This window comes from Psychrobacter sp. TAE2020, assembly GCF_018919485.1.
GTDB lineage: Bacteria > Pseudomonadota > Gammaproteobacteria > Pseudomonadales > Moraxellaceae > Psychrobacter.
This window is the reverse complement of sequence record NZ_JAHLMU010000001.1, coordinates 269,340-384,682: the sequence shown is the minus strand read 5'-3', so window position 1 is coordinate 384,682 and position 115,343 is coordinate 269,340. Positions and strand designations below refer to the sequence as shown.

The following is a 115,343-nucleotide window of genomic DNA, read 5'->3' as shown; positions in this document are numbered from 1 at the left end:
TTGCTTTATTCAACGGCGCGCGTCCTGGCCCCGTGCATATTCAGTTACCTATCGATATCATCACTGCTGATGCTAGCCATGTTGCTAAGCCTCCTAAAGCCTCTGACACATCTGCAAATAGCCATGCTAGTGCAAATACTGGATTGCCAGCGCAAGTTAGGCGACCTTTGCCGCATCCTAGCCAACTCGATGCCATCATTGGCTGTCTAAAAACGGCAAAGAATCCAGTAGTGTTGTACGGCGGCGGCTGCACTGCAGTAGATAGTGACGCGCAAAAACTAGCGGAACTCATCGATGCACCGACATTCTTGACGGTAAATGCTAAAGGTCTATTGCCACCAGCTCATCCGTTAAGCTTAGGAAGTAATCAGTCTCTAGCGCCCAGTCGTGAGCTGATTGCTGGGGCTGATGTGGTATTAGCTATTGGTACTGAGCTTGGTGAGACGGACTACGATGTAGTGTTTGATGAAGGCTTCACTATTAACGGCACTCTGATTCGTATTGACTGCGATGCTGGGCAATTGCAGCGTCCCTTTAGAGCGGATATAGCGGTATTAGGTGATGCGCAAATGGCCATTAGTGGATTGTGTGAGCGCCTGCAACAGCAAGGCTTAGGTAAAGGCCTAAATCATCAAGCTGAGCAACGTGTTGAGCAAGTCAAACAAGCACTGATCGATCAAATGCCAGCCAGCTTTGCGGGTCAAAATGCGTTGCTAAAACTGATTAGAGATAATGTTAAAGATGTGATCATCGTCGGTGATTCCACTCAACCTGTCTATAGCGGTAATCATGGCTTTGAAGCGCTAGCTACTCGTAAGTGGTTTAATTCATCAACCGGCTTCGGCACTTTGGGTTACGGTTTGCCAGCTGCTATTGGAGCTAGATTAGCGACTAATGATCCAGTGATTAGTTTGATCGGTGATGGTGGGATTCAGTTTACTATAGCAGAGCTTATCTGCGCATCTGAGCTGGAGTTACCCTTGATTGTATTATTGTGGAATAACCAAGGCTATGGCGAAATTCGCCGTTATATGCAAGAGCGCGGACTGCCGCTTATCGGTGTCAATATTAAAACCCCAAATTTTGAGCCTCTAGCAGCTGGCTTTGGCGCGGGCTATCGTAGAATCACTAGCCAACAGCAATTGATAGAGGCACTGCAAAAGGACTTAGCAGGGCAACAACCATTTATTTATGAAGTCGATGAGGCTGATACTTTCATCGCTGAAATGGGTGAGTCGTTTACCTATTTTAGCTAGTTATCGGTATTAGTTGTGCTGGCTATTCTTACCACGCTGGTTATGCGAGTTGTGCCAGTTATATTGAACCCTAGTCGATCAAGGAAGAGCGTCTATAGTGTCCCAAGCTAATAACTCGTCTCGCTTATTAATAGACCTCGCTGATATTGTTGGGCACAAAAATGTGCTCACAAAACCTAGCCAGCAGCAAGCCTATGCTAAAGGTATGGTGAATGAGTCTACACCGCCTCTATTGGCGGTTATCATTCCGCAATCTTTAGTGATGCTGTGGCGCGTTATCAATAGTTGTGCCGCAGCAGACGTTATTATTATTGCCCAAGCGGCGAACACTGGACTGACTGGGGGTTCTACTCCATTTGGTGACTATGATCGGCCAGTAGTAGTGATTTCTATGCAGTCTTTAAAAGGTATTCATCTACTGAATAATGCTACAGAAGCTATTGCACTACCAGCGGCAACCTTACAACAGTTAGAGACTATCTTAGCCCCGCTAGGCCGTGAGCCGCATTCTGTGCTGGGCTCTAGCTGTGTCGGAGCTTCTATTATCGGCGGTATTTGTAATAGCTCAGGTGGCATGCTAGTTCAGCGTGGTCCAGCTTATACTGAGATGGCGCTGTATGCTAGACGCAATGCCTCAGGTCAGTTTGAGCTTATCAATCATTTAGGGATAGAGCTTGGTGACGATCCAGAGCAGATACTAAATAACCTACAGTTTGGCCAGTTTGAGCAGCCTAGTCGCTTTGATGAAAAAGTCGATGCTTCGTCGATAGATTCTCTATCAACTGATACGGTGATAACGGATCGTTCAATAAGCAATAGAGCTAGTGCTAATCAGCATTATCAAACTGTGGTACGCGATTGTGATGCTGCGACTCCAGCAAGATATAATAATGATCCTAAAGGTCTATTCGAAGCTGCTGGCTCCGCTGGCAAGTTAATTGTGTTTGCAGTCAGGGTAGCGACATTTCCTAAAACTACTCAAGAGCAAACCTTCTATATATCTACTGACAGCGCTGAGAGCCTAACTGCGTTGCGACAAGCTTGGTTAAAAAGTGAGCTGCGTTTGCCAGTATTTGCTGAATATATGCATAAAGACTATAACGCCATCACTTTGCGTTACGGTCGTGATACTTGCCTGAGTATGAGTCAATTACCTGCTAGCAAGATAGGTGCTTTATATCGTTTGCAAGCGCAAGTAGGCTATTACTTAGAAAAGTGGCACTTGCCAAAGACTCTGCCAGATCGCCTGCTACAGCTAGTCTCAGTATTTATGCCTGCCGCCCTTCCTAAGTCGCTCTCGCGCCAATCACTAGCCTATAATTATCATTTAATCATTAAAGTAGCCGATGAACATATCGAAGCAGCTCAAAGCTTTTTGCAGGCGCATATCCAGCAATATCAAGGCCAGTTGTATGTCTGCACATCTAAAGAGGGGCAAGCGTTATTGATATTTCGCAGCGCCGCAACAGCCGCTATGTTTCGTTATTATCATTTACATCAAAGTGACTTTGGCCAATTGCTATCAACAGACATTGCGCTACCTAGAAACGCCTTAGACTGGGATGAAGTGCTGCCTAAAAATTTACAAGGTCAAGTAAAACAGTGCTTTTATCTCGGTCACTTCTTTTGTCATGTGATGCATCAAGATTATCTGTTACAGCCTGATGTGGATGCAAAAGAGTTTAAGCAAGCCCTACTAGATTTTTATGATCAGCGCCATATTGAATACCCCGCTGAACATAACGTAGGTCATGTTTATCATGCTAAGTCTGCCTTAAGCTTTTTTTATAAAGATTTGGATCCGACTAATTCGCTCAATCCAGGAATTGGTCAAACAGCTAAAGGGAAAAATTGGCGGTCATCGCCTATCAAGGAGGAAGTAGATGACAAATCATGTTAATAAGTCGCAGCAGCCAGTGTTAGGGAATAGTGCTGTCGATCCAGAAACACCACAAGGTAAGCAGTGGCAAGGAGCTTTTTGGAAGTTTATATTATTCTCAGCCTTAGGTATTGCGTTATTTATTATTCCGTTTCAGTGGGATGGCAAGATCACTATTTTATTAGGGGTTCTAACTGATACTCTACAAGGGATTTTAGGGACTGCAGTTGTTTATGTGGTATTAGCCATAGTGTCGATATCATCTGTAGGGGCCTTGGTAATGAAAGTCTTGCGGCCTAATTTACCTGAGGGTTCTCTAATAAAAGGGATGTTCGATGTCGATTGGTTTTGGCTGGCAGCACGTCTTTTAGGAACCTCATTTGCTTGGATGATTTTTTTACAGATAGGTCCTGAGTTTCTTATCAATCGTAATACTGGTGGGGTTATTTTTGAGGATTTGGTTCCGATTCTAATTCCGTTATTCTTCTTTGCGATTTTATCACTGCCGTTTTTGACTGATTTTGGTTTAATGGAATTTTTGGGAACTCTAGCCAGCAAGGTATTTGTTAAGCTGTTTAAATTACCTGGACGCTCGGCAGTAGATGCTATGTCTTCTTGGTTTGGGGCAGCCTCTATTGGTCTGCTCGTCACTATGCAAGAGTATGACAAAAGCTTTTATAGTCTGCGCGAAGCCGCTATTATTGCTACTACCTTTTCAGTAACCTCTATCGCCTTTACCTACGTGGTTGCTAAAACTATCGGCGTCGACAATAATTTCGTTTACTTTTATTTGACTGTAGCATTGACTGGCTTTATAGCAGCTATCATTATGCCGCGCATACCGCCTTTATCACTTAAGCCAGATACCTATCATTCTGGTAAAAGCTTGCTCGATGAAGAAATCCCAGCTCAATACAGTATGTATCAATGGGCGCTGAATCGAGCAGTAACCCGCGCACACTCTATGCCAAGCTTAGCTAGCGTATTCAAAAACAGTCTAAAAAACTTGTTTGATATCTACTTTGGACTTATTCCGGTTATCTTTGCTATCGGGACTATTGGCCTCGGTTTGGCTGAATATACGCCAGTGTTCGATTGGTTAGCAACACCTTTAGTACCCGTGCTTGAGTTACTAATGATTCCAGAAGCCGCAGAGGCCGCTCCTGCTATGATTATGGGCTTCGCGGATATGTACCTGCCTGCATTGGTTGGTAAAAGTATCGAGAGTGAGATGACACGGTTTATCGTGGGTGCGGCTTCTATTACTCAGATTATTTATATGTCTGAGGTTGGCGCTCTAATCTTGAAATCGAATATTAAGCTCAATATTCTAGAGCTTTTTATTATCTTTATTCTTCGTACTATTATTAGCTTAGTGGTTATTACCTCAGTAGCTCATCTACTGTATTAATCGCACTGAACTATAGCCTTTACGCCAGCCGATTTGATCGCACAACTACTAAAATCAAATCGGCTACTAGTATAGCTGCTGATTCTAATAACATCATTATAGGTAATATCCAATTATGAATATGACTACAGATAGCTCTATATCCGCTATAAGCAGAGAAGCGGCATTTAATACCCTCAAAAATGAGCTAGTATTAAATGCCGCTTACATAGATGGCGAGTGGGTGACGGTAGCGCCATTATCCGATGAAAGTGACAGTAACAGTAATAGTGACAATGTGCATTGCCTATACGATCCAAGTGTAGGGCAAGTCATTGCTAAGACACGATTATCTACTACAGCTCATGTAGAGGCTGCTGTTACGGCCGCTACTGCTGCCTTGGCTAGTTGGTCACAAACCACAGTAAGCGAACGTGCCCGTTATTTGCATGCTATTGCAGATGCACTGGAGGAGCGATTCGACAAGGTAGTGGCCCTATCAGTTTTGAACAATGGCAAGCCTGTTGAAGAGGCAAAAATAGATGCTAGTGATGCTATTGCTAGCTATCGCTATTACGCCAACCTCATTGCTAAGCAAGAGACTTGGACTGAAGTCTCAACCACTGAATCCAGCGTGCGCCTACTAAAAACTTATGCACCTATTGGGGTCTGTGCGCTTATTGTGCCTTGGAATTTCCCTATGGTGACTAGCGCTTGGAAGTTAGCGCCAGCCTTAGCAGCAGGCTGCACAGTCCTATTGAAGCCTTCTGAGGTCACTCTGCTACCAGAATTGATGTTAGGCAATATATTGTCGTCTATCGGCCTACCAAAAGGGGTAGTCAATATCTTGCCGGGCGCGGCTGAAGTAGGGGCGGCGATGACTAGCCATACGTTGATCGATAAAATATCTTTCACTGGTAGTAATGCAATTGGTGAAAAGGTCATGACCCAAGCAGCAAAAGGCATAAAAGATATCAGTCTTGAGCTTGGCGGTAAATCGGCTATCGTGGTACGCGCTGATGCCGATTTAGACTTGGCTTGTGAGCTTATCGTTGGCGGTATATTTACTAATGCTGGACAAATATGTTCGGCCACCTCAAGGCTATTGGTACACTGCGACATAGCTGAGTCCTTATACCAAAAATTAAAAACTCATACCCAGAATATCAATATTGGTGAGGGTTTTGCAGCTACTACGCAAATGGGCCCGTTAGTTAGCCAGCAACAGCTCAAGCAAGTACATAACTACTTACAGATCGCTACTGAAGAAAATCTTGCTTGTCTTACCGGTGGCCAAGTATTGAATAGAGCAGGCTATTTTGTCAGTCCAACGATTTATACCAAAGTGCCAAAAACCAGTCGCTTATGGACTGAGGAAATATTTGGGCCAGTACTAGTTAGCACTACCTTTAGAGATGATGCAGAGGCGTTACGTTTAGCCAATGATAGTAAGTTTGCTTTGGCGGCAACTATTGTTAGCGCTGATCAATCAAGCGCCTTAGAGATGGCTCTGCAAATCAATGCGGGTCATTTTTGGATTAACGAGCAACAGATTGTACTGCCAGAAGCAGGATGGGGTGGCTTTAAGCAAAGTGGTATTGGTCGTGAGCTTGGCGAGGATGGACTAGCGGCTTATCAAAAAAGCAAGCATGTACTATTCGCTAAATAATAGCTTATTAGTAGGCCTATAGCGCTCACTGTTAATAGCTTTACCCTGTTAGTTGCTGTAGTTGCTGTAGTTGCTGTAGTTGCTGTAGTTGCTGTAGTTGCTGTAGTTGCTGTAGTTGCTGTAGTTGCTGTAGTTGCTGCGGCAACTGTAGCCATTCAATAAACAGCCAGCCACTTTATATGAGCTATAAGGTGGCTGGCTGTTTATTCGATAATCTAAATACTCATAAAGTTGCGTAAGTATTTATTAGCCATTGCGACTGTCGCCGATCTCTATTTATGATTTTATCGATAAAGCAATAGGCTCATTCAGACGGGGATAGATTTTTTATAGGAATACAGGGTTAACATGACTAGTATGAATAGAAAAAGTTATTACCTCATCTTTTTGATTCCAGTGATATGGGGTTTAGGATTTCCGATAACTTATAATGCAGTAAGCCAAGTAGATGCTGGGATTTATGCTTTTTTTAGATCATTCATTGCGCTGTTATTTATCACCCCTTTTGCCATAAAGTACTTATTGAAAGTAGATAAGAAGCTAATACTTGCGAGCTTGGCTTTTGGTCTTCTGATAGCGCTACAGTTCGTAGGTCAAAGTAACGCTTTAAGGTTTTTACCTTCCTCTGCAACTGCTTTTATAATCTCTACTAATGCCATCATTCTCATCATATTTACCTCAGTGTTATACAAGAAAAAACCTGAAAAGATTGACGTATTTTCTATTTCTTTGGGGGTAGTAGGCGCTATTATTATTTTGAACCCTAAGTTTCAACAATTCAATATAGGCTATTGGTGGGCAGGCTTGTCCTCTTTGGCTATTGCTTTATCCATACTGTTAATAGGTTATTTGTCCTTTTTTAAAGACTCCTCAGAACCTAGTGCTAAGGTCGGTGATGGCTTACGCTTTATATTTTTCCAGTCACTATTTTGTGTTTTTTTTCTATCCTATTATCCGTTGAGCTTAGGAATACCAAATAACTTACCGATGCAGGTTTGGTTATCCATTCTGTATATGGGAGTGATTGCCACAGTAATAACTACTGTTTTACAAATAAAATTCCAAAATAGAATTGGTAATGTGCGCGCCTCTTTAATTTATAATTTAGATGTTATTTTTGCTAGTGTTTTTGGTTATCTTAATCATGAAACGATGACCGCCACTCAATTGGTTGGCGGTTCCATAATATTTTTGGCTTCCATCGCTCATCCTGTGTATTTGTTAGCGATGAGAAAGTATAAAACAAGCACGCCCAGCATCGATAAGCATCATAGTTAACGGTTTTTGTAGTTAAGTGACATGAATTTGAAGCCATCAGTGAGCTTTAGTACTGGCTCTTTGTTTAAACACTAATAGGCAAGCAATAATAAAAACCAATAGTGCCGCCGACGCCCCAAAGCGACTTAAAGCAAGGCCACCATGATCTATAGGCTTATCCAAAAAGTCTCCTAATACTGCACCTAAGGGTCGAGTAAGGATAAACGCGCTCCAAAATAGCAAAGTCTTAGAGATCTTAGTAGTAAAATGCGCTATAGCAATAAGGGTTAATAAAGTGCCAAAAATAATGGCGCTAGTGGTATAACCCATACCCTTAGAGTCCGCAACCCAGTCACCTAGTGCCGTACCAAGAGTCTGCGAAAACATAATAGTAGTCCAATAAAACACTTCAGCTTTAGGCTTGCTAACGCTATCAACAGCAATACTGCCCATAGTCCTTTGCCAAGCGAATAAGCAAATTGCGAGCAAAACTATAAGCAATGCTGAGCCGCCAGCGTAACCGATACCCAGTGATCTGGTGACATAGTCTGCTATTGTGGTGCCTAAAGTGGTTGTGGCAATAATCGTTGCCCAATATAACCATTTATTAAACGAGTTGGCTTTGATTTGGCTGGCGACTGCGATGGCGAATATGACAGCGAATATAGCGGTACTGACGATATATCCTAGATTCATCGACATTGACAGAGCGTCACCTGCGGTCTCACCAAGAGTCGTTGCTGCCACTTTTATTAGCCAAAAAATCAAAGTCACTGCTGGAACTTTTGATAAAGCATCGCTCATTGGATCGTTATTGGTAGCAATCGTTGAGTATTCAGATTTTAAGGTGGGGGTCATCTATGGATTCACTCTCTTGATAAGCAAATTTAATGGCATATTGCCTGTTTTGCAGTTACTAAATTATCAAGATAGCTGTTAAGAAAGTGTCAAGGTAGCTGCTGAAAAATATCAATATCTAGGATCTTAACGAGTATAAAGGTTTAAACCGTTGCAAAAGCTTTGAGGCTTGCTCTAGAAGACTAAGCTTACACATAGCCCACTATTTCTGCCTGTTCTTGCATCAGTCAAGATAGAGGTACTCATGAACAGATCAATACCTGCTTGCTCACAAATAGACTTAACGATAGATAGTCCTAATCCGCTGCCGTTTATGGCATTGTTCTGGTTGCTGGCACTGTCAGAGCGTGTGTTGGTGGCAAGTTTTTCAGAGCTTGCTTCTACTGCTTTAGACAATTGACTGAGTCGTACAAAAGGCTCAAAAGCATTGCTGTAATCATCAGGATCAATACCTGCGCCTGAATCCATAATCTGTAATACTAATCTGTCGGCAAGTTGGTGAGGTAAACGTTCGGGCTTTATAAGGCCTATGACATGAGTACCAAGGCTATCTAATAAAGCGACATCATCACTAGTTAGCTGTTTTGCTATGGGGCCAAAGCGACAGAGTTGAATAGCTACTTGGCTGTTTTCTGGGCTGTAGATAATAGCATTTTGGATAAGGTTCTTAATCAGTATTAATAATGACGTTTCATCTATAGTGGCTTCTGCGTCCTCTGAGAAGTCAGTCAATAATTGCACTGTTAACTCTATATTTTTGCTATCGATAATCGGTATCAGCAAGCTAATGACTTGTTCGATAGTAGCCTTGACGGAGACTAGCGTATGCTCAGTATGATTAGTGATATTACCTGCCCGTGCTAAGGTTAACAGCTGTTCCACCAGCTTTTGATTACGGCTAAGTCTACCAGCTAGCTTTTCTAAGCCTACCGTCATAAGCGGATCTTGAGCATGGCGCTGTAGTCGTTGTAGCTGTAACGATATTGCGGTCAGTGGTGAGCGTAGTTCGTGTGCTGCATCAGCGATAAAGCGCTGCTGGCGCTCAATACTGACTTTTACTAGAGCTAGTAGCCTATTTAACGACTCTGCTAAAGGTAATAACTCAGTAGGTAGGTGTTCAATTCTTAATGGGTTTAAGTCGTTCTCGTTGCGCTGCCTTATTTCATAGTGTAATTGGCGTACAGGCTTCATCATTCGCCACATGATAAAAGGCAGTAAAAGTAGCAAAAGTGCCATGCCAATAATAAGAGGTAAAAAAGATTGCAGGGCGCTGGCCTTGGCTAAATCATCTTGTAGATCCGTCTGCTGACGTAGGATAAGGGCGACTTTTTCATCAGCACTAAAGGATTTAATATAGACATCATCTCTATAAGTTCGCCAACTATGACCATCTATTTTTTGATCGCTTATTCCTGATGGGATGTCAGTTAATAACGCATTAGGTATAGGTGCTGAATAATCTTGATCCTGCTTGTCCTTTTTATTGTCTTTATTTTGATAATCCTTTACAGGATTAGGGGACTTCATATTTAGCATTATAATATCAACGGTAATGGCACCGTCATCATCATCGGTATCAAAGTGAATATTGTTTTTCACCAAATCACTATTATCTGAACTATTATTACTCTGTAAAGCATTGATGCTGAGTGACTGCTGCAATAACGCTGAGGTATTTTTTAAATTATCATCTTGAAAGTCGTTGATTTCATTATAGCTGTACCAAAAGCCATAGCCACCAGCGACTATGGCTAGTAGCAATAAGGACAGCACCGGCCAAAAGATCAGCTGAAACTGCATAGATTTGAAGGGCTTTTGAATCAGCGTCATGTTGACAATCTTCTCTATTGACTATAAAAAATTGACCATAAAAACAGTGAAGGCCGTTTTAAATATTACTAATATACCAGCCTAAGCCTCGTACGTTTTTTATTCTATTTTGCCCAAGCTTTTTTCTTAAGCTATGAATCAAGAATTCTATAGCATTGCTTTCCACTTCACCGCCCCAGCCATATAGCGAGTCTTCAAGCTCAGTTTTGGACATTACTTTTTCGGGTGCTAGCATAAAAGTGGTAAGCAGCATATATTCCTTAGCGGTCAAGTCAACGGGGCTGGCATCCATAACAACACGTTTGTGGGCGGTATCGAGGCTAAGGTTAGCAACGCTAAGCTGATTGTCTGCTTTGCCTTGCGCACGGCGAATAAGTACTCGCATCCGCGCAAAAACCTCTCCCAGCTCAAAGGGCTTAACCACATAGTCATCTGCCCCTAAATCAAGTCCAGCGATCCGGTCTTTTAGTTCATCGCGGGCCGTGACAATGAGCACTGGGGTATCGATCTTAGCATCACGAATAACAGTCAATACCCCTATGCCATCGATTTCAGGCAACCCTAAATCTAACAAGATAATGTCGTAGGGCTGAATCTTTAAAGTCAGGATAGCTTGGCGACCATCTTTTACCCAATCGACGGTATAGGCTTCATCCTGCAAAGCCTCACTCAAGCTTTCACCAATCATTAAATCATCTTCGACCAATAACACGCGCATAACACCTCCTTAATTTTAACTGTAATAAGTATTTATCAGCCAGCTGATTAAATCATTTATATTTTTTCTGATCGCCAAAAGCTGCAAGCACTATACTAATACACTTGGAGCTATCGGTAGAGTCTATTCGCAGCTTATCGGTAAGCGCTCGCCAGCCCTTAATCATCTAACTGCTTGCTAATAATAGCACCAGTCATGGCATCGACAATGACTTGATATATTTCGGTGCCTTTAGCGAGCTTAATCTCATAAGTGGACTTGCCATTATCTAAATCAAACTCAGCTTCGATAACTTTTCCACTGACACTCTGAGTGGATTTTTGTAGCGCTTGGGTAAGACTGATTTGAGCTTGTTTCATAGCGTTATATTCTGCTATGTCCTCTTGATCGAGTTTCTCTTGCCTAGTCTTTAATACACTACCTGTACTCGCATCAATTTTTACTTCATATTCAGTATTATCGTCAATAGACTTAATTTCAAACTTGCTACCTTCTATGTAGTTATTTTGCTCAAACTCAGCACTTATTACATCCCCTTTAACTGTCTTTTGGGCAATAGTTATCGCTTGCTCAAGGCTGATTTTACTTTTCGCTATGGCTACCGCTTCACTGTTGCCAGCGTTTGAGATAGTAGGAATTTGACCTGAGGCGATAGCGACAGTACCAATGCTAATAATACTCAGAGCGATGATGGCCGACTTAGTTAGGGTTGATAGTTTTTTCATACGGTTGACTTCCTAGGTTAAATGAATAACTGACAATATGATTACTGGTTCTGTCAGCTGCTTTAGGGCTAGGAGGCCATTATAAAAAACTAGACATAGTAGAAGCTTAGCGCAGAGTAAGGGTTAAGTTAGCTGCTATATTTAGTGGCTTATTAATATTTAGATAGTGGCTCATAAATAATTTAATAAAGCAAAAAAAGCTGATATTTACCAGAGTAAACATCAGCTTTTATCTAATAGTAGTCTGACTACTAGTTAATCTTTTAACTTGGTTAATCAATATCAAGGCCATTATTAGACGCTGTTGTAGGCTTGCCAGCTTCAGTCCAAGCGTCATAACCACCTGCAATAGACACAACGTTTTTATAGCCAAGCGCTTCTAACGATTGCGCTGCTAAAGCGGCGCGGTCACCAGTCTTGCAGTAAATCAAAATATCAGTATCGGCACTGCTAACGGCAGGCAAATCAGCAATTTTGAATTCGAGCACTCCACGAGGTAGCGAGACGGCTCCTTCAATATGGCCAGCAGCGTACTCATTAGGCTCTCGCACATCGATAATGACATCGGCTTTACGGCAAGCTGTTTCTGCTTGTGCGAGTGAAACGTCGGTTATCTGTGCTTTAGCAATTTTTACTAAGTCATTTGCGGTTTTCATAGTTGTGCCTTTGGTAGTGATAAAAGAGATTAGATAGCTTTAGTAGTTTTGAGCCTCATAAAAGCCAGCAGTTTACATTTTGAAAAACTACAGTAAGTCATTCAAAACAACAGCTATCAATATATAATTTAGTATATCATTAATTTTTAAATTAATTAACTTTACTTAAACTGATCTACCGAATTAACGCTCGATTATCAAGGTTGCCATCATTGTCGCTTATTATTCCTCAGCAACTTATTTGGCTAGTCTTAGCGCTAATAGTCGATAGCTTATCAATAAAAAAACTACGGTCTGACTGCCTGCGTAAAATAATAATAAAGGCAGTGCCCGACTATCAGATCCCACCATGAATACGTGAATACTGATCAACATATAAGCACTAAAAGTTAAAAAGTGCAGCCATCGCCATGCTGACTGACCAATATATTTCTTAAGATAAAAGCTAAAAGCGCAGATAAATAATAACCAAAAGCCTAATTGACCTAAGGCAATACCGACACGGTCTGTCTGAAAACCTAAGGGCGCTAGAACCTGCCATAAGTTAACATTGAGATAGTTATCTGCTAACAAGATACCAGCATGAAACGCGGCGAAGCCCACTGCAATCAAGCTTAGATATTGATGCAAGGCAAATACTCGTGCGGCATTAAGATGCTTACCTAGACGAGTGCTCAATAATAAACCGAACACCATTGCTAGCCAGAATAGGCTATAGCCAATAACCCCGCTGGCCCGTGACAAGTACCAAAAGTTCTTATCAGTGGCTAGCAGTAGTTGAGAAATCGTCTCACCCCATGTCAAAAGGGCATAGCCACCCCCTAAAATACCAAGGGTCAAAATTAATACAACCGATAAAACCTTAGCGACTTTTGTCAGCCTTGAATGGCTATAACTGTCAATCAGGGTATTAGTTTGCATGATGGTGCTCCTATAAAGGGCTGTCTATCCAAGGTGGTTATCTGCTACTTATCGGTCTCTTAAAATCGGTCTTTTAAAATAGTTGTCGGTTACCTTAACTAGTTTCTAACTTATCTAGCTTTTATCTTGGCCAGCATAAATTAGCTCGCTATTAAATTTGGCTGCACTAACTTTAGCTGCACTAAATTTGGCAAAATAGCAGGAGAGGCAATAACCTGATTATCTGTAGCGATTAAAAGAGCTGCAATATGGTGCTGCTTAAGCCATGCCATCGCCTGTTTGACACCAAGCAGCACACAATATTTGGCATATACTTCGGCTGTCAGAGTATTAGTAGTGACTACGGTTGCGGTTAATACATCACTAACTACTGGAGCGTTTTTATCAGGATCAATTAAATGATGTTGCCACTGATTGTTATGCCACCAGCGCCGATGGTCTTGCCCTGACGTAGCTACAGCACCGGAGCTAATAGCAAGGATTGCGACATCTTCATCTTGCTGATTTTCAACCTGCGCAGTAGTAGTATTAAGCTGCGCTTTAGCAACCGCAATTCCCCAAACAATCGGTTTGTTAATATCTTGGTCGTCCGCTACGCCGATAGCTATGTCACCGCCCATATCAACTAAGCAGGGCATAGGGTAGTCATGACTTTTACTAATTTGCTCGGCCAATTGCATAGCACACCAGCCTTTGACATAACCATTTAAATCTAGAGCCATTCCTGTAGGAAGATATACTTGATGCTCACCATTAGCTAATAGGCGCAGTTGGATGCGTTCGATGTACTGATGGCTACTGTTGTCATCAGTATTGCTACTGTTCTTGCTACTATTTCTTCTATACTCATTGCTACTGCTAGTAAGACGCGGGCGTTGTAAGCATTGGCTGGAATCTGTAGCAAGCCCAATAGCGTTAGTTTGTTTGGCTACTAGAGGTCGTTTGGGTAGAGTTTCGAATGACTGCTTATAGCCAGCTGCGCAAATAGAGTTAAGTAGAGTAGGGGTTACTAAACCTTGAGTCTTAGCAACGAAATAAATAGCACTTTGTAACACTGCAAACAGCTCAGCACTGACGGTAGTCCATTGATCAGTATTATTATTAAGCCTCATCAGTTCGCTGGTCTCATCAAAACGGCTAAAAGTATGTTCCCAATCAGTCAATTGCTGTTGCACATCGCTGGTTAATAAGGCAACTTGCTGATCTATGAGCGCTTGCGAGTACTGTGCACGCAGTCTAGTGATATTCAGGCTGATCTGAATATGGCAACCCATAGCTAGCAAGGTAAAAGTCACTAGTTGCGGTATGTTGGCTTTAGGTAGGGAGTTTTTCATATCATAGCTCCAGTGGTTAGCAGCGCCACGGTTCGAGATTATAGTGGTCACTGCAAGCTTAACTTGACTAGCCCAGAACAGTCTATAAGCTTTTATCGAGAAGAGCGCGTGCGGGCAACGACCGTTACAGCTTCAACCGCTTGAACTTCATTGACTTGTCGTAGCTGGCTAATATCAACGATCGGCATCGGCTCAGCCACCGTCTCATTAGCGGCAATAACAGAAGTACTCAATATGGCGGTATCTACTGATTGGTTATCTGTCTCTTGGTTCAACAGTAATAGCCACCCTGCCATAGTACCGACCATTGATAGAATCATAATGCTGCTTTTAAGCGCTACAAAAGGGTCGGCTTTTTTAGCTGTTTTGGCTACCTTATTGACAGGCTTGCTAGCAGTTTGAGGCGAATGTGAGTTGCTATTAGTCATCGTAGTCATCGTAGTCATCCTCATCATGTGGCTTATAGTTAGTGGCGATTAAGCGCTCATTGTCGTTATAGTCTTTATCATCGTGCTGGCGCTTACTGTGCTTATTGCTTTTGTGCTTATTGTCATGGTGGTCATTTTCATAGTCGCCATCTTTATAATCGGCATTTTTATAGCCATCGTCATCCACGCCCTCAACGCCATAGCTATCGGCAGCGACCGGATTAAGGACAGTACCTAGATTGGCATCAATGTAACTAGTGCCACTATCTAAGCGCACTTCGTAGGCCACCATTCCGTTATAGTTTATAAGCTCAGGCGTCGCTTGCAATAGCGAACTAGGCGAATTTTTTTTAGCCAAAGCTGTTGCTTGCGCAGGGCTAAGGGCCGCAAGGGATGATTGCGTAGTCAATGAGGATGGTGACAGAGAGTTTAGGGCTGTTTTAGCAGCTACTGCATTAGAGGAAGTAGCATCACCCTTAGTATTTTGAGTGACGAGATTGGCTATTGATGAGCTGTTGTCAGGTTCAGTCGACTGTACAGCCAAGCCAATAACACCGCCGAAGAATACTAACGAAGTAGCAGCGACAGTCAGTAATAAGGGTCTTAAGAGAGGTAAGGTCATAGCTTGTACTCCATAGCATGTTATTAGGGAATACGAGTAGCATACGCTGTGAATATTAACTCAATCTTAAGATAAGGCGGATTAGGCTTGTATCGTGCTTTTTATATCAGGTTTAATAGTAACGATAAGGCCTGTTGCTGGTGCAGTGCGATTGGCAAAGATTAAGCTGAGACCGTGAAGTTGCGCTATTCTACTAGCGATTGATAGCCCTAGACCGCTACCCAACTGGCTTTGACCTGCTGGACGGTAGAAGCGTTCGCTTAAGCGTGCTAATGTTTCAGGCTCTACGCCAATGCCGTTATCAATCACCTTAATGCTATCAGTATCCAACTGAAGGTCGATTAAACAGCCTTCTGGACAGTAGCGAATGGCATTATCTAGTAGATTGCGAATTAACAGTTTGAATAAGATAGGGTTAACGACTATAGGTAATATAGCGTTAGGGTCATTACATTGGACGGTGCGCTTTAATTGAATATGCTTTTCACGAGCCAGTCGATTGACATCGCTGAGCACAATATCGGTCAACATTAGCCAGTCTGGTGTGACTAGTTGCTCGGGGGGTAGGTGCTGTTCTGGCTCTATTTTGGCTAATACTAATAGTTGCTCGACTAAATGAGTAGCGCGCTCAATACCAGCGCTGATCTTTTGCGCATGATAAAAAAGCTGATTATCATCTTCGGTAGTTGATAGCTGTAATAGCTGCTGTTGTAACAAGTCAGCTTGTAACTTTAATGCGGCAAGAGGACTGCGTAGTTCATGCGAGGCATCAGCGGTAAAACGTTGTTCACGAGCCAAAGTATCGGCCACCTTTATAAACAATACGTTCAAGGCTGCTACTAAAGGTTGGATCTCTTTCGGGACATCGGCGGTGATAGGACTATCATCTTGCGGCTGACGTTGTTGCAGATCATTACTGATTTGGCTTAACGGCTTAAAACCGCGCTTAATTAACCAAACTACCAGACTCATAAAAGCAAACAGCCCAATCAGCATGGGTAGTACTTGTACTGACATAGCGCCAACGATCATCTTTTGCCGTGAGTCAAGGTTTTGGCCCACCGCTATGATTCGATCTTTTTGCTTGTTATCACTACCATCATGCTCATTAGAACCATCATGCTTATTAGAACCGTCATGATCATTATGACCGTGATAGTCATCGTGCACATAAAATAAACGCCAGCTCTTACTAAAAGGGTTAAGGCGCTGGTAAGCAGAGTTGTTCTCTTCTAAAAAACCACGCTGGTCTGGTAAAAAAGAGAATGCTTGACCATTTTCGTCAGCGGCTAACAAGTGGCCCTGTTTATCCCAGATAGCAAAGCCCATATAGTCATCCTCAGCGTCTCCTAAATCACCTGATAACTGCTTGCTTTTTAAATTATAAATTTTGGTAATAGGGTGAGCTTTGTTTTTATTATCGCGCTCTTCATTGTCTCGTTTATCTTTATCGTCATCATCAGCAGAGACCCCTATTAAGTAACGGGCGACTTGTGTAATTTGGGTATCATTCATCTCATTAATTTCATGCCATAACTGCCACGCAATAAAGCTTGAGGTTAGCAGCCATAATAAAGGCAGACCAATGAGTAAGGAGGTTAATAACCGTCGCTGGATACTTTTCATAGACTCACATCATAAAATGGCAAGTAGGAATAAAGATAAAAATAATTAGGCCAGATTTGCCTACTCTAAGGATTAGACTTGGCTATAGGCTGGATTAAGATAGTAGCCAATACCGCGTTTGGTGAGGATAAAGTCGTTGCCGAGCTTTTTGCGTAAATGATGAATATGGACTTCAATAGCATTGCTCTCAATGTCTTGTTGCCAGCCATAGAGTTTGTCCTCGAAGCTGGCTCGACTATGAATCTGTTTAGGATGCGTCAGCATTTGCTCTAATATCGCCACCTCTTTAATTGTTAGTTCTAGCGCTTGACCTTGATAAGTCAGTTGTTGGCTGTGCGGCTGATAAACGAGTTCACCGTAGTGAATCTCAGGCTGACTACGTCCTTGACTCCGACGCATCAATGCTTGCAGGCGGGCGACGACTTCATCTAAGGCAAAAGGTTTGACTAGATAATCATCAGCGCCAGCATTTAATCCAGCCACTCGATTAGCAATGGCATCGCGAGCAGTAATGATCAATACTGGGGTGTCTAGCTGTTTAGCTCGCCAGTGTTGTAGTACGGTCATCCCATCACCCTTTGGCAAAGTCAAGTCAAGCAACACAGCGTCAAACATGCCATCTTGCAGTGCCATTTCACCTTGCTTGGCATCACTGAACCAATCGACCATCATGCCATGGCTCTTTAGCCCAGCAATTATACCCTCAGCAATAGTGCTATCGTCCTCGATTAGTAATATGCGTGCCATCTATTTCTCCATCACAGGTTTACTCTACAGTAGAGCGCTGGTCTTTTACTTGCTTATTACCAGTTATCATTGATTTAATAAGGTTCTGCCGTTGCCAATAACTCATAACAATAGCGGATATAATATGTAATGGAATAAGCAAATATAAGCTATTAGCGAGTAGTTCGTGAACTTCCTCCAATAAATCCTTATTGCCTAAAATTTCCGATTCCATTAAATAGCCACTGATGCCTAAGCCTATAATGACGGCCCATAACGCTAGCACCATAATAGCAGCTAATGGATTATGACCTAGATGCTGCTCATCGTTACGGCGTTGCCTTAGATCAGCTAAGTGATTTTTGATGCGTACAGGCGTAGGGAAAAAATCAGTAAAACGGGCATAACGTGTGCCGACCAAGCCCCAAAGTAGGCGGATAACCACTAAGGCTACGACCGTATAACCGACATATTGATGCAGGTCGCTACCGTCTTCGGTGAACAGTAGGTTAGCCATGATACCAGCAGCTACTGTCCAATGCGTAACTCTTACTAAGATATCCCAAACTCGTACTTGCTTAGTTATAGGAGCGTTAGATAAGGGTATAGCAGTAGGCTCAAGCGCATTATTTTCATTATTTGTGCTCATGATCGTCACTCTCATAATAGTTTGTGTGATAACTATTACAACAAACCAACCTTAAGCTCAGCTTAGGGAGCAAAAATATTTTTATGACTAGCCATTGAATTAAATCCCGAATGGGCCAGCAGTATCAGATAGTGTGGTATTAAAGACCATGAGATTAGAAGATAATTATGGCTATTTCAAACTCAATAACAATTAATCATTACTCATTTTGCGAAGTATTGATTTTAGAAATATCTAGTTTTAAAAGCGGCGTTAGGCTAGAGGTTATTTTTAAAATATAAATACCCCAATAATAAAAAAAGCAGTAGCCGATACCATCATAATTAAGGTATCGGCTACTGCTTGATGTCAATCTAAGCTTTAAAGTGCGATTACAACCATCATTTTGATGGCCCAATGATCTAATTGATAATGCTCATTAGCACTGAAAATTTATGAATATTATAGATGCGATTTGATCCTTGTTTAATCATCGTCTTCTACATCGACTTGACTGCTCAATACTTTACCCGTATTAGCGTCTATGCTCACCTTATAAATCTGATTGCTTTTGACCACTTCGAGATCATAAAGAGCCTGACCTTTTTCTAGCTCGAACTCAGCTGCTATTACTTTACCATTTAGACTCTGTGCTGCGGTTTGCATGGCACTCGTGAGCGTTACTTTGGCTTGTTTCATGGCGCTATACTCAGCCATATCCTTTTTATCTAGAGTTTCTTGCTTAGTCTTTAAAACTTTGCCAGTATTAGCATCGATTTTTACTTCATAAGCTGTGCCGTTGGCTACCAACTCGACTTCATACTCTCCTGTTACCGCCCCATTCTTATTGGCATGGTCATCGTCATAATCAAACTGGGCTTTGACCACATCGCCTTTAGTATTTTGTTTGGCAATTGCCATGGCTTGCGTTAGGCTAACTTTACTTTGCATGGCGCTAACGGCTTCGCTTGAACTAGCCATTGAGCTGTTTACTGCTTTAGTGTTGACCACCGGCGCAGCGATAGCAGCCGCTCCTACACCTGCAATACTAAGGGCGACAATCACTGATTTGGTTAACATAGATAAGTTTTTCATAAGGTTATTCCTTGGTATTAAGTCAATTTCTGACATTGTGTTTATTGGTTTTGTCAGCTACCTGGTTGGTATGACTCTATAATACGAAATAAGACATAGGAGAAGCTTAGCGCAGACTAAGGGTTTAGTTAGCTTATACACGGCAAGCAAACCAAGTGCCCTCCTATCCTTAATGCAATAAAGGCTTAACAGATAGCACGCCACTCATCTTCAATGGGTTTAGACGTTTGGTTAAAAGTAGTGCTTAATAGGGGTAGGGTGTCTATCGTAATTTATAAACCTTGGATAATGTTATGGCAATAGCAGCAAACACTTATGTTAGTCATTGGCGCCTGATAGGTAGCCTACTAGTGGGAATGCTTATCGGTTTAATAATATCGATGATTTGGTCTGCTTCTTATAGCACTAGCTTTATCATCGGCTGGGATAGTGCCATTTTGATATATATGGTTAGTATCATTATTATGATGCGTGATAACACTATTCATAGTCATTTGACCGCAGAGCATGAGGGTAAACTGGTTATCTTGAGTCTCATTAGTATCGCAAGTTTAATCTGCTTATTAGCTATTGTTAGGCAAACTCAGATTGGCAAAGACTATCGGGGCATGGCACGCATTTTAACTATTGCGCTTACTGTGAGTACTATCTTTATTACTTGGCTGATGATTCAAGTTGTTTTCGCCATGCAATACGCTTATTTATATTTTTCTGAGCAGCGTAGCGGCGTTGCACAACCTTTTATGTTCCCTGAGGCGTTAGTGGAGGATAAGAGCCATAGCGAGGATGACCCTAGGCTGATCAGTGCTAAGTTTGAAGACTTCTTTTATTGCGCAGTGGCTATCGGTACTTCCGGGCAAACGGCTGATATTGCTTTTACTTCAACAGCCGGTAGAGAGCTTGCTACTCTGCATAGTATTATCGCTTTTGTGTTCAACTTGGTTATTATTTCTTTATTAATTAATATCATAGCCAGCTATATATAGTCGATACCAAATAGAATAGATACATCACAGTCTGGTTTTTACAATGAACTAACTATATAAGTATTTTTGTTTCAGTAGAAATAGAAATAGAAATAGACTTGTGGCAGTGTGCCAATAATATAAATTTTCTGTATTACTAGCTAGGTGATAGAGAGTGCAAAAAGGAAGTTCGGTTATCCATGATTACCCTAATTCAAACAAATCAGCAGTTATTTAGCTTAGTGAGTCTGCTTTTATTAGTGATTATTGTTTTATGGATTTTGCAATACGCTATTATTGGCTATGCAGGGCGAGTATTTAAAAAAGCTCTACAATACTGGCTAAGGTTAGAGCAGTATTTTGGCTTGAGTAAACGGCTGCTACTATTAAAAATTAGCTATCCAAAGCTATATAATTTTTTCTGGCAAAGGCTTCATGTTCAGCACTTTCAGGGATTGCCGCTCACGCTATTATTTTTAGTGATGGGCTATACTTTAGCGTTGTTCGTCGGACTGGTTGAAGATGTCGTTAACGCGGACTCTATAGTAGCGATCGATTATTGGGTATCACAACAGATGAGTCTGCTAAGTGGCTCATCAGTAGTTAATTTTTTTATTCCTATTACTAGCTTAGCTTCGACCCCTATTACTTGTTTAATAGTGTTTTTGACCGCATTGCTATGCTGGAAAATAAACCAACGCTACCTATTAATTGGCTTGCTGATAGCTATCATAGGCAGCACGGCCTTTACCTTTTTGAGTAAAATGTTATTTCATCGCCAGCGACCAGTAGATATTCTATTGTTTGAGCGCACCTACTCATTTCCGAGCGGACATGCGACGGCTACTATGGCTATGTACGGGTTTATAGCTTATATGGCTATTCGGTTTAGCCAAAGCTTTGCCAGGCAAGTTCGTATCTTAGTGTTTACTGTGTTTTTTTCTATATTAGTAGGATTGAGTAGAGTTTTGCTCAATGAGCATTACTTGAGTGATGTGTTGGGAGGCTATTTAGTAGGCTTATTATGGCTGACGGTAGCCATTAGTGTGACAGAGTGGTTAACGGCGAGACATAACATTAACTGGCAACTAGATTGGTCAACGGCCCAGCTTTATCAGATTCGGTTCAGTGTGGTGGCTGTACTAATAAGCACGATTATATATGCTGCAATTTATCAATTTCCATTGTTAGTTTAGACTAAATCAATACTTAGCCACTACAGTTAAATGACAGTGCTTATCATAAGCAGTTGAGCCGCTCACTAGGTTTTGCAACTGACTAAACTCTCAACAGACTAAGCTCTTAACTAACTGGTTTCTAAAGAATTATTTTTCAAACCCATCAGGCTTTATAATCACTGTAATATACGGATGTTATAAATAGCTATCGTGAGTTCCTTTTTTCTAAGTTGCTTAAAAAATTGGCAAAGCCTTCGGTGGCTCGAGCTTGTAAGCGGCTACTAGTAATCACTCGTACTTTATTACTCCAAGTAATGGCATAATTTCGAGCCTCAAATTTTCTAACTAAATCCACGTCTTCATGGCAAGCTAAGGGACTAAAACCACCCACAGCGAGATAAGCCTCAGCGCTAAAGCTTAAATTTGCCCCATGAATATGGCGATGTCCCATTATATCTTGATAATGAGCGGCATAATCCTCGCGCGTTTGCTGCGTTAAATGTGCCCAGCTATCAACGCTAACCACGCCACAAATCATATCAGTGGGCTGTTGAGCAATATGAATGATTTGCTGCTTTAACCAATCCGCGCTCACTATCGAGTCTGCATCGGTACAAGCAAGCCAAGTGGCTCCAGTAGCTATCGCATTGCGAATACCCAAATCTCGCGTTCGTCCCACACAACGCTCCTCACAGCTTATATAGTCAACCCCTGAGGTTTTGACTATTGCCAAGGTGCTATCAGTGCAACTGTCTAAAACGACTAGCACAGATGCGCTGATAAGTGAGGGCAGTTGCTCAATGGCGATCTGTACTGACGCTAAGCATGCGCTAATGGTCTGTACTTCGTTATGAGCCGGAATCACAATAGCTATAGCTGTAGGCTTCATTAGGAGTTTTATATTATCCATTGGGTTGTTAAGGGGCTAGCCACTGATACACGTTCATGCAATCATGCAGCCATGCAATCATATTAAGTTTTCTTGCCTAGCGACCGAATCTAAAGAGTTTTGCCATACGTCCAATAAAAAATCGCTATCTATAACCTGGCTTTGATGACTAAATGTCGTAGGCTGGTTTTCTTGGTTGTTTGAATTTTTTGAATTGTTTTCTTGATTGTTAGTCTTGCTTAGAGTATTGGCATTATTTACTGCGTTAAATGCTTGGTGTAAGCGTTGATGTACTGTCTCACCGGTCATCGCAAAGCCATCGATAGCATAGCGCCAATGACAGCATAATAAAGTACCGCCTATGGCTAAGTTTTGCTTAATCCAAGCGATAACCTTATGAATATCATCTGGCGATAGATAATATAAAATCTCGCTAATAACTATCAAATCAAAGGCGGGTTTATAAGCACTTGAGTCATCGGATAAACCGTCAGCATCCACAATCCCAGTGGTCAAAGTCACTAGGGCGCTAGGAATAACTGCTTGTATTACCTTAACATGGGGCATACTCGCTAATCGTTGTGCAGCGAGCTGCACGGCATGAGTGTTGCCATCCACGCTAACTAGAGCCTGACAACGATCGGCAAGTAACTCGCTAAACACCCCATTACCGCATCCTAACTCGATCCCATTACCATAACGAGCTAAGGGTAGCACTGCTAGGCAAATATCACGTTTGCGTTTTTCATACCAGCGAGTCTGGTACTGCCAAGGGTCAGTATTGTCACTATATAGCTCGTCAAAATAAGTTTCTGAATAGGTTTCTAAATAGGCGTCTACATTATAACTAGAAGGGCTAGCGGACTTAGCACCCGATTGGTTACAGTCAGCCGGAGTTGTTTTATTAGCTTTTATACTGTCAATAGCCTTCACGCTATCAACAACCTTTACGCTATCAACAACCTTCACGCTATCAACAACCTCGCCATGCTTAGTAAGACTAGGTTCAAACTGGTGACTCATATAAATAAACCTCCCAAGGCTGGCTAATTCTAGCGATAGTTTGCGCTGATAAAATAGGCAAGTTGCCGGTACTGTCATCAATACTAATCTGGCTTTTAAAGCAATTGATAGCTTGAGTTTTACGCTGTAATTGCTCAGCAGTTAAATCGACGCTAAGGGCACAGTGCCAAGGTATGCGGCTATCAGCAGGTTTAGCCCAATGCCATGCCCAAATCAAAACCTGGTAACAGGCTAACTGCTGCTGCTTGGCGAATGCAGCGACTACTTGCCCCGTAGCCTCGTGATCAGGATGACCGTCGTGGATAAAAGGGGTCACTAAAATATCGTCAGGCCTGATAATAGCGGTTAATTTTTCTTTAAATTGGTCTTGCTGGAAAAACACTTCGCCATCGGTTAAATCTAGGGCGACAGTAGTCACTTGCTGAGCGATATTCAGTACTTCTAATGCTGCAAAGCTTTCTTGCGGGCGAATGATATTAAGCTTTTGCGGAGGATAAACCTGCGAATTTGGATGGCTTTGGGTGCCGTTGGTTACGTACACTAGTAAGATAGCATTGCCATTAGCTACCAACTGTTGTAACAGACCGCCACAGCCTAATATTTCGTCATCAGGATGAGGCGCAAAAATACAGACACGCTGGGGTGAGGGAAAGCTATCGCTAATCTTTACTCGAGGTAAATCGTGCAAGCCTTGCCAGTTCTGCCAAAGTTGTTGGCTAGTACCTTCACCTTCAATAACTCGGTCGCCAACGATTGGATGGTTAGGTTCAGCTGCTTGGTGCTGATGGATCATATGGCTAACTATGGCCATATCAGAAGTTATAGTTGCCATATGTTATCTTGCTCCTCAGTTAAATGACCGGTTGTATCGCTAGTTAATTCACCAATTTTCTGTAAATCAAAGGCGCCATGACTTTGGCGAATAAACACTGCTAAATCTGCGGCTAACCTAGCAAAGTGGGCGTTACCACAAAACGGTGCTGCTCCCAAAGCTTGCCCGACGCTCTCTACTACTAAACGGGCCAGCTGTTCGACGTTTGCTCTTAACTGGCGAATTGCAAGTTGGTGGCTAGTGTTTGGTTGGCTAGTTAGCAAGTCAGCGACATGATAAAAATATTGCTGAGTAACCGCCAATGCTGTGCCGATCTGCCCCAAATACATAGCCTTATAGTCGTTAGGCTTCTGCTGATAAGCGGTTATTAGATAGCCGGCTAGGGTAGCTGCTGCACCATACCAACATGCAGCAACCCCTGCTGCTCCATGCCAAAATCCCACACGATCTAGATAAGCATTGGCCGCTCCAACATTATTGGCTACCACCTTATTGAGCTTTATACTCGCCGTATCAGTAGCTTGCATACCGACCGCTTGCCAACCACTATTGTCACTCTCAATGCCACTTTGCTGCATATCTACTACCAGCAGTTGCGAATCACCATGCTGATCTCGATAAGTCATTAGCCCATAATCGACAATATTTGCCCCTGAACACCAAGTTTTAGTGCCACTGCTAATACCGCTAGTTGGGCCTTGCTGATAAGTTATAGGATCGCAATTACCTTCTGATGCCCAAACCGCCCATAGCCCTACTGTTGGTTGGTCATAGCCCACTTCATGCAAGATACTTAAAGCATCCAAGTGTGATTCAAACCATTTCGCAATGGTTAAATCAATACCGGCAACATAAGCCAAAATTTGCCAACGTATCAAGGTAGGTGAGTTGGTTTTATCCTTATTTTCACTTGCATCGCTATTGCTAATGCCAGTACTAGTACCAATTGAGCTGGCAGGATGAGGAATTCTATCGCTATAACGCACTAAAGTATTCAATATATCGTGGCGTAATTTATCGTTAATAACTGAGTCGTTAACTGAGTCATTAACTGAGTCATTAACTGAGCCATTAATTGAGTCATTAACCGTTTGCTTATCAATAGATATAATGTGCTCTATAGCTAGTTTAATGTCTAGTAACAAGGAATTTGGGGCAGCGGAGCGTGACATAAGGACTTCCTAATTTTTATTCATCACCCGTTTGGGTGGTAAGCGCACATTTACTAGCAGTCTACTATCTGTGCTTATGACTTAAGCTATGCTAAATAAAAGCTATCTCAAATATAAGCTACCTCGAATATAAGCGATCTACGATACTGGGCATTTCAAATACAGTTTATCTAAGAATTTTTGTTGCCAAGCGTATAAATCATCCTGCTGCAAGCCTTGTAACAACGTCTGATAACGGGCCTTTCGCTGCACTAATGGCATCTCTAAGGCAGTCTTTAAACCCTGTATTATACTTTTAGGCTGATGTGGATCGATAATGACCGCTGCCTGCATCTGCTCAGCCGCCCCTGCATATCGTGACAATAACAACACTCCAGGATTATCGGGATTTTGGGCAGCAATGTATTCTTTAGCAACCAGATTCATTCCATCCTTAAGCGAATTTACCCAACCAATATCGCTATGCCAAAACGCTGTCATCAAAGTGTTATGGCTTAATACCTCTTCGCTATAGGTAATCGCCTGCCAATTATCTATAGGATGGTCAGTTTCTAAAGCCTCAGTTTTAAAATAACTCATAGTAGGTTCACTAGGCAAAAATTGCTGATTCACATTATCCACTACTTGTTTGACACTGTTATAAAGCTGCTGATAGACGGGGAGAGCTAAGCGACTAGGACAAGCAATTTGTAACAACTTTAGCTGATTTTGATAAGTTGGATATTGCTGTAAAAAACAGCGATATGCTGAGAAACGCTCTAATAAGCCCTTAGAATGATCAATCCTATCTACAGCAATAATCTGTTGGGTAGCTTGTTTTACAAGCTGTTTCTTTTGAGTATATATTGTGGACTTTGCCAGTAAGTGAGCGGATGAGTTAATAATCTGTTGCTGAATTTTGTTTACATTAACTCCGATTGGATAGGCATCAATCGATAAGCAGTGCGAGCTGTCTAAGCCTAGGTCAATCATGAGCTGCACAGCAGTTGAGCTTGCAAAATCTTGCTTAGGGTTTATTGAAGCATTAGCTAAAAGACGCTCTGGTAGATAATGCTGTACGACTTTAAGACAGTTGGTTTTATCTTGTTGAGTTTGAGTACCAATAACATCGTAGTGAGCAAGATGCTTAATTAATTCGGCACTTTCATCAAGCTGCTGCCAAAACGATAAGGCAACAAATGGAATGTGCAAAAAAAACCCGATACGATTATTAATTCCTAGCTGTCGACAATAATATGCGACACTTAAAAAATGATAATCATGTACCCAAATTACATCGTCAGGCTCAATAGTCTTCTTTAATTGTCTAGCAAAAAGACGGTTTATCTGCTGATAGCCTGCATAGTCTTGTGCTGCTTGGCTGATTAAATCGAGTCGCTCATGTAATAGTGGCCACAGCACATTATTGGCAAAACCGCAGTAAAAACGTTGATATTGTTGAGTGTTTAGAGCAGTAGTAATATAAGTAATTGTAGTATTAGCTGGCTGCTTCTCAGTGCTTGCTAAATTATTACTTATGGAAACGGTTTGTTTACTATTGCTAAATCCACTGGTAATAGAGTCGTCACAAGCATCATTACCGCCACCTTTAGTTTCGATGATTTCACCGTTCCAGCCCATCCAGATATTCGAATTACCTATAAGTATTTCGTGCAATGCTACTGCCAGCCCGCCTGCTATTGGATTATTGTCAGGCATTTTTACTCGGTTGGATAACATAATTAAACGGCTCATATAGGATATCTCATTACTTTTTGGCAGTTTTAGGGTCAGTAAGCGTCTACTAAATCAGCGGGTAAAACGCTACGTTTTTGGCAAAAGGTTAAAAAACTCTCAAGTAAAAAACTTACTTCTTCAATGTTACGCACATAATAGTTTGCACCACTTGGCTCACTACCCACTTTAATACCCATACCCTTTATTGAGTCTTGGCAGTCTTCTATTAATCTGCTTGTCTTTATTGATCTATCTAGCATATCCTCTTCACCTTGTACTGCTATAAAACCTGCCTCATCAGTAAAGTCATCACCAATAAATATAGGACAAAGGCTAGTGTTGGTCTGCATCGTCTTTAACAAAGTTAAAATTGCTGTGCCTTTATCTACCCCTTTTGGCACTATCTCCCAAACATATTTACCGGGTTTTAATAGCCAGTCAGAATAATTCTTCAATGCTATTGACGTAATGCTATAAGCCACTTGTGCTAAAGCAGGGTTTTGCCGATAGTGTAGAGCGACAGAATAAGGTTTATCTTCTATAGTGAAACCCTGATAGGACAGACACGATTGAGTAATAGCTTGCCTTATCTCATCGAGCTCAACGACATTCACCTGCGCAGCTCTAGTATTTTTATTGTTGGTATCATTGTCACATTGCTGGTGCTTGCTAGTTTCAAAAGCTACTTCTAGGCCATGAGTAGCAGCAATCGAAGCGGATATAAAACGCAGCATTTGCCTTGCTTCAGTAAGACTTCGCCCAGTTACAAAAGCGATTTCAACGCCTTGATCTTGTATTCTTCGCAAAAGCATTAAGGTTGATTTGGGGATAAAGCTATCCTTCGGATTTACTGTAAACTCTGCAAGCGTGCCATCTATATCCAAAAATAAAGCATATTGCTGATGAATAGATAAATAATCAGCAAATTTATTTGGTTGTATATATTCTGGCTCTATATACAGAGGCTCACCATTTAAGCTTAGTTCTGTTATTGAGGTCACGCTTATCCCTTTTTAATTAATATTTTTAATAGGCTATTATCCTTCGCCTAATTTAAGCCAGCTTAGCGTTAAACTATTTGCTAAAAGTTGACCGATTTTTAATGATCAATTGCTGTTCAACAGGCCTTAATATTAATAATAAGCAAGCTAAATTAATGATAATTCTGCCATAAAATTAATTATGATTCATTGGCGACAATGGTCAGTTTGGCATCAATTTTGTAACTCGTTAAGAATAATGTTAATCTTTTGTACTGGCAATAATCATGCTCTCCCTATAGATTGCGAGCATACTTTTGCAAGTGTCCATTTAATAAAATAAAAAGTACAAAAAACCCTTAGCGCCACTACCTAGATAGGGTGAAGGGTTTTTGTTTTTCAATATGTCCTAATGATTTGGATACTAAAAAAAGATATCTAGTATTAGTAGACTGGTGCTTAGAAGCTAAATGATTAGGTGGCTTAAAGCAGTAGTTTATCTTTAACTTATTAAACTATATTGGCAGATTATATTAATAAGAAAATAGCTACATAGGGCAACTGTTTAAGGCTTGAAGCGTTTTTTAAATTCTGATCAAAACTACCTTGATACAAGTCATCTGTAGTAATAGAATGATTGTTAATAGGCTAAAATAAAAGTATAAAAATACCTTAAGTTGAGTAAACATAATTTACCTATTGAAACTTATGAGATACAGACAGCTGAAGAAGTAAGGTAGTAAGCTTAGGACTAGCACTACAAAACTAAAAACAATTAAACCAGAGGTATTAAATCATGAGCAATACTGAATCTATGGATGATAAGAAGCATACTGATAGTGAAGGAAACAAAGGGTCAGAAGCTAAGGATAATAAAGACACTCATAAGTCTAATGCTAAAGAGAACAAAGACACTACGAAGTCGGATGCTAAAGATAGTAAAGAATCAAACAAGTCAGACGATAAAGATAGTAAAGAATCAAACAAGTCAGACGATAAAGATAGTAAAGAATCAAACAAGTCAGACGATAAAGATAATACAGAGTCTAATAAATCTGATGATAAAGATGACAAAGAGTCTAAAAAATCCAATGAAGAGGGTAAGACTTCTTTAGTTGAAGCTGCTACTACGAAGGCTAAAGGGGTTGTCGGAACACTAGCTGATATAGCAGCTGATACTATGGAATCAGCGGCTAAAACTATTAAACAAGCTCGTAACAAAGATTAGTTGTTTGAGAGTTAGACAAAGCCTTGCTATACGCAAGGCTTTTTTTATGCGATTTCCCTAGCCAAGACACAGGCGCTGCTCAAGACACAGGCGCTGCTATAGTACTGACATAAAATTATTATAGGGTTTGCTTGCTACGTTGTTGGCTTATAAATAGCCATTGTACAAGCGGCTAAGCTCTATAAAAAATACAGTTGGTAGTAATAAAACTTGCTGCATAACTCTATTGATAACGATTGCTACAATTACAATGCCTGCTTGCAAGCTTGAGCTAAGTAGGGATCGACACTGTCCTGCTTGAGCAGCCATTTAAGATAGCCCGCCCCATCAGAACTGCTCGCTAAATCTGCAATAGCCTCGCCTTTATGTTTACCAAAACTCAAGTGAGTAGGTATACGGGCCTTCTGGCTAAAGTCATATAAGCTAGCTATGTCAGTGATGGCATGACCTTGATTATTAGCTAAGTCAATTAGACTGCTAAGCACTAGCTGAGTGAAGTAAATATCAGCAATAGCAGCGTGTGCTTGCTTTGCTTGAGTGCGAGCGATATCACGATGGAAGTAATAAAGTAGAGATACTAGCTTATGGCTATCGAGGGCAGGTAGCAGATGGCTTGCCATAGCAAAAGTACATATCAATTTAGGCGTATGTGTGACGCCAGCATTATGTAAAACCTGCATATCAAAATCGATATTATGACCTACTAAGTACTCGACATTGCTAGGTAGTTTAAAGTCTGTATGAGGGGACTCATTGGCGATATCCTCCTCACATATATGTGATATCGCCATAGACCCTAAGCTGATTTCTTTTAGAGGGTTAAAACGCTTAGCTCGTGGCTCTTGCAATACTGCTACCTTACCATTATTTAAATCAATAATAGAGTAGGCCGCTTCAGTCATGTGTGGTTCAATAAGGCCCGTGGTTTCTGTATCAAGTATATATGTGGTCATTATAAGCCTCTATAGCGTTGAGTTATCAGTAGTGCTTGTGATTTGAAAGTCTGCAAATGATAGTTTGCAAATAATAGTCTGCAAGTGACAGTTTGTGAGTAATAGCCTAAGCGTTAAGCTATGCTAATTTAGTAAAAGTAGTGCTATTGCCAGTGAACTAGATGGCCTTTATAGTTTGATGATTAACCAGAGATTATGACCCTAGATAGGGCTATTGTAATGATAAATCATCAGTTATTGTCAAGCAGAATTGAGCCTAAGCTATAAAAGCTATTTTTTCAATAGTTGCTGGTTAATAACTGAGTGCTTAAACCATTTTGCGGACTCTTTATCCTCATTCATTTTGTTTTAACGGCGGTAACTTTCTATGAGCTCTGTTTTAGCTATGACTTCCTCACTTCCTCTGCTGTACTCTTTTCGTCGCTGTCCTTATGCTATGCGCGCCCGTCTTGGTTTACTATTTGCTGAGTTACCAGTAGAGCTGCGGGAGATAGTGCTAAAGAACAAGCCAGCTCAGATGCTTGAGATTAGCCCGAAAGGCACTGTGCCAGTGTTACAGCTCGTTGATGGTACGGTGATTGCAGAGAGCGTGGAGATAATGAGATGGGCGCTTGAGCAGCAAGACCCGCAAGGGCTTTTGGTAGCATGCGTTTCCCTGCAAGCTAAGGCCTTGATCGAACAAAACGATAATGACTTTAAACATTGGCTCAATCGCTATAAGTATGCCGATCGTCATCCTGAGATGACGCAGATAGAATATCGGCAACAAGGTGAGGTCTTTTTACAGCTTCTAGAATCGCTATTGACTAAAAATGCTTACCTGTTAGGCAGCAGTCCAAGTATTGCTGATATTGGCATAATGCCTTTTGTGCGCCAATTCGCTCATGTAGATCGTCAGGTTTTTTATAGTCTACCTTACCCAAAGCTACAGCTATGGTTACAACACTGGTTACAGCACCCCTTGTTTCTACAAGCTATGACTAAGTTTCAGCCATGGCAAGAGGCTGATGATGTGGTTATCTTTTAACAGGACTATTTCGGGCACTTGCCGTTTCGTTTACTAGTGGTTATTACTATCTAGCCAACAGGGTTTCGGTAACCTAAGCTTATCAGCTACAATAGCTGATTCGATTGGTTGGGCTATAGTTAATTTCGTTCAATCTAATTGAGTAATAGACAGCGAATCTTTTTATAACTTGAGTCATGACTTGCTTACCCAAGTTCAAGGTTTAGTAGCAATACAAGGATTCTGCTGGCCCGTACCCTCTAATTTATGACAATAACTAATTAAGGAAAAATCATGCATATCAGTGCTAATTTTGATGCCGGTAATATTGAAGTCATTAGCTTAGAAGATAAAAAAAATATCCAATTGGCTATTCGTCCAGACGTTGGCGGCGAGTTTTTTCAATGGTTTAACTTTCGTATAACCGGACAGATCGATGAGCAATATGTGCTTAATATTCTCAACGCAGGGCAAGCAGCATTCCCAGCAGGATGGGATAATTATCAAGCAGTGGCCTCATACGATCGTGAATATTGGTTCCGTCTGCCCACCTCTTATAAAGACGGCAAGCTAACCATAATGGTAGATATGGAATGTGAAACCATTCAAATTGCTTTTTTTGCCCCGTATAGTTACGAGCGTCATCAAGATTTATTAGCTGCTGTACAAATGCATCCGTTAGTGACTTTAGAGCATTTAGGCGAGACCTTGGATAAGCGCGACTTAACTTTAGTTAAAATTAGTGATGACGATAGCGATAGTGAAAGCAAGCGCAATATTTGGATTACGGCTCGTCAGCATCCTGGTGAGACTATGGCGGAATGGTTAGTCGAAGGTCTGCTGCATAGCTTGTTAGATAGTGATAATGCTACTGCTAAGTTGCTATTAGACAAGGCTAACTTCTACGTTGTGCCTAATATGAATCCTGATGGTAGTGTACGTGGTCATCTGCGGACTAACGCAGTCGGCACTAATCTAAACCGTGCTTGGTCAGACCCAAGTTTAGAAGAGAGCCCTGAAGTTTTTCATGTGATTAATAAAATGGAAGATACTGGTGTTGATCTGTTTTATGATGTGCACGGTGATGAAGAAATACCTTTTGTATTCCTTGCTGGCTCTCAAGGTACGCCGAGTTATAATGACCGCCTTGCAGGTCTACGCGATAGATTTGCAGAAGTGTTAAAACTAGCCAGTGCCGACTTTCAGACTAAAGAAGGCTATCAGGTTGATGCACCGGGTAAAGCTAATATGACTCTCGCCACTCACTGGGTTGCCGAACGTTTTGACTGTCTCGCTAATACTTTGGAGATGCCATTTATAGATAATAATAACCTTCCCGATGCTGATACCGGTTGGTCGCCAGAGCGCTGTATTAAATTAGGCGAAGCCTCGTTAGTCGCTATGTTGGCGGTCGTTGATGATTTACGTTAAGTAGTGACTTACGTTAATTAGTGACTTAAGTCATTGAAACTGATAAAACCTTAGCAAGTAATTGCTAAGGTTTTATTTTTTAGACCAAGTTACAGGATATTTATATTTTTTACTAAAGTTAATCCTAAATAAAAAGAAACCATCCATTACAGCATGCTGCTGGTATAAACTTTCCTTGTGTGCTGCGTTTCTAGAGGCTGCACAAAATTGATCTCAGTAGCCCTTCAATTGTTAAGCTAATATTTTATAGTGGTTATATTAATCTATTTCAGGATTGCTAATAGCCCGCCATAAAATAGTAAATAGCCCATCAAAGTTCTCATTCAGGGAATCTGGCTTTTTGCGTATGATATGCATGAGTCCTAAGCGGCTAATAAAAGCTATAAACACATCGAATAAAACGAACAAAGGCACAGTGTCATTCAATATACCTTGTTGCTGTCCATCGCCTAATACTTGCATAAAAGAATCAACCAACTCTTTATTATCATAAATAGCTATCTCTCGATAACGAGAGGCGGGCACTGCTGTGGACAATACTATTATAGCATCTGGGATTTTATCAATAAAATCAAAGAACATCCAAAGCGTTTTACGAAGACGATCTCTAACGCTCTCGATACCTTGCAAATAATCAATCATACGAATTGCTAGACGGCCTAATACTCTATTTAAAATAGTATAAATGATGGTTTGCTTGTCACCAAAATAGTTATACAGAGTCTTTAATGACATATTTGCTGTACGAGCTACCTGTATCATGCTGACTTCAGTAGGATCATGATTCGAGAATAACAGTAGCACTGCTTTTTCAAGCTTATCTAAAGTTGCCGGTCGCATCGCTGATATTGGTTTTAATGCTTTATTCAGCGCTTTATGGTGCAGATCTCTATTTTCCATTCCTTATCCTCTAATGTCATAGCTTCGGTTGCACTTGTAGTGGTCAACTAAATTAGGACACCTGATAAGAGGTTTTTGTTAAAGTAGTGTTTCTCTTTTTCTAGCGGTGTTAAATAATCATTGAAACTGTGCGATCTCACGGTTTGATAATAGCCCCATATATAATCACAAATAGCTTGTTTGGCTTCAGCGATATCTTCGTAACCACCCTTTGGCATCCATTCAGTCTTAAAGCTTCTAAAGAAGCGCTCAGTTAGTGCGTTGTCCTATGAGCGAGGATTAGCAAAGCACTGCCTTGTCCGAGTGCAAGACGGAGAGCTATGCCGGTAGTGGATTACCACGACGACTCATGCTTGGTATCATACCGTCACAACTCGCCACGGATTCAGCGAATGTCTTGCTGGTGTAATGCGCCCCCTGATCTGAGTGAAATAGTACATTGCTGGGTTTGAGTCTCGTGTAATACGCCATCTGTAGTGCTTTACGGGTAAGTATACTATCAGGGGAATCTGAGACGGCAAAGCCCACTATACGTCTGGCATAAAAATCTAAAACCACCAGCCGCCTTTGATACGAATATAGGTGACATCGCCCGTCCAGACTTAATTGCGCGCAATTGGGCTAAAGTTGCGGTCTAAAATATTGGCATGGGTTCTATGTTCTTGATTAGCATGCTTATACTTGTGCGTCTTAGGCTGACAGCTTCTGAGTTTTATACTTTTCATAAGATTGCTTGCTAAGTAACGCGTTGGCATAATACTGTGCTCATTCCACAGAATAGCGATAATAGTGCGAGCGCCAGCCGATTACTTTGAGTCGTTAAATATTTACGAATTAATGCCTTGTGCTTGACGGTTTCAAGACTGATGGACTTGGGCTGTATGCTATAGTAGTAACTGCTTTTCATCACGCCAAATAGCTTATACAGAAGACTTTTACTGATCCGTTTGTCTTGCTCTACCAGCTGACTGATTAGCGATAGCCGTTCAGGCTGTCCAAGGCCAGCAGAGCAGAAGCCTTTTTTAGAATATCGCGCTCCATCCTTAAACGCTTATTCTCTTTACGCAGCTCTTGAAGCTCACGCTGCTCATCCGCCTATTGCCGATGTGGCGATCGTAGGTGCTCCTGATGATATTCTTGGTGAGCGTGTTTGTGCTTTTGTAGTCGTTAAAACTGATCAACAGCTTGATCTTGAATCTATCAGTACTTACCTTCGTGATGAAAAGGCATAGCAGATTTCAAACAAGTTGAACGCTTAGAGATAGTAGAGTCGCTTCCTTGTAACGCCATTGGCAAAGTTCTTAAAACGGCTTTGCGTAATGAGCTGGTCTGATAGCAGTTAATAAGTTATCAAACGACTTTATTGAGTAAAGCATAGTAATTATGACGTTAAACACTAAAGTGCTAAACAGTACGGTGCTAAACCATGCAATGCTAAACAGCAAAAGAGTTGTTCACACTATATTGCGCTTAATGTAAACAACCCTTTTTGCTGCTATTAAAAGTTACTTGTCACTATAATCTAACACTATCGATGACTATGATATTCGGCAACATAAGTCTTGCTGAGGAGAGTTGTAAAACAATAGAAGGCTTGCTGGCGATTGCCGAAAAACTGGCTATTGGATCCCCTAAAAATACTTCAGACTCATAAAATACTGCTTCTGAATCAACACTACTAAAGAGCTTTTCCTGACCTTATCGTTTAAGTGTTATTAAGGTATACTAAGGCTAAGTTGATAGGTCTACTAGTCTATGATCTAAGAGTATCAGCGCATATTCACTAATCTAGAGGGCTAAATAACTAGATGACTGAATAACTAGATGATAATCAACCACTCGATTCTAGGGTGAGGGTAATATACAGTCCAAGTGTAGTAGCCTATAGGTAAGAGTTTGCCTAATGGTGGCAATAGCAGATAGAGCGTTTGATAGGGAATGATTTTCCAAACCAAGTCAACAGTAAGATGATGCCTATCACTACATTGTGACATCAATAAAGCCTTCTAGGAGTTAATTTATGAAACGTGCCAATCAATTACAGCCTTTATCGCGTCAGCATCATCTTGGTTTAAATCTGGGGCGTCACGGCAAAGAGTGTGCTGACAATCCGCAGCAGATTGCTGAGCACTGGCAAGCACTGTGCTGTTATATGGGTGAGATGCATGACCACTTTAAACTAGAAGATGATTTGATTGTTAAGGGCTTGCATCCTTATCGTAACACCCAACCAGAAGTCGCCTCTGTACTTGACGAGCTAGCTACACAGCATAAGGCACTAGGTAAATTAATAACGGATATTGAAGCCTCTTTACAGAGTAAGGCAAGTTTGCCTACGGTTGCTCAGGTTCGACAGCTTGCTAATCTACTATATGATCATCTGCGTTTTGAAGAGCGTGAACTGTTTCCTATTAGCGAAAAGTATCTTACTGAGGCTGAACTTGATGCTGTCTATGAGGCAAGTCCAGATGATATTAAGCATTTAGAGGAGCGGCGTTAATTAAACCTTTCGAATCGGTTATAGTATTATCGACGTAGCCAGATAATGGTGATCGCTGTTAGTCATTGAATACTACCTTAATCAACACCACCGAATCATAATAACCCAATAACTAACCGCTAATAACCAGCCCTTAATAACCAAAATGCTATAACTGGACATTAGCAACCAAGGATTTACCATGAGCCGTCAAATCATCCCAAGTCACTGGAAAATCAAGCGTTCTACGCACTTTTTTACTAAAAATAAAGTTCCTAAAGCTTTATTAAATCATCACAACACAGCTAAAGGGGTGTTTGGTCAAATTTGCGTGATGCAAGGTACAGTTACTTTTTATGGGTTTGCTGATGAAGCGGCTACTGAACCTGAGCAAACCATAGTGATTGAAGCCGGACAATTTGCCGTCAGTCCACCTGAATATTGGCATAGGGTAGTGTTAAGTGAGGATGCTCAGTTCAATATTAACTTTTGGACAGAAGACGATACTGGCAATAAGTCTATGTTTAATAGCTCCACTATTCATAGCAAACCTATTGATAAACTATTTGATAAAGCTGATGAATAATAGCAACTAAAATCTGATTTTCCCTATGATAAGTTCACAGCAAAGTCATAAGCATATCCCGTTATGCTGGTTTAAAATATTGACGATTTGGTTATCAGTAAAGCGTAATGTTTTTATAGTGTTCACTTGCTGGTAGTCTGGAAATAAATCTCTACTGCTAAGCGTTGTTGTTTTTAGCGGGATTACCAGTTGCCTTCATCATAAATTAGAATATAATACTTTAGGTTAGCCAAGTTATTCGGCCAACACTGCTGCTCAATTAGAATTGGCATACAAATTGGTATTAGGTCGCTTGCAATCAAAAGCTTGGCTTTCACACCCGCCCAGCCTTTCTTCACTCAAACTAGTCCAATAGAAATATGACCACGCAAAAATTCCAAAATCTTAATGATATGGTTAAGTTTGATCTGTATATGTGCACAGCAAATAAATCATACCTAAATTAAGTACATCATTAGAGTCTGCTTGATCCTTCGAACACGGCACTAACACAGATCATTTTTTAGGCGCTGCTTTATTAATATTAGTAAGTTAAGAATATCTAGTTTAGTCGTTTAAGCAGGTGGTTTTAGCAAAGTAGCCGTAAAAACAGGTCTAGCCTCAGTTGCATTTAAGAAGGGGCTGATGCTGAAATTAGTCTATTCGCCGTACGGTTTATATAAAAGCAGCTAGCCTGTGCATCTGCATTATCTGCGTTTTTTACTCAGACTAGATTACAGCTTTAATAAATAGCTATCAGTAGTGCCTATTTGCAGGTATTCAGCACACCCTAATAATAAAGAAAATTTAAATTTTTATTGGTATCAGCCCTTGAACGTGTTGGTTTAAATTATTTTAAAAATGCTAAAGAAAAATATAAATTTAAATAATTTCTATTATTTAGACCATTGATAAAAATATTTAAACCCTTACTCTAACCACCACTATAAGCCTCACTAAGAAGATTTTATTATGTCAAACAAACGTCCGTTATATATTCCCTTTGCTGGGCCAGCATTATTAGAAACCTCTTTATTAAACAAAGGTAGCGCTTTTTCGTCAGAAGAACGTGATAGCTTTAATTTAACTGGTTTACTACCTCATACTATTGAGACTATCGAAGAGCAATCATTACGCGCTTACCATCAGCTTTCCTCATTTACTAGTGATATGGATAAGCATATCTATTTGCGTAATATCCAAGATACAAATGAGACGTTATTTCATCATTTGATTGAGCAGCATATCGAGGAAGTTATGCCGTTGATATATACACCAACGGTAGGCCAAGCTTGTGAGAAATTCTCTCAAATTTATCGCCGTAAACGTGGCTTATTCATCTCTTACCCTGAGCGCCATAAAATCGATGATATGCTACAAAACGCCACTAAACAAAAAGTAAAAGTGATCGTGGTTACTGACGGTGAGCGTATCTTAGGCTTAGGAGACCAAGGCATTGGAGGAATGGGAATTCCAATTGGTAAGTTATCTCTATATACGGCTTGTGGTGGTATCAGTCCTGCCTATTGCTTGCCAATCTTATTAGATGTAGGTACTAATAACCAACAGTTAATCGACGATCCTTTATATATGGGTTGGAGAAACCCACGTATTTCTGGCGATGAGTATAATGAGTTTGTAGACTTGTTTATTCAAGCTGTTAAACGTCGTTGGCCAGAAGTATTATTACAATTTGAAGATTTCGCTCAAGAAAACGCTACCCCGTTATTGAACAGATATCGTGATCAACTATGTTGCTTCAATGATGATATCCAAGGCACTGCTGCGGTTTCAGTTGGTACCTTGATTGCAGCGTGTTTAAATAAAGGTCAAAAACTTAGTGAGCAAAGAATAGCATTCTTAGGTGCAGGTTCAGCAGGTTGTGGTATCGCCGAGCATATCATTCGCCAAATGCAGCGTGAAGGTTTAACTGAAGAGCAGGCACGTAAACAAGTGTTTATGGTTGACCGCTATGGCTTACTAACCGATAGCATGACAGAGCTGCAAAAATTCCAAGCACCGTTAGTGCAAAAAGAATCAGATATCGTAAGTTGGGATAAGAGTCAGAAACTTGGCTTAGAGCAAGTGGTTAAACAAGCGAAAATAACGGTATTATTCGGCGTAAGCGGACAAAAAGGTTTATTTACACAAGAGATAGTCGAAGCCTTATGTGCTAATACTGAAAATCCAATTGTGTTACCACTTTCAAATCCAACGTCTCGTATTGAAGCTACTCCGCAAGAAGTGACTAACTGGAGTCGTGGTAAAGCTATTGTTGCAACGGGTAGTCCTTTCCCTAATACGACTTTTGAAGGTCAATCTTTTGAGGTTTCTCAGTGTAACAACAGCTATATCTTCCCAGGTATTGGCTTAGGTGTTTTAGCCTCACGTGCGACGGGTATCAGTGATAATATGCTAACGGCTGCTAGCCAAGCACTTGCAGATATCTCAATCGAGTATGACAAAGCACCTGGTGCAATATTACCGCCAATTAAATATATCAGAGAGATCAGTGAAAAAGTAGCCTATGCCGTTGCTCTACAAGCGATCGAAGATAAATTGGCTTTGCCTATAACGGCAGAAAATTTTGAACGTCGATTAAAAGCTAATTTCTGGTTACCTAAATATCGCACCTATCGCCGTACTTCTTTCTAACTCTATAAAACACCCATAAAACACCCGAATGTTATTGTTAAATAGCATTCGGTTTTTTTTATTTTTATTTTTGCTTTAATCTTAACTTTAATTTTTATTAATATAATGATTACTGGATTTGAAATAATAAAATTATAGTTTTTTACTATCGATTTTTATGAACAACATCTTAAGTATTTAGACAACATCGTAAGTATCTAAATCATTGATAGTTAGGTTATAAACGCTCTATATTTACTACAACCTATTATTAGCTATACTAAATTAATCACCTACTATAATAAAGCTGCGCTTATTAATGTCAATACGAGTTAAAGGCATTTTAGGATAAGTTCCGCTATATATTTACACCGCTTACAATCCTCATAAACACCCATAAAAAAAGGGCTTACATAGTTATATAAGCCTTTTTTGCTATTGCTAATATGCGGCTTGTAGTAGGGCTCGAACGTATTATTTAACCAACTAATGTTAAAGAGTGCTAGTTATTAATGAGTTCTTTATACCCACCAATATATCAACAGTTTATTTAAATAAATACTGGGTTGACTAGTCGAATTGAGAGCTATAGACTCCATGAAAATTATGAGTGGCTATGGTTAAGTTTGGGCGGTTTATTACCTCCACGCTTGAACTTTGTTTATTTCAAACTTTAGCATTATTAAAGCGATGGAGTAAGTATTAGGATGATTTCAATACTGACCTGTATTCACAAACTCACTATTTGTATCGCAGTACTAACAAGGCAATGAAAATATAAGACATCACAAGCTCGCCTGTAAAGTAGCTTTTATATAAAGTTTTTAGTACTGAAAATAATCATAGATAATTTTGAACACAGACCGGAAGTAAAGTATAAAAACCCTAAATATTAAAAAGAAACGGAGGCATTGATGGCAATAATTGTCGTAGCATTAGGTGGAAATGCATTGCAGCGCAAAGGCGAGGCATCAGCCACTGCTCAAAAGGCAGTAGCTTGCGAGACTGCAGTAAAGCTAGCTGCAATCGTTAGCCAAGGTCATCAGCTGATCATAGTCCACGGTAATGGACCGCAGGTTGGTAATATACTACTTGCACAGCACGCCATTGACTCTAAAGAGATACCTGCCTTGCCACTAGATACTTGTGTCGCGATGACGCAAGGTTCAATTGGTTATTGGTTGCAGCAAGCATTAAATAATGAGTTTCAAAAAAATAATCTTAATAAACAGGCTGTTTCTATAACTACCCAGATGGTTGTTAATAAAGATGATCCAAAGTTTCTTAGTCCAGATAAGCCAATAGGTCCATTTTATAACTCTAAAGATGAAGCAATAAATGCTGCTGATGGACAAGGTTATACTTTCCATGAAGATTCTGGCCGTGGCTGGCGACGTGTTGTGCCTTCACCAGCACCGGTTACAATAGTTGAGACCAACGCAATCAGAGCTTTAATAAACGCAGGAATAATACCCATTGTCGCAGGGGGTGGTGGAATACCAGTCATCAAGCAAGCTGATAATAGCTTGCAAGGTATAGAAGCGGTGATTGATAAAGATTCTTCAGCAGCTTTGATAGCTGAACTTTTAGGGGCTGACCAATTTATTATATTGACGACAGTGTCGACTGTTATGCTGGGATTTGGTACCCCTAAAGAGACTGCCTTAAACAGGGTTAGCAGTGATGACATCACACGCTATATAGACGATGGTCAGTTTGGAGCTGGCAGTATGCTACCAAAAGTTAAGGCCGCCCAGCAGTTCGTAAAGCATTCAGGTAATAATGCCATGATTGGAGAGCTAAATGAAATTGAAGCTATTATAGCCGAACACGCTGGAACAATAATTACTCCTTAGCTTTCTAATTTCTGCTATTTTTTTATGATGAGTACTTATTTTTTAGTACTCATTTTGCCAAGCAGGTAATACAACACTGCGCCTATCTTATATTAGCGCCTCCAATCATTGGCTATGCAGAACCGATCCTGAATAGTCGAATAGGGCACTAATAACGATCATCAAAAATCCTGATAAAACCCATACCTGTTGCAAAGTGAGCTGCCGTGCCGATCATGTAGACTAGTTTATGGTCCTTAAGATATTTTCCTTACCACTTATTTACGTCGGTATCATTTTTTTATTGATATAGCCACTTCTAGCCATCGTCCTTTGCAGCAATGTTCTGTAGTAATATCCAAGCATCAAGCATACCAACGCAAGTATCTTGACCTGAGGTAGCACCGTGCGCCAGTACCGTTTGTAATGCCTGCTCAAACGCATTATTTTGACTAGTAATGGCAATAAATAGCTCGCGCAGTGGTGCGCTGTAGCGGCAGTCAAGACCAGCATATAAACAGGCTTGACTAACCTCAGTTGTTGTTTTGATATTGTCTACAACCGCCTGCTTTATAGTGGCTAAATTGATACTATTACAAGCTACTGAATGATTTAGAACCAACAGCAGCCCTAGTAGATAGTCATCACCTGAAGGAGTTAGCCCAATGCCAAGGCCAATCAATTGCTTAGTTGCGTAAGCAATATCTTTAGATGCTGATTGGACCCAAGCTTGCTTTAGTTGCGCACGTCCTCTTTCAAGTCTAGCGACTTGAGCACTATTAAACACGTCGCCGGGCATAGCACCATAAAAGCTGCCTTTTTTCGCCTGAGCTTGTAGGTGTTGTGCAAATTGTTCTAGATAATGTTGCCTTGGTAAGGGCAATTGACAGTGATCTAAACGGTTTGTCACAAATTGGCAGCTATCTAGTACCAGAATGACGCTGTTAAAAGTAATAGCGGTTGGGGAAAGGTGAACGGTTTCACCAACAGCGCCTAATTTTTGACCAGGGCTATGTGAAGCTATCAAACCACTTGGTGCGTTTGGGCTATTGGCTGGAAAAATGCTTAGCAGCTCACCACTAGCAATTTGCAAATTAACAGCGCCATGAAAAACACTGTTAACCGTAGCCGTTTTTGAGGTCTGAAGCGCTGTGCGCCAAGCACTATCGGCTGTGATGGCAATAAATCGCATTTTATATAAACAGGCCTGTTGGTGAGTTTACTATTAATGAAGTCAAAGCCAGTTACACCGATTAATTACTTAGTTAATTGAAGCTGCCAACTTAACGATTGCTTTTTCAAACACTTCAAACGGTGGGTTAACCAGACCAGCGCCAATCATACCAATACCAGCGTCTTTATGAGCGATGGCGGTGTTAATAATAGGCGATATGCCAGTTTCAATGATTTTGATGACATCAATACCTGTTGCAAGACCACGAAAGTTGAGAATGGGAATCGTAATATTAGGGTTAGTCCCAGTGGTAATCTCCATCATATCTTTAGAGTAATTTAGGGCGTCTTCGACAGTACCACCGACCAAAGGAATAATTGCCGGAGCAGCCGCCATGGCGAACCCACCAATACCAAAAGTTTCAGTAATTGAGCTATCACCAATATCAAGACCTGAGTCTTCTGGCTTGTAGCCGGCAAACATGGGACCCATGACTTGCTGAGCGGGTCCAGTAATCCACTGGAATCCTTCCATATGCGAGACGCGAATACCAAACTCAGTACCGTTGCGGCACATAGTAGTGACGATAGTGCTGTTCTCTACACCATGAGCGGCGTCCATGGCGTTTTTACACACGGCCATCCAAGTTGGACCGGAGAAATAGTCGCTTGATTTTACAAACTCAAACACCTCCTTTTTCTGCTCATCTGTAAAATCAGTCTGAATAATGTAAGGGGCAAGTTCTTGCATGAGTAGCAATGAACCAGCAAAGTTACGGTTGTGATCTTCGTCGCCCATATGGATTGCTTGAGATAGTAGAAGGCGCAGATCAATTTCACCAGCGAGTTTCATAGCGGCTGATAGTATTGGACCGTGGACATCACGCATCCAGTTTAGTCGGTCAATAACTGATTGATCATTAGCGCCCATGCGCAGAATTTTTGCAAGTTGTTCAGATAAGTTAGTATAAGAGACATTACCATAAGTCTTGTTGTTAACCACATGCATGTACATGGATGCTGAAGTTACACCAGCCATTGAGCCAACACAGTCATGCTCGTGGCAGGGCGAGAACTGGACACCCCCTGAAGCGGCAACTTCTTCAGCCTCTTCAACAGTTTTTGCTAGGCCTTCAAAGACGATGGCACCAGTAACAGCACCGCGCATGGCTCCGCACATAGCTTCCCATTCAATGGGAGGTCCTGCGTGTAGAACCATAGTCTTGGTCATGCCGGGCACCACATTAATGGCTTGCTCGTAACCTGTCAGTACTTGATGTGACTGAGTGATTTTTTCAACTACTTGTTGATTAGCAGCCTTTATTTTAGCGGCTATGTCTGGCTGCTGAAGTTTTTTTAGCGCATCTTGCACTTCCTGAGAATACTTACGCGGCGGTGTCCAATTAACTTGAAGAGCGCTTGCCCCTTGTTTCTCAATATCGCTGGCGAATGAGATAAGACCAACGTTTATAATCGCCATATCTCTAGCTTTTTTACCAAATAATGACATGTTTTTCTTCCTTTTCTTTGGTATTGGTTACTACATTATTAGGTTTTAATTATTATCTAGGTAGCATTTTTAAGGCAATATTACCCATATCGACCACCGAATCGACCACATGAACCCCTAAATCTGTTAGTTGCTTAATCTGGCTTCGCTTATCTTGTGGGTCTCGGTTGGTGCCGAGTACGTAGGCGATGATTTGTAGCGAGCGCTGATCTTTTTTCGCCTGTGAATAGGCTTGCTTGATTGAGTCAGCCGCAGCGCCAACTGGGTCATCGCTTGCGCCATATCCCAATACGAAGTCGAGTAGTAAAACGGCTGTTTGGGAATCTCGTGCTTCTTTGATAAGTCGAGCATTACGAGCAGTTGGATCAATCATTGGATGGGGTCTGCCACTAGTGAATTCATCAGAACCCATATCAAGTAGTGCGTTATCGTAGCTAGTTGCCCCAATAGCTAATTGTTCCTTGGCTTTTTTTGCAACATTACTGACAGCTTTACCAGTAAGATGCTCAGTCGAATTTTTTAATACATAAAACACTTCATCGCAGATAGTGCCACCACAGAATACACCGCGAATAAATTTTTGACTTTTGCTAAAGGATGATCTGATGTTTTCATAGTCGAAGTCGTAGCTTTTACTATCATTATCAACAGCTATACCAGCTGCTTGAACCGCTTTTTTTGCAGCTTCTAAGGTGTTATTGGCGAAGTGCAGATTAGTGTCATTTTCTGTTTCGTCATTACCAATAAAGCAAATCACTACAGGCTTATCAATATTTTTAGCGACTTCCAGTACTTTATTAGCAATTGACGCTGCTGGTGGTTTTGAGACTAGGACGATGACTTTAGTTTGATGATCCTGAGCTAGCATATTTAGCCCATCAATCATCATGATGCCACCAATATCTTCCGATAAATCACGTCCACCAACCCCGATGAGTTGGCTGATACCACCGCCTAAAGTATCAACTTGTACGCTGAGTTCTTGAGCTCCTGTGCCAGAAGCTGCGACCACACCGATTAGACCACTGTTAACCGCGTTTGCAAAACACAAGCCAACATTATTGATAATAGCCGTGCCACAGTCTGGTCCCATGACCAGCAACCCTTTTTTATGGGCAAACTGTTTAAGTGCTAACTCATCTTCAACAGTGATATTGTCACTGAATATCATAACGTTTTTATCTTTATCTAACGCCTTTTGAGCCTCGGCAGCAGCGTATTCACCAGGTACTGAGATAATAACTAAGCTAGAGTCAGTGTCTTTGACAGCTTTATCAAGCGAGCGGTAAGAGGTTTGTTGTGCTTGACCAGATATGGTAGCCGTGCGTAACTCATCTATCTTTATTAATACTTCAGCGCATATCTCTTTAGTGGCGCATTCTACAGTGTAAATCATGTCACCAGTTGATGCTGCTTCAACTTCAGGAGTCATCAGGCCAACATCGCTGATAACGGCTTTATTCATCGCAGTACCCATGCCAATCATGGCTTTTTGCACACCCGGTAGCTTGTTAACCTGAGTTGAGAGGGTCATTAGAGTCATTGAGTCGGAGTAGACTCCTGCTAGTATTTTTGCTTGTACGGGCATCTTTATATCCTTTTTTAATTATGGTTATCATAGGACTATAGCTTAAAACTTAGGAGCATATAGCAGTGTGAAAAGATCATCAAGTAGGCGTGCATACCCTTAATACCCGTTATAAAAAAGCCTATACTACGAGTTTATAGAAACGGAAACTAGAGTTATAGCTAAGGGGATTGCAGATAAATTTATTGCTAATGATATTAAAGGTTTAGATAAAAGCAAAGTGATGATGGATAGTGGTATGCGCATTTACAGTGATGGCACTATAGTTGATAGTATTGGCTAACATTGCGTAATGTCGGGATAGGCGGCGTAGTCCATTAATAGCTTTATGGCTCGCTCAGCGGGTTATTTATTATTGAATGATGCGCTTATTTTATGTGGAAAACTTCCTTCCTATAACCTCTGTTTATTATACTCAATAAAACAAACCTACCGTGACGATAGGTTTGTTTTGAGCTGTTTTAGAGCACTATGTTTTCTTGTTGGCCTTTTTCCCATTTGCTAATATTGTTAAAGGTAATTCTGGCTCTTCTGATCATAGCTTCCTCTGTTGCATAGCCGATATGCGGGACAAGAACCGTATTCGGAGCGTTTAGGATAGGATAGTCTGTGGGAACTGGTGGCTCCATATCTACTCTATCTAAGCCAGCACCAGCGATTGTGCCAGCGTGCAGTGCTGCTGCTAATGCATCATTATCAACGATTGGCCCAACAGCAGTGTTGATTAACAATGAACTGGTTTTCATCAATGCCAGCTTGTCTGTATCAATCAAGCTCGTGGTGTCATTGGTTAGGGGGATATGAAGGGTGACAATATCACTTGTTTTTAACACATCATCTAATGCCTTGTATTCTACCCCTTTCTCTATCAGTTCTGCATTTACGCTTCTGTTATAAGCAATGACTTGGCAGCCGTAAGCCAAACCTAATTTAGCTACTGCGCTACCGATATCGCCAGTCCCTAATATGCCCAAAGTTTTACCGTTTAAATCAGTCTGTTTGTAGCCAGTCTTTGTACCGCCCTCTCTAGTGACTGCATCTAAAGGGATAATATTGCGTAATAGAGCGGTTATTAGGCCAAAAGTGAGCTCTGCTACAGAGTTTGTGCTGTAACCTGCAGCATTTGAGACTTTAATGCCTTTTTCTTTACATTTTGCTAAATCGATATGATTATAACCAGTGAAAGCGATTGAAATATAAGTTAGTTTTTCGGCAGCATCGATCACATCGCTACTCAGTGGCGTATTAGCTAGTACTAAAATCTCTGCATCTTTAATTCTTACCTTGATAGTCTCATCATCTAATTTTCCGTCGTCATACACAACTAACTCATGACCACTATCGGTTAAAGGTTTTGTTATTATATTTAACTCTTCATCACTAATTCCTAGAGATTCTAAGATTACTATTTTCATTTTTTATTCTTCCTTAATTTATTATGATTACCCTTAATAATACTGGGCGATTTTTATCTAACTACTTAATTATTCAAATATTTTTAAATTTTATTGATATAACTATCCTTAATAGTAATAACTTTACTAAAAGTCATGGCTAGTAGAGTCTAGGTCATACAACTAAATAAGGCAACCCGCTTTAAAGCCTAAGATCAACCGATATTTCAGCCTCTATAAATCATGGACAGTCTTAAATATAGTGAGTGCTACTAGGATGGGAGCGCTTAATTTTGCAGCGACGTAATACAAGAGTTGTAGTGGCCAACTAATTTAGGACGGTTGATAAGAGGTTTTTGTTAAAGTAACGTCTCTCTTTTTCTGCTTGTGGCAAATAATCATTAAAACGGTGTGGTCTCACGGTTTGATAATATCCCTAGATATAATCGATCATGGCGCTTTTAGCCTCAGCGATATTCTCATAACCACCCTTTGACATCTACTTAGTCTTAAAGCTCCTAAAGAGTCTTCAGCGGTCAGCATACTACCAAGTGAGTCTTACACGGCAAAGCCTATCGCTCGACGGGCATACAAACCTAAAAATGGCTAGATACCACTAGCCGCCTTTGATGCGAATATGGGTGACATCACCTGTCTATACTTGTTTAGGCGCAGATGGGCTAAAATTACGGTTTAATAGGTTTTCACGGGTCTTATGCGCATCATTAGCTTTCTTATATTTATAATTTTTTATTCAACGACTTTGAGATTCTATTTTTGCCATAAGCTTACCCGCCGGACTGTCCCACTTAAACCGGCTTTATTCTTTCCTAATTATTAACTGCGCATAGCAAAGACGCCCATTTTCCTTTATAGATTAAATTGGCCTTACCCTTTTATAAAAAAATCATTTTGGGTGGCTGATGCATTAGAAAATTTTGGTGAGAGATATTCCAAGCATAAGCGCCTGCTAATATAAAAGCTAGGTAATCGCCGATATTCAACGCTTTAATCCATTGGTCTTTTGCCAGTATGTCTTTGGGAGTACAAAGCTGACCGACAATGGTTGCCCTAGTGTTAGTGATAGCGGCTTGCTCTATCAGATCTTCTTGCAACTTGTTTTCCATTGCTTTGCTAACGGGGCGCGGCACGATGAAAAAAGGATGATTGTGCTGCTGCGCGGCGGGCGTTCTAAAGTGATGCGTGCCGCCATGACCAATCACAAATGTCTCGCCAAGATTTTTTTTAATATCCAATACCTCCATGACATAATAACCACAGAGCGCGGTGATAAAACGTCCAATCTCAAACCTTAAAGTAAACTGAGGATTTGATGTTAAGGTACTCGCAAGCTGTTGACAGAATACTTCCCAATCAAAATGCTGCGGATGCTGGTCATAGTGAATACCGATGCCGCCGCCCACATTGATGGTCAGTGATGAGGGCAACGACTGATAATTGTGCTGCCATTTCTTGACCATATCTATATAGCGCTGCATTAACAGCAGATGGCGCTCGACTGATAATTGATGCGACATTAAATGAAAATGAAACCCACAGAACTCAATAAAAGGGCTTGAGTCTATGATGCTTAACGCCTGCTTGAGATGGGTTTCATCCAATCCAAAGGGTGTAGGCTTGCCGCCCATCACTAGCTTACTGCTACCGATATCACCAATATCAATATTCATCCTTAAGAATATACGGACGGGAAGCTTCAAGGATTGACTTAAGGTTTGGATTCTAGTTAGCTCAACCAGACTTTCTACATGAATGGTATCGATTTGCTGTTGTATAGCTTGTTGCAAGTCTGAGGTAAGCTTCCCCGGTCCACCAAAAATAATAGGATGGTTTGGTTGGTGGGCCTGCAGCCAATTGAGCTCACCTGCAGATGCTGCCTCAAAACCATCCACATGGTCTGCCAATGTTGATAATATCTCAGGCTCAGCGTTGGCTTTGATGGCATAAAACAGCTGCGTATTATCAGGCAAGCAGCGCTTCATAGACGTTATACGTTCTTCTAGAGCTTCCAAGTCATAAATATACGCACAGAGCGGTGACGGCTGCGCACCATAATTGTGAACACAGTCAATTATTTTTGGAGGAAGTAGGTGTTTATCTGATGTCTCGATTGAGTATGTTGTTGTGCCGTCTGTCATCGCGTTTATTGTCATTTTAGGCATACCTTTGAGTTTGATTCAGCTGAGTTTTTTTATTAGAGTTATGGCTGTTATTATCATTGAGCGCAGAGGGCTGCCATGGGCAAGGAAGTATAACGTAGTCGGAATGTTTATCTGCAAGCATGAATAATCGAGTTTTATAATTGGTCTTACTTGGCAAGCTGCCACCCGCTAATAACGCCTGAATTTCAGGTTGAGTGCCATATACCAGCTGCCAATTCATTAATATATCTTTGACATGCTGCCAAAGTAGCCCCTCTAGAGTCTCCGCTGATTGCGCGCCTCGGCATAAATAAAAGATGGCCTCACTAAGATTGTTAACAAAAATGCAATAAGCAATACGTGACCATCCTGCCACTTTAGAGTAGCGGATGGACTGTTTGCAACGCTCAGATAAACCGGTCGCCTTATCAAGTGCCCACATCGTATCAACCAATTTGGTGCCTTCAAGATCTCGAATCCAAACGCATGTAGGCAGACCTTGATGAAAGCCAATTACTGTGTTTTGTAAATGCGGCTCGAACACAACGCCATGATTGAAGAAGTAATCAAACGTGCCGTCAATTAAAGTATTGGCATAACGATTGAACCATAAACAGGCTAGAGTGTCATAAGCTGGTTTATCATGATTACTTTGACCAGTGTGGATACAATGTTGTTGTAGCTGGCGCTCGATGACGCTGTCTCCAAACCTATCTTCCGTAAATAAGGCGGCAGCAACTTGCGGCGTAAGGTATTTAATGTCATCAGTAGTAAAAGACTCTCGAAACAACATGCCAAAGGCTTCAGTAATAAACTGAGTTGATTTGGCATCATCATCTGGGAACTTGGTGGTCATATCAAGGGTTGCGGCACCCGGCTCTAACATCAGTTTAAAAGCTGGCGCGGTCAAGCGCTTACTATAATCAATTTTTTCTAAAATATCATTTAGATACACGGCGCTGTGTAGCTCATACCAAGCGTTTTTGCGGATGCAATTGGTCAGACGAACATGAATAGAGCATTTTATGAAATGTGACAGCTGGTCATGATATAAGGTGCGCACCGATGAGGTTGGAGACACCGCCTTACCAGTCAGACCAAGTGGTATCATATATCCTGATGCGATTGCCCGCTTAATGGTCGGATTTGCCAAGATGCCATCAGCTTCCCAAGGATGACAAGGGTAGTAAACCCAATCGGTGTCGCTATCAGTACTGAAACTATCAGTGTCTGAATGAACAGACTCTAGTAAGTCGCCAGAATCAGCAAGTAACGTGCGAGCGATATTGTGCAGTACGGTTTTGGTGTCTTTGCCAATATAGCTGACGAGGGAGGAATCAACTTTAAACCAAAATAAGGCGAACTGACTTTGAGTTTCGGGCGAGTGCGCCAATAAAGATGTCATATCGACCCCTTGCCGGCTTTTCGGCGATGGGTGATACGCATGACCCCAAAGTAATGCCTGTTCACTATCTATATAGCCATTAACGGTAGATTTATCTTCCTGTACATCGTGATGGTAACTAGTGACGTGTTTGGCAGAAGTCTGCAAAAAAGCGGTAGTCACGCTGATACTATTATCAATCTGATGCTTTAGCTCTTGGTTGAGGTCAATTTGATAACGCGTAGCAATATAGCTGTGTAGATAATCTATCAATTGATGAATGTTGAGGCACCCCCACGACTGATTGTCTGCTTTTAGCCAAGGTGCTCCGCTCGGTTGGCATTTCCCCAAGCGACTAAAATATGTCGCTGGCAATACAATTTTTGCAGAAGAAGAGACATCGTTAGCCAAAGGAAATCGAATCGTCAGTAGTCGCTCGCTCGGGCAGACGCGGTTATCACGTAAGCACAGTGGCAAATCGTCAGAAGACTCATCAATGCGCAGGTCTTGATTGGGGATGGCAAACTCACGAAGATAACAATTGATGATATTCATCAGTGCATGCTGCTCAGACTTATACTGATAGTATTGCGAAAACAGGCTTGGCACTGGATTATTTGCTACTGATTTACTAGGCATTAAGCAACTTGGTATCGAGTTATTTGATAGTGAATTGTCTGGTTTCATAAGTGATGTCTTTTTTTAGATGTTTTTAGAGTAAGTGTGGTTTTTAGCGTCTGTCGCGTGGCGTTGATACATTTTGATGGTTATTATCGCGATAACTGCCATCACTGCTGAGAGAATAAATGGAGAGAGCAGACCAAATATCGGTACGAATAAGGTGACCACCAATCCTGCTAGTACGCCGCCCCATTTTGATAGCGCATCGTATCTGGAGAATATTTTGCCGCTATGCTTAGACTGATTGGTATCCGCCATTTTTGTATGCAGGCTTTGGTAGCACATAAACATGCCTACGCCAAATAGCATCCTGGCTAACCAAATCAAGGGAAGATAATCCGTCAAATGCAGCAAGACTGCACCCGCCAATACCGCAAAACCAAGGTTGAGTGATGCTGCTGGCAGGCGATGGCTGATGCGTCCATATAGCAGCTGGCAGATCAGATACATCACATGAGGCATAGCATATAACTGTCCTATTTGAGAGGTGCTAAGCCCAAAAGTTTTGGCAAATGGCAAAAAGTATGGGAAAGTCGCTACCATACAGAATGCTAAGAAAAACTGTAGCACCGATATAAATAGATAAGGATTGGCAAAAAAAGTAGCGCCCGTTAGGCCTTGCGCTGATTGGTGCGCCTCTTTCTTATCGCTTTTGGCTTTGTCACTGCTTTTAGTTTCTGTAGATGCTTTTGGCAACGCAATAGTATTTGATTCTGTGACGATAGTGTCTGCTGAGACGACGTCTTTTTTGAGCCAACAGCTGAGTAATAATGCCAATAAAGGCAGTATGGCTAACACCCGATATAAACTTAACACCTCGTAATGGTATACCAAAAATCCCAGCCCAATCGGGGCGGTAATGAGGGCAAGCCGTGCTGAGAATTGAGTGAAATTCAAAACCTGTTTTAAGGCGTTCTTATCAGTAATACTAGTTGCTAAATACGCGTTTGAGGCTGCCATCGTCCCACCAAATAGCCCTTGAATACTTAGCCCTATGATGAGCTGCCATAAAGACTGAGAAAATCCGCATATTAAGAACCCTACTGCCAACCCTAGCTCCGCCCGTAACAGGGATGTCTTACGACCATACGTATCGGCGAAATGTCCCCAATACCTAGCAGCGACGGCAGTCATTAGGGCCGGTAGTATAAACAGCAAACCAACCCAGCCTGATTGCAATGGTGCATCCAGCTCTTGGAGCATGATTGGCAAAAACAAAGGCATCCCTAAGGCAGAAAACGCGGACATGTAGTGACAACATAGGACGATTGCCACCATAATTCGATAGCTCATTATGAATCCTGATTGAGTTGCTGCATAAGTTTTAAGGTATTGGGCGCTGATTTGCCATAAAACTTATTAATATCTGTCGCGCCAGACTCCTCTTTTGATAACAGACTGCCAGCACACAACAAGTATTTAATATACCAATGCTGGTTTTCTAATAAGACTTTCTGTGCAAGGTGGGTATCATAACCTCGTACAGAAAGACTATGTAATGTCGCATCAATACCGTCTGTTAAGATTTGATATGCGTCATTACGGTTGATGATGTCATGGTTGCTCATCATCTCAATAATCGCAACAATGTCTAGCTGGAGCGTAATGGTCAAAAACATCTGCGCCAACGCCAACTCATCCTCAACAACGATACGTTGGTCTTTAATATCTTTGATGTTATTAATAGCGTTGATATCTATCACATTGCTTAAACCAATTTGTGTCATGGCAGCGTTAAATCGTGGCGGATAAAGGCGCGCAGAATCATTGTCTTTCATAAGCAAGGTCATCGTGCAGCTATGTTGATCAAATACAATCACGGCATTTTGCTGATTGGCTTCTAACGCAATGCCATATTTGATCCATAGGATCAAATGGACATGGCATAACAGGGCAATGTACTCTTTTAACCAACGCCGACTATCACCATCATAAAAGATATCGATTAAGTGACTAATAAAAGGACGATCATCAGGCATGACACTGCCAAATGCTGCCACAGGTACAGGGGTTTTATCCGTTAAATTGATATCATCATAGCGCCTCACGATAAAGGCGAGGGTTTTATCATCGCCCATATGACCACCTAGGCTTTCATCGCAATGCGCGTAATACCCTTGCAGCGCGACATCCTTTTCTGCAATCAGCTGTAAGGTGCGTTGAAACCAGTAACCATCATAAATGGTTGAGGACTTAATTAAGCGTACGTTTTTATTGCCTAAGGTGCGGACGATGAGCGGTACTTTAATATGAATATTTGAGTCAGCACAGCACACTACCGTACGCACAGATAAGGTCGGTTGTACGCTTAGCGCAGACTTGGGTGCCAATATAAGTTGCCCAGTATCATCCTTGAGAGCATGTTGTTGCAGCAGCGGCAGCGTTAACGGATGTATGGGAAATAGATGGTGCGTCTGTTGGAGGTCAGGATTGAGACCGACATCTGCAAAACTTGGCCAAATATTAGGCAGCTTGGCGCTGACGGTACTTAGCGCTTTAGATATAGCAACCCAATATAGACTAAAGGTTGGCGCAAATTCTGGACTGTAAGCTGCGATGTCCGCTGCGTCCAGACCAAGCTTGGCGCGGGCAGTCGGATAGTAAGGGTGATCTAAATACGAGGCGACTTGATCGGCGTATAGCAAGCGCTCAGACCAACTTGGGTATTCATTAATATTGCGCACAAGCTGGCTATGCTGAGACTCAAACCCTTGGCGTGCTAACGCTCGGTGTTCGGTGGCACAATCAAGCTCAAGCAGATAGCTGTCAAGTGCGGTCTCAGAGGCACCTGACAATTGTTTGAGAATTGCGACAAAATCCTCATAGTCATGCTTGATAATGTAACCGTCTGAGTTTTTTTGAAGCCACACTGGGCTGGCAAGTTGCCAATATTGCATATAGTCACTGGCTATAATCGGCAACCAATTGGTTTGTTTGGGTGAGGTTATCTCTAACCACAACGTTTGCTGTTTTAACGTCTCTGGCAGATTAGGAATATCAAATTCTGTTTGGATAACTGCATTATCTGATAGCAGTCCATAGACATCTTCACGGATGCAGGTGTTAATAAAGCGTTCGGTAATATACTGCTTATCCATTATAAACTCTCGAAATATAACAAGTTAGAAGCTAAAAGTTGAATAGGTAAAAAGTGAGTAACAACGACTTACGATTCAAACTGCCACTGCAAATTTGCTATAGCATCATTTAGCACGTTATTCATAGTGTTGGCGCAATCAGAATAAGCCAGTAATCGGCTCAAATAGTCTTTATTAGAGTGGGTGATTTGAATGGTTTGATGCTGCTTTTTTAAAGGTTGATGGATGATGACTGTTTGTTGCTCTTGTTTATTAAATGGGCTGGGTGCCGCGCAAATAGTGCCTGATTGAGGGGCAGTAATGTAATGAATGCGTGCATGCGTACTGATGGCGAGCTGCCCGAACACTGCCTCTAACTCAGCAATGCTGACCCCTTGATGCAATCTAACGATGGTATCAAACCAAGGGTAGTGCGCCATACCATGTAATAAAAACTCTCTACCATCGCCGATGCTACGATAATTGATTTCAACCAAATGCACCTCGCCTTTAGGGGTAATAATAAACTCACTGTGACAGACGCCAAGCCCAACACCGATATCTTGCAGAATCGATAAACAGCGCTCACGGTACTGTAAACATAATGGCGTATTCCAAACCGCATCAAGCTCTACAAAATGTGGCGGTTCGGTCAATGTCACCTCAAAGCCGCCCACAGCCACCAAGCGCTCGCCATCTCCAAGTGTCTCTAACGTAATTAAGCTCCCAGCAATATAGGACTCAACCAAAATAGGCAGGGTCTTTGACTGCCAAAAATCTTGGCAATAGCTGAGTAGCTCATTTTTATCCATACAAAGCTGAACGTCCATGCTAGCGACACCTTGCTTGGGTTTGGCGACAATAGGAAAGCTGACGGCAAGATTATCAAGATATAAATTTTTGGTGCTTAGCAGCTGATAGTCGGCTTGATATAAGTGAGTAGAATGCAGTTGTTTTCTCATTAAGTATTTGTCTTTAAAGACCAAGCAGTGACGCCAGTCTTTACTAGGCAAATAGAAGAAGTCAGCGACGACAGCGGTTGCGGCTTGTAGATGGTCGCTATTGCTAAAAACCAGATTGGGCAGGATATGATGACTATTTAAGGTGTCAATGATCGCTAGAGGGTTAAACACATCGCATTCAAGGATACTGATTTGCGCCCCTAAAGGCGTCGCTATTAACGCATCCATATGCACCTCTTTGTGATCAGTTATGATAATCAATGGGCTATCAGGATTGTGTCTTAAGTTTAATAAGGCGGGGATAAAACCTTCAATAACTGCATCGTTGACCACATGAGTGATGAGAACGGCCGCATAGGACATAAAGCTTTCCTCTTATAATGAACTACCAATAAAAATAAGCATGACAATATTTTCTTGATCGTAATCATATTGATAATGAGAATCATTTACAAGTAAAATATGAAAATATTACGCAATTAGTGACGAAAATCTAGCAAGTTTTTTGAAAAGGGATTTGATGACGGGCAGCTCAGCCGCTTTCTATTACTAACATAGAGAGTGACTTTATTTCATAATGTGTTTTGCAATATGTTTCGTAATATGGTTTATAGTTAGTTGGCAAGAAGACAAAACTAATAAAAGCGCTAAGTAGGTATCACTGTTCTTTTAAAATAAAAGCAAATCTGAAATAGATTTGCTTTTATCATTTTGAGGCATTTAAGGATTAGAGTTTATTAAGCCCTAAAACTGATAGTTGAGCCCTAACTTGTATGAACGTCCGGGCGCAGGATAGCGACCAACTGGACTGGTATCGATACCTCGGAAATAATACTGTTCATCAAATAAATTATTAATACCGAACTGAACAGACAGTTTTTCGCTCTTCGTGTCTTGCAAAGTTTTTTGTAGATTCAAGTTCCAAACTTGATAGGCAGGTGTCTCCCCAATACCGCCGTCTTTGCTCTCCGCTACTGTATTGGCATTATCGGCATAGGCTTTGTCGTAGTAGACACCAGATAAGGTGGCGTTATAATCTTGATACTTATAACTGGCATGCCAGCCCAACTGATGCGGCGAGCTGTATGGCAATTGATTGCCTTTGTCTTTTCCTTCTTGCAGCGTGGCGTCTAGATAATTGTAGCTAAGACCAACATCTAGGTTTTTGAATGTTTTTGGACTATAAGTAATCGCAGTCTCTAAACCTTGATGTAGCGTACGGCCGACATTATCGAAGCTTTGATCGCGGCTATTCCATTGTAATTGGTCTTTAAAGTCTATGCGATACAGCCCCAAGTTGGCTTGCAGATTGTCGGTGGTATAGCGTGTACCTACTTCATAGTTCCATGCCAGCTCGCTACCTTCTTCACCGTTACCGCGAATATCAGCAATTTGCGGTGTTCTCAGAGATTTCTGCGCATTGGCATAAATCAGCCATAGATTATCATCCGATTTGTTTAAGGCATAAGATGTGGTGAGTCCAGGTAGCCATTCCGTAATGGTATTGTCTGTTTGCGTGTTATTGCCAGCATCATTAAACGACATTTTTGCATTTTCATAACGAATACCGGGGGTGATTTTTAGGCGCTCATCCAGAAAGCTCATTTCATCGCTAAGATAAGCGGCCCATGCATCCGTTTGTAGGTTCCAGTCACGGGGTGTGGTGGTCGTACCACCCGCAAGCTTGGTTTGGGTCAGTTTATAATCGATATCTTCATTGACGTAGCGTACGCCACTAATTAGGTGGTGTTTAGTGTTTTTAGTATCACCAAATTTAATAGAAAATTTCGGCTCTACGCCATAGACATTGAACTCACGAGGGGAGGTACGCAGGCTGTCGGCTGCAATAGCAGGGTCTGCCCAATGTACGCCTTGCTGGTTAGCTTGTGAATTAAACCCCCATTCAAAGTTACGAGTGGCATGATGTCCAAAAGTCGTCAGGTCTAAGACCGCTTGGTCGCCGATATCTAAGTAGTTTTTGTATTTAGCGTGCCAGCGCGTTGATTTGCCTTGATAGGCTTCGAATGGGCGCTGGCTCTGTTCGATATTTTGGTCATAAGCAGAAGGCGAGAGCGCACCTGGCATTTCTGTGTCAGCATCATAGTATTGCAAAAAACCTTCTAGTTCTTGATTGTCATCAATATACCAAAGGGCTTTCGCTTGCAAGTTGGTGACTTCAGTATCTGAGTGATCTCTAAAGCTATCACCTTTAATACTATTGGCTTCTAGCTGTACACCTAACTTGTCATTTAACCAGCGACTGTGCCGCGCGTATAAACTGGTCAACGGCTTACCATTTTTCTCAAATATAGTTAAATTGGTGCCAATCTCAGTTTGGGTGTCATTGGCAATAGGTTTGGTGATCAGGTTAATTACCCCACCGACATTATTTGGACCGTATTGAGTAGCAGCACCGCCGCGTACGATATCAATGCGTTCAAGATTATCAAGCGTTGCTGGAAAAATAGACTGACCAGTATGACCGTAAGGTGCCAAGGTTAAAGGAATGCCATCCATCAAAAATTGCGCTTGTCCACTGCGGCTGGCATGTAAACCACGAATGGAAATATTAGGCAACACACCCGTACCTGTTTCGTCATCAATTTTGACACCTGGGATAAACTGTAATGCACCATCAATCGAGTTACTCACGGTTTTTTTAATGAAATCGTTGTCAATCACCGTCCGATTTCCGGCAAATGCTTTTACCTCATTAGCACTAGAATTGCCTAATGTGTCCGCAGTAACTACGATTGGCGCTGCGATAAAAGAGGGTACTTGCATTGCTGCTTTATCGTTGGGATTGTCTGAGCTAATGACACTGCTTGTGGTAGCAGTATCTGAACGCGCCTCAATGCTCATTTTTTTGCCAACAGGCATCACTTCAGCACTACTTTGTTGATAAATACAAAGCATAGCAAGGCAAAGTGCAGAACGTTTAAAAATAATAACCATAATAATTCCAATTATTTAGCAGGTATCTATATCAGGTAAGGATGAATAATGTTACTAAAACGTTGCAATTATAAACATTAATGGTTATCATTTGCAAAATTATTATCATTCGTATGAATAGATTATTATAAATTTCGATTAATAACTATTGATACTAAACCGCTAACAACCCCGCTTATTAATTAAAAACTCTATGGACCTAACTATGTCTCACCATCAACCTAAGCGACTCGTGACTGCGGTTCGTGCCCAATTATTCCTAACCATGCTAACAACTGGTCTAATTATGGCGGTGAGTCAACAGGTTGTTGCTCAAGAGACCGCTATACAGCCATCAATCATACTGCCAACAACAACGCTTGCACCCATCGTGGTCACAGCCAAAAAATATGAAGGTTATGCCGCTTATGCCCCAATGTCAGGGACCAAGACGCAGACCGAGTGGTTGGATGTGCCGCAGTCAGTATCAGTAGTCACCAAGACAGAGCTAGAGGACAGGGGGGCGTTGCGTGTGATGGACGCTATGAAAGGCGTGGCTGGTTTGAACAATACGCTTGGTGAAGGCAGCCGAGATGAGTTTGTCATGCGCGGATTTAATGGTTTAAATGATGTGTATAGCGATGGTATGCGGGATGATGGCAAATTGCAGTCCTATCGTAGCCTTGCCAATGTCGAGCGCGTAGAAGTAGTCAAAGGTCCCGCAGGTGCATTATATGGTCGCGGCAGTGCTGGCGGCATTATTAATCTCGTTACTAAAAAAGCGGAAGGCGATGACTTTGATAAAGTGCAAGCACAAGTGGGTAGCGATGGCTTAGCGGTGGCGCGCATCGATAGCTCGCATAAATTATCAGATACTGTCAATGCGCGTATCAATGCCGAATATCGCCGTAGTGACTCATACGTCGATCATGTCGATTCAAACGATATCTTTATCGCACCAACAGTGCGCTGGCAACCGACTGACCAGCAAACGCTCGACTTCTCCCTTGATTTTATGCGCCAGCACCTTGTGCCTTATCGCGGTGTCCCTTCCAAAAATGGTAAGCCGGTTGACGTACCGTCTAATACCTTTTATGGCGGCACCAATGATTACCAAGATTCAGACACTTGGCATGCCAATGTCAATCATGAGTTCGATATAAATGAAAATGTTAAATGGACAAACCGCGCTTCATACAGCCATATCAACTTAGAGCAAAAAGGCACCCGTCAATCATCTGCTGATGTGGTCAATGATAAGGTTGAACGCACCGTCAATAATTTTGGTTATGATCCACGCACGACCAAGACGTTGCAGTCCGAGCTGGCTTGGAATCTTGATAATCATGAGCTGCTATTTGGTGCTGATTACAATGATATCGATATTGATTTAACCCTTGCGACCGACAAAAATGTACCGCCCACATCCGCAACCAACCCAAGTGCTGGCGCAACACCTAACCCAGGTTTTCCCGCATTTCGTAAAAATAGCACTCAAAGTGTTGGTGTCTTTGCCCAAGATGTCTATCATATTGGCGACTGGTCACTGGTGGGTAACGTCCGCTATGACAATATGCGCTTGAGTCAAAGCGCTAATGGTAAGGATAGTGAACTTAACGACGACAAATTCAGCTACCGCACAGGCGTCGTCTATAAGTTTAATGACGCCACCTCCGCTTATGCCACCGTAGCGCGTTCATGGCAGTTGCCTTATTCTGGAACGTTTATCAATCCAAAATTGGGCGCGCTTTATCAGACTGACCTAAAAGAGATTGGGGTTAAAACTTATCTAAATAATGACGATATTATGCTCAATGCTTCTCTCTATCGCATTGATAAAGAAGACCCAAAAACCAATGACAATCGCGAAGTGACGGATAAAGATGAGTTTCGTCATCAAGGGCTAGAGCTTGAGGCACGAGGTAAGCTACGTGATAACTGGGATGTGTCTGCAGGTTATAGCTATATTGATGCAGAAGATAAAAAAACGGGATTGACGCCAAACGATGTACCGAACCAAACGTTTTCATTATGGACCGCTTATCAACCTTCGGATCAATGGCGTATTGGCGGTGGTGTGAACTATATCAGTGATCGCTATGCCGGAGATGCAGAGGCAGTCGAGCTAGCGGGTTATACGACCGTAGATTTAATGACCGCCTATAGCATGGGCAAACATAACCTGCAGTTGAATCTAAATAACGCTCTAGATAAAGAATATGCGCTAGGGGCTACTAATGGCATCTCGGGCAAAAATCAAATTGGGCTTGGTGCGCCAAGAACGTGGCTGTTAACGTATAACTATGAGTTTTAACGAGCAAGTGTTAACGCCAAACTCTTATGTTCCTAGCGCTCGATCCATTTCATGATAGTAAGACAGGTTGTTTATGAATCAACGTCCAAAGCTCACGCTTATTTTACCCTTGCTGGTCATCGTATTGATTGTGGTTGGCGGTATTGTTTTTATTATGAATCAAAAAAACAATGCTACAGCAACGCCATCATTAAATGCTGATAATAGCGCATCACAATCTGCTGTTACTCAATCAAATGACAGTCGTGACATGAGCGACAATAATGGCGTGCTTCTGCTAACCGATGAAGAAATCAAAGTGCGTTTGCCCAATCTAAGTAACTATCCGAATGACCCGAAGCGTATTGTGGTTTTGGAATATTCATTTTTAGGGGATGCGTTAGCGCTAGGTCTTACGCCAGTTGGTATTGCCGATGATAATAAACCTGACAGTATTATTGCCGAATTTAGCAAACAACTCTCGGATTACACCTCTGTCGGTTCACGCTATCAGCCAAGCCTTGAAGCCATCGCCGATTTAAAACCTGATCTTATCATTGCTGATGATGAGCGCCATACAGTCATCGCTGATGAGCTTAATCGCATTGCACCTTCTGTTGTACTCAAAAGTCGCGGCGAGAGTTATGTAGATAATATCCAGACAGCGCAGTTGGTCGGGCATATCGTACATCAAGATCAAAAAATGTCGCAGGTTATTAATACGCATCTAAAAAAGATGGCAGATTTAAAGTCGCAATTAGCAATAACCCCACTTGCTAACCACAGCGTTCAGTTTGCGATTATCAGTGATAAAGGCATGTGGCTGCATGGCCCAAGCTCGTACGCTGGTAGTTTACTTACTCATCTGAATATCAAAAGCCCGATACCTGAGCAAACAAGCGAGGCGTATATCGCGACCAGTCTCGAGCAGTTATTAGCGGCTAATCCTGATTGGCTGTTAATTGGGCGTTATAACGAGCACACCATTTACGATGAATGGAAATCTTCACCTTTATTCAATCAGCTAACAGCGGTCAAAAAGAATCAGGTTATTGAAGTCGATCCCAATTACTGGGCGCTCAATCGCAGCATGCAGTCTGCTGAATACATGACAGCTGAGCTGCTTAAGATTGCATCGAGCCAAGGAAAAGAAAGTTCAAGTTCTTCTGTAGAAGAGCCGAATTAATGAGTGATCGTACTACTGTCTTTTTAAAGCAGGGCGGCTTTTATGGTTGAAACGAAACTGAGCCATTCATCTTCTATCTCACTTAAACCTTCTATTGTAAAGCGCCCGATAACACGGGCGCTATTGTGGTGCGGGCTATTAGTCATTTTACTGATTGGCTGCTGGCAAGGATTAACGGCGTATTCAAAATTTTCACTGTCATTAACGGATTTAATGTCCTTATTGATGCAGCATAATGGTCAAGCGTCGCTAACCGCGCAATTATTAATAGAAATCCGTCTGCCGCGCGTGCTCGTGGCTATTATAGTCGGTGCTAATTTGGCGGTAGCTGGACTGCTGATGCAGGTGATGACGCGAAATTCACTGGCGTCTCCTGCGGTATTGGGTATCAATGCAGGGGCAGCGTGTGTGGTTGCTTTATCCTCTATTGGTTTGGGATTTACCTTTTTAACCTCGACCTTTTTGCAAGCGATGGTCGGCGCAGTTCTTTCTTGCGCCCTCGTTGCAGGATTGGCAGGTTACTTTTCTGGTCGTCCGGTGCATCCTGTCCGTCTTATTTTATCGGGCGTGGCTATTAATGCGTTGCTTGTCGGTCTGACGCGAGCGGCGCTGATTACCACGGATGAGCAGGCGTATGGGGTATTGTATTGGCTAGCTGGCTCTATTGCCAATACGCGCTGGGAGTCTATTCCTATGCTTGCAATTATATCGCTGCTGACCTTGTGTTATGGCTGGTGGCTATCACCTAAATTAAATGTCTTGGTGCTGGGCGATGAGGTGGCGAGCAGTCTTGGGATAAACTTGCGAGCATTGCAATGGTCGTGCGGGGCATTGATTACTATATTAACGGCGGTCAGTGTGGCGGTAGCAGGTCCCATTGCGTTTGTAGGTTTGATTGTCCCACATGTTGCTAAGCGTTTATTAAAACAAGTGTCGAATATGGCTTATGAGCAGCTTTTACCATTATCCATGCTGCTTGGCAGTATATTGATGGTATGGGCAGATGTCTTATCACGGGCGGTTGCGTATCCCGCAGAGACACCAGTAGGCTTATTAACAGCACTGATTGGAACGCCAGTTTTTATCGCGCTGGCATGTAGACGACGACTCGATAGTTAATCAAGACCGCTAATTTTGTGCTTATCTTAACTAAAGGCGATTCAATATTTTATCAAGCAATAAAAGTAAGCAACAAATGACAATAAGAACCAACGCTTCTGCATCGCTCTTACACTCATTATTTGCTCGTAAATCAGCAAGTAGGGCGGTGGGACTAATTATAGTGCTGCTATTTATACTAAGTATTAGCAGTATATTCTTTGGTGCCAGTGAATTAACGCTAGGACAAATCTGGCAGCATTTACAGCAAGGATTTAGCGGTGACAAAGATTTTATTGTCTGGCAGCATCGATTGCCGCGCACGCTATTGGCCATATTGGTGGGCGCAAGTCTTGGTCTGTCAGGCTCTTTAGTACAAGGGGTCATTCGCAACCCGTTAGCATCACCTGACTTAATGGGTATCAGTGCTGGCGCAGGGTTCTGCGCGACTTTGTTATTGGTTATGCTTCCTGCCGCCCCAACGTGGTGGATATCTGTCGCAGCCTTACTTGGCGGCTTATTGGCGTTTTGTTTTATTATTCTATTGGCACAAATATCTCAGCCTACGCCAGCACGCTTGGCACTGATTGGCGTCGCCATTAGTGCCTTTTTAGCCAGCGGGATTAATTTTTTACTGGTGATTTATCCGGTTGAAATTAACACTGCGATGATTTGGTTAACGGGTAGTTTATGGGGACGCAGCTGGCAACATATTCCAATGTTAACGATAATATTTGCTGTATTGATGGTCATCAGTATGTATTTAGCGTGGCATTTGGATGTGCTAGGGCTTGGTGAGGAGACAGCGTATCATCTTGGTGTATCAGTAAAATCCCTAGAATTTAACACGTTATTAGTCGCGGTCGTTATTGCTAGTTTGGCGGTATCGGTGGCAGGAACAGTCAGTTTTATTGGTTTACTCGCGCCGCATATCGCACGATTGCTCTTTGGGCATCAGCACCGCATCTTACTACCAGCGTCGGCGCTAATAGGCGCTATCATTTTAGTCACCGCAGAAGTATTGGCACGCAGTCTATTTGCGCCTATTGAATTACCAGCTGGCGTTTTAACCTCGGTGATTGGTGCGCCGTATTTTATCTTTTTGCTATCGCGCTATAAGGGGTGGTGATGCTATCAGTGAATGAACTTCAGCTTGGCTACCATGATGGTCAACGTATTATCAAAAATCTGTCACTTGAGTTGCCAGAAAATAAAGTCATTGGACTCATTGGTCCAAATGGTTGCGGAAAATCGACACTATTAAAAGGTTTATGCCGCTTGATTCAACCGCAATCGGGCAGTATTTTACTTAGAAAACAAAATATGGCACAGTTAAATAATCGGCAAATTGCCCGTCAGATATCGGTATTACCACAAGTGCAGACCAATCCTGAAGGCTTGAGTGTCAGACAGTTGGTTGAATATGGTAGGACGCCTTATGTCTCGCATTGGGGTAAGCTGAGTGCTATAGATAACCAGATAGTAGATAGCGTTATGGACGAGATGTCCATTGTTTCTTTGGCTGATACGCCACTCGAAGCTTTGTCAGGCGGACAACAGCAGCGCGCTTGGATTGCGATGATTTTAGCGCAGGACACTGATATTATTATGCTCGATGAACCTACCACTTATCTAGATATCTCCTATCAAATAGAGCTGATGCGGCTCATTCGGGCATTAAAAGACAAGGGCAAAAGCATTATCGTTGTGCTACATGATCTTAACCAAGCGGCGAGATATTGTGATGTGTTAGTGGTACTGAAATCAGGCGAACTGCAAATTATGGGCAGCCCTCATGAGGTGATGACGGAGGGGATGCTTGCTGACATATTCGATGTGCAAGTTAAAATGATTACCGACCCTGTCGCCGGTTCGCCGATGTGTGTGTATTTATAGCACACCTGTATTATCGATTAACTTGATGGAAGTTGTTCTTAATTATTTTAAACGGCTATAACTTAATTATATTAGTTAAATAATAAAAGTTCTTTATTAAAATCAAATCCTAATATTAACAACATAACCTAAGAAAAGTGAATTTCATACCTCAGTCTTCTACACTATAGTCAGTCCTAAATAAAAGAAATACAAACGTTATAAGGCGCTACTGGTATTAATTTTTATTGTTTGCTGTGCCTACGCAGACAGGGGCTGAGAACAATTATCACCAGTAGCACTGTATTCTTTTAAAAGTGGATCCACTATATATAAACAATAGCATTTAGGGTCTTTTCGAATCATCAGAGTAAAATAAGTCCATGGCATATGAAGATCTTAATGATCTTCCGGACACTATAGTATTGGGTTGTTTACCACCCAACAAGTTATAGTTTAGATTAATATTTGATCTACTTTAGCATTAAATCATTCCTCGCTATCGATATTAATTTCAAAAACAACCCCTAATAAAAATAAACAGTAAATAAAAATTCTTTAAAATTACAATCTTCTAAGTTAATGTTTATGGCTTCTTAAGCATAGCTCACGTTAATAAAAGCATTTTGGCTGTAAGGTTTGCGAGTTGAAGGGTTGTAGAATACATACTGCTCTGAAAAATTCAGCTCTTTAATTTGTTGTAATATATCTATTACCTGTGGTGCAAGAGGCGCAATGTGCGGCTTATCCATTTTCATTTTGTCCGCGGGTATGCGTCAAGTATTATCGTTCCAGTCAATTTCTGCCCATTCCATGAACCTAAGTTCATTGGTACGCACGAACGTGTAGCATAGGAACCATAGACCTAATTTGACTGTGATATGGCCAGTATAGTTATCAATGTCACTTGAAAGCTTAGGCAGTTCTTTTGAAGAAATACGGCTATGATTTTTAGTTTTATGCGGTTTAATAGCCGCGAATAGATCAGATGCAGGATTGTATGTAGCTAAACCAGTTTTTATAGCGTGTTTAAATATTTGGCCCACTTCTGCCATGATGCGTCGCGCCATTTCATTAGCACCACGGGCCTCAATATTTTTAACAATCTTCAAAATATCAGGCGATGTAATGTCATCGATTAGTTTATAGCCGATAACTGGTTTAACGTCAAACATGTAGGCTGAATAGTTACGACTAAACGTACTGGTGGCTAAAAATGTTTTACGATCTGCATACCACGCTTGAGCAATGGTATCAAAAAGTCTTGACCCATCTTGTTCTGCGATTTTTTCTTTCTTCTTATCTTTTGGGTTAATATTTTCGTGAATCAGTTGCTTTACTTCTAGGTTACGTTGGCGTGCTTACTGCAGTGTGATTACGGGGTATTTACCTCAGGTGAGCGACTGCTGCTTACCCTGCCAGCGATAAGCGCTGATCCAGACTTTGTTATCTGTATGTCTTACCCATAGTTGGAGACCATCGCCATCACTGTGCTTATCAGGGTGGCTGAGGGTGCATTTTTCGCTTGGGGTTAGTTTGTTGATAATAGTATGAGTTAATGGCATGTTGGTATAATCTATGCCAACAAATATACCAATATTCTATATGGTTCGCCATACACCGAGGTATTCTTAAATCTTGTGAAACCCCATAAAAAAAGGCTTGCCGCATCGCTGCGAACAAGCCTGATTCAATATGTGGTGGGCCCAGTAGGACTTGAACCTACGACCAAAGGATTATGAGTCCTCTGCTCTAACCAACTGAGCTATGGGCCCTAACGTCAGACGGCTAATGATACCTGATTTTTTCAACTTTTCAAGTAAAAGATACGCTCTAAGGCAATATTATTAGATAATAACTGATTTTTTAGCTTAACCGCCTGCTAGAGTCAAACTACGACCCCCATCGACGTTAATGATATGCCCAGTAATATAGCCGGCTTGTGCCAAAAAAAGCACGCTCTGGGCAATATCTGCTGGGCTACCGATACGTTGCAGAGGGATAGAGGCGATGATATGAGGTTGCTGAGTTTTATCAAGCGCTTGATCACTATTGGCATCCGGTAGGATATTGACTCCAGGAGCTACGCCATTGACTCTGACCAAAGGAGCTAGTTCTAATGCTAGCGACTGTACCATCATGTGTTGAGCCGCCTTAGCCATGTTGTATAGGCTGTAACCATTAAAGGGCTTGTCATGCGCATGAATGTCTAACAGACTGATAATGCAGCCTTGCTGAGCCTGCAGGTAGGGCAGTAGTGCTTGACTGAGTAATAAAGGCGCTTTGGCATTAGTTAAAAACAGCTCATCCCAGTGCTGAGCATCGATAGTAGCGATAGGGGTCGGATAAAACCGTGATGCATTATGTACTAGCACATCCAACTGTCCAAAAGCTGCAATCACTGTTTGGCTAAATTCGCTTAAGCTAACAGAGTCATTGACTAGTGCTAAGTCGGCAACTAGTACTAGGGCGCTATCAGTACGCTGCTGATTGAGCTTGCCAGCTAAGACGTCGGCTGCTGCTCGGCTGCTATTACAGTGAATGATAACTCGATAGCCTTCAGCGTGGGCAGCTTGCACAATAGATGCACCAATGCGTTTAGCGCTACCAGTAACTAGCATCACTGCTGCATTATCAGCGTGGTTTACAGGAGGCTGACGATGAGCCGCCCCATTGTCATAAGGCGTTAGTGGCTCTATAAGACTCATAGCGACGTCTGACTGCTTGCTGCTTGTAAGTGTTCAATACGGGTTTGGCGTAACGCCGCACCAATAGCAGCGCCCTTAAGCTGTGGGTCTATACTGTCCATAGTGATCGCATGAAAGCTATTGACGGCTAGCATAGTTTGTCGATGTTGCTGTGCCAGCTGTAGCAGTTGGCTAGTGACTAATAATTGTGAGAGCTTATTAGGGTCTTTATGCGCACTACAAGCTTGAATCAGATCAATTTTTTCAGCGGCGCTTAGCTGGTTAATGATGGCTAGTTTGTGTGCTTGTTGCACGAATAGACTAGCGAATTGGGTCTGGGCTTTAGGTACTTTAGCACTATCACTAGTGTGGATAATATCAGTTACAGCTTTGGCAGTAGCAGCATAACTTTCACGCTTATTTTCACTATTGCTAAGGTCATTATCTTGTTTAGCATTGTAGTCATTAATGGTAGCGAATAAGGAGGGATCAACACTCGCCATTAATAGTGCCCAACGCTGAGACAAGTTCAATTGCATCTGCCCAGCAAAGTATAAGGCAGTTTGAACCGTTTCGCGGATATGAGTGTGACTCCAAGCTTGCTGTAAAGGCGCAAAATAATCAACCAAAGCGCCAATATCGAACAGTTGTTGCCAGTAGACTTGGGGTGAGTCTTGCATCGTAGCGCGACTAGACTCTTGCCAAATTCGCTCTGCGCTTAAATGCGTAAGCTCGCCTGAGCTGACCAGTTGGGTCATTAATTCTAGCGTTTCATCGGCTATGGTAAAGCCTAAGTCGTAATAGCGGCTATAAAAGCGCGCTGTCCTAAGTACTCGTAGCGGATCTTCACTAAAAGCCTCTGAAACATGGCGTAAAGTCTTAGTAGCCATATCTTCTAGACCGCCATAGTAATCAACCACTGTATCAGTGATAGGGGTGTCGTCAGCTAAGCTAGTCACTTCAATGGCCATAGCATTAACCGTCAGATCACGACGCTGCAAATCCTCCTTTAGCGTAACTTCACTGCTGGCATGCACCTTAAAACCCTGATAGCCATGACCTTGTTTACGCTCAGTACGGGCTAGCGCATACTCTTCATGAGTAACTGGGTGCAAAAATACTGGAAAGTCAGCACCGACTTGTTGAAACCCTGCTGTCAACATTGCGGCTACTGTTGTCCCTACTACTACAAAGTCTTTGTCCTTTATTGGGCGTCCTAATAGCTGATCACGTACCGCACCACCAACCAGATAAACTTGCATCTCAACCTCTTGTCATTGGGTTTTAAAATAAATAACAAATAGTAAGCAAAAAAAAGCCAACCAACGGCATCAAGTATAATGACGTTGACTGGCTTTATTATAACAGACAGCTAAGGTTTAAAACGCTAGCTGCTTTTGAGCCTATAAATTATGACTATCTAACAACTACTATTGCTGTTCGTTTTCTAAGTCTTGAGCTTCCGTTACAGCAAGTGCAGTCATATTGACGATACGGCGAGCGGTTGCTGAAGGGGTTAAGATATGCACCGGCTTGTTTGCACCTAATAGGATAGGGCCAATAGAGGTGCTATTGGTTGCTGTTTTGAGTAAGTTAAAGGCAATGTTTGCTGCATCTAAAGTTGGCAAGATGAGTAAGTTTGCCGCACCCTTAAATCTAGTTGATGGGAAATCTTCTAGACGGATGTGCTCATTTAAGGCGGCATCGCCTTGCATTTCGCCATCAAACTCAAAGTCCACTTTCATGTCTAATAACAATTGGAATACTTTGCGCATTTTTACCGCACTAGCTCGGTTTGAAGTACCATAGCTGGAGTGTGATACTAAAGCAACTCGTGGGACAATCCCGAAGCGATGCAGCTGATTGGCAGCCAATACAGTCATTTCAGCCAATTGCTCAGCAGTAGGATCTTCATGGATATAAGTATCAGCAATAAAGATATTACGGTCTTGCATCAATACGGCGTTCATCGCATAAAAGTCTTTGACGCCTTGTTTTTTGCCAATAACGCTTTCAACATATTGTAGATGTAGCTGATAATGGCTAAAGGTACCACAAATCATGCCATCAGCATCGCCATTTTCTACTAGTAAAGCCCCGATAAGAGAAGTCTTACGACGCACATCACGACGAGCCAGTTCGATACTGACACCACGACGCTTATTTTGCTCGTAGTAACGCTGCCAGTAGTCTTTATAGCGCTCATCATCATCGATATTGACGATAGTAATGTTACCACCATCTTTTAGACGCAGACCTAGACGCTTGATATTGTTTTCGATAATCGCTGGACGACCGATTAAAATAGGTTGTGCCAATTTTTCATCGACGACAACTTGTACAGCAAGCAGAACGTTATTATCTTCGCCTTCACAGTACACAATACGTTTAGGGCCAGATTTAGCGCGAGCAAAAACAGGCTTCATGACGAATGCTGAGTTATAGACAAACTCAGATAGACGCTGACGATAGGCTTGCATGTCCTCAATTGGTAGCGTCGCTACACCTGAATCCATAGCGGCTTGAGCGACAGCAGAGGCAATCTCGATGATTAAGTTTGGCTCTAGAGGTCCTGGAATTAGATATTCACGACCGAAGCTCTTAACCGTCTCGAGGCTTTTGACGTTGGCTGTTGGCGTAGCTTCGACATGGGCCATAGCAGCGATTGCAAGGACACAAGCGATTTTCATCTCTTCGTTAACTGTAGTTGCACCGACATCTAGCGCACCACGGAAAATATAAGGGAAGCACAATGCATTGTTAACTTGGTTAGGATAATCCGAGCGACCAGTAGCCATGATAACGTCAGGACGAACGGCATGTGCTTCTTCTGGCATAATCTCTGGTGTTGGATTGGCAAGAGCAAAGATGATAGGATCTTTTGCCATGCGGCGAACCATATCAGCAGTAATAGTTCCTGGCATAGATAAACCTAAGAACATATCGACATCGTCCATGATCTCATCGATGTTAGTAGCCTGAGTATCACGAGCGTACCGCTGCTTAGTTTCGTCTAAGTTTTCACGACTAGTCGTGATGATGCCACGAGAGTCAGAGACATATAAGTTCTCTTTGTTGACCCCAAGGGCACAAATAATATCTAGGCAAGAGATAGCGGCAGCACCGGCACCAGAACAAACGATTTTGATATCTTCGATTTTTTTATCGATAAGAGTCAAAGCGTTGAGCATAGCCGCAGCAACAATGATAGAAGTACCATGCTGGTCATCATGGAATACTGGAATATTCATGCGCTTACGTAATTCGCGCTCAATTTTAAAACATTCTGGCGCTTTGATATCTTCTAAGTTGATACCACCAAAGGTCGGCTCAAGAGCGGCAACCGCTTCGATAAATTTGTCAGGATCATTCTGTGCTATTTCTAGATCGAAAACATCGATACCAGCGAACTTTTTGAATAATACGCCTTTACCTTCCATGACTGGCTTAGAAGCCAATGGTCCAATATTACCTAGACCAAGCACAGCAGTACCGTTAGTGATAACACCAACTAGGTTAGCACGAGCGGTATATCTAGCGGCTAGTTTTGGATCTCTTTCAATCTCTAGACAAGGTACTGCCACCCCTGGTGAATAAGCCAAGGCTAGATCACGTTGGTTAGCTAATTGCTTGATAGGGGTGACTGAAATTTTACCCGGTCTTGGAAACTCATGATAATGGAGCGCCGCTTGTTCAAATTGTTCTTTGTCGGTATTTAGATGATTATCGTCATTCATAGTAGTTGCCATTGTTAAAATAAATTAAGGTGGAAATGAAGTAAGCCTAGCTGTCATAGTCAGTTAACAGTTGTAGCGAGCTAACCTTTATAAATAATTACTGCAATGAGCGGATGATGAAATAATGAGGCTAAAACATACTAGAAGCGCGTCATAAACAAGTAGGACGCCGAAAAAATAACTATTCTAGCATTATTGTCAAATCAGTCTAGCATTATTGTCAAGTCAGTGACTAGTCGACGATAAAATAAGATGCAACTTATATTGATCAACTTATCACTAAAACTTTGCACAATAATAAGCTGCTTCTCAAAGTTATAGTAGTTCGTATCATCAGTTAAACATAATATCTAGTAAGCTGACAAATATTGTTGTTATCAGCTAAAGTTAAGTGTAAATAACTACGACTAAGACGAACAGCTTATTGGCTGCTGTACAGCATTTGGGGCTGGCGCAGTACTATCAGAGTCAACGGCAATCGCTTGTACTTGATAAGGGTTAGCCAATAACTGATACAGACGCTCAACTTCAGCAAACTGTCCTTGCTCGGCTGCATCAATAGCACGCTGTGCCATACTATTACGCAGTATATAAACAGGGTTATTTTTTTGTAGGGCAGTTAACACTTGCTGGTTATCCACTTGCTGTAGTTGTAGCAGATAACGCTTATGCCACTGTTGCCAAACGCTTAATGCTTCACCCGTAAGCTCTGCTATTAGGGTAGTCAGTAGTTGCTGCTCATAGGGATAGTTAACGGCGTCGACTATAGCTAACAAGGCACGAAAGCTATTAGTATAATCCAGCAGATTATCCTCCAGCAATGTCAAAAACTCAAATGCCAAACGCAAGCTCTCAGACTCGTGGGGCAGTCCTAGCTTACGACATAGCCCTTGCTGATAATGCTGCATAAATGTTGGCTCATATACTGATAAACAGTCATCCAAGCTTTCACGAGTAACGCCAGCGTGAGTTAGACGCATAAAGTGTGGCAGCCAAACGCTAAGATTCCAGTGTCCAATAGCGGGCTGGTTTTGATAAGCATAGCGCCCGCTATGATCGGAGTGATTGTTGATCCATGCCGGATTAAAGCGTTCCATAAAGCCAAATGGTCCGAAATCTAGAGTGCTACCAGTAATTGATAAATTATCGGTATTCATCACTCCATGAGCAAAGCCAATCAGTTGCCAATCAGCAATCATTCGTGCATTACGCTCGACTACGGACTGCAAAAAAGCCAATACTGGTTGTTCGCTATCACGGCACTCAGGATAACAGCTGTCGATCATATAATCGGTGAATTCGCTGAGCAGGTCAGGGGCGAAGCTAGCAATCCATTCAATATGACCAAGGCGAATATGAGTATCAGCGACTCGCATCAGTGCCGCACCAGCCTCGACACGTTCACGGCGTACAGGTGTGTCAGTTACCACGAAGCCTAGTGCATTAGAGGAGGGAATATCCAGTTGGTTGAGCGCATGGCCACATAAGTACTCACGAATAGTACTGCGTAATACCGCACGGCCATCACCCATCCGCGAGTAGGGCGTCAGACCACAACCTTTTAGATGCAGGTCTTGCCGCTTGTCATTATTATCAATTACTTGCGCCATCAGCAAGCCACGACCATCACCTAATTGTCCTGCCCATTGTCCAAACTGGTGACCGGCATAAGCCATAGCTAGCGGTTCAAACTCAGCAGGTAGGTAATGACCAGCCAGAATATCAACCCAGCGTGTCATCAAGTCGCTATCTTCTGTCCAGCCCAATTGCTCAGCTACCTGAGTATTGAAATGACCTATACGTGGGTTATTCAAGGGGACAGGAGGCTGACGATTATAAAGGCGCGGGTCTAAGTTGACATAAGTATTTTGGTAGCGCATAGCAACAATCCGTTATAGAAGTATTAGTGAATAAAACTACTATAACATAGCCATATTTCTAGGGCATGTTTGATCAGGCATAACTGGTTGCTGGTTTATAATTAACTAAGCATTAATGATACATAGCCTAAGCAATCATGTGTTGTTATCTAAGCACTGTGGATAGCGTTTAGTTAATTAAAGCGCTGTTACAGACAATAGACTAAGCATGGATAGTTTAGTGAGACGTTGTAGGTCAATAGATTGAGTAAACATAGCGACTGACAGCGTACTTATAAAAGGACTCCTTAAAAAAGCTACTTATTAATAATACTGCTTGTTAACAACACTAACTATAAAAAATAGGCCATAAAAAACCTCCTAGCTCTTGAAGATAGGAGGTTTTTAAAATATCCAAAGCTTAACTTATATTAGAGCTAAGCGGCTTTGCTGTTATGACCGATAGAGCGGAAAGCCACTTTTAAGTTGTCATTATGCTCATGGATCTTCTGTTCGATATTAGCATACTCATGCTTAAGCTTATCATCGACTTCATGTAAGCGATCAGCAAACTCAGTCTTTTTCATCTCAATAGCTTTTGCTTTTAGCGCTTGCCATTCTTCGACGGTCTGAGTAAAGGCTTCAAATTCAAACTTGATACGATCTTGAAAGGTCTTCATAGCATGGGGAACATCTACGCCACCAGCATTGACCGTATCGATCTGTTGCTGTGCTTTTTTGAACTGCATTTGTACTTCAGCATGCTTGATAGTTGTATCATCAATAGTACGCAACTCAGTAGTCAAACCAACTTTTGATAATCCAGCAATCAACCATTTAGTTGGATCATACTGCCACCATTTAACCCCATTACGATAGTCGTATTGGAAGAAATGATGATAGTTGTGATAGCCTTCACCCCAAGTAAACAGAGCTAAGAAGAAGTTATCACGGGCAGTGTTAGTATCAGTGTAAGGACGTGAGCCAAACATATGACATAACGAGTTAATAAAGAAAGTGAAGTGGTGAGTCAATACTAAGCGCAACAAGCCCGCTAGTACTAAAGTTCCCCATACATCACCTATCAACCAGCCAATCGCTGCTACTAAACCGACGTTAGCCGCTAGTACCCAGAGACCATAGTACTTATGTTGAATCTGCAAAGTTCTATCTTTAGTCAAGTCTGGAATGTTTTTGTAATCAAACTTACCACTAGGATAGTTCTTTAACATCCAACCAATATGACTGAAGAAAAATCCACGCTTCGCTGAATATGGATCATCCATGCGATCATCAACATGACGATGATGACTACGGTGACCAGATACCCAATCAAATGCTGAACCTTGCACTGCTAGGGTTGAGCCTAACAATAAAAAGTTTTTTACTATAGGATGAGCTTTATAGGCGCGGTGAGCAAGCAGACGGTGATAGCCCGCAGTAATGCTGATACCCGTCCATACCATAAACGCACCAAATACGCCCCAAACAGGCGCACTAACTTGATGGGTAAATAGATACCACGGAGTAATAACTGCAGCAGCAATTGGTGTGGTTATCAAAATAGTGGCTGGAATCCAGTTAATCGGTGCTCTTTTAAATTCAAGCTCACGAATATCAATAGGCTCCTCAGTAGAGAGAGCATTATTGTTGTCGCTAGTACCGGCGCTAGTCTTAGTATTAATACTAGTGTCATCATTAGCGGGAGACAGCTCATTAACGTTACTAGTTGCGGTAGGCTGCTCGCTAGCAGCTTCATTGGCTTTGCCTTCTTCAAACCAAGTCTTTAGGCGTAGTGCCTGAGTACCAGCAGTCTGAATAAGTGTGTCGCTAGATTTGATAGCCAAACGTAAGCCTTTGAGCGGTAAGCCCATTGCTGTTTTTGCAATCATATAATATCCCTTACGGTATTAGTTTCAGCCTCTATATTACTCTAAAATTGATAGAAAGTGAACACCTATACACTAGAAAAATATTGCTAAATAACAATAGCTTGTATGAATAAGGCAATATATATAACTAGTATCTTATTAGCTATCAGCAATTAGGCGAATATGTAATCGATTATGCAGATATGTTAACCAATTAACGCTGATAATTATTAAACTGTTATAGACAGCGGTTAACCGTTTAAGAAAAGTTATCGGTTATTTATCAGCTAAATAATGCATGTCAAACAAGTCATTAGCAAGCAGCAGCATTCTATATTAATAGTTGACTGGGGATATCGGTAATAATGGCATCGACTTGCCAGTGAACCAGCTGTTTAGCAAATGCAATATCGTTGACAGTCCAAGCGCTTACCCGCAAATCATAACGGTGGCAGTAATCGATCACTTGTTTGTTGAGTAGTAAGTAATGGATACCTAAGCTGCTGCAGCCAAGTTGTAAAGCGGTATGGGGTGCACGGTTCAACAGCTTGGCGTCACGTACTAGTAAGCCACGTGCCATAGGTGCTAATAGTTTATTGCGTTGTAGCTGAGCTAACAGTTCTACATCGAAGCTAGTGAGCACAATGGGTAGGCGAGCTAAAGGACTGTCAATTAAATAGCGGCATAAGGCATGTACCAATTTTGGATGATTGGTTCGGCTATGAGTTTTTATTTCCAACTCAATATGAGTGAACTGAGTTAGCAGTTGCATGGTTTTGACTAAAGGGTTGGAGCTGGTCTTAATAGCACTAAGGTCGGCTACCTCCAATAAATTATTAAGCCGCTTTTTTTGTGGCTCTACCAGCGAGGATGTCGATGTCAATGTATGCGTTATTTTTGCTGGAGGTGCTATCGCTAAGGCTTGTGCCAGCTGGTCTAAAGTGATGATTTGATGACCTAGCTGCAAGTGACGTTGAATCTCCATTAAACTCATTTGGTCAATACGAGATTGTAGTCCACACAGGCGCTGTAGGGTATCATCATGGAAGATCACTAAGTGTCCATCAGCGGTCAACTGCACATCGAACTCAATACCTGCTAAGCCATGCCGCTTTAAGCGATTAGCATGTTCAAAGCCGGAAAAGCTGTTCTCTAGTGCTTCATAGCGTGCACCACGATGACCTAGAAGTTGGGTATTGGCAAGCTCTATCATAAGGGTATAGTCAGGGGTTAAGGAGTAGGGGGTCTGACACTCAGCCGTCAAGGATAAAGTACTAATAGTTAACGCTTGATATCCGCTTTATTTCTCTGCTAAAAAGTAGAAAGCGACTGAGTTTAATCAAACCATAAATAAAGTTTAGCGTTTATAAATGAAATTATTATGGCAATCTAATCAATAGTTTGTTATGTTTTTGCAACTATTAGTCTGTTTTGTGACTATTGACTGTATTTATTTCTATATCTTTAAGCTAGGGTAATGAACATCTGTGTCAAACACCGTATAATGGCGTGATTTTAAGCCCTATCATTGCAGCTTTGATAAGTGCAAAACTTTTAGTAAGCTTAGATCAGTACTTAGTCTAATGACTAATGAATCAATCTACGACTATAAAGCTAGTCAACAACTATGAAACCAAGCACTGACGATAGTAGCGCAAATGGTAAAATCAGGAGCAAGATAAGTATGAGTACAGCGAGTAATAGCATAATCAAATGGTCACAAGTTGCCGGTATTGGTTTATTATGCAGTTTGGCCGTCGCTGGGTGCAATCGCTCAGAAAAAGTGGATCAAGAAGAGCTTGATAATACTGAGGAAGCAGTAGTAGTCAATGATGGTGCAGTAGCTCCTGTAATCGCCTGTGATAATCCGCTGGTACAAGATCGCCTGAGAAGTGCATTAAAAAACACTCTAAACCAGCAAGCCCAGAGCTTATCTACTAGCTATGCTAATGCGGTAGAAGTCAGTGTTGACCCTAGTTCAGTCACTAGTAAAGTTAATGGTATTTTGATCGATGTGCAAAATGCAGCAGTACTGCAAGCACCCAATGCTAACGGTATGACTACTTGTCAAGCTAGTGTTAGTATGACTTTGTCTAGCGAAGACCTGTATCAAGCCAGTCAGTTACAAGCCGCTAATAATCAACCAAGCTTACAAACTCGTTTGGCTCAAGCCAATATTCGTATCAATAATAATATGTTGGTCGATGATGCCTTTACTTATGTAGTAGCTGCTAAAGATGGACAAATCCAAGCTCGTATCGCTGGAGAGTCTACGCTAGTAACTATAGTGTCTGAAGTCATGGCAGGTTCTGCAGTGAAGTCAGTTATTGAAGACCAAAGAGCTCAGCGTCAACAACAGCAGACCGAACGTCGTAGTGAAGGCGCCGCGCAAAGAAACAACAATCGTGTTGAACGTCCGAAGCCGCAAGTAGTAAGACCGCTTGAAGCTACGCGTCCAGTACAGCCTGTGCGTCCGGTTCAGCCAGTAACGCCGCCAAAGATTAATCAAGACAGTGGACAGAGCAGTACGCCAAGCAAACCACAAACTAGTAGCCCAGCCGCGTCTCCTAGCGCCAGCAGTAGTACTAGTACTAAGGCTCCAGCTACTGCACCTAAAGATGACAGTATCGATATGGTAATCATTGAAGATGGAAGTGCGGTTTATTAGTAAGCTATCAATAGCTGATTAACCACTATCGATTGATGGTTTTAGTAATAGGTTTTGATGATCGGTGTTAATGGCTTAGCGCTTATGTTGGTAGTATCAATTAAGCGTTAAGTTAATAGTTATCTTAAGCCATAAAAAATGCTCGCAACCCTTATAAAGGTTGTGAGCATTTTTTATGGCTTATACTTATGCAGTACTTATACAGTTATTCAAGCCATCAGTGCTAGTAGCTTTAAATTAATTTTGTTGGTTAGGCAAGTTCTGTAATACTTGGTTATCCCACAATACCTCAGAGACTTGTTTAGGATCGGTACAGAATCTTGCTGCTACAAACAACCAGTCCGATAAGCGGTTGACTAAACTTACCGCTGTACTACGAATGGCTTGTGGACTCTGCTGTTGTAACACCACCGCTTGGCGTTCAGCACGGCGGCAAACCGTACGAGCGACATGCAGTTGGCTGACTAACAGCGAGCCTGTGGGTAAGATAAAATCTTTTAGCGGCGGTAAATGGTCATTCATGGCATCGATTTGCTGCTCTAGCCAGTCGATGTGAGTGGCATTAATACCTTCATACTCAGGCATTGCCAGCTCACCACCGATATTGAATAGTAAATGCTGGATAACGACTAATGCTTGATTAAAATCAGTAGCAGCTTGCTGTTGTAAACGCTCAGGTAAACAGCTATTGGCGATAGCATTGCCAAAGTGAGCGCGTACTAAGCCGATATGTGAGTTAAGCTCGTCGATATCACCCATTACACTGAATAAGTCATCAGCCTTGCTTACACGGCTACCATCTGCCATGCCAGTAGTACCATCATCTCCGGTACGAGTATAAATTTTGCTTAAGCGATTGCCCATTATTATTCCTTATTTGTTTATGATTAGCTATTTATCAGTCGATGTTTAGCACTATCACTACCATTGTAGTATTTTAATGCTATTTTCGCTAAGATACATTGCTATTAAAGTAGGGTAACAGCTTTAAGGCGCTTAAGTTCACGCAAATAGCGTCTAGTTAACGACTTTATAGTAAACTGCTAGTACTTTACTTTTTATTATCATTAATATTGTTCTTAATAATACTTTCACTTACAAGGCTATTTTATGATCACCACACCTCTTGCCGATGCCATGTCGCAGCTGTCTATTTATGATTCGATGACAGGAGCAAAGCAGAATTTCACAGCGCTTAACACCGGTAAAGTGGGCATGTATGTGTGTGGAATGACGGTTTATGATTATTGTCATATTGGTCATGCCCGAGTGATGGTCGCTTTCGATATGGTAGTACGCTGGTTGGCGCAATTGGGTTATAAGGTCAACTATGTACGTAATATTACTGATATAGACGACAAAATTATCGCCCGTGCGCTAGAAAATAAGGAAGATATTGCGGCCTTGACTCAACGCTTTATCGAAGCGATGCATGAGGATGCTGATGCTCTTGGTTGCCTAGCACCGGATGCTGAGCCTCGCGCGACTGATCATATCAATAATATGCAGCAGATGATCGAGATTTTGATTAATGGCAACTATGCTTATGCGGCAGATAACGGTGATGTTTATTATGCGGTTGATAGCTTTGCTGATTATGGCAAACTCTCCAAACGCAATCTTGATGAGATGCAAGCTGGCTCACGAGTAGAAGTTGAAACCGTTAAACGCAACCCATTTGACTTTGTGTTATGGAAAGCGGCAAAACCAAACGAGCCGCAGTGGGCATCCCCTTGGGGGCAAGGACGTCCAGGCTGGCATATTGAGTGTTCAGCGATGTCGATCAAATGCTTAGGTAATACTTTTGATATTCATGGCGGTGGTCATGACTTACAGTTCCCGCATCATGAGAATGAGATTGCTCAATCAGAGGCCAGCACTGGCTGTGAGTATGCACGCAACTGGATGCACGTCGGCTTTATTAACGTTGATGGCGAAAAGATGTCCAAGTCGCTAGGCAATTTCTTTACCATTCGTGAGGTCATGGCTAGATATTTACCTGAAACAGTAAGATTTTTCTTATTATCGAGCCATTATCGTAGCCAAGTGAACTTTTCAGATGTGGCTTTAGATGACGCTCATAATAGCCTAAGTAGATTATATCAAGCCTTAAAAAATGCTGAGCAGCTGCGCAATGAGCCATTGGTGCTCGATGAAGCTATTATCAATAGCGCTTATGCTAGTAAAGCTGGACGAGACTTTATAGCGGCGATGAATGATGATTTTAATAGCTCGGCGGCTACTAGCATACTGTTTGGGCTGGCACGTGATATTAATAAAGCTATCAAAGCTGAGGATGTCGTTAATGCTTGGCAGGGCGCGCAGCAGCTTAAAGCTTTAGCCCAAGTGTTAAACATATTACAGCAACCAGTACAGCAGTTTTTGCAAGCCGTGATTGGTGATAAGGTCGATGACAGTCTCACTGATGGCGTTATCAATGATTTGATCATTGAACGGACCAATGCCAAAAGTAATAAAGATTTTGCGCGTGCCGATGAGATTCGGGTGCAGCTAAAAGACGCTGGTATTGAGTTAGAAGACAGCCGTAGCGGTACTACATGGCGACGTGCTTAATGAGCTCAAGGTAATAGTTACCCTTTAGCTTTGCCTTTTAGTGAAAACTTCGGCTTAGCTACTGCGAATTTTGATAGACGCCAACTAACAAATAAGGTCAGCTTAATGCTGGCTTTTTTTGGCGTACTCCTTTAATTTACATCCAAGCCTTTCAAAAAAATACTCAGCACATGCCTATCTCTAATAAATCTATCGATGAAATTAATAACAATGACGCTAACCTTAGGCAAGGCCTAAGCTATCTGCTACAGTGGCTAAGTTTTAGCCTACTACTATCGAGCTTAGTCTGCGCACCAGCATATGCAGACAATGAGGCTGCAAATAGTACACAATATCCTCAAAACAGCTCAGCTGATAAGTTGAGCGCTCAGCCTGATAACTTCACTGCGTATGTCGAAGAAAAAATTGATACTGTCAAAGGTAAAGGAGTTAGCGCCTCCGACATTGCTGTCGAGATGTTCAATCCAGCAGAAAAAAACGCTGTGCCTCAGGCTGGCAGTTTGCAAGGAGATTTGGGCCTCTCTGGAGAATATAACCAAAGCTACTACTTATTAAACGAGCTTAATGCAGGACTGCCAGTGTTAGCCAAGCCTGCTAATCTATCAACGCCGCTAGCGACTCTGGAGTTTTTTCAATCCGCTATTATGAAGCAGCAATTTGACTTAGCGGCTTATGCGCTCAATATGAACTTGATTGATAGTGATTTGCAGCGTAATCGATCTATCGAATTGAGCCAGCGTCTAGACTTTTTGTTAAACGAAAAAAAGCTTTATGTGTTCGATGAGTTACCTGATCGCCCTGATGGGTTGATTGAACCGCCTATAGGTAATGACAGTAGTGTTTTGGGTGTGCCTCGTCGCTCGATTCAGCTTGGCTATATTGACTATCGTGAACGTCGGGTGCCTATTTATTTACAACGTGTGAGGGTAGATGATGGCGCTCCAGTTTGGGTGTTTTCCGCACAAACTGTTGATAATATCGATAATTTGTATGAGCAGTATCGTCCGGAAAAGTTTGAACGCTATCTACCGTCATGGATGAAATTAAAGTTCTTTAGTATTACCCTGTGGGAGTTCTTTGCATTAACCTTGTTTTTCTTATTAACTGTGGGGCTTGGTTGGCTACTTAGTAAAGGTACCGGAAAAATTATTAGCTGGTACCTAAACGCTAAAGGTAGAAGTTTTCATGATAGCAATCGTAATGGAGTGACCGATTTTGTCAATAAGCTAACCGTTCCGCTGACATTTACCATCAGCCTGTCCTTATTATTTACTTTAGTATCTGGCGGCTTTCCTTATCTGGATGCAGTAGCGTCATCAACTCGGCCTATAATTTGGGTGGGCTTAGTATTTAGTACTTTATGGCTAGGTATTCGTATTATTAATTTCTTTGCCAATCGTTATCAAGATTTTCAAATTGAAAACTTAGGTGATGAGGATTTTGACAAAGTACGTAGTCGACGAACTTATGTCTCTGTATTTCGACGAGTATTTATCTTTGTCATGATTCTTGGTAGTTTTTGGATTGGGCTCAGTGAGTTCGCTAATATGGACGGCCTAGGCACTACATTGCTAACCTCAGCAGGTATCGCTGGTGTGGTTATTGGTATTGCAGCACAGCCAAGCTTAGGTAATATTATTGCCGGACTACAAGTGGCTATTACTCAGCCGATACGCATTGGTGATACAGTGATGATGGATGGCGAGTGGACGACTATAGAAGACTTACGCTATACCTATGCGATTTTGAAGACTTGGGATGAACGCCGTTTAATCGTACCGATGCGTAACCTTATCACTGAAAATATAGAAAACTGGTCACATACTGATGTGCATCAGACTTGCGTGGTTTATTTATATGTGGACTACGGTGCTGACATTGATGCTATTCGTCAGAAGTATTTTGAATTAGTCAAAGCCAATGAGCTGTGGGATGGAGAGACTGAGCCTGATCTACTAACGGTATCAGTCACTGAAACTACCATCAAGCTGCGGGGTAGTTTGGCCTCTGACGGGCCTGCAAATGCTTGGGCCCTAGAGTGTGCAGTGCGTGAGCAAATGTTAAGCTACCTCTATAAAGAGCAAAATTCATATTTACCTGTTGAACGTATTATTGTTAAAGGTAATAGCCATTAGGGTGTGTTGAGTACTTACAACCCCGCTCTATCAATAGCTTTCAAAAAAGCATTACTCTGTAGGTAATATTATTGAACACAGCAAGCTAGAGACTCTGAGCACAAGCGAAAATATAGCATGCGAGCAAGCGTCATATTTGCTATAATATGGCGTTATTTTAGCGGGATAATTAAGTCATTGTGAGCCATTAGCCGCTTTCTTGCTTATAGCTACTGACAATAGATTAATTGAGCACTGTTTTACTTCGCTTGGGCCTGGTCTTATGAGTAGCTAAGCATCGTTTGCATAAGGTCTAGTCAGGCTAAGCAAAAACCAATAGTAACTGTCTGTATTGAGCCGTTATTAATTATCAGTTGTTTCAACCCGCTCTAATTTATTATCTTGATCTCAAGCTCCCTCCCATCAAAATAACCACTATTAGGGGTATGTATGTTACGTATTGTCGATGAAGCCTTCACTTTTGATGACGTGTTATTGTTACCAGCCTATTCTGAAGTTCTCCCAAAAACAGCCAACTTAACCACGCGACTGACCAAAAGTATCACCTTGAACTTACCGCTAATTTCTGCGGCTATGGATACGGTTACAGAGTCTGAAATGGCCATTACTATGGCGCAGTTAGGCGGTATGGGTATTCTACATAAAAACATGGATATCATTCAGCAGGCAACCCAAGTTCGCCGAGTCAAAAAATTCGAAGCAGGTACGGTAGTAGATCCTATTACTGTCTATCCAGAGATGTCTATTGGTGAGCTGCTAAAGCTAACGCAAGACAACAATATCTCTGGGGTGCCAGTAGTTGAAAAAGGTACTGATAAAGTAGTAGGTATCGTGACCCATCGTGATTGGCGTTTTGAAACCAATCTGTCATTGCCAGTCAGTCATATCATGACGCCAAAAGAGCAGTTAGTCACCGTACATGAAGGTGAAAGCAATGAAAATATTAAAAAGCTGCTTCATGAGCATCGCATCGAAAAGGTTATTGTCATCGATGACGACTTCCGTCTGCGCGGCTTAATCACTGTTAACGACTTTGCCAAAGCCGAAAATAATCCTAACGCTTGTAAAGATGATCAAGGTCGTCTGCGTGTTGGCGCAGCAGTTGGTACTGGCGCAGATACTCAAGCGCGCGTTGAAGCTTTGGTTGGTGCTGATGTCGACGTCATCATAGTTGACACCGCACATGGTCACTCAAGAGGGGTGATCGATAAAGTTGCTTGGATCAAAAAGAACTTCCCGCATATTCAAATTATCGGTGGCAATATTGCTACAGGCGATGCCGCTAAAGCGTTACGTGATGCTGGTGCTGATGCCGTAAAAGTAGGGATTGGTCCTGGTTCAATTTGTACTACTCGTATTATTGCTGGTATTGGTGTTCCGCAAATCTCGGCTATCGATAATGTGGCTAGTGCGTTACAAGACAGTATCCCACTGATCGCTGATGGCGGTATTCGTTATTCAGGCGATATGGCTAAAGCTATCGCTGCGGGCGCTTCTTGTATTATGGTCGGCTCATTAATGGCAGGTACTGAAGAAGCACCAGGCGAAGTTGAGCTATTCCAAGGCCGTTATTACAAAGCTTATCGTGGTATGGGTAGTTTAGGAGCTATGTCAGGCGACAACGGCTCATCAGACCGTTACTTCCAAGACGCTAAAGATGGAGTCGAAAAACTGGTTCCTGAAGGTATCGAAGGTCGTGTGCCTTATAAAGGCCCAGTAGCAGGTATCGTCAATCAATTAGTCGGTGGCTTGCGCTCCTCGATGGGCTATACGGGTTGTGCCACTATTGAGGATATGCGCACTAAGCCGCAGTTCATCAAAGTGACTTCAGCTGGGATGAAAGAGTCGCATGTTCACGATGTGCAAATCACTAAAGAGGCGCCTAATTATCGAGTCAGTTAGGTCTTATTAGCTCTCAGATACAGACAGTCAACGATGCTTATACATTGTTGACTGTTTTTTTTGTAAAATAAGTAAGCTTTAGCAATAACAGAGGTTGTTTTTGGCGGTTTAGGTTATGATGGTTTTTTTAAAAATTCTAAACTCAGATTACTACTATAGCGCTTTAAACAATATTAATAAGCTAGTAGATTTAGAAAATAGTTTAATAAGAGAGGTCTTAGTATGTTGATGCTCAAGGTCTTAGCGTTTTTATGAGTTAGCAAAAGGATATAAATATAATGAGTTACTTTGGTACTGATGGTATTCGTGGAAAGTTCGGTGAGTTGCCTATCACCCCTGATTTTATTTTAAAGCTAGGCTACGTCACTGGACAAGTGCTTATAGAAAACAGCAACAGTAGCCGTAGACCTAGCGTAGTGATTGGTAAAGATACTAGACTATCAGGTTACGTGATTGAAGGTGCACTGCAAGCAGGTTTTAATGCTGCTGGGGTCGATGTACATATGCTAGGGCCTCTACCCACACCAGCTATCGCTCATTTAACTCGTAGTTTTAATGCTGATGCAGGGGTAGTTATCTCCGCCTCTCATAATCCTTATTTTGATAACGGTATTAAGCTGTTTTCAGGAGATGGCAAAAAGCTAACTGATGAGATGCAAAACGCTATTAATGACAAGTTAAGGGCCATTATGAGCCCTGCAGATGGCGCAGATGCTAGCGAGTTAATGCCCATAGTAGATCCGGCAAACTTAGGTAAAAACCATCGTATCGATGATGCAAAAGGCCGTTATATAGAATTCTGTAAAGGCAGCTTCCCTTATCAATATGATTTGGCTCATTTGACGGTAGTGATAGATTGCGCTAATGGAGCAGGTTATAGCGTAGCGCCTAGAGTATTGCGTGAGCTTGGCGCTACAGTAATAGCAATCAATAATAAACCAGACGGTCTCAATATCAATGCTGATTGTGGTTCTACCCATCCTGAAGGCTTGCAAAAAGCAGTGATAGAATATAATGCTGATGTCGGTATCGGCCTCGATGGTGATGGCGATCGTATCGTCATGGTCGATGAAATGGGCAACCTAATCGATGGCGATGGTATTCTCTATCTATTAGCGACGCAAGGTAAGCAACAAGCCGCTGGGGTAGTGGGCACTTTGATGAGTAACATGGGCTTAGAGTTAGCCTTACAAAAGCTCGGTATTGGCTTTACTCGTGCTAAAGTCGGCGATCGCTATGTAATGCAAGAGCTAGACGCTAACGGCTGGATACTAGGTGGCGAGCCCTCAGGACATATATTGTGCTTAGATAAGAGCCGTACTGGTGATGCTATTATCGCCGGTTTACAAGTACTAGCCGTGATGCAAGAGCAAGATAAGGCTTTGAGTGCCCTTACCGAAGGTTTTGAAGTATTGCCGCAAAAGCTAGTCAATATACGTCTAGCAAAAATGCAAGACCCTTTTGCTCATGCAGAATTAGTGAGCGCTTTTGATAAAGCAACAGCGACTTTAAAAGGTCGTGGCCGTCTACTTATTCGCCAGTCAGGTACTGAGCCGATGATCCGAGTAATGGTTGAATCAGACGATGAGATAGAGTGTGATGTTATGGCCAACGGCTTAGCTGATCATATCAAAGCAGTGCTAAGTTAACAGCTGATCATACTAGCTGCATGATATAAGCTATAATGAACAAGCTGTATTTTATACCTAGTAATAATAATATCAATAACCGACTAAGGATAAGTTATGAGCATGGATTTCACCGATCAGCGTTTGTCATACGAGAAAGGTACTCTCGATCAACAGTCAGTGCCAGCCTCTCCATTTGAGCTGCTAAGAAGCTGGGTTAACGAAGCAACTGACCAGCAAGTAAAAGAACCTTATGCGATGAGCTTAGCCACTTGCGGTGCTGACCAAAAGCCAAGCGTACGTATTGTGCTGATGCGCGAGATTACCGACAAGGGCGTAGTGTTTTATACCAATTATGATAGCGCTAAAGGGCAAGATATCGCCGAAAATCCTAACGCTGAAGTACTGTTCTTCTGGCATGAGCTTGAACGTCAAATTCGTATCAGTGGTCACGTCGCTAAGATTGATGCTGATAAGTCAGCTGAATACTTCCAAAAGCGTCCGCATGACAGCCAAGTCGGTGCGTGGGTTAGTCAACCACAAAGTGGTGTAGTTGCTAGCCGTGCGCTAATGGAAGATAAGTTCGAACAGCTACAAAATGAATATCCACAAGGCGAAAAGGTGCCGACTCCAGCTTTTTGGGGTGGCTATGAGATTACTATTAATGAGATTGAATTTTGGCAAGGTCGCGCCAATCGGGTACACGACCGTATTGTCTATAGCCATGATGCGGATAGTACCGACTGGACTACTAAGCGTCTATTGCCATAAACATTCAAGCGCTAGTTAGCTAATAGCATATTTTTAACACTTTGTTTTGAACGATGTGTTTCTAATGATTTGCTTTAAAAGCTATACTTTTAATGATTTTTTTAGCAGTAAAAAGCCACTCTCAAGCCATATTTTAATAAGGCTTATCGAGTGGCTTTTTATTAATCAGTTTTACCAACAGCTAATTATAATCAATATTTTTTCTACTTTTAGCGGTTAGCAGTACCAGCCTCAGTACTAGAACCATTACCAGCATTAGTATCAACATCCACTGAGACTGACATACCAGGACGCAACTGTGCTAGACCTGCTTGGCCTTGATCTAAGTCAATACGTACTGGGATACGCTGAGCTATTTTAATATAGTTGCCTGTAGCTGGGTTAGCAGCGCCAGCACTGAACTCGCTGCCAGTAGCCGGTGAAATATTACTAACACGACCACTGAACTTCACCCCGCCTAGAGCATCGACGTGAACCGTAGCCCCTTCACCTATCTTCATATTAGCTACTTGGGTTTCTTTAAAGTTGGCAATAATCCATACGCCTTTTGGCACAATATACATCAGCTGAGTACCAGCATTAACGAACTGTCCTACTTGCACACTGACTTGACTGAGCTGTCCAGCTTCAGGAGCGCTAATAATAGCATTATCTAAATTAATCTGTGCTTGCTTAGCTGCCGCTTCAGCATTTTTAATATTGGCATCTAGTGATGAGCGATTACCGCTGGTCTTCTTGCTGGCTTGTTTGGCGGCTTGTAGATTAGCTTGGGCTTGCTGGACGGCGGCTTGAGCTTTAGCCAGTTGCGCTCTAGTATGAGCCACTTCTGCCTTTGACACAGCACCGATAGAATCCAAGCCTTGATAGCGATTGACATCTTCTCGAGCGCTATCAACACTCACCTTAGCACTATACAAGTCAGCCTCGCGCGCCTCGATTTGCGCCTGACTAGTACCAGTATCTTGCTCGTTGCTAGAGCGGTTAGAGACTGCTACTTCAATATTGGCCTGAGCCTGTTCTAGCTGCTGCTGAAAAGTGCGATCGTCTATCTTGATTAGCAGATCACCAGTTTTTACATTGGCGAAGTCTTCCACATTGACCTCAGTGACATAGCCTGATACTTGCGAGCTAATGACCGTAGTCTGACCTTTGACAAAGGCATTATTAGTCTGCTGAACAGTCGGGGTGAAAGGCGGTAGTTTCCAAGCATAGAGTATCAGTGCTACCCCAATGATAATCAGCGCAATCAACAAGCCTAAATTAAGATAAGACTTCTTTTTAGGAGACCAGCCTTCAGCACTAGGGATAGGTTCTTTAGGTGGCATTGGTGGCTGATCAGCTTCAGCGGTCACTGGCTCTGTGGTTGATGAAACAGCAGCTGGCGAAACCTCATTAGATTCTGCTGTTAGGTTATCGTCTTGCGTAGGTGTGATGACCGTTTTGCTTAAACTAGTACTAGGCTCTATTGGGGCTTTTGGCGCTGTAGCGTCAGTTGGCATCTGAGCTTGTTGGCCCTTGTTGTCAGTGCCATTGGTTTTATCTGGGCTCACGAGGCGCTCCTAAAAATTTGAATAAACATAAAAAGTAACTTCTATAGTAATAGGGTCTATTAAACATTAACCAATAGTCACTATTGATAGCTAGTAAGGCAAAGTATACCAACAGTGATTAGCGTTATTTTGGTTCACGCATTTTAGCAATGGCAGCCAGCTCTTTAGCCAATGGATTAATTTTATGATAGCGATAATATAAGTAATTAACCAATAGAATAATGACAGTAATAGTCGCTATACTACCCATCAAAAAGAATAAATCATCATAAGCTGCGACCGTCGCTTGCTGCTGAACGCCTTGTAATACTCGTGCTACTGCGGCAACGCTTGCTTGTGCTGAATCCGTAGTTTGGCTCAATAAGCCACCACGTATCCCTGCCACTTGTCCCGCTAGCGCAGGATCGCCTAAATTTACAGTGCCAACCATATCGGCATAATGTACCTTAGTGCGAATGGTAGTGAAAGCCTGAATAGCAGCAGCACCAGCAAGGCCACCAATAGTTTGTGAGATACCAAAGATCACCGAAAAGCTAATGATGTAGGCTGGGCCATTAGCCAGCGCACGAAACATACCCTCAAACACCATCGGCCCCATAAAATAAATGGCGGCAAAGGCAATCATAAACTGACTGGCATAAAACATATAAGGCGCTGAGTTCACTGATACGCCGGTGTCTATCCAAGCGCCTAAAGCAATCAATGCTACCGCAAAGATAACCGGTCGGCGTAATTCCATCGCATTAGTACGAAAAACACTAATCGCTAAAGCTAGTACACTGGCTGCCAGTACCACTATATAAAAAGCAATCAATTGATCGTTGCCGTAGCCTAAGTTGGCTAATAATCCTGCTGCGCCCACGCTCTGCTCAGACAGCAAAATTCGCATGGTTGCACCAGTAATCATAAAAGCAATAATGTTGCGGCTACGCATCCAACGTACTTGTAGCATAGGATTTTTGCGATGAGTTTCGATCCATAGCGCAATACTAATAGTAATCACTGCGATAATAAGGGGATAACTCAGCCAAGGCGTGCTCCACCATTGAATCCTACCTTGTACGAAGAATACGCATAATGCGGCTAAACCACTAGCAAAAAAGGCAAAGCTCAAAATATCGAGTTTCTCAAATACCTTTTCGGTAATGCCTGCTGGCAGCTCGAGAATATTAATTAAGCCAAAGCAAATCAGCGCTAAGCCTACCTCAAATAGAAATAGATTCTCTAGCTGACCGTCGACCGCAAGGTAAGGGGAGATAATACGTGATAACGGAATACCTAGCTGTACTAAGCCAAAGCCCAAAATTAAGCCACTAATACGCTTAGCTGCTGGCATTCCTTGCAGACAATAAAATATCGATAGCACAGTCATAGCACTAGCGACCACACCACTAAAGCCCCTCGCCACAATTTCTAAATAATAAGAGTCAATTTGGATGCCCGTAGTAGTCGTTAATAGGCCACTACTGACTAGCCACTGCATGCTAGTGGCGGTTAATAAAAAGAATAAAGTAATTTTGCTAAATAGTGACATACCAAACTGCTGACGTATCTTGTATAGCAGGACGGTAATACAAGCATTAGTCATATTATAAGCGACCGATATCCAGCCACCTTCGACTGGGGTCAGACCCATTTCACCTTGAATTTGAGTTAGATTGGCTACTAACAGACCGTTTTGAAAGCTGGCGGTCAAACCAATAAAGATACCGATGAGCAGATAGAGTACCTTGCGGGGCACAGGATGATCGGGGGTAGCAGGCGAGCCCACCATAAACGGCTGTTCATGCGGCTTAAACTGATATTCGTTACTCATGAGGGTACAGAATTCTATGTAGAGAAAAGAGGTAAGGACTTAGCCAGTCTTTAAAATCAGCAAAAATACTATCAAAGTAAAGCTAAGACCCATTTAAAAGAATAAAGACAGGGCTATTTGTTGCCACAAGTTCCTTAAACTATGCGCTTACAATGATTCTATTAGACCGTTTTACTGCTACTTTAAAAACACTATATTTTAAAAAAACGGCATAAATTCGCTTATAAAGCAGTAGCTAACGAAAGCCTATCAGTGCAAAAGTCTAATATTTAACAAACTTTCGACTACCATACAAAAAATAGCCCAAGAGTCGCTTGAGCTATTTTATCATATTTTTAGTTAGGCGTTTATTTGCTTACAGTGGCTAGTTCAGGTTTAAACTCTACTCTCGAGTTTCATCGTGATTAGCTTCTAGACGCATTGCCCGTTGATAGCTATCGAGACTGGCAAGCTGCAGCGCATACTGTTTGATATGGGGGTAATTATCCAATTGCTTGCGTTTAGCGAGCATAATTAGATCAAAAGACAACATAAAATCAGCACCACTAAGCTTATTGCCGACAATAAAGGACTTACCCTTAACTACTGTGTTCAAATAACTCAGCAGTCTATTTTTTTCTTCACTAATATAACTATCTAGAAAAGCATTATCGACTATCCCTGATTTTTTGGTGAATAGCTCAAGCAATAAAGGCACCATTAGCGAACTTTCAGCAAAATCAATCCATTGTAAATAGTGGCCATAGTCAGTGCTTGTAGAGGCCGGTCGCAAACGCTCTGGTGCAAAGCGTTCAATCAATAACTGAGTGATGGCACCTGACTCTGAATATAACTCACCATCCATCTCGATGACTGGTGATTTACCTAGTGGATGCACCGCTTTTAAACTATCGGGTGCTAAATTAGTCTGCGCATTACGCTGATGACTAATAATCTCATAAGGTTGGCCCAATTCTTCTAACAGCCATAAAGTACGCAGTGAGCGAGATTGGTTAAGATGATGCAGTCTGATCATGATAGTAGCCTTGGTTGCAGTAATGCTTTTTATTAACGTTGCAGCCTTGCGAGTAAGCGCTTGGCAGCTTCTTCTGATGATGCTGGATTTTGTCCGGTGATTAATAAACCATCTTCAACCACATAAGACTGCCAATCAGCGACCTTTTGATAGTTACCACCATTAGCTTTTAGCGCATCTTCTACTAAGAATGGCACGACATCAGTCAGACCAACTGCCTCTTCTTCTGAGTTAGTAAAGCCAGTAACTGTCTTGCCTTTAACTAAGTATTCACCGTCAATTTTGACATTCTTTAAAGCAGCAGGCGAGTGACAAACAAAAGCAACAGGCTTGTCTTGCTTAACAAAAGTCTCAATCAAATTGATAGAGTCTTTATCAACTGCTAAGTCCCATAGTGGACCGTGACCACCAGGATAAAATACTGAATCAAAATCTTCAGCTTTCATATCAGCCAGTTTTTTAGTATTGGCAAGATGCTGTTGAGCATCAGTGTCGTCTTTAAAACGTGTGGTATCTTTGGTTTGCGTATCTGGCGTATCGCTACTAGGATCAAGTGGCGGTTGACCGCCAGCAGGAGAGGCAATAGTAACCTTTGCTCCAGCGTCAAGAAAAGCGTAGTAAGGGGCGGCAAATTCTTCTAGCCAAAAGCCCGTTGTTTTACCAGTATCACCTAGACGATCATGGGAAGTAAGTACCATTAGAATATTCATGTTTATCCTTATTTATTAGTTTTTATTCATTTACCTTTAGGGTTAGTAAGCAGTATTTGTAAAAATAAATAAAAGCTGACTACTAACCGTAGCTGTTTTTTACTGTGATTACTGATGAATAATGTTAAAAATTAGTTAACTTCAGCAACTTTTATTACTGTTTTGCCAAAATTGTTACCCTCTAGCATGTCAAAGAACGCTTGTGGCGTTTGAGATAAACCTTCGACTTGATGTTCTTTAGTTTTTACGGTGCCAGACTCGACCCAAGCACTCATAGTTTTTAGAAACTCTGGGAAATGGTCACCATATTCTTCAAAGATAATAAAGCCTTTGATCGTTAAGCGTTTACTGAGAATATTACCCATCAGCAAACCTAAACGGTCTTTACCTTCTGGCAACTCAGTGGCGTTATATTGTGATACTAAGCCACATACTGGAATACGGGCATGAGCATTCAATAAGGGCAATACCGCATCAAGTACTTTGCCACCGACATTTTCATAATAGATATCGATACCTTGTGGGCAGGCAGCTTTTAGCTGCTCGGCAAAGTCATCAGCGTGATGATCAATACAAGTATCAAAGCCTAATTCATTAACAGCATAAGCACATTTTTCTGCCCCGCCAGCCACGCCTACAGTATGTAAACCTAACTGCTTACCGACTTGACCGACGGTTGCGCCAACAGGACCAGTAGCTGCTGCTACTACTAAGGTTTCGCCTTTTTGCGGCTTACCAATATCGGTCAGACCCATATAGCCCGTAAAGCCGGGCATACCCAACACCCCTAAGCCGTACGAAGGGTTGGCCATATCTTTATCGAGTTTTAGTACGCCCTCGCCCTCGCTGACGCTATAGTCCTGCCAGCCTGAATTCGATACTACTAAGTCACCGACGGAGAAATTAGCCAAGTTAGACTCGACTACCTGCGCCACAGTTCCACCCAGCATTACATCCCCTACCTGTAACGGGTCGGCATAGCTGGCAGCATCACTCATACGTCCGCGCATATAAGGGTCAAGCGATAAGTATATAGTGCGCAATAACATCTGACTTTCATTTGGGGTAGGAATACTACCAACAGCCAATTCAAAGTTATCGGCAGTCGGTGCGCCATGTGGGCGACTAGCCAGTTTGATTTGACGGTTTGATTTGACGGTTTGTTGTTGTTCAAATTGAGTATCAAAGCTCATGGTAAGCTCCTTATTTTATTTATAATGGCTGGTGATGTTTATTTAATATTAGTAGCTGCTGGCCAGTGAGCAGCTACTATTTAGTGCTTTTTAAACGCATAGTTTCAGGCTTTAGTGTTAAGCAGGACTAGTTAACGCCCGCTCTAGAATACGGCGTGACACTGCTAAGTCATTGTTACCATGCTCACCCAGCTTGACCATTTTATGCACCTCTAACTGCTTGATGATAGGATCAATAGCCGACTGATCTAAGTCAGCGTCCGCTAGGCTGACTGGTAGCCCAAGCTCACGGAAGAAGTTTTCGGTGTGGACGATAGCCGCCTCAATAGTCGCCTCGTCATCCTGCGATGCATCAGAAGTGATATTCCAGACATTACGTGCGTATTGCAGCAACTTATCTTTTTTGCTGTCCTTCAATTCACGCATGACGGATGGTAAGACAATCGTTAGAGTACGAGCATGGTCGATTGCATGCAATGAGGTCAACTCATGACCAATCATATGCGTTGTCCAATCCTGTGGTACACCAGTACCAATCAGGCCATTAAGCGCCATGGTTGCGGTCCACATTAGGTTTTTACGTGTCTCTAAATTTTCTGGATCCGCTTTAACCGCAGCGCCTTCTTCAATCAGAATTTTTAGCAAGCTCTCAGCGAAGCCATCTTGCACTTTTGCATTGACTGGGTAAGTCAGATACTGCTCTATCACATGCACAAACGCATCAGCAACACCGTTCATCACTTGACGTTCAGGTAAGGTGAAAGTTTTAGTAGGGTCTAAAATAGAGAATTTAGGGAAGGTAAGCGGGTTACCAAACGGTAGTTTTGCTTGGCGTTCACTATAGTTGATCACTCCGCCTGAATTCATCTCAGAGCCAGTCGCTGGAATAGTTAACACGGCTCCTAAGTCGATAGCAGAATCAAGATTTCTACAATAACTAGTAAGGGCATCCCAAGCTTGTTCACGTGATACTGTGCCATCTTCTTCAGTAAGTGATGACACTAGCGCCACAAATTTACTGCCATCAATCACTGAACCACCACCGACCGCTAATAAGAAGTCAATATTATGCTCATTGACCATATCAGCCGCTTTTAGCAAAGTAGTAAATTCTGGGTTGGCCTCAATACCGCCAAACTCAAATACTTGACGTTCACCATTTGCAGATAGAGCGTTTTTTACTTCATCTAAGGTGCCAGTACGTTGCGCTGAACCGCCACCATAAGTAATAAGTACGCGAGCATTAGTCGGAACTAATTCTGATAATTGTTTGATTTGGTTCTCGCCAAAGACGATGCGTACTGGATTGTAATATTGGAAATTATTCATAAGATTCCTAATGGGTATAAGAGTATGTTAAGTATTAAATGAGGGTGGTAATCCTCAATGGAGGTTATGCATATTGTTTGCATCTGCCCGCATTGTACATTAATTAGACCGGTCGTCTAGTAGTCATTTATTAATAGTTACAAAACTATCTTATAGACGCCTAACAAAAATCAGTGTTAAGTAGGGGTATATGAGCGATACTCTAGGTTAAGAAAATCTAATTGAATGCTAACAGGACTAACTATGAAAGGGTTGAGTAAATAGCTAAGCAAATAAAGCGCTACTAGCGCCCTATTTCAGCGGTAACCATTTGCCAGACTTCTGCTAATGGTGTATCAGTCTGACTGATTTTGGCGATCAAACTAGCACCCAACCAAGCGAAGTACCAACGCTTCGCTATACTCTCAGCAGAGCGGTTGGCAGGGTGAGGCACGGAGTGATCTAGCCAACCGGCTTTAATTTGGGTGGCCAACCAGTTTATGGTTTGCTGATAGCCTTGATGCAATACTTTACGCATTGGCTCTGACATATCAGCAACTTCGGCGCTGAGCTTCACCACTAAGCACTTCTCATGATCACAGCCATTCTGCTGGGTGTCATACCAGTTTTGGAAGTAGTCATAGAGTTTCTGTTGAGCGCTGCTGTCTTGCTCATCGATGATCTCTAGGCGTCTCTTATAACGAGTGAAATAGTAACTAATTATGGCTTCACCAAAGGCTTCTTTGGAGGCAAAGTAATGATAGAAGGAGCCTTTAGGTACCCCAGCAGTATCTAATATTTGCTTGATGCCGACAGCTGTAAACCCTTTTTGAGATATCAACTGGTAGCCTGTAGTCAATAGATGCATTTTAGTGTTTGACAGGCTAGTATCTGAGGCAAAAGAGTCTGGTAATATGCTAGTAGTAGACATAAAGGTTATGTCCTCCTTATTTTGTATAGTTAAAGCAGATAGTGATTGTTTTAATTATAAGCAACAGTAGTTGTCTGCAACAAGAAATCACTTTGAGACTTTGAGACTTTGAAAATTTTAAACTTTGAGTGTTATTAGTAAACAAGTTACGTTTATTCAACAAACAATAGTATGAATGCTGTCTTGTTTTTATAGCGTATATGGTAGCATTAGACCAGTCGTCTAGCAAGTTAGATTTAGTTATCCTGCTATGGTAAGCGCTGTGCTATGGTAAACGCTGTCATATTTTGTTTTGAGTTTTGGACTAAATATTCTCACCTTAAGCATTAGCGTTTATGACTAAAGCAAATAGCCTCTACTTACTGTTAATACTTGCTGACTATTAATATCTACCTAATAAATTTAATTTGAATAAAAATAGGAACCATTATGTCAAACAATAAGCCTAACACTGACCTTTATAGCGATTTTCAGCTACAGTATATTGCTGGTGAATGGCAGCAAGGTAAGGACGAAGGTATCAATACTGACACTAACCCGTTCAATGGTGAAACTTTAGTAGAAATTAAACAAGCCAATAAACAACAGCTCGATCAGGCTTATAAAGCTGCCGTGACGGCTCAAGTGCAATGGGCACAAGTAACGCCTGCGGAGCGTGCAAGCTTAATGCACAAAGTGGTCGACATTTTGGATCAACGTCAAGATGAGATTATCGATTGGCTAGTAAAAGAGTCGGGCAGTACACGTATTAAAGCAATGGTAGAGTTCAGTAGTGCTCGAGCGATTACCGTAGAAGCAGCTAGTTATCCCAATCGTGTCCATGGCGAGATTCGCGCTTCAAAGATTCCAGGTAAAGAGAATTTTATTTATCGTGAGCCTATCGGAGTAATTGCTGTTATTAGTCCATGGAATTTCCCATTCCATCTGACTCAGCGTTCTATTGCTCCAGCCTTAGCGCTTGGTAATGCGGTAGTGCTCAAGCCTGCTAGCGATACCCCAGTTACTGGCGGTTTGTTATTAGCCAAAATATTTGAAGAAGCAGGTCTCCCTAAAGGTTTGCTTAGTGTCATCGTTGGCGCAGGTAGTGAGATTGGGGATGCCATCGTTACTCACGATACGCCAAGTTTAGTCTCGTTTACTGGCTCAACGGCAGTGGGGAAACATATTGGTGAGCTGGCTAATAGCGGCAATTATATTAAGAAGTTAGCATTGGAATTAGGCGGCAATAATCCGTTCGTGGTATTAAAAGATGCCAATATTGACAACGCTGTCAAGGCGGCGGTGTTCGGTAAGTTCTTACACCAAGGTCAAATCTGTATCGCTATCAATCGCATTATCGTTGAAGATGAGATTTACGACGATTTCGTAGCGCGTTTTCATGCTCATGTTAAGACGCTAAAAGTAGGTGACCCTAATGAGCAAGATACGGCGATTGGTCCGATCATTAATAAAAAACAGTTGGAATCGCTAAAAGATAAAATTGCCAAAGCTAAAGAGGCGGGTGCAAACATGATCATGGGCGGTGAAATCAAAGGGCAACTGGTGCCCCCACATATCTTTACTGAAGTAACAGCTGATATGGACTTGTCTTGCAATGAAATCTTTGGTCCCTTAGTCGGAATTATTCGTGCCAAAGATGAACAGGAAGCTTTAGTCATCGCTAATGATACGGAGTATGGCTTATCAAGCGCCGTATTCACCGAAGATATGCAAAAAGGCTTACGCTTTGCTCGTGGTATCAAGGCGGGCATGACCCATATTAATGACATCACTGTTAATGATGAAAGTAATGCGCCCTTTGGCGGAGAAAAGAACTCCGGTATTGGCCGTTTTAATGGTGAATGGGTACTAGAAGAGTTCACTACTTTGCATTGGATTTCGGTGCAACATACGCCTCGTGATTATCCGTTCTAAATACTTTGATTAAGTTTTTAGTATAAAAAAGACTGCCTTTGGGTAGTCTTTTTTTACAAAATTTGTCAGTAGCCCCTTATCAAAAATAACGCTATTCTATTCTGAACTTGCTATGTCATTACTCATAACATTACTTAGCATGGAAACCTAACAAGCCCTGTATTTCCTCGATAGTCATATGCCTAACAAGCGCCTGATCTTCTACTGATAAGCGGTTGGTATGCTCTTTTATCATGGTATAAAGACTGCGGGCGATATCAGATGTCGAGGCATAATACATTTGTGGTTCTTCTTGCGTAAGTTTCATCAAAAACCTATCGATAATTTTACGTTTTTGAACAGCAGCGTTTACTTCAGTCATGGCAATCTCCTAGGTGTAGACCATTTAAGCAGTCAGTGTAAATATAGTCAATGTTTATACACAGTATCCTGCCAATAAAGGCTAGAATCGATAGAAGGATTAACAAGCTTTATGCGCTAGCTAGATTTTTAAATATTATAATTTAAATCAGCTGTTTTATTAACAGCGTTTGAGCCTTTAGGAACTTAAAATATGTTAAATCAGCCTGTCGATACCCTGTTGAATACTTTAGCTGCTGACGGCTTAGGACAAAAGGTGGTCCTAGTATTATTTCATAATGATCTACGCCTAAATGACAATGCTACTCTGCAAAGGGCTGCGCAGTTAGCGAGCTCTACTGATGGGCGCTTGATATTAGTTTATGCGCAGGAGTTGTTAAATACCCGCAATCAAAACAACTGGAGTCAAGCCTATTATTTTGATGACATGGGCGGGGCCCGCCAGCAGTTTTTGCTCGAGAGTTTAGCGGATCTAGATCAGTCGTTACAGCGCCTTGATAATAGATTGTTATATCTAAAAAATCGTCATTTAAACTCAGAGCCAGAGCCAGATAGTTTTAGTCAGCTATGCCAGTTGATTGAAGCGCAACAAGTCACTGATATCTGCATCAGTCAAACAGCTGACTACGCCCAGAACCAAGCTTATCAGGCCTTACAGACCAAATATGCGCAGATAAAATGGCACAGTCAGTCAACTACTACTTTGTTTGCAGTTATGCCTACCGAAGACTTGCCGCCAAGCTTTACTCAATTCCGCAAAAAAGTTGAAGCCCAGCATAATTTATTGACGGCTGCAAAAGATATTGCTATTAGCCCGACACCAACAGCGCTGCCCCCACTACCAGAGGCTATGACTATTAGCACAGCGACTAATAGGCAGTGGTTTTTTGATCCGCAAAGCTCTAATAATCAAAGTTCTGCTACTCAAACCTTTGACCTTCAAGCACCAGCTGAATTTATAGGCGGCGAATCTAACGCTATACTTCACCTAAATACTTACTTCGATTCTGACGCCCCTAGCACTTATAAGACCACTCGTAATGCCCTAGATGAGTGGACACACTCTACCAAGTTTTCAGCTTGGCTTGCCAATGGTTCGTTGTCGGTTAAGGTATTGCTCAATCGTCTACGTCAGTATGAGCGTGAGGTGATAGCTAATGGCTCAACTTATTGGATATGGTTTGAGCTCCTATGGCGTGAGTACTTTTATTGGTATGCTGTGGTCCATCAAAAAAATCTATTCTTATTGCAAGGTATTGCCCAGCATAAGCCGACCACGACTTTTAATAACAAGCGTTTAGTACAATGGCAAAATGGCGAAACCGCTTATCCTATCGTTAACGCTTGTATGAAACAGCTGAATCATACTGGTTATATGTCTAATCGTGGTAGACAAATAGTAGCTAGCTGCTTTATTCATGAGTTGGGTCTCGATTGGCGCTATGGAGCCACTTATTTTGAGCAGCAGCTAATTGATTACGATGTCGGCAGTAACTGGGGTAATTGGCAATATTTGGCTGGAGTAGGTGCAGATCCTAGAGGTTGTAGACAGTTCAATCTAAAAAAACAAAGCCAGCAGCATGATCCCAAAAATGAATTCATTGATAAATGGACTTGATGGATAAGATAGTTATTTAAAATAGCTATCTAAGATTTAGCATAACCTCAGCAACCGCAGTGACTGCAGCAACCCAAAGCCGAGTTAGTAAAGGGCAGCATTAATAAAATACGCTATAGTTGATACCGAATATAATAGATACAGTACTTTATTAGGCGAGAATGGATGAGTTTTTTTGGCTTGCTGTGCCTATGCCGACAGAGGCTGCAAAAAACTGATCTTAATCTCGCTGTATCGTTTTTACCATGAACTGACTATATTAATAAAAAGAAACTAGCTTATGAAAAAACCTAGCCCTTATTTAACCTTTGCCGGTACTATTCCGTTTATAGCTGGCGCTATCCTGTTGATTATGGGAGTAGATGCGGTACGAGTGTTTGGCAAGACTGAGCATATCTTAGCCGTTTATGGCTTAGTAATTGCCACTTTTATGGCAGGCGCACAGTGGGGTAATCATTTAAGCTTAACTGATGATAACCGCTGGGCGGTCAGACTGCCTATAGCTAGCAATGTTGTTGCGCTTATATTGTGGCTTGGATTTTTGACATTATCAGCTGTTGGTTTTATGGCGTTGCTCATCTTTGCCTTTATTAGTTTGCTCATGGTCGATTACGGTCTCTATCAAGCGCAGATCATTAGCCCTGATTATTTTACAGTTAGGAAGTATGTCACAGCGATAGTAGTGGTGGCGCTAATAGTTGCGGTGTGGCAGATGTAAATCATAAGACTTTACTAATTTGCTAGCTGAGAGGTGAGTATTTAGGCCATGGCTGTCTAAACTCCTGTGCGCGCTTATTGTATAATCTATAACATTCATTTAAAATATATATTTAAGCTAGTGTTTATAGCATCTAGCTAACATTGAGCTATCACTAAGCTAGCATCGAGCTAAAATCTATTGTAAGAAGACTGCCATGCAACCCATCAAGTTACCTAGCCATCCGCCAAAGTCTGTGCATCCTATCCTTAATTTAAGCTTCCGTATATTCTTTAGTGCCGCAGCGATATTTGCCATTATTACGATGCTATTATGGGTATTAGTATCTACTGGGCACACTGGTATTGATGCGCAAACCCTAAATCCGTTATATTGGCATGGCCATGAGATGATATATGGCTATGCTCTAGCAGTAGTGGCTGGGTTTTTATTGACCGCAGTGAAGACTTGGACTGGGGTGATGATGCCGCATGGCTATAAACTGCTGGCTATTTTTAGCTGTTGGGCGCTGGCACGTTTAAGCTGGTTAGCCTTTGGCCTAGGTATTGATTTTGGTTTAAATCTAGGGGCTGAGCATGGCGCAGGCCTGCTCTACGTAGCGGCAGGGTTCGATATGTTATTTATAGGGTCGATGGCTTTTGTTATCTTTCGAGCTGTGCTGCAAGTTAAGCAATATAAGCAGATGGGTATTTTGGCTAAGTTGTTGCTACTAACCTTAGGTAATGGCTTGTGCTATTGGGGTATTATAAGCGCCGACATGGCAACCACTAAGCTGGGAGTATATTTAGGGTTTTATCTGATCATTGGTTTAGTGCTGACTATTGGCAGGCGAGTAGTACCCTTCTTTATCGAGCGTGGGCTTAATATCGATAGTACAGAAGCTATTAAAGTACGTAATAGTCAAGTGCAGGATATTACCAGCTTATTATTTTTCTTAGCCTTTTTCATTGTGGATTTATTTTATCCTAATAAGTATTTACTGACTATCACTGCCTCAGGGGTCGCCGTAGTCAATATTGTGCGTTTAGTAGGCTGGTACCATCCGGGTATTTGGCAAAAGCCTTTATTATGGTCATTGTTTAGCGCATTTTTAGGGATGTGTTTGAGTTTCTTATTATATGCTTTACAGCCTTGGTTTGGCTTTAATCATAGTATCGCTGTGCATGGCCTAGCGATTGCAGGAGTTGGGATGATGACTCTTTCTATGATGGCTAGAGTGTCGCTAGGACATACTGGACGTAGTATTCATAAGCCGCCCAATAGCGTCAAATTAATGTTTGGCCTGATGATATTAACGTTTGTCAGTCGAGTGCTATTACCGCTAGTCGATATGAGCCATTATCTATTATGGATTATGCTCGCTCAAGGGGCTTGGATTGGCTGTTTTGTACTATTTTGCTTTAGTTATTTACCGCTGCTGGCGCGTCCACGTCCAGATGGATTATTTGGCTGATTGACGCCTATTTAATAATCAGCTCCTTAATAAAACTTATTTCATAAAAAGATATTTAATAAAAGATTACTACTTAATAAGGAAGTCACTCGATGCGACTAACCAATTACAGTGACTATGCGCTACGCTCGTTGATTTATTTGGCGGTCAAACCAGAACCGCATAGGCTAGCCAATATCAGCGATATTGCAGATAGCTATAATATCTCTAAAAGCCATCTTACTAAGATCATTCATCAGTTGGGTCAGCTTGGCTATATAGACAGTGTGCGTGGTAAGAATGGGGGTATTCGTTTAGCATGTGCGCCAAAAGACATTAATTTAGGGGTGTTGATTAAGCAAATCGAACCGGATTTTGCTTTAGTGGAGTGTTTTGTAGTGCCTGCCACTAACAATGAAACACGCAAAGGGCAACCAGATTCAGAGCTGATCCTTATAGATACTACAGCATTACCCTCTATATCTAAGCTAGGCTGTGTTATCAGTCCGGTGTGCCAATTAAAATCGGTGTTTTTTGAGGCGTTGACTGCGTTTATGCGTGTACTTGAGCGCTATACTTTAGCTGACATTATTAATAATGAGGCGCAACTTGCTGAGCTTTTGAGCTAGCTGATGGTTAGTCCTTAAAAACTGCTTTAGAATTATCATATTATCTATAGCCCACGCATTTAGCTACTAGCCCGCTTAGGCCATAAGCAAAAAAACGACTATAAAAGTCGTTTTTTTTATGCTAATTTTTAATCAAGTCTATAGTCACAGATCGGCAATTACTGGCTTATCTGCTCTACAGTACGGCTGCCTTGTGGCTGTACAGGTCGGTTATTACCTTCATATAAATCAGTCATGATAGCAAGCTGATCGCCGGCAAGCTCAAGCGGTTGCTTAGTGACATACCACTGGACTTGTTCTGAACATGGCGGGGTGGTCAGTGAGCCATCGTAATGATAAAACGTGGGCATGGCTGGAATCAATGCTGATAAATCAACGTTATGAGCGGTAAAATCTACTTTATTAGCCGCACTTAATTGAGAGCCGTTTAATAGTGTCGCTAAAGTACTATTAGCTGACCCTTGCTTTAACATAACCCCAACTACAGCTAAGTTGCCAGCGCTATTGGCATGGACAAAGTGTATCTCAGCTGGATAATTTTGCCCACCGAATTGATGCTCACTCGGAGTATGGTAATGGAACTGTTTTAGCTCATAGCGTTCGTTATTAAGGGTAATAGTATTATCTTGAGTAGTGGGAGTATATACCACAGTATGACCACTATCATTAATGATCAGGTCGGCCGTTTTCAGATAATTGATGGTAGGAATCTCAGTTTTGGTTGCGGTAACTTTAGTGATATCAACAGGGGACTGCTGCTGACCAATTGAGCAAGCGCTGGCGTCTTTAATATCGCCCCAATATTCAGGACCAGTGTGACCAGCATAAGACCAGCTTGGATGAGTAGAGTCTTTGTTATTTTTATGAGTAGAGGCGGCTTTTATTGAGCTAGTAGAAGGGGCTGCCCCTTTGATGATTTGAGAGCTGTTGTTGCAGGCAGTGAGACTTAGAGCACCTACTGCTAAAATAGAAACCGCTAAAAAACGAACTTGCATAGTTAAATCCTTTTAATAGTTAAAGGGGCATAATCAAAGTAGCTTATATAAAGCTAACGGTTATACCTGTTGCTACAGAGGATTATTTATCCCTTTTGATAGTAGCTAAACCTTATGATTAGCTACTATCTATAAGTAGGACTGTTTTTTAACAGAACCAATTAACTTTTGCAAACTATTACTGAAAAACACTGATTAACAGCAAGTACTCTAGCCCAGTTAGCCCTAATAAAAAGGCCAGCTTTTCAGCGGCCTCTATCTTTAATAACTTCTATAATAACTTATCTGATAACAATGCATCGTTATGCATCATGTTAAGTGTCGCCAAGCTCTCAATCGCCATCATTACTAGCTATAAGCAAGGCTGGTCTCAAGGCACCTATTTAAGCTCGTTCAAGTTTAGGACGAGCTTTGTCGATTGCCGTTAATAGAGCTTGCTCAAAGCTACCAACCTCGAAGTTAACCATACTTGAATGCGCAGCACAGAAATGCCGAGTATCACGCCACTGATGCGCTAATTGAGTAGCCCAATCGCAATACTGTTTACCGGCATTGGCTTCGTTTTTAAGCGCTTTTTTGGTAGTCGGATGCAGCATTAACTCAGGTAATAGCGCTTTGAGTAACTTTGAGGGCGGACTCATAAAAGTATCATCGACATGTAAGCTTTGGCTGGCAGGATGATATACCAGTAGCGAGCCTGCATGAACCTTCTCATTAGGCGAGATATAGTAGATACCCTTTGGCATAGAGAATTCAAGCTCAGAATAGCGCTTGGCAACGGTCTTACTCTCGACTAAATCATCGCTCCATTGCACGGCGGGTACTTGTTTGCGATGACGCTCACTGCCATAAAAGGTTGCTTGTGGGAAGTCTTTGGCCATTTGGGCACAGTGGACGGTATGAAAAGGATGCACATTTAATACCGCTTCTACCTTTTGACCATTGTCCGTTAATGCCATGACTTGACTGCGCACGTCATCGGTGAGGGTATAACTGTCCAAAAAAACAAAGCCTCCGGAGGACAAGCGTACTAGTGAGCATTGAGTGCCCACATTGATTATGCCGCCTAAGCGAAACGAGCCTTGTATATTCCAAAACCCAGCACCTAAGTCGTAGATTTTATCTGACATTGTTATTATTCCTTATTGAATGAGAAGATAGCAGTGTTGAATGATACCCGTGATTGCTCGCTAATGAGAATAAGGGTAACAATCGCTATACAGCGTTTTGTGGCGGCATTATACAGTTATGCTTTACAATCTAGCTCTATACGGCTATAAAATTTGATAATAACCGACAGCTGACTTTTATATGAGCAAGCTTTTCACTCCCCTTTAATTGAACTTTTGAGGCTATGTTATGAACATTGTTTACAAACTCAGTGTTTCCACCGTCATGGCTGCCATGTTGTTGACTGGTTGCTCGAATGTTAGTCCTGTCACTAGTGCTAACAGCAACGCTACGGTAGCAGTATCCAAAACAGCTCCGGTACCGCAAGTAGGTTATCGTTTTAGCGATGCTGAAAATTTCGATATTGTTAATAAGGATAAGCTGTCTTATCGCAATTATTATTCTCAGCCCTCTAAAGGCGTAGATGCTACTTGGTTTGATGCGGTCAAAAAAGGCGATTTAGCTACGGTTAAATATATGGTAAGCAATGGCCAAAATCTAGAAGTTAAAGACACTGGCAATCTGGGCCAAACGGCTTTAGGGTGGGCAGCATTCATCGGCTATGAAGACATGGTGGATTATTTAGTCAGCCAAGGCGCTAGTCTCTATGCCACTGATAAAGGCGATGTCTACAATGTACTAAAATCTGCGGCACTAGGCAAAAATACTAACGTAGTAAAAAAAGTATATGAATGGCTCAACGCTAAAGCGCCAGTAGATCTTAATGACCAAACTCAAGAGAGTGATGGGGAAACCTTAATCATGGTATCTGCCAGTAATAACCGCTTAGAGACGGTAAAGTATTTATTATCTAAAGGCGCTAACCCTAACCTAGTAGCCACTACAAAAGATACCAAACTAGGCTCCTATAACCAAAGCGCTTACTCTTATGCTTGTGGCCGCGGTCATGTAGAGATGCAAAAGTTATTAAAGGCTAATGGTGCGATCAATCACCGTACTGGCAAAGCCAGCTGTGAGTAAAGGCTAGCCTTGCTCCCTACCTGAAAAGTAGAGGGCAGTTACTGATCCTAAGCTTACTGCAAATAAAAAGACGACTGATTATTATCGGTCGTCTTTTTTTGTTTGCACTATTATTTTCTAAGTGTATTTAGGGTGGTAATAGCTTTTTGCCTTACTATTCATAGCTACAAAACTAGTGAAAACTATTTTGTTAGTAGCTATTTCCTGCTATGCGCTTGTATCGGCCTTGCCAATGTCGTGCGCTCTAAACGTCTGGATGCATTCCTGCTTGACGATACTACCTCCAGCCACAGATCGCATCGCCATTGTCTGCAGCAGGATACCACTACTATCAGGGCTAAAAACCCTTACTAATATCACGCTTCTAGCTTCTAGCTTAAAGCTGAAATAGATATGGTAAAGACGTTTTTTAAAATCTGTGTAGAGTGCATTTCATTAACGGTTCTCAACCTATGCGGTGTGTGAAAAAGGGTTTGCTCATAATGGCTCCTTGCATAAAGCGTTAGTGTTGACACTTGAGGTTTTGGGCTGCAGTAGATTTCATTTTTATTGAGTAGGCATCAAACTATAAATAATCCATTACTGTTCGTAGGATGCCTGTTGAACTTAAGTTTAAGAAGTTACTTAACGAAAGACAATAGCCTAGTTTTTTAACACGACATCTAACGTCGCTTGTGTTATATTTTTATAGGCTATTTTGCTGACCATTCTACAGGCACTATTTTATGGTTTTATAGGGTTATATTCATAACACATTGAATCCTGATTTTAGCTGCGATTGTGCTACCATCATAAAAATGTATAAGTAGTAATCCATATCTATTACCGCCTTATTTCTATCACCTATGCCTAAATAACAGGCGTCTAACATAGTCAGTATCATCGTGAATAATTCTACAAGTTATATGCAAAAGTCTCCTCTATTACAGCAAACCGATTCGCCTTCACTGATGTTGAAGATCACCATTGGTATGATAGGGATGTTTGCTTTTTTGCAAGTCTATTCCATTCAAGCAGTATTGCCGGTATTAATGGTGGATTTTTCAGCGACTGAAGTACAAGCTGGTATGATCGTGGGCGCTACGGTAATGGCGATTGCCATTATGTCGCCATTTTTGGGAATGCTATCTGATGCAGTAGGGCGCAAGTCTTTTATCGTTGGGGCTTTATTATTCCTAGCGATTCCCACTGCACTAATTGCTCAAAGTCCTAGTATTGGCTGGATGGGATTGTGGCGATTTATGCAGGGATTATCCGTACCGGGTATTACAGTCGTTACTATTGCCTATATTGGTGAAGAGTTCGAAGGATCAGACCTTACCAAACTCATGTCATTCTACGTATCAGGGTCGGTGCTGGGCGGATTTATGGGGCGCTTTTTATTGGGCCATTTACATGAGTTTATCGGTTGGCGGTATGGCTATTACGTGATGGCGGTTATGACGCTGATAGGGGCACTCTGGGTAGGTAAAGCTTTGCCTTCATCACAGCGCTTTGTCGCTAATCCTAACTTTCGCTCAGCATTGCAGACTTTAGGCGATCATTTGACTAATCGCTATGTGGTGACCGCTTGTTTGCTAGGGTTTTGTGTATTGTTTTCTTTGGTTGGCTGCTTTACTTTTATCAACTTGCACCTTGCCAATAGCCCCTACAGTTTAAGCACCGGTCAGCTGGCTAATATCTTTGCGGTGTATTTAATTGGCGTGGTGATCACCCCATTATCGACGACTTTATTAAGTCGATTTGGCTCAGCACGTACAGTGCGAGTGGCGGTAATGACCTCAATACTTGGGGTGCTGATGACTTTATTGACACCGTTATGGGCTATCGTTGTAGGACTGGCTATTATGTCTTCAGGAGTATTCATTACTCAGGCCGCAACCATCAGTTACATTGCAGTCAATGTCAAAACCGGACGCTCTTTGGCATCGGGTATTTATTACATGGCCTACTATGCAGGCGGTACTATGGGTGCTTGGCTATGCGGATTGGCTTATGCACGAGGAGACTGGTCACTGACGGTGTGGCTATTACTATTAGTGCAAGTATTGGCGTTATTAGTAGCTAGCTTTGGCATGATTAAAACCAAGCGTTTGGCTAAATCACAGTCAGCATAGTAGCTACCGTTATAGCGCAAAAAGCTGTTTTTAGGGTATTAAGGCGCTTTATTATAGCGCTAGATAAGAGGTTTCTTATCATAACCTTAAACAATAGTACACTACGAAAAACAAACGCTGGGATTGACTGTGTTTACGCCTGCTTACTTTACATCAGCGCTATTGTTTCTTACTATCAATAGATCCATTTATAATTAAAAAAAGGAAGTTAAGTCCATGTCCAGTATTTATAATAGTGCGCCTTGTGCCTACGAGTTCCCGCTCCTCATAAAACAGTTATTAAATCGCGCTAAGACTGTGTCTCAAGAGCAAGAAATTGTTTATGCCGACAAAATGCGTTTTACTTATGCAGAGTTCTTTACTCGTATCAATCGCTTAGCTAACGTACTAGCAGATTTGAATCTAGCGGCTGGTGATGTAGTAGCGGTGATGGACTGGGACAGCCATCGTTATTTAGAAGCCTACTTTGCGGTACCGATGTCGCAATATATTCTACAAACGGTCAACGTACGCCTATCGCCTGATAAGGTGCTCTATACTATTAATCATGCCAAACCAAAAGTATTGATGCTCAACTCTGAATTTGCCGCCTTAGTAAAAGATTATCAGTTTGAGAACTCTAGTATCGAGCATATTATCTGGCTGGATGATAATGGCATAACTGTTGAAGGCGTATTCGGTGACAATCAAAACCGAGTGACTGGTGAATACGAAGCGCTACTAGCTGCTGCTGATGACAGCTTTGAGTTTGCCGACTTCGATGAAAATACTATTGCTACTACCTTTTATACCTCAGGAACGACTGGCAACCCAAAAGGGGTGTTCTTTAGTCACCGTCAACTGGTACTGCACACTATGGCAGAAGCGGCTTCATTAGGCATGTTACCGAATAAACAAGGGGTCAGTTATGGCGATGTCTATATGCCGATGACGCCGATGTTCCACGTGCATGCTTGGGGTTTTCCATTTACCGCTACTATGACCGGTCTTAAGCAAGTTTATCCAGGGCGTTATGCGCCAGATACGCTGCTGGATTTAATCATTAATGAAAAGGTCAGCATTACCCATTGCGTACCTACGATACTGCAAATGGTACTCAAAGAAGCGCAGGATCGTAACGTAGGCTTTAATGGTCTGAAGATGATTATCGGCGGTTCGAGATTGACTGAAGGTGTAGCAAAGGCTGCCTTGGCGCAAGATATCGAAGTCTACACCGGTTATGGTATGTCAGAGACAGCGCCGCTAATTAGTTTGACTGAGTTTAGTATTGATGAGCCAGCCATGACTGAGGAAGAGGATATCAGTCGTCGTTGTATGTCTGGTAAACCAGTACTGATGGTCGATGCACAAATTTGGAACGAAAAGGGCGAGTCGGTAGGTACTGGCAAAGATCATACTGGCGAGCTAGTATTACGGGCACCTTGGCTGACTCAAAGCTATTTTAAAAATCAAGACGCTGGCACTGAGCTGTGGCAAAACGGTTATATGCACACTCAAGATATCGCTTATGTGCGCCCTGATGGCTACATCAAAATTACTGATCGCCTAAAGGATGTCATCAAATCTGGCGGCGAGTGGATATCATCGCTTGAGATTGAGACTATTTTATCGCTACATCCTTCAGTCGCTGATGTCGCTGTAATTGGGGTGGCGGATAAGCAGTGGGGCGAGCGTCCAGTCGCCTTGATCGTGCTCAAGCCTGATTGCCAAGAGACTAAAACAGATGACATCAAGGCCATTGCTGAGCAAGCCGTTAGCAAAGGTATCATTCCTAAATATGGCGTACCTAGCGAGTTTCAGTTCGTCGCTGACTTGCCAAAAACTTCAGTCGGTAAACATGATAAAAAGGTTATGCGCGAACAATATACTCAACAGCTGAATGCTAAATAGGCCTAGAGTTAAACAGTCTCATGGTAAACACATAAGCAACTAGGTTGATAAAAAGCTCATAACTGTTTATGAGCTTTTTATTAAGCTAAAACGACTTTTCCCTATGCTCTTATACGCTTGAGGATCAACTAATGAATTTTTCTTTGACAGCTGATCAAATCGCTTTTAAACAAACCGCCCAACAGTTCGCCTTAAAAGAGCTAAAACCGCATGCGGCTACTTGGGATCGTGAAGGTTACTTTCCAGTAGAGGTCATCAAAAAAACCGGTGAGCTGGGATTTTTGAGCTTATATACTAACCTCGATTATGGCGGTTTAGGTTTACCACGCTTGGATTCTGCCATGGTGTTTGAAGAGCTGGCTTGGGGTGATACCTCAATCGCGGCCTATTTAAGCATCCATAATATGGTGAGTTGGATGATCGGTGAGTATGGTAGCCCAGCGCTTTGCCAGCAGTATCTGCCTAATATGATTAGTGGCGAATGGTTAGGTAGCTATTGTCTAACCGAAGCAGATGCGGGTTCTGATGCCGCCTCGTTACGTACTAAAGCTGACAGACAAGGCGATTACTATATCCTAAATGGAGAAAAGGCCTTTATATCAGGGGCGGGGGCTACTGACGTTTTGGTAGTAATGGCCCGCACTGGTACTACGGGTGCAAAAGGGGTGTCGGCCTTAGTTGTCGATGCGCAGAGTCCCGGCATTGAATACGGTAAAAGTGAGCATAAGATGGGCTGGAAAGCTCAGCCAACTAGAAGCATCAGCTTTACTAATGTCAAAGTGCCTGTAGCTAATCGTCTTGGTGAAGAGGGCCAAGGTTTTATGATGGCTATGAAAGGCTTGGATGGTGGCCGTATCAACATTGGCATTTGCGCGGTTGGTACTGCTCAAGCAGCGCTGGAAACGGCGACTAGCTATGTTAAAGAGCGTAGCCAGTTCGGTAAGCCTATCGCTAGCCTGCAATCGGTACAGTTTAAGCTTGCAGATATGCTAACTCAAACTATTACAGCACGGCACATGCTCTATCTAGCTGCTAGTAAAGTTGATGAAAATCATCCACAAGCGTCAGTGTATTGTGCAATGGCAAAACGCTTATCAACAGATTTAAGCTTTGAAGTGGCTAACCAAGCTCTACAGCTACACGGCGGCTACGGTTATCTCAATGATTATCCTCTTGAGCGTCATGTGCGCGATTTGCGAGTGCATCAAATATTGGAAGGGACTAATGAGATTATGCGCGTTATCATCTCACGGCAACTGCTACAAGATGATGGCCTTAAACACCTTTATTGAGCATTTTTATTAAGCTACCTTTATGGAGCCGATTTTGCTGAGCTATTTATTTTCAGTAGGCTTTGGCTATAAGTTTTAACGGATTACTTTATTCTACAACCGATAGGTAGCTATTATGAGCGCAGCAAACGATCCTAAATATTATGTTGATGGCAATACTGACCACAGTGGCAACAGTGACTATAACGCAGCAGTGCTTTTCGCTACTGAAACCACGGCTAGCGGCCACTTGATTGGTATTATGACTTTGAACAGCCCTAAGTCACTAAATGCTCTAAGTGTAGAGATGTGCCATTTATTGTCACAGCAGTTAGAGCAGTGGCAGTCCGAGTCGCAACTAGTAGCTATCCTATTAAAGGGGGCTGGCGACAAGGCTTTTTGTGCTGGTGGTGATATCCGTAAGCTCTATGACAGTATGTCTGATAGCGCACCGTTCCCCAACCCTTATGCGACTGAATTCTTTAGTAACGAGTATCGTCTCTATCGGCAAATGCATTTTTATCCCAAACCGATAATTCTTTGGGGTGACGGTATTATCATGGGTGGTGGTATGGGATTGATGGCCTCTTGTAGTCATCGAATAGTCACTGAACGCACACGTTTTGCCATGCCAGAGATGACTATTGGTTTATTCCCTGATGCCTCTGGCAGTTGGTTTTTACAACACATGCCGGCCAAAACCGGTCTGTTCTTAGGGTTGACTGGCGCGCAGTGTAATGGCAATGATGCTTTGCTAAGCAATCTTGCTGAGTATGGGGTTGCTAGTAGTGATTATGATGCGGTGTTGCAGCAGCTATTAGCTAGCGATTGGCAAGCGATGTTTGACTCAGGTTATGTGTTGACTGCGCATAATATCGTTAGCGAGGCGCTGGCTAAACAGCCAACAGTTGAATTAGCAAAAAGCAAATTAGCTATGCATTGGTCACCAATACAGCGACTGATGAATAGTGGGGGCTTAGCCGCTATTGATGCTTTGCTACAAGATGATCAAGCTTTGGCACAGTTCGATAGCGATTTTGCTAATGATAGCTGGGTGCAGAGAGCGGTACAGACTTATAGACAGGGCTGTCCAGTTACAGCGGCATTAGCCTATACCTTGTATCATAAAGTTAAACTGCTATCTTTAGAACAAATCTTGTATCTTGAGCTAAATGTAGCGGTGCATTGTGCTGCCAACCCTGACTTTAGAGAAGGGGTAAGAGCCTTGCTGATTGATAAAGATAAAAGTCCAAAGTGGTCGCGCTCACTAGCAGAGTGCTTAACTGCTGAAGGCCGTAGCTACATCGAGGAGCACTTGGATAATCCTTATACCGAAACCACCCATCCTTTGAGTGAGTGGCTAGGCATCGATGCGTTAAGTGCGCAATACGTACGTTAATACTAGTCTCGACTGTTAGTGGGCCAACACCGATAGCGAGGGTTGTAGGTCCTAATTTAAAATTAAAAAACAGTGTAAATCTATAACTATTATTAGGCACCAGTTTACAAAGCTTGACTCAAAGTCAAGATTTATCAAGCTATAATGCTTATGTAGAGTTGATAGAAATCATTTGTAACATTTTTTGTATTAATTAACAAATCACAACATTTGATGATCTGTAAATACTATATTCTGTGCCCTGTTATTCAAATCTTAGTTACAAATGAGTCATAATGAGCCATTGTGATTGCTTAACTAAGCGGTTGAAAATTAAAAATGTCTTAACCGCTATTGAATTATTATATAGTAGACCTAATAATAGTTCGCTGTGTGCAGGATAGAGTTACTCATATATTGTCTTTATGACTGTATTGTAACCATAAATCCTATATTTACAGATTTGCGTAGTAATGATTACAATTCATACGTAATCTTTACATAATGGTAAATAAAAAGTGCGTCTTTAGGGGTGACTTTTTGCATCAAAATTGTTTTAATCTGCTCAACAAAATGATTGTTTAAAAAGAAAGAAAATAATCGTTTTTTTTGGGTTAGCTATTTCATACTTTAGGAGAATAACCGTGAAACTTATTAAATATACTGCTATTACTGCAGCTGTTTTGGCATCAAGTGCTGCTCTAGCTGCACCTATCGTTGTTGTTGACAGTGAAGTAGCACCAATTGTTTACACTACAGCTGCACCTGCTTATACTTACCAAGATGCTGGTGTTATTCGCAACACTACTGGCGCGGTAGTTGGCGGTACTAAAACTATCTTTAACACTCTAACTCATCCAGCTTCTATCAGTGCTGAAGTGGGTACTTTAGGTTATGGTGCTAACGTTGGCTTTAGCTTAAATGATAAAGTTGAATTACAAGCTGGTTGGGCAGGTGGCGATGTTGCTGATCTATTCGGTGGCGACTTTGATGCTAACGACGTAAACTACGATGTTGATTCAGACTTCAGCAATCCGTACATGGGTGTTCAACTACGTCCTGCTGGTAACTGGTTCACTATGGGTGCTGGTATCATCGTTCCTGACAACGATATCGAAGTTACTTCTAACCCTAATGGCGGCGTTTACAAAGTTGATGGCGTTCAGTACAAAGCAGATGATGTAGGCGTATTGAAAGGTTCTATCGATCATCGCAACAAACTAGCTCCTTATGCTACTCTAGGTTTCCGCCCTAACATCACTAATAACTTTGGTGTGTTTGGTGAAATCGGTGCTGCATACTTAGGTAAAACTGATGCAGAAGTTCGTGCAGTTGGCGGAACTAATAATGACGTCATCAGAGATGAAAATGATCAAGTAGTAGTAGGCGCAACTTCAGCTACTGTTGCTCAAAAAGCTCAAGCTGAACTAGAAGATAAAAACTTTATCGAATGGTTACCAATCGTTAAAATTGGCGCAACTTACCGCTTCTAATTTATAGAAAAGGTTATTCTTCTATAAATATTCTGTCGTCTTATAGGCCAATAAATTTATAATTAACCCTATTAGATTTGGGCTTATTGCTAGCTTTTAGGTAGGAGGCTAATCCATTACTCTATTTCTTTTGAGCGCTGGTGAGCACGCAAAAATTCTATACGCTGAACCATGCTATACCGTTTTTTAATCTGACCATAGCTTATAATTAGACTTGCCTCTTAATACTCCTAACCTATATGATACTTCTCAATAAAAGCCATGATAAGTCGATGTAGACCATCGCAGCGTGCCTTACCTATGACCCAATTTTTAAGCCTGTCATATAACCCCAAGCCTTTATCTTTGCTCAACCAACAATAAGACAATACCGATGACCAAAAACTTCTCTCAAACAGCGGCTTTCATCTGGTCAGTTGCTGACCTGTTACGTGGTGACTTTAAGCAATCTCAATACGGCCGTATCATCCTACCCTTTACGCTATTGCGCCGCCTAGAGTGTGTACTCGAAGATACCAAAGCAGACGTTGTTGCTGAGAGCCAGCGTATCGCTGAAATGGGTTTGCCAGAGGAGGCGCAAGAGAAGTTCCTAATACGTGCCAGCAAGCGCCCGTTCTATAATATCTCGCCCATGGATCTAAGTAAGATGGGTCAGAGTGATATTAAGGATAACTTGAGTACTTACGTGCAGTCCTTCTCTAAAGATGCGCGTGAGATCTTTGAGCATTTTAAGTTTGAAGAGTTTGTCGGTCAGCTAGCCGATGCTAATTTGCTTTATAAAGTGCTGCAGAAGTTCGCCAATACTGACTTAAGTCCCGAAGCTATCTCTAACCATGAAATGGGTTTTGTGTTTGAAGAGCTGATCCGCCGCTTTGCTGAAAGCTCCAATGAAACCGCAGGGGAACATTTTACTCCGCGCGATATTGTGCGCCTGACTACTTCTCTGGTATTTATGGAGGACGATGACGCTCTAACCAAAGACGGTATCATTCGCACCATATATGATCCGACAGCGGGTACGGGCGGCTTCCTATCCTCTGGTATGGAATACGTGCTAGAGCTAAACCCTGACGCGGTGATGCGAACCTACGGTCAAGAGCTAAACCCTGAATCCTATGCTATCTGTAAAGCCGATATGCTCATCAAAGGGCAGGAGGTGAATAATATTAAGCTGGGCAATACCTTGTCTAGTGATCAGCTGGTCGCTGAAAAGTTTGACTATATGCTATCGAATCCGCCGTTTGGGGTAGATTGGAAAAAGATATCAGGTGAGATCAATGACGAGCATACGCAAAAGGGCTTTGACGGTCGCTTTGGGGCGGGCTTGCCGCGCGTGTCTGATGGTTCGCTATTATTCCTGATGCATCTGATTAGCAAGATGCAGAACACGGCTGCTGACAACCAAGGCAGCCGTATCGGTATCATCTTAAATGGCTCGCCGTTATTCACCGGTGGCGCAGGTAGCGGGGAGAGCGAGATTCGCCGTTATATCCTACAGGCTGACTTGTTAGAAGCTATCATAGCCTTGCCAAACGATATGTTCTATAACACCGGCATCGCCACCTATATCTGGATATTAAGCAATAAAAAAGCGCCTGAGCGCCGTGGTCAAGTCCAGCTAATAGACGGCAGCAATCTATACAGCAAGATGCGTAAGTCACTGGGCTCAAAGCGTAATGAGATGAGTGAAGACGATATTAGGACTATTACCAAGAGCTTCGGCAACTTTGAGGTGGTCGATGCACGAGTATTAGATAAGCCGGAAGAGGTAAAGTCAAACCGTGGGAGACAGTCTGCCAATCCTAAGAGTGACCCTGCGAAAACCTTCGCCAGTAAAATCTTTGCCACCCATGAGTTTGGCTATCGTCGCTTAACCATTGAGCGTCCGCTACGTCTTTCTACCCAGCTGTCTGATGAAGCTATCGATAGCTTGCGTTATGCGCCTAAACCTTTTGATATGGTCATGGCTAGTCTTTACAGCGCCTTTGGCAATGACTGGACGACTGACAGCTACGGCGACTTATCAGCGGTCACTGCCGAGGCACGGGCAATGATTAAGGCGGATTTTAGCGAGCTAAAAGAAAGTCAAATCAAAGACGTGCTTAATGCCAAAGTATGGCAGTCACAGCTTGCCCTGATGACTAAAGCCAAAGCCCTACAAAAAGCCATCGGTGATAAACAATTTGATGACTTTAATGAGTTCGATAAGGTATTTAAACAAGGGTTAAAAGACGCTGACGTCAGTTTAGACACCAAAGAAAAGAAACAGCTATTAGATGCCATTACTTGGAAAAATCCTGA

The 115,343-nt window shown here is 42.0% G+C and carries 90 protein-coding genes, 1 tRNA gene and 1 pseudogene (2 of these 92 cut by a window edge); 38 read left to right on the top strand and 54 right to left on the bottom strand.

What is annotated here, in order from left to right; all coding sequences use genetic code 11:
* The 5 genes from KPY62_RS01460 to KPY62_RS01440 form a co-directional block, all read left to right on the top strand.
* On the top strand, positions 1–1,256 hold the 3' portion of the coding sequence (locus KPY62_RS01460) for a 5-guanidino-2-oxopentanoate decarboxylase (protein ID WP_228730524.1). Its footprint begins 502 nt before the window's first position; 1,256 of the gene's 1,758 nt are visible here — the last part of the coding sequence; the start codon falls outside the window, past its left edge; the stop codon is at positions 1,254–1,256.
* Between the two features lie 97 nt (positions 1,257–1,353).
* On the top strand, positions 1,354–3,156 hold the full coding sequence (dld, locus tag KPY62_RS01455; RefSeq protein WP_216580502.1) for a D-lactate dehydrogenase: 1,803 nt from the start codon (positions 1,354–1,356) through the stop codon (positions 3,154–3,156).
* Positions 3,140–4,546 carry a YjiH family protein gene (locus KPY62_RS01450; protein WP_216580501.1) on the top strand — a complete coding sequence of 469 codons (1,407 nt, stop codon included), beginning with the start codon at positions 3,140–3,142 and terminating at the stop codon, positions 4,544–4,546. Before dld ends, KPY62_RS01450 begins: the two co-directional genes overlap by 17 nt.
* A 115-nt stretch (positions 4,547–4,661) precedes the next feature.
* Positions 4,662–6,194, top strand: a complete 1,533-nt coding sequence (locus KPY62_RS01445; RefSeq protein ID WP_228730523.1) for an aldehyde dehydrogenase family protein — start codon at positions 4,662–4,664, stop codon at positions 6,192–6,194.
* A 348-nt stretch (positions 6,195–6,542) separates the two neighbouring features.
* Positions 6,543–7,472, top strand: coding sequence for a DMT family transporter (locus KPY62_RS01440; RefSeq protein WP_216580500.1), 930 nt, complete (start codon positions 6,543–6,545; stop codon positions 7,470–7,472).
* Positions 7,473–7,508: 36 nt separating this feature from the next.
* On the opposite strand, the gene KPY62_RS01435 is transcribed toward KPY62_RS01440, so the two are convergent.
* From KPY62_RS01435 to KPY62_RS01375, 13 genes are all read right to left on the bottom strand, one after another.
* Positions 7,509–8,309 carry a hypothetical protein gene (locus KPY62_RS01435; protein ID WP_216580499.1) on the bottom strand — a complete coding sequence of 267 codons (801 nt, stop codon included), beginning with the start codon at positions 8,307–8,309 and terminating at the stop codon, positions 7,509–7,511.
* Positions 8,310–8,483: 174 nt separating this feature from the next.
* Complete coding sequence (locus tag KPY62_RS01430; RefSeq protein WP_216580498.1) at positions 8,484–10,139, bottom strand: sensor histidine kinase; 1,656 nt, start codon at positions 10,137–10,139, stop codon at positions 8,484–8,486.
* A 58-nt stretch (positions 10,140–10,197) separates the two neighbouring features.
* A complete protein-coding gene (locus tag KPY62_RS01425; protein ID WP_216580497.1) occupies positions 10,198–10,857 on the bottom strand; it encodes a response regulator in 660 nt (219 codons plus the stop codon).
* Between the two features lie 158 nt (positions 10,858–11,015).
* The gene (locus KPY62_RS01420; RefSeq protein WP_216580496.1) at positions 11,016–11,582 is read right to left on the bottom strand and encodes a PepSY domain-containing protein; all 567 of its coding nucleotides are present in this window, start codon (positions 11,580–11,582) and stop codon (positions 11,016–11,018) included.
* A 272-nt stretch (positions 11,583–11,854) separates the two neighbouring features.
* A complete protein-coding gene (locus KPY62_RS01415; protein WP_216580495.1) occupies positions 11,855–12,238 on the bottom strand; it encodes a rhodanese-like domain-containing protein in 384 nt (127 codons plus the stop codon).
* 237 nt (positions 12,239–12,475) lie between these two features.
* Positions 12,476–13,159, bottom strand: a complete 684-nt coding sequence (locus KPY62_RS01410; protein ID WP_216580494.1) for a ferric reductase-like protein — start codon at positions 13,157–13,159, stop codon at positions 12,476–12,478.
* 140 nt (positions 13,160–13,299) lie between these two features.
* Positions 13,300–14,493 carry an FAD:protein FMN transferase gene (locus tag KPY62_RS01405; protein WP_216580493.1) on the bottom strand — a complete coding sequence of 398 codons (1,194 nt, stop codon included), beginning with the start codon at positions 14,491–14,493 and terminating at the stop codon, positions 13,300–13,302.
* 92 nt (positions 14,494–14,585) lie between these two features.
* The gene (locus tag KPY62_RS01400; RefSeq protein WP_228730522.1) at positions 14,586–14,930 is read right to left on the bottom strand and encodes a hypothetical protein; all 345 of its coding nucleotides are present in this window, start codon (positions 14,928–14,930) and stop codon (positions 14,586–14,588) included.
* Positions 14,914–15,543, bottom strand: a complete 630-nt coding sequence (locus KPY62_RS01395; RefSeq protein WP_216580492.1) for a PepSY domain-containing protein — start codon at positions 15,541–15,543, stop codon at positions 14,914–14,916. Before KPY62_RS01395 ends, KPY62_RS01400 begins: the two co-directional genes overlap by 17 nt.
* Positions 15,544–15,624: 81 nt before the next feature.
* Positions 15,625–17,169 (bottom strand): ATP-binding protein, encoded by a 1,545-nt coding sequence (locus KPY62_RS01390; protein WP_216580491.1) that lies wholly within the window; start codon positions 17,167–17,169, stop codon positions 15,625–15,627.
* Between the two features lie 72 nt (positions 17,170–17,241).
* Entirely contained in the window at positions 17,242–17,916 is a 675-nt protein-coding gene (locus KPY62_RS01385; protein WP_201624015.1) for a response regulator, read from the bottom strand.
* A 19-nt stretch (positions 17,917–17,935) separates the two neighbouring features.
* On the bottom strand, positions 17,936–18,544 hold the full coding sequence (locus KPY62_RS01380) for a cytochrome b/b6 domain-containing protein (protein WP_201624017.1): 609 nt from the start codon (positions 18,542–18,544) through the stop codon (positions 17,936–17,938).
* A 465-nt stretch (positions 18,545–19,009) separates the two neighbouring features.
* Complete coding sequence (locus KPY62_RS01375) at positions 19,010–19,618, bottom strand: PepSY domain-containing protein (RefSeq protein ID WP_216580490.1); 609 nt, start codon at positions 19,616–19,618, stop codon at positions 19,010–19,012.
* Positions 19,619–19,911: 293 nt separating this feature from the next.
* Here KPY62_RS01375 and KPY62_RS01370 point away from each other — a divergent pair, with 293 nt between their 5' ends.
* Complete coding sequence (locus tag KPY62_RS01370; RefSeq protein ID WP_216580489.1) at positions 19,912–20,604, top strand: DUF1345 domain-containing protein; 693 nt, start codon at positions 19,912–19,914, stop codon at positions 20,602–20,604.
* Between the two features lie 179 nt (positions 20,605–20,783).
* Complete coding sequence (locus tag KPY62_RS01365) at positions 20,784–21,779, top strand: phosphatase PAP2 family protein (protein ID WP_216580488.1); 996 nt, start codon at positions 20,784–20,786, stop codon at positions 21,777–21,779.
* 187 nt (positions 21,780–21,966) lie between these two features.
* Here the strand turns inward: KPY62_RS01365 and KPY62_RS01360 are convergent, their stop codons facing one another.
* From KPY62_RS01360 to otsB, 6 genes are all read right to left on the bottom strand, one after another.
* A complete protein-coding gene (locus tag KPY62_RS01360) occupies positions 21,967–22,671 on the bottom strand; it encodes a glycosyltransferase (RefSeq protein ID WP_228730521.1) in 705 nt (234 codons plus the stop codon).
* A 57-nt stretch (positions 22,672–22,728) separates the two neighbouring features.
* Positions 22,729–23,565, bottom strand: a complete 837-nt coding sequence (locus tag KPY62_RS01355) for a class I SAM-dependent DNA methyltransferase (protein ID WP_416384046.1) — start codon at positions 23,563–23,565, stop codon at positions 22,729–22,731.
* A gap of 91 nt (positions 23,566–23,656) precedes the next feature.
* Entirely contained in the window at positions 23,657–24,505 is an 849-nt protein-coding gene (locus tag KPY62_RS01350; protein ID WP_416384020.1) for a PIG-L deacetylase family protein, read from the bottom strand.
* Positions 24,493–25,677, bottom strand: coding sequence for an acyl-CoA dehydrogenase (locus KPY62_RS01345; RefSeq protein WP_228730520.1), 1,185 nt, complete (start codon positions 25,675–25,677; stop codon positions 24,493–24,495). The genes KPY62_RS01350 and KPY62_RS01345 overlap by 13 nt, the downstream gene beginning before the upstream one ends.
* Positions 25,678–25,815: 138 nt before the next feature.
* Positions 25,816–27,411 (bottom strand): alpha,alpha-trehalose-phosphate synthase (UDP-forming), encoded by a 1,596-nt coding sequence (locus KPY62_RS01340; protein WP_216580486.1) that lies wholly within the window; start codon positions 27,409–27,411, stop codon positions 25,816–25,818.
* Positions 27,412–27,446: 35 nt separating this feature from the next.
* Positions 27,447–28,394 carry a trehalose-phosphatase gene (gene otsB / locus KPY62_RS01335; RefSeq protein WP_324033703.1) on the bottom strand — a complete coding sequence of 316 codons (948 nt, stop codon included), beginning with the start codon at positions 28,392–28,394 and terminating at the stop codon, positions 27,447–27,449.
* A gap of 775 nt (positions 28,395–29,169) precedes the next feature.
* Here otsB and KPY62_RS01330 point away from each other — a divergent pair.
* Positions 29,170–29,601, top strand: coding sequence for a hypothetical protein (locus tag KPY62_RS01330; protein ID WP_216580485.1), 432 nt, complete (start codon positions 29,170–29,172; stop codon positions 29,599–29,601).
* A gap of 245 nt (positions 29,602–29,846) precedes the next feature.
* Here the strand turns inward: KPY62_RS01330 and KPY62_RS01325 are convergent, their stop codons facing one another.
* On the bottom strand, positions 29,847–30,554 hold the full coding sequence (locus KPY62_RS01325) for a 3'-5' exonuclease (protein ID WP_216580484.1): 708 nt from the start codon (positions 30,552–30,554) through the stop codon (positions 29,847–29,849).
* Positions 30,555–30,921: 367 nt separating this feature from the next.
* On the opposite strand from KPY62_RS01325, the gene KPY62_RS01320 reads away from it, so the two are divergent.
* Together KPY62_RS01320 and KPY62_RS01315 are read left to right on the top strand one after the other, a co-directional pair.
* Complete coding sequence (locus KPY62_RS01320) at positions 30,922–31,581, top strand: glutathione S-transferase (RefSeq protein ID WP_228730519.1); 660 nt, start codon at positions 30,922–30,924, stop codon at positions 31,579–31,581.
* Between the two features lie 273 nt (positions 31,582–31,854).
* Positions 31,855–32,991 carry a M14 family metallopeptidase gene (locus tag KPY62_RS01315; RefSeq protein WP_216580483.1) on the top strand — a complete coding sequence of 379 codons (1,137 nt, stop codon included), beginning with the start codon at positions 31,855–31,857 and terminating at the stop codon, positions 32,989–32,991.
* A gap of 258 nt (positions 32,992–33,249) precedes the next feature.
* On the opposite strand, the gene KPY62_RS01310 is transcribed toward KPY62_RS01315, so the two are convergent.
* From KPY62_RS01310 to KPY62_RS01300, 3 genes and pseudogenes are all read right to left on the bottom strand, one after another.
* Positions 33,250–33,891: a TetR/AcrR family transcriptional regulator gene (locus KPY62_RS01310; protein ID WP_216580482.1), complete on the bottom strand. Its 642-nt coding sequence runs from the start codon at positions 33,889–33,891 to the stop codon at positions 33,250–33,252.
* Positions 33,892–33,938: 47 nt separating this feature from the next.
* Positions 33,939–34,145, bottom strand: a pseudogene (locus KPY62_RS14010) (IS3 family transposase); the annotation flags it as partial.
* Between the two features lie 64 nt (positions 34,146–34,209).
* Complete coding sequence (locus KPY62_RS01300) at positions 34,210–34,449, bottom strand: DDE-type integrase/transposase/recombinase (RefSeq protein WP_216580480.1); 240 nt, start codon at positions 34,447–34,449, stop codon at positions 34,210–34,212.
* 410 nt (positions 34,450–34,859) lie between these two features.
* On the opposite strand from KPY62_RS01300, the gene KPY62_RS14005 reads away from it, so the two are divergent.
* The 5 genes from KPY62_RS14005 to arcC all read left to right on the top strand — a co-directional run bounded on the left by KPY62_RS14005 (position 34,860) and on the right by arcC (position 41,425).
* On the top strand, positions 34,860–35,123 hold the full coding sequence (locus KPY62_RS14005) for an AMP-binding enzyme (RefSeq protein WP_416384045.1): 264 nt from the start codon (positions 34,860–34,862) through the stop codon (positions 35,121–35,123).
* 788 nt (positions 35,124–35,911) lie between these two features.
* Positions 35,912–36,391: a hemerythrin domain-containing protein gene (locus tag KPY62_RS01290; protein ID WP_216580478.1), complete on the top strand. Its 480-nt coding sequence runs from the start codon at positions 35,912–35,914 to the stop codon at positions 36,389–36,391.
* A 181-nt stretch (positions 36,392–36,572) separates the two neighbouring features.
* Positions 36,573–36,956 (top strand): DUF1971 domain-containing protein, encoded by a 384-nt coding sequence (locus tag KPY62_RS01285; protein WP_216580477.1) that lies wholly within the window; start codon positions 36,573–36,575, stop codon positions 36,954–36,956.
* 951 nt (positions 36,957–37,907) lie between these two features.
* Positions 37,908–39,590 (top strand): NAD-dependent malic enzyme, encoded by a 1,683-nt coding sequence (locus KPY62_RS01280; RefSeq protein ID WP_216580476.1) that lies wholly within the window; start codon positions 37,908–37,910, stop codon positions 39,588–39,590.
* Positions 39,591–40,483: 893 nt separating this feature from the next.
* Complete coding sequence (gene arcC, locus KPY62_RS01275; RefSeq protein WP_216580475.1) at positions 40,484–41,425, top strand: carbamate kinase; 942 nt, start codon at positions 40,484–40,486, stop codon at positions 41,423–41,425.
* A 298-nt stretch (positions 41,426–41,723) separates the two neighbouring features.
* Here arcC and KPY62_RS01270 read toward each other — a convergent pair whose 3' ends face one another.
* From KPY62_RS01270 to KPY62_RS01225, 10 genes are all read right to left on the bottom strand, one after another.
* Entirely contained in the window at positions 41,724–42,596 is an 873-nt protein-coding gene (locus KPY62_RS01270; RefSeq protein ID WP_216580474.1) for a DUF2877 domain-containing protein, read from the bottom strand.
* 69 nt (positions 42,597–42,665) lie between these two features.
* Positions 42,666–44,087: a DUF1116 domain-containing protein gene (locus KPY62_RS01265; protein ID WP_216580473.1), complete on the bottom strand. Its 1,422-nt coding sequence runs from the start codon at positions 44,085–44,087 to the stop codon at positions 42,666–42,668.
* Positions 44,088–44,139: 52 nt separating this feature from the next.
* Complete coding sequence (fdrA, locus tag KPY62_RS01260; RefSeq protein WP_216580472.1) at positions 44,140–45,675, bottom strand: acyl-CoA synthetase FdrA; 1,536 nt, start codon at positions 45,673–45,675, stop codon at positions 44,140–44,142.
* A gap of 461 nt (positions 45,676–46,136) precedes the next feature.
* Positions 46,137–47,090: an NAD(P)-dependent oxidoreductase gene (locus KPY62_RS01255; RefSeq protein WP_216580471.1), complete on the bottom strand. Its 954-nt coding sequence runs from the start codon at positions 47,088–47,090 to the stop codon at positions 46,137–46,139.
* Positions 47,091–47,965: 875 nt separating this feature from the next.
* On the bottom strand, positions 47,966–49,243 hold the full coding sequence (locus KPY62_RS01250; RefSeq protein ID WP_228730518.1) for a type III PLP-dependent enzyme: 1,278 nt from the start codon (positions 49,241–49,243) through the stop codon (positions 47,966–47,968).
* A gap of 1 nt (position 49,244) precedes the next feature.
* A complete protein-coding gene (locus KPY62_RS01245) occupies positions 49,245–51,302 on the bottom strand; it encodes an IucA/IucC family protein (protein WP_216580470.1) in 2,058 nt (685 codons plus the stop codon).
* A gap of 15 nt (positions 51,303–51,317) precedes the next feature.
* Complete coding sequence (locus KPY62_RS01240; RefSeq protein WP_228730705.1) at positions 51,318–52,574, bottom strand: MFS transporter; 1,257 nt, start codon at positions 52,572–52,574, stop codon at positions 51,318–51,320.
* Between the two features lie 14 nt (positions 52,575–52,588).
* Positions 52,589–54,394, bottom strand: a complete 1,806-nt coding sequence (locus KPY62_RS01235) for an IucA/IucC family protein (RefSeq protein ID WP_216580468.1) — start codon at positions 54,392–54,394, stop codon at positions 52,589–52,591.
* A gap of 68 nt (positions 54,395–54,462) precedes the next feature.
* On the bottom strand, positions 54,463–55,698 hold the full coding sequence (locus KPY62_RS01230; protein ID WP_216580467.1) for an ATP-grasp domain-containing protein: 1,236 nt from the start codon (positions 55,696–55,698) through the stop codon (positions 54,463–54,465).
* Positions 55,699–56,079: 381 nt separating this feature from the next.
* Complete coding sequence (locus KPY62_RS01225) at positions 56,080–58,290, bottom strand: TonB-dependent siderophore receptor (RefSeq protein ID WP_324033699.1); 2,211 nt, start codon at positions 58,288–58,290, stop codon at positions 56,080–56,082.
* A 205-nt stretch (positions 58,291–58,495) separates the two neighbouring features.
* On the opposite strand from KPY62_RS01225, the gene KPY62_RS01220 reads away from it, so the two are divergent.
* The 5 genes from KPY62_RS01220 (at position 58,496) to fecE (ending at position 64,742) form a co-directional block, all read left to right on the top strand.
* The gene (locus tag KPY62_RS01220) at positions 58,496–60,583 is read left to right on the top strand and encodes a TonB-dependent receptor (RefSeq protein ID WP_228730517.1); all 2,088 of its coding nucleotides are present in this window, start codon (positions 58,496–58,498) and stop codon (positions 60,581–60,583) included.
* Positions 60,584–60,656: 73 nt separating this feature from the next.
* Positions 60,657–61,748, top strand: a complete 1,092-nt coding sequence (locus KPY62_RS01215) for an ABC transporter substrate-binding protein (RefSeq protein ID WP_216580465.1) — start codon at positions 60,657–60,659, stop codon at positions 61,746–61,748.
* Between the two features lie 42 nt (positions 61,749–61,790).
* Positions 61,791–62,867 carry a FecCD family ABC transporter permease gene (locus tag KPY62_RS01210; protein ID WP_216580464.1) on the top strand — a complete coding sequence of 359 codons (1,077 nt, stop codon included), beginning with the start codon at positions 61,791–61,793 and terminating at the stop codon, positions 62,865–62,867.
* A gap of 163 nt (positions 62,868–63,030) precedes the next feature.
* Positions 63,031–63,975, top strand: coding sequence for a FecCD family ABC transporter permease (locus KPY62_RS01205; protein ID WP_324033697.1), 945 nt, complete (start codon positions 63,031–63,033; stop codon positions 63,973–63,975).
* Positions 63,975–64,742 carry a Fe(3+) dicitrate ABC transporter ATP-binding protein FecE gene (gene fecE / locus KPY62_RS01200; RefSeq protein WP_216580462.1) on the top strand — a complete coding sequence of 256 codons (768 nt, stop codon included), beginning with the start codon at positions 63,975–63,977 and terminating at the stop codon, positions 64,740–64,742. The genes KPY62_RS01205 and fecE overlap by 1 nt, the downstream gene beginning before the upstream one ends.
* A gap of 575 nt (positions 64,743–65,317) precedes the next feature.
* Here fecE and KPY62_RS01195 read toward each other — a convergent pair.
* The 10 genes from KPY62_RS01195 to KPY62_RS01150 form a co-directional block, all read right to left on the bottom strand.
* Positions 65,318–65,473 carry a hypothetical protein gene (locus KPY62_RS01195; RefSeq protein ID WP_216580461.1) on the bottom strand — a complete coding sequence of 52 codons (156 nt, stop codon included), beginning with the start codon at positions 65,471–65,473 and terminating at the stop codon, positions 65,318–65,320.
* A gap of 24 nt (positions 65,474–65,497) precedes the next feature.
* Positions 65,498–65,971: a tyrosine-type recombinase/integrase gene (locus tag KPY62_RS01190; protein WP_416384044.1), complete on the bottom strand. Its 474-nt coding sequence runs from the start codon at positions 65,969–65,971 to the stop codon at positions 65,498–65,500.
* A 141-nt stretch (positions 65,972–66,112) separates the two neighbouring features.
* Positions 66,113–66,286, bottom strand: coding sequence for an Arm DNA-binding domain-containing protein (locus tag KPY62_RS01185; protein WP_216580459.1), 174 nt, complete (start codon positions 66,284–66,286; stop codon positions 66,113–66,115).
* Between the two features lie 133 nt (positions 66,287–66,419).
* A tRNA-Ile gene (locus KPY62_RS01180) sits at positions 66,420–66,496 on the bottom strand.
* Between the two features lie 96 nt (positions 66,497–66,592).
* Positions 66,593–67,429, bottom strand: a complete 837-nt coding sequence (locus KPY62_RS01175; protein ID WP_267459603.1) for a pteridine reductase — start codon at positions 67,427–67,429, stop codon at positions 66,593–66,595.
* Positions 67,426–68,670 (bottom strand): tRNA nucleotidyltransferase, encoded by a 1,245-nt coding sequence (locus KPY62_RS01170; protein ID WP_216580458.1) that lies wholly within the window; start codon positions 68,668–68,670, stop codon positions 67,426–67,428. Before KPY62_RS01170 ends, KPY62_RS01175 begins: the two co-directional genes overlap by 4 nt.
* Before the next feature lie 168 nt (positions 68,671–68,838).
* On the bottom strand, positions 68,839–71,145 hold the full coding sequence (locus KPY62_RS01165; protein WP_216580457.1) for an NADP-dependent malic enzyme: 2,307 nt from the start codon (positions 71,143–71,145) through the stop codon (positions 68,839–68,841).
* Positions 71,146–71,552: 407 nt separating this feature from the next.
* Positions 71,553–73,025, bottom strand: coding sequence for a protein adenylyltransferase SelO (locus KPY62_RS01160; RefSeq protein WP_216580456.1), 1,473 nt, complete (start codon positions 73,023–73,025; stop codon positions 71,553–71,555).
* A gap of 416 nt (positions 73,026–73,441) precedes the next feature.
* Positions 73,442–74,896, bottom strand: coding sequence for an acyl-CoA desaturase (locus tag KPY62_RS01155; protein WP_228730515.1), 1,455 nt, complete (start codon positions 74,894–74,896; stop codon positions 73,442–73,444).
* Positions 74,897–75,206: 310 nt separating this feature from the next.
* A complete protein-coding gene (locus tag KPY62_RS01150; protein WP_216580455.1) occupies positions 75,207–76,139 on the bottom strand; it encodes a glycerophosphodiester phosphodiesterase in 933 nt (310 codons plus the stop codon).
* 420 nt (positions 76,140–76,559) lie between these two features.
* On the opposite strand from KPY62_RS01150, the gene KPY62_RS01145 reads away from it, so the two are divergent.
* Positions 76,560–77,543, top strand: a complete 984-nt coding sequence (locus KPY62_RS01145; protein ID WP_216580454.1) for a hypothetical protein — start codon at positions 76,560–76,562, stop codon at positions 77,541–77,543.
* Positions 77,544–77,780: 237 nt separating this feature from the next.
* On the opposite strand, the gene KPY62_RS01140 is transcribed toward KPY62_RS01145, so the two are convergent.
* Positions 77,781–78,407: a cob(I)yrinic acid a,c-diamide adenosyltransferase gene (locus KPY62_RS01140; protein ID WP_216580453.1), complete on the bottom strand. Its 627-nt coding sequence runs from the start codon at positions 78,405–78,407 to the stop codon at positions 77,781–77,783.
* 246 nt (positions 78,408–78,653) lie between these two features.
* Here KPY62_RS01140 and cysS point away from each other — a divergent pair, with 246 nt between their 5' ends.
* The 5 genes from cysS to pdxH all read left to right on the top strand — a co-directional run bounded on the left by cysS (position 78,654) and on the right by pdxH (position 86,553).
* On the top strand, positions 78,654–80,117 hold the full coding sequence (gene cysS, locus KPY62_RS01135) for a cysteine--tRNA ligase (RefSeq protein WP_228730514.1): 1,464 nt from the start codon (positions 78,654–78,656) through the stop codon (positions 80,115–80,117).
* A 170-nt stretch (positions 80,118–80,287) separates the two neighbouring features.
* A complete protein-coding gene (locus KPY62_RS01130; protein WP_216580452.1) occupies positions 80,288–82,252 on the top strand; it encodes a mechanosensitive ion channel family protein in 1,965 nt (654 codons plus the stop codon).
* 429 nt (positions 82,253–82,681) lie between these two features.
* Positions 82,682–84,154 carry an IMP dehydrogenase gene (gene guaB, locus KPY62_RS01125; RefSeq protein WP_216580451.1) on the top strand — a complete coding sequence of 491 codons (1,473 nt, stop codon included), beginning with the start codon at positions 82,682–82,684 and terminating at the stop codon, positions 84,152–84,154.
* 278 nt (positions 84,155–84,432) lie between these two features.
* Positions 84,433–85,803: a phosphoglucosamine mutase gene (gene glmM, locus KPY62_RS01120; protein WP_216580450.1), complete on the top strand. Its 1,371-nt coding sequence runs from the start codon at positions 84,433–84,435 to the stop codon at positions 85,801–85,803.
* Positions 85,804–85,905: 102 nt separating this feature from the next.
* The gene (gene pdxH / locus KPY62_RS01115) at positions 85,906–86,553 is read left to right on the top strand and encodes a pyridoxamine 5'-phosphate oxidase (protein ID WP_216582992.1); all 648 of its coding nucleotides are present in this window, start codon (positions 85,906–85,908) and stop codon (positions 86,551–86,553) included.
* Positions 86,554–86,762: 209 nt separating this feature from the next.
* On the opposite strand, the gene KPY62_RS01110 is transcribed toward pdxH, so the two are convergent.
* From KPY62_RS01110 to KPY62_RS01080, 7 genes are all read right to left on the bottom strand, one after another.
* Positions 86,763–88,103 (bottom strand): HlyD family secretion protein, encoded by a 1,341-nt coding sequence (locus KPY62_RS01110; RefSeq protein WP_324033692.1) that lies wholly within the window; start codon positions 88,101–88,103, stop codon positions 86,763–86,765.
* A gap of 124 nt (positions 88,104–88,227) precedes the next feature.
* Positions 88,228–89,919: an MFS transporter gene (locus tag KPY62_RS01105; protein WP_216580449.1), complete on the bottom strand. Its 1,692-nt coding sequence runs from the start codon at positions 89,917–89,919 to the stop codon at positions 88,228–88,230.
* 382 nt (positions 89,920–90,301) lie between these two features.
* Entirely contained in the window at positions 90,302–90,934 is a 633-nt protein-coding gene (locus KPY62_RS01100; protein ID WP_216580448.1) for a glutathione S-transferase family protein, read from the bottom strand.
* Positions 90,935–90,966: 32 nt separating this feature from the next.
* The gene (locus KPY62_RS01095) at positions 90,967–91,644 is read right to left on the bottom strand and encodes a type 1 glutamine amidotransferase domain-containing protein (RefSeq protein WP_216580447.1); all 678 of its coding nucleotides are present in this window, start codon (positions 91,642–91,644) and stop codon (positions 90,967–90,969) included.
* Positions 91,645–91,775: 131 nt separating this feature from the next.
* Complete coding sequence (locus tag KPY62_RS01090) at positions 91,776–92,837, bottom strand: NADP-dependent oxidoreductase (RefSeq protein WP_216580446.1); 1,062 nt, start codon at positions 92,835–92,837, stop codon at positions 91,776–91,778.
* 117 nt (positions 92,838–92,954) lie between these two features.
* Positions 92,955–94,166: an iron-containing alcohol dehydrogenase gene (locus KPY62_RS01085; RefSeq protein ID WP_216580445.1), complete on the bottom strand. Its 1,212-nt coding sequence runs from the start codon at positions 94,164–94,166 to the stop codon at positions 92,955–92,957.
* Positions 94,167–94,449: 283 nt separating this feature from the next.
* Positions 94,450–95,076 carry a TetR/AcrR family transcriptional regulator gene (locus KPY62_RS01080; protein ID WP_216580444.1) on the bottom strand — a complete coding sequence of 209 codons (627 nt, stop codon included), beginning with the start codon at positions 95,074–95,076 and terminating at the stop codon, positions 94,450–94,452.
* A gap of 429 nt (positions 95,077–95,505) precedes the next feature.
* On the opposite strand from KPY62_RS01080, the gene KPY62_RS01075 reads away from it, so the two are divergent.
* On the top strand, positions 95,506–96,990 hold the full coding sequence (locus tag KPY62_RS01075) for an aldehyde dehydrogenase family protein (RefSeq protein WP_216580443.1): 1,485 nt from the start codon (positions 95,506–95,508) through the stop codon (positions 96,988–96,990).
* Positions 96,991–97,120: 130 nt separating this feature from the next.
* Here the strand turns inward: KPY62_RS01075 and KPY62_RS01070 are convergent, their stop codons facing one another.
* Positions 97,121–97,351 carry a hypothetical protein gene (locus KPY62_RS01070; RefSeq protein ID WP_216580442.1) on the bottom strand — a complete coding sequence of 77 codons (231 nt, stop codon included), beginning with the start codon at positions 97,349–97,351 and terminating at the stop codon, positions 97,121–97,123.
* Between the two features lie 192 nt (positions 97,352–97,543).
* Here KPY62_RS01070 and KPY62_RS01065 point away from each other — a divergent pair, with 192 nt between their 5' ends.
* The 4 genes from KPY62_RS01065 to KPY62_RS01050 all read left to right on the top strand — a co-directional run bounded on the left by KPY62_RS01065 (position 97,544) and on the right by KPY62_RS01050 (position 101,747).
* On the top strand, positions 97,544–98,968 hold the full coding sequence (locus KPY62_RS01065) for a DASH family cryptochrome (RefSeq protein WP_216580441.1): 1,425 nt from the start codon (positions 97,544–97,546) through the stop codon (positions 98,966–98,968).
* A 280-nt stretch (positions 98,969–99,248) separates the two neighbouring features.
* Entirely contained in the window at positions 99,249–99,686 is a 438-nt protein-coding gene (locus KPY62_RS01060; RefSeq protein WP_216580440.1) for a DUF3429 domain-containing protein, read from the top strand.
* 196 nt (positions 99,687–99,882) lie between these two features.
* Positions 99,883–101,139: an NnrS family protein gene (locus KPY62_RS01055; RefSeq protein ID WP_216580439.1), complete on the top strand. Its 1,257-nt coding sequence runs from the start codon at positions 99,883–99,885 to the stop codon at positions 101,137–101,139.
* A gap of 92 nt (positions 101,140–101,231) precedes the next feature.
* Positions 101,232–101,747, top strand: a complete 516-nt coding sequence (locus KPY62_RS01050) for an Rrf2 family transcriptional regulator (protein WP_216580438.1) — start codon at positions 101,232–101,234, stop codon at positions 101,745–101,747.
* Positions 101,748–101,905: 158 nt separating this feature from the next.
* Here the strand turns inward: KPY62_RS01050 and KPY62_RS01045 are convergent, their stop codons facing one another.
* Together KPY62_RS01045 and KPY62_RS01040 are read right to left on the bottom strand one after the other, a co-directional pair.
* Positions 101,906–102,742, bottom strand: coding sequence for a carbonic anhydrase (locus KPY62_RS01045; protein WP_216580437.1), 837 nt, complete (start codon positions 102,740–102,742; stop codon positions 101,906–101,908).
* A 383-nt stretch (positions 102,743–103,125) separates the two neighbouring features.
* Positions 103,126–103,872, bottom strand: a complete 747-nt coding sequence (locus KPY62_RS01040) for a hypothetical protein (RefSeq protein ID WP_216580436.1) — start codon at positions 103,870–103,872, stop codon at positions 103,126–103,128.
* Between the two features lie 229 nt (positions 103,873–104,101).
* Between KPY62_RS01040 and KPY62_RS01035 the strand changes: the two genes are divergently transcribed.
* The 7 genes from KPY62_RS01035 to KPY62_RS01005 all read left to right on the top strand — a co-directional run.
* On the top strand, positions 104,102–104,893 hold the full coding sequence (locus KPY62_RS01035; RefSeq protein ID WP_216580435.1) for an ankyrin repeat domain-containing protein: 792 nt from the start codon (positions 104,102–104,104) through the stop codon (positions 104,891–104,893).
* Positions 104,894–105,798: 905 nt separating this feature from the next.
* The gene (locus KPY62_RS01030; protein WP_228730513.1) at positions 105,799–107,010 is read left to right on the top strand and encodes an MFS transporter; all 1,212 of its coding nucleotides are present in this window, start codon (positions 105,799–105,801) and stop codon (positions 107,008–107,010) included.
* Between the two features lie 216 nt (positions 107,011–107,226).
* Positions 107,227–108,900, top strand: a complete 1,674-nt coding sequence (locus KPY62_RS01025; protein WP_216580434.1) for a fatty acid--CoA ligase — start codon at positions 107,227–107,229, stop codon at positions 108,898–108,900.
* A gap of 131 nt (positions 108,901–109,031) precedes the next feature.
* A complete protein-coding gene (locus KPY62_RS01020) occupies positions 109,032–110,192 on the top strand; it encodes an acyl-CoA dehydrogenase family protein (protein WP_216580433.1) in 1,161 nt (386 codons plus the stop codon).
* A gap of 115 nt (positions 110,193–110,307) precedes the next feature.
* On the top strand, positions 110,308–111,570 hold the full coding sequence (locus KPY62_RS01015; protein WP_216580432.1) for an enoyl-CoA hydratase/isomerase family protein: 1,263 nt from the start codon (positions 110,308–110,310) through the stop codon (positions 111,568–111,570).
* A gap of 623 nt (positions 111,571–112,193) precedes the next feature.
* Entirely contained in the window at positions 112,194–113,042 is an 849-nt protein-coding gene (locus KPY62_RS01010; protein WP_216580431.1) for a hypothetical protein, read from the top strand.
* Positions 113,043–113,415: 373 nt separating this feature from the next.
* Positions 113,416–115,343: the 5' portion of a type I restriction-modification system subunit M gene (locus KPY62_RS01005; protein WP_216580430.1), read on the top strand. Its footprint extends 403 nt past the window's final position; the window shows 1,928 of its 2,331 coding nt (coding positions 1–1,928); the start codon lies at positions 113,416–113,418; its stop codon lies off the right edge, out of view.

Excerpts from the sequence above, each read along its gene's own strand:
- KPY62_RS01450 (WP_216580501.1), top strand. The coding sequence starts at position 3,140 with ATGACAAATCATGTTAATAAGTCGCAGCAGCCAGTGTTAGGGAATAGT.
- KPY62_RS01445 (WP_228730523.1), top strand. The coding sequence starts at position 4,662 with ATGAATATGACTACAGATAGCTCTATATCCGCTATAAGCAGAGAAGCG.
- KPY62_RS01440 (WP_216580500.1), top strand. The coding sequence starts at position 6,543 with ATGACTAGTATGAATAGAAAAAGTTATTACCTCATCTTTTTGATTCCA.
- KPY62_RS01435 (WP_216580499.1), bottom strand. The coding sequence starts at position 8,309 with ATGACCCCCACCTTAAAATCTGAATACTCAACGATTGCTACCAATAAC.
- KPY62_RS01430 (WP_216580498.1), bottom strand. The coding sequence starts at position 10,139 with ATGACGCTGATTCAAAAGCCCTTCAAATCTATGCAGTTTCAGCTGATC.
- KPY62_RS01425 (WP_216580497.1), bottom strand. The coding sequence starts at position 10,857 with ATGCGCGTGTTATTGGTCGAAGATGATTTAATGATTGGTGAAAGCTTG.
- KPY62_RS01420 (WP_216580496.1), bottom strand. The coding sequence starts at position 11,582 with ATGAAAAAACTATCAACCCTAACTAAGTCGGCCATCATCGCTCTGAGT.
- KPY62_RS01415 (WP_216580495.1), bottom strand. The coding sequence starts at position 12,238 with ATGAAAACCGCAAATGACTTAGTAAAAATTGCTAAAGCACAGATAACC.
- KPY62_RS01410 (WP_216580494.1), bottom strand. The coding sequence starts at position 13,159 with ATGCAAACTAATACCCTGATTGACAGTTATAGCCATTCAAGGCTGACA.
- KPY62_RS01405 (WP_216580493.1), bottom strand. The coding sequence starts at position 14,493 with ATGAAAAACTCCCTACCTAAAGCCAACATACCGCAACTAGTGACTTTT.
- KPY62_RS01400 (WP_228730522.1), bottom strand. The coding sequence starts at position 14,930 with ATGACTACGATGACTAATAGCAACTCACATTCGCCTCAAACTGCTAGC.
- KPY62_RS01395 (WP_216580492.1), bottom strand. The coding sequence starts at position 15,543 with ATGACCTTACCTCTCTTAAGACCCTTATTACTGACTGTCGCTGCTACT.
- KPY62_RS01390 (WP_216580491.1), bottom strand. The coding sequence starts at position 17,169 with ATGAAAAGTATCCAGCGACGGTTATTAACCTCCTTACTCATTGGTCTG.
- KPY62_RS01385 (WP_201624015.1), bottom strand. The coding sequence starts at position 17,916 with ATGGCACGCATATTACTAATCGAGGACGATAGCACTATTGCTGAGGGT.
- KPY62_RS01380 (WP_201624017.1), bottom strand. The coding sequence starts at position 18,544 with ATGAGCACAAATAATGAAAATAATGCGCTTGAGCCTACTGCTATACCC.
- KPY62_RS01375 (WP_216580490.1), bottom strand. The coding sequence starts at position 19,618 with ATGAAAAACTTATCTATGTTAACCAAATCAGTGATTGTCGCCCTTAGT.
- KPY62_RS01370 (WP_216580489.1), top strand. The coding sequence starts at position 19,912 with ATGGCAATAGCAGCAAACACTTATGTTAGTCATTGGCGCCTGATAGGT.
- KPY62_RS01365 (WP_216580488.1), top strand. The coding sequence starts at position 20,784 with ATGATTACCCTAATTCAAACAAATCAGCAGTTATTTAGCTTAGTGAGT.
- KPY62_RS01360 (WP_228730521.1), bottom strand. The coding sequence starts at position 22,671 with ATGGATAATATAAAACTCCTAATGAAGCCTACAGCTATAGCTATTGTG.
- KPY62_RS01350 (WP_416384020.1), bottom strand. The coding sequence starts at position 24,505 with ATGGCAACTATAACTTCTGATATGGCCATAGTTAGCCATATGATCCAT.
- KPY62_RS01345 (WP_228730520.1), bottom strand. The coding sequence starts at position 25,677 with ATGTCACGCTCCGCTGCCCCAAATTCCTTGTTACTAGACATTAAACTA.
- KPY62_RS01340 (WP_216580486.1), bottom strand. The coding sequence starts at position 27,411 with ATGAGCCGTTTAATTATGTTATCCAACCGAGTAAAAATGCCTGACAAT.
- KPY62_RS01330 (WP_216580485.1), top strand. The coding sequence starts at position 29,170 with ATGAGCAATACTGAATCTATGGATGATAAGAAGCATACTGATAGTGAA.
- KPY62_RS01325 (WP_216580484.1), bottom strand. The coding sequence starts at position 30,554 with ATGACCACATATATACTTGATACAGAAACCACGGGCCTTATTGAACCA.
- KPY62_RS01320 (WP_228730519.1), top strand. The coding sequence starts at position 30,922 with ATGAGCTCTGTTTTAGCTATGACTTCCTCACTTCCTCTGCTGTACTCT.
- KPY62_RS01315 (WP_216580483.1), top strand. The coding sequence starts at position 31,855 with ATGCATATCAGTGCTAATTTTGATGCCGGTAATATTGAAGTCATTAGC.
- KPY62_RS01310 (WP_216580482.1), bottom strand. The coding sequence starts at position 33,891 with ATGGAAAATAGAGATCTGCACCATAAAGCGCTGAATAAAGCATTAAAA.
- KPY62_RS01290 (WP_216580478.1), top strand. The coding sequence starts at position 35,912 with ATGAAACGTGCCAATCAATTACAGCCTTTATCGCGTCAGCATCATCTT.
- KPY62_RS01285 (WP_216580477.1), top strand. The coding sequence starts at position 36,573 with ATGAGCCGTCAAATCATCCCAAGTCACTGGAAAATCAAGCGTTCTACG.
- KPY62_RS01280 (WP_216580476.1), top strand. The coding sequence starts at position 37,908 with ATGTCAAACAAACGTCCGTTATATATTCCCTTTGCTGGGCCAGCATTA.
- arcC (WP_216580475.1), top strand. The coding sequence starts at position 40,484 with ATGGCAATAATTGTCGTAGCATTAGGTGGAAATGCATTGCAGCGCAAA.
- KPY62_RS01270 (WP_216580474.1), bottom strand. The coding sequence starts at position 42,596 with ATGCGATTTATTGCCATCACAGCCGATAGTGCTTGGCGCACAGCGCTT.
- KPY62_RS01265 (WP_216580473.1), bottom strand. The coding sequence starts at position 44,087 with ATGTCATTATTTGGTAAAAAAGCTAGAGATATGGCGATTATAAACGTT.
- fdrA (WP_216580472.1), bottom strand. The coding sequence starts at position 45,675 with ATGCCCGTACAAGCAAAAATACTAGCAGGAGTCTACTCCGACTCAATG.
- KPY62_RS01255 (WP_216580471.1), bottom strand. The coding sequence starts at position 47,090 with ATGAAAATAGTAATCTTAGAATCTCTAGGAATTAGTGATGAAGAGTTA.
- KPY62_RS01250 (WP_228730518.1), bottom strand. The coding sequence starts at position 49,243 with ATGACAATAAACGCGATGACAGACGGCACAACAACATACTCAATCGAG.
- KPY62_RS01245 (WP_216580470.1), bottom strand. The coding sequence starts at position 51,302 with ATGAAACCAGACAATTCACTATCAAATAACTCGATACCAAGTTGCTTA.
- KPY62_RS01240 (WP_228730705.1), bottom strand. The coding sequence starts at position 52,574 with ATGGTGGCAATCGTCCTATGTTGTCACTACATGTCCGCGTTTTCTGCC.
- KPY62_RS01235 (WP_216580468.1), bottom strand. The coding sequence starts at position 54,394 with ATGGATAAGCAGTATATTACCGAACGCTTTATTAACACCTGCATCCGT.
- KPY62_RS01230 (WP_216580467.1), bottom strand. The coding sequence starts at position 55,698 with ATGTCCTATGCGGCCGTTCTCATCACTCATGTGGTCAACGATGCAGTT.
- KPY62_RS01225 (WP_324033699.1), bottom strand. The coding sequence starts at position 58,290 with ATGGTTATTATTTTTAAACGTTCTGCACTTTGCCTTGCTATGCTTTGT.
- KPY62_RS01220 (WP_228730517.1), top strand. The coding sequence starts at position 58,496 with ATGTCTCACCATCAACCTAAGCGACTCGTGACTGCGGTTCGTGCCCAA.
- KPY62_RS01215 (WP_216580465.1), top strand. The coding sequence starts at position 60,657 with ATGAATCAACGTCCAAAGCTCACGCTTATTTTACCCTTGCTGGTCATC.
- KPY62_RS01210 (WP_216580464.1), top strand. The coding sequence starts at position 61,791 with ATGGTTGAAACGAAACTGAGCCATTCATCTTCTATCTCACTTAAACCT.
- fecE (WP_216580462.1), top strand. The coding sequence starts at position 63,975 with ATGCTATCAGTGAATGAACTTCAGCTTGGCTACCATGATGGTCAACGT.
- KPY62_RS01195 (WP_216580461.1), bottom strand. The coding sequence starts at position 65,473 with ATGGATAAGCCGCACATTGCGCCTCTTGCACCACAGGTAATAGATATA.
- KPY62_RS01185 (WP_216580459.1), bottom strand. The coding sequence starts at position 66,286 with ATGCCATTAACTCATACTATTATCAACAAACTAACCCCAAGCGAAAAA.
- KPY62_RS01175 (WP_267459603.1), bottom strand. The coding sequence starts at position 67,429 with ATGAGTCTTATAGAGCCACTAACGCCTTATGACAATGGGGCGGCTCAT.
- KPY62_RS01170 (WP_216580458.1), bottom strand. The coding sequence starts at position 68,670 with ATGCAAGTTTATCTGGTTGGTGGTGCGGTACGTGATCAGCTATTAGGA.
- KPY62_RS01165 (WP_216580457.1), bottom strand. The coding sequence starts at position 71,145 with ATGAATGACGATAATCATCTAAATACCGACAAAGAACAATTTGAACAA.
- KPY62_RS01160 (WP_216580456.1), bottom strand. The coding sequence starts at position 73,025 with ATGCGCTACCAAAATACTTATGTCAACTTAGACCCGCGCCTTTATAAT.
- KPY62_RS01155 (WP_228730515.1), bottom strand. The coding sequence starts at position 74,896 with ATGATTGCAAAAACAGCAATGGGCTTACCGCTCAAAGGCTTACGTTTG.
- KPY62_RS01145 (WP_216580454.1), top strand. The coding sequence starts at position 76,560 with ATGAGTACAGCGAGTAATAGCATAATCAAATGGTCACAAGTTGCCGGT.
- KPY62_RS01140 (WP_216580453.1), bottom strand. The coding sequence starts at position 78,407 with ATGGGCAATCGCTTAAGCAAAATTTATACTCGTACCGGAGATGATGGT.
- cysS (WP_228730514.1), top strand. The coding sequence starts at position 78,654 with ATGATCACCACACCTCTTGCCGATGCCATGTCGCAGCTGTCTATTTAT.
- KPY62_RS01130 (WP_216580452.1), top strand. The coding sequence starts at position 80,288 with ATGCCTATCTCTAATAAATCTATCGATGAAATTAATAACAATGACGCT.
- guaB (WP_216580451.1), top strand. The coding sequence starts at position 82,682 with ATGTTACGTATTGTCGATGAAGCCTTCACTTTTGATGACGTGTTATTG.
- glmM (WP_216580450.1), top strand. The coding sequence starts at position 84,433 with ATGAGTTACTTTGGTACTGATGGTATTCGTGGAAAGTTCGGTGAGTTG.
- pdxH (WP_216582992.1), top strand. The coding sequence starts at position 85,906 with ATGGATTTCACCGATCAGCGTTTGTCATACGAGAAAGGTACTCTCGAT.
- KPY62_RS01105 (WP_216580449.1), bottom strand. The coding sequence starts at position 89,919 with ATGAGTAACGAATATCAGTTTAAGCCGCATGAACAGCCGTTTATGGTG.
- KPY62_RS01100 (WP_216580448.1), bottom strand. The coding sequence starts at position 90,934 with ATGATCAGACTGCATCATCTTAACCAATCTCGCTCACTGCGTACTTTA.
- KPY62_RS01095 (WP_216580447.1), bottom strand. The coding sequence starts at position 91,644 with ATGAATATTCTAATGGTACTTACTTCCCATGATCGTCTAGGTGATACT.
- KPY62_RS01090 (WP_216580446.1), bottom strand. The coding sequence starts at position 92,837 with ATGAGCTTTGATACTCAATTTGAACAACAACAAACCGTCAAATCAAAC.
- KPY62_RS01085 (WP_216580445.1), bottom strand. The coding sequence starts at position 94,166 with ATGAATAATTTCCAATATTACAATCCAGTACGCATCGTCTTTGGCGAG.
- KPY62_RS01080 (WP_216580444.1), bottom strand. The coding sequence starts at position 95,076 with ATGTCTACTACTAGCATATTACCAGACTCTTTTGCCTCAGATACTAGC.
- KPY62_RS01075 (WP_216580443.1), top strand. The coding sequence starts at position 95,506 with ATGTCAAACAATAAGCCTAACACTGACCTTTATAGCGATTTTCAGCTA.
- KPY62_RS01070 (WP_216580442.1), bottom strand. The coding sequence starts at position 97,351 with ATGACTGAAGTAAACGCTGCTGTTCAAAAACGTAAAATTATCGATAGG.
- KPY62_RS01065 (WP_216580441.1), top strand. The coding sequence starts at position 97,544 with ATGTTAAATCAGCCTGTCGATACCCTGTTGAATACTTTAGCTGCTGAC.
- KPY62_RS01060 (WP_216580440.1), top strand. The coding sequence starts at position 99,249 with ATGAAAAAACCTAGCCCTTATTTAACCTTTGCCGGTACTATTCCGTTT.
- KPY62_RS01055 (WP_216580439.1), top strand. The coding sequence starts at position 99,883 with ATGCAACCCATCAAGTTACCTAGCCATCCGCCAAAGTCTGTGCATCCT.
- KPY62_RS01050 (WP_216580438.1), top strand. The coding sequence starts at position 101,232 with ATGCGACTAACCAATTACAGTGACTATGCGCTACGCTCGTTGATTTAT.
- KPY62_RS01045 (WP_216580437.1), bottom strand. The coding sequence starts at position 102,742 with ATGCAAGTTCGTTTTTTAGCGGTTTCTATTTTAGCAGTAGGTGCTCTA.
- KPY62_RS01040 (WP_216580436.1), bottom strand. The coding sequence starts at position 103,872 with ATGTCAGATAAAATCTACGACTTAGGTGCTGGGTTTTGGAATATACAA.
- KPY62_RS01035 (WP_216580435.1), top strand. The coding sequence starts at position 104,102 with ATGAACATTGTTTACAAACTCAGTGTTTCCACCGTCATGGCTGCCATG.
- KPY62_RS01030 (WP_228730513.1), top strand. The coding sequence starts at position 105,799 with ATGCAAAAGTCTCCTCTATTACAGCAAACCGATTCGCCTTCACTGATG.
- KPY62_RS01025 (WP_216580434.1), top strand. The coding sequence starts at position 107,227 with ATGTCCAGTATTTATAATAGTGCGCCTTGTGCCTACGAGTTCCCGCTC.
- KPY62_RS01020 (WP_216580433.1), top strand. The coding sequence starts at position 109,032 with ATGAATTTTTCTTTGACAGCTGATCAAATCGCTTTTAAACAAACCGCC.
- KPY62_RS01015 (WP_216580432.1), top strand. The coding sequence starts at position 110,308 with ATGAGCGCAGCAAACGATCCTAAATATTATGTTGATGGCAATACTGAC.